At 71.4% G+C, this 113,126-nt stretch carries 107 protein-coding genes and 3 tRNA genes (1 of these 110 running past the window's edge); 51 read left to right on the plus strand and 59 right to left on the minus strand.

Going from position 1 to position 113,126, the window contains the following annotated elements; all coding sequences use genetic code 11:
• The first annotated feature begins 103 nt into the window (after positions 1 to 103).
• Genes BIV01_RS05975 through BIV01_RS05985 form a run of 3 tightly spaced genes read left to right on the plus strand, consistent with a single transcriptional unit; the run spans position 104 to position 3,318 of the window.
• The gene (locus BIV01_RS05975; RefSeq protein WP_071302221.1) at positions 104 to 1,414 is read left to right on the plus strand and encodes an MATE family efflux transporter; all 1,311 of its coding nucleotides are present in this window, start codon (positions 104 to 106) and stop codon (positions 1,412 to 1,414) included.
• Positions 1,411 to 2,646 (plus strand): lipopolysaccharide biosynthesis protein, encoded by a 1,236-nt coding sequence (locus tag BIV01_RS19680; protein WP_175473647.1) that lies wholly within the window; start codon positions 1,411 to 1,413, stop codon positions 2,644 to 2,646. The genes BIV01_RS05975 and BIV01_RS19680 overlap by 4 nt, the downstream gene beginning before the upstream one ends.
• Before the next feature lie 30 nt (positions 2,647 to 2,676).
• The gene (locus BIV01_RS05985; protein WP_071302223.1) at positions 2,677 to 3,318 is read left to right on the plus strand and encodes a GNAT family N-acetyltransferase; all 642 of its coding nucleotides are present in this window, start codon (positions 2,677 to 2,679) and stop codon (positions 3,316 to 3,318) included.
• A 55-nt stretch (positions 3,319 to 3,373) separates the two neighbouring features.
• Here BIV01_RS05985 and BIV01_RS05990 read toward each other — a convergent pair whose 3' ends face one another.
• On the minus strand, positions 3,374 to 4,819 hold the full coding sequence (locus tag BIV01_RS05990) for a family 20 glycosylhydrolase (RefSeq protein WP_071302224.1): 1,446 nt from the start codon (positions 4,817 to 4,819) through the stop codon (positions 3,374 to 3,376).
• A 179-nt stretch (positions 4,820 to 4,998) separates the two neighbouring features.
• On the opposite strand from BIV01_RS05990, the gene BIV01_RS05995 reads away from it, so the two are divergent.
• Positions 4,999 to 5,556: a hypothetical protein gene (locus tag BIV01_RS05995; protein WP_071302225.1), complete on the plus strand. Its 558-nt coding sequence runs from the start codon at positions 4,999 to 5,001 to the stop codon at positions 5,554 to 5,556.
• Here BIV01_RS05995 and BIV01_RS06000 read toward each other — a convergent pair.
• The 3 genes from BIV01_RS06000 to BIV01_RS06010 all read right to left on the minus strand — a co-directional run bounded on the left by BIV01_RS06000 (position 5,553) and on the right by BIV01_RS06010 (position 7,215).
• Positions 5,553 to 5,774, minus strand: coding sequence for a hypothetical protein (locus BIV01_RS06000; RefSeq protein ID WP_139199237.1), 222 nt, complete (start codon positions 5,772 to 5,774; stop codon positions 5,553 to 5,555). The genes BIV01_RS05995 and BIV01_RS06000 overlap by 4 nt on opposite strands.
• Complete coding sequence (locus BIV01_RS06005; protein ID WP_071302226.1) at positions 5,767 to 5,946, minus strand: hypothetical protein; 180 nt, start codon at positions 5,944 to 5,946, stop codon at positions 5,767 to 5,769. Before BIV01_RS06005 ends, BIV01_RS06000 begins: the two co-directional genes overlap by 8 nt.
• 66 nt (positions 5,947 to 6,012) lie before the next feature.
• Positions 6,013 to 7,215 (minus strand): LacI family DNA-binding transcriptional regulator, encoded by a 1,203-nt coding sequence (locus BIV01_RS06010; RefSeq protein ID WP_083413795.1) that lies wholly within the window; start codon positions 7,213 to 7,215, stop codon positions 6,013 to 6,015.
• A gap of 93 nt (positions 7,216 to 7,308) precedes the next feature.
• Here BIV01_RS06010 and BIV01_RS06015 point away from each other — a divergent pair, with 93 nt between their 5' ends.
• From BIV01_RS06015 to BIV01_RS06035, 5 genes are all read left to right on the plus strand, one after another.
• Positions 7,309 to 8,634, plus strand: a complete 1,326-nt coding sequence (locus BIV01_RS06015; protein WP_254791785.1) for an MFS transporter — start codon at positions 7,309 to 7,311, stop codon at positions 8,632 to 8,634.
• 9 nt (positions 8,635 to 8,643) lie between these two features.
• Positions 8,644 to 9,339: an endonuclease NucS gene (gene nucS, locus BIV01_RS06020; RefSeq protein ID WP_071302227.1), complete on the plus strand. Its 696-nt coding sequence runs from the start codon at positions 8,644 to 8,646 to the stop codon at positions 9,337 to 9,339.
• 91 nt (positions 9,340 to 9,430) lie between these two features.
• Positions 9,431 to 10,093: an HAD hydrolase-like protein gene (locus BIV01_RS06025; RefSeq protein WP_071302228.1), complete on the plus strand. Its 663-nt coding sequence runs from the start codon at positions 9,431 to 9,433 to the stop codon at positions 10,091 to 10,093.
• Positions 10,090 to 11,355 (plus strand): MFS transporter, encoded by a 1,266-nt coding sequence (locus BIV01_RS06030; RefSeq protein WP_083413797.1) that lies wholly within the window; start codon positions 10,090 to 10,092, stop codon positions 11,353 to 11,355. Before BIV01_RS06025 ends, BIV01_RS06030 begins: the two co-directional genes overlap by 4 nt.
• A gap of 222 nt (positions 11,356 to 11,577) precedes the next feature.
• Entirely contained in the window at positions 11,578 to 13,863 is a 2,286-nt protein-coding gene (locus BIV01_RS06035) for an ArnT family glycosyltransferase (RefSeq protein WP_071302229.1), read from the plus strand.
• Here BIV01_RS06035 and BIV01_RS06040 read toward each other — a convergent pair.
• Positions 13,814 to 14,647 carry an SDR family oxidoreductase gene (locus BIV01_RS06040; RefSeq protein ID WP_071302230.1) on the minus strand — a complete coding sequence of 278 codons (834 nt, stop codon included), beginning with the start codon at positions 14,645 to 14,647 and terminating at the stop codon, positions 13,814 to 13,816. The two genes, BIV01_RS06035 and BIV01_RS06040, sit on opposite strands and share 50 nt — an antisense overlap.
• Positions 14,648 to 14,684: 37 nt before the next feature.
• Positions 14,685 to 15,326 (minus strand): nucleoside/nucleotide kinase family protein, encoded by a 642-nt coding sequence (locus BIV01_RS06045; protein WP_368073347.1) that lies wholly within the window; start codon positions 15,324 to 15,326, stop codon positions 14,685 to 14,687.
• A 54-nt stretch (positions 15,327 to 15,380) separates the two neighbouring features.
• Between BIV01_RS06045 and BIV01_RS06050 the strand changes: the two genes are divergently transcribed.
• The 3 genes from BIV01_RS06050 (at position 15,381) to BIV01_RS06060 (ending at position 16,724) form a co-directional block, all read left to right on the plus strand.
• Positions 15,381 to 15,749: a VOC family protein gene (locus BIV01_RS06050; RefSeq protein ID WP_071302231.1), complete on the plus strand. Its 369-nt coding sequence runs from the start codon at positions 15,381 to 15,383 to the stop codon at positions 15,747 to 15,749.
• A gap of 88 nt (positions 15,750 to 15,837) precedes the next feature.
• Complete coding sequence (locus tag BIV01_RS06055) at positions 15,838 to 16,017, plus strand: hypothetical protein (RefSeq protein WP_070417386.1); 180 nt, start codon at positions 15,838 to 15,840, stop codon at positions 16,015 to 16,017.
• Positions 16,014 to 16,724, plus strand: a complete 711-nt coding sequence (locus tag BIV01_RS06060) for a hypothetical protein (protein WP_070417387.1) — start codon at positions 16,014 to 16,016, stop codon at positions 16,722 to 16,724. Before BIV01_RS06055 ends, BIV01_RS06060 begins: the two co-directional genes overlap by 4 nt.
• 28 nt (positions 16,725 to 16,752) lie before the next feature.
• On the opposite strand, the gene BIV01_RS06065 is transcribed toward BIV01_RS06060, so the two are convergent.
• Positions 16,753 to 17,193 carry an NUDIX hydrolase gene (locus BIV01_RS06065; RefSeq protein WP_070417388.1) on the minus strand — a complete coding sequence of 147 codons (441 nt, stop codon included), beginning with the start codon at positions 17,191 to 17,193 and terminating at the stop codon, positions 16,753 to 16,755.
• Between the two features lie 116 nt (positions 17,194 to 17,309).
• Here BIV01_RS06065 and BIV01_RS06070 point away from each other — a divergent pair, with 116 nt between their 5' ends.
• A complete protein-coding gene (locus tag BIV01_RS06070; RefSeq protein WP_071302351.1) occupies positions 17,310 to 17,930 on the plus strand; it encodes a GNAT family N-acetyltransferase in 621 nt (206 codons plus the stop codon).
• Positions 17,931 to 17,949: 19 nt separating this feature from the next.
• Here the strand turns inward: BIV01_RS06070 and BIV01_RS06075 are convergent, their stop codons facing one another.
• The 4 genes from BIV01_RS06075 to BIV01_RS06090 all read right to left on the minus strand — a co-directional run bounded on the left by BIV01_RS06075 (position 17,950) and on the right by BIV01_RS06090 (position 22,612).
• Positions 17,950 to 18,540 (minus strand): TetR/AcrR family transcriptional regulator, encoded by a 591-nt coding sequence (locus BIV01_RS06075; protein ID WP_070417389.1) that lies wholly within the window; start codon positions 18,538 to 18,540, stop codon positions 17,950 to 17,952.
• 154 nt (positions 18,541 to 18,694) lie between these two features.
• Positions 18,695 to 20,017 (minus strand): carboxylesterase family protein, encoded by a 1,323-nt coding sequence (locus BIV01_RS06080; protein ID WP_071302232.1) that lies wholly within the window; start codon positions 20,015 to 20,017, stop codon positions 18,695 to 18,697.
• An 86-nt stretch (positions 20,018 to 20,103) separates the two neighbouring features.
• Complete coding sequence (locus BIV01_RS06085) at positions 20,104 to 21,312, minus strand: MFS transporter (RefSeq protein ID WP_071302233.1); 1,209 nt, start codon at positions 21,310 to 21,312, stop codon at positions 20,104 to 20,106.
• Positions 21,313 to 21,316: 4 nt separating this feature from the next.
• A complete protein-coding gene (locus BIV01_RS06090) occupies positions 21,317 to 22,612 on the minus strand; it encodes an MFS transporter (protein WP_071294300.1) in 1,296 nt (431 codons plus the stop codon).
• A gap of 257 nt (positions 22,613 to 22,869) precedes the next feature.
• Between BIV01_RS06090 and BIV01_RS06095 the strand changes: the two genes are divergently transcribed.
• Together BIV01_RS06095 and BIV01_RS06100 are read left to right on the plus strand one after the other, a co-directional pair.
• Complete coding sequence (locus BIV01_RS06095) at positions 22,870 to 23,670, plus strand: sugar phosphate isomerase/epimerase family protein (protein ID WP_175473648.1); 801 nt, start codon at positions 22,870 to 22,872, stop codon at positions 23,668 to 23,670.
• The gene (locus tag BIV01_RS06100) at positions 23,667 to 24,770 is read left to right on the plus strand and encodes a Gfo/Idh/MocA family protein (RefSeq protein ID WP_071302235.1); all 1,104 of its coding nucleotides are present in this window, start codon (positions 23,667 to 23,669) and stop codon (positions 24,768 to 24,770) included. The genes BIV01_RS06095 and BIV01_RS06100 overlap by 4 nt, the downstream gene beginning before the upstream one ends.
• 1,095 nt (positions 24,771 to 25,865) lie before the next feature.
• On the opposite strand, the gene BIV01_RS06105 is transcribed toward BIV01_RS06100, so the two are convergent.
• From BIV01_RS06105 to BIV01_RS06115, 3 genes are all read right to left on the minus strand, one after another.
• Positions 25,866 to 30,332 (minus strand): beta strand repeat-containing protein, encoded by a 4,467-nt coding sequence (locus BIV01_RS06105; protein ID WP_071302236.1) that lies wholly within the window; start codon positions 30,330 to 30,332, stop codon positions 25,866 to 25,868.
• 192 nt (positions 30,333 to 30,524) lie between these two features.
• On the minus strand, positions 30,525 to 31,808 hold the full coding sequence (locus BIV01_RS06110) for an SGNH/GDSL hydrolase family protein (RefSeq protein WP_071302237.1): 1,284 nt from the start codon (positions 31,806 to 31,808) through the stop codon (positions 30,525 to 30,527).
• Between the two features lie 182 nt (positions 31,809 to 31,990).
• Positions 31,991 to 32,734, minus strand: a complete 744-nt coding sequence (locus tag BIV01_RS06115; RefSeq protein ID WP_071302238.1) for an NADH(P)-binding protein — start codon at positions 32,732 to 32,734, stop codon at positions 31,991 to 31,993.
• A 64-nt stretch (positions 32,735 to 32,798) separates the two neighbouring features.
• Here BIV01_RS06115 and BIV01_RS06120 point away from each other — a divergent pair, with 64 nt between their 5' ends.
• Positions 32,799 to 33,353 carry a TetR/AcrR family transcriptional regulator gene (locus BIV01_RS06120; RefSeq protein ID WP_071302239.1) on the plus strand — a complete coding sequence of 185 codons (555 nt, stop codon included), beginning with the start codon at positions 32,799 to 32,801 and terminating at the stop codon, positions 33,351 to 33,353.
• A 67-nt stretch (positions 33,354 to 33,420) separates the two neighbouring features.
• The gene (locus BIV01_RS06125) at positions 33,421 to 33,894 is read left to right on the plus strand and encodes a hypothetical protein (RefSeq protein ID WP_139199238.1); all 474 of its coding nucleotides are present in this window, start codon (positions 33,421 to 33,423) and stop codon (positions 33,892 to 33,894) included.
• Positions 33,895 to 33,923: 29 nt separating this feature from the next.
• Here BIV01_RS06125 and BIV01_RS06130 read toward each other — a convergent pair whose 3' ends face one another.
• The 5 genes from BIV01_RS06130 to BIV01_RS06150 form a co-directional block, all read right to left on the minus strand.
• A complete protein-coding gene (locus BIV01_RS06130) occupies positions 33,924 to 34,235 on the minus strand; it encodes a YciI-like protein (protein ID WP_071302241.1) in 312 nt (103 codons plus the stop codon).
• A 75-nt stretch (positions 34,236 to 34,310) separates the two neighbouring features.
• Positions 34,311 to 34,919, minus strand: a complete 609-nt coding sequence (locus BIV01_RS06135; protein WP_071302242.1) for a TetR/AcrR family transcriptional regulator — start codon at positions 34,917 to 34,919, stop codon at positions 34,311 to 34,313.
• Between the two features lie 68 nt (positions 34,920 to 34,987).
• Positions 34,988 to 35,545 (minus strand): MarR family winged helix-turn-helix transcriptional regulator, encoded by a 558-nt coding sequence (locus BIV01_RS06140; RefSeq protein WP_071302243.1) that lies wholly within the window; start codon positions 35,543 to 35,545, stop codon positions 34,988 to 34,990.
• Positions 35,546 to 35,591: 46 nt separating this feature from the next.
• The gene (locus BIV01_RS06145; RefSeq protein WP_071302244.1) at positions 35,592 to 35,774 is read right to left on the minus strand and encodes a hypothetical protein; all 183 of its coding nucleotides are present in this window, start codon (positions 35,772 to 35,774) and stop codon (positions 35,592 to 35,594) included.
• Positions 35,775 to 35,982: 208 nt separating this feature from the next.
• Complete coding sequence (locus BIV01_RS06150) at positions 35,983 to 36,717, minus strand: NYN domain-containing protein (protein WP_071302245.1); 735 nt, start codon at positions 36,715 to 36,717, stop codon at positions 35,983 to 35,985.
• A 174-nt stretch (positions 36,718 to 36,891) separates the two neighbouring features.
• Here BIV01_RS06150 and BIV01_RS06155 point away from each other — a divergent pair, with 174 nt between their 5' ends.
• The 6 genes from BIV01_RS06155 to BIV01_RS06175 all read left to right on the plus strand — a co-directional run bounded on the left by BIV01_RS06155 (position 36,892) and on the right by BIV01_RS06175 (position 40,706).
• Positions 36,892 to 37,323 (plus strand): Hsp20/alpha crystallin family protein, encoded by a 432-nt coding sequence (locus tag BIV01_RS06155; RefSeq protein ID WP_071294275.1) that lies wholly within the window; start codon positions 36,892 to 36,894, stop codon positions 37,321 to 37,323.
• An 11-nt stretch (positions 37,324 to 37,334) separates the two neighbouring features.
• Positions 37,335 to 37,655, plus strand: coding sequence for a hypothetical protein (locus tag BIV01_RS06160; RefSeq protein ID WP_071302246.1), 321 nt, complete (start codon positions 37,335 to 37,337; stop codon positions 37,653 to 37,655).
• A gap of 74 nt (positions 37,656 to 37,729) precedes the next feature.
• Positions 37,730 to 38,416: an SDR family NAD(P)-dependent oxidoreductase gene (locus tag BIV01_RS06165; RefSeq protein ID WP_071302247.1), complete on the plus strand. Its 687-nt coding sequence runs from the start codon at positions 37,730 to 37,732 to the stop codon at positions 38,414 to 38,416.
• Positions 38,417 to 38,540: 124 nt separating this feature from the next.
• A complete protein-coding gene (locus BIV01_RS19685) occupies positions 38,541 to 38,702 on the plus strand; it encodes a hypothetical protein (protein ID WP_175473649.1) in 162 nt (53 codons plus the stop codon).
• Between the two features lie 34 nt (positions 38,703 to 38,736).
• Positions 38,737 to 40,038: a sensor histidine kinase gene (locus BIV01_RS06170; protein ID WP_139199239.1), complete on the plus strand. Its 1,302-nt coding sequence runs from the start codon at positions 38,737 to 38,739 to the stop codon at positions 40,036 to 40,038.
• Positions 40,035 to 40,706: a response regulator gene (locus tag BIV01_RS06175; protein WP_071302248.1), complete on the plus strand. Its 672-nt coding sequence runs from the start codon at positions 40,035 to 40,037 to the stop codon at positions 40,704 to 40,706. Before BIV01_RS06170 ends, BIV01_RS06175 begins: the two co-directional genes overlap by 4 nt.
• Positions 40,707 to 40,722: 16 nt before the next feature.
• Here the strand turns inward: BIV01_RS06175 and BIV01_RS06180 are convergent, their stop codons facing one another.
• The gene (locus BIV01_RS06180; RefSeq protein WP_071302249.1) at positions 40,723 to 41,454 is read right to left on the minus strand and encodes a TetR/AcrR family transcriptional regulator; all 732 of its coding nucleotides are present in this window, start codon (positions 41,452 to 41,454) and stop codon (positions 40,723 to 40,725) included.
• Between the two features lie 79 nt (positions 41,455 to 41,533).
• Between BIV01_RS06180 and BIV01_RS06185 the strand changes: the two genes are divergently transcribed.
• Positions 41,534 to 42,376 (plus strand): NmrA family NAD(P)-binding protein, encoded by an 843-nt coding sequence (locus BIV01_RS06185; protein ID WP_071302250.1) that lies wholly within the window; start codon positions 41,534 to 41,536, stop codon positions 42,374 to 42,376.
• Here the strand turns inward: BIV01_RS06185 and BIV01_RS06190 are convergent.
• From BIV01_RS06190 to BIV01_RS06245, 12 genes are all read right to left on the minus strand, one after another.
• Positions 42,369 to 43,139, minus strand: coding sequence for a triose-phosphate isomerase family protein (locus BIV01_RS06190; RefSeq protein WP_071302251.1), 771 nt, complete (start codon positions 43,137 to 43,139; stop codon positions 42,369 to 42,371). The two genes, BIV01_RS06185 and BIV01_RS06190, sit on opposite strands and share 8 nt — an antisense overlap.
• Positions 43,136 to 44,842 (minus strand): dihydroxyacetone kinase family protein, encoded by a 1,707-nt coding sequence (locus BIV01_RS06195; protein WP_071302252.1) that lies wholly within the window; start codon positions 44,840 to 44,842, stop codon positions 43,136 to 43,138. Before BIV01_RS06195 ends, BIV01_RS06190 begins: the two co-directional genes overlap by 4 nt.
• A complete protein-coding gene (locus BIV01_RS06200) occupies positions 44,839 to 46,221 on the minus strand; it encodes an MFS transporter (RefSeq protein WP_071294269.1) in 1,383 nt (460 codons plus the stop codon). Before BIV01_RS06200 ends, BIV01_RS06195 begins: the two co-directional genes overlap by 4 nt.
• Before the next feature lie 78 nt (positions 46,222 to 46,299).
• On the minus strand, positions 46,300 to 47,067 hold the full coding sequence (locus BIV01_RS06205) for an SDR family NAD(P)-dependent oxidoreductase (RefSeq protein WP_071302253.1): 768 nt from the start codon (positions 47,065 to 47,067) through the stop codon (positions 46,300 to 46,302).
• A gap of 11 nt (positions 47,068 to 47,078) precedes the next feature.
• Entirely contained in the window at positions 47,079 to 48,032 is a 954-nt protein-coding gene (locus tag BIV01_RS06210; protein WP_071294267.1) for a 3-hydroxyacyl-CoA dehydrogenase family protein, read from the minus strand.
• Positions 48,029 to 49,027 carry a sugar phosphate isomerase/epimerase family protein gene (locus BIV01_RS06215; protein ID WP_071294266.1) on the minus strand — a complete coding sequence of 333 codons (999 nt, stop codon included), beginning with the start codon at positions 49,025 to 49,027 and terminating at the stop codon, positions 48,029 to 48,031. Before BIV01_RS06215 ends, BIV01_RS06210 begins: the two co-directional genes overlap by 4 nt.
• Before the next feature lie 192 nt (positions 49,028 to 49,219).
• The gene (locus tag BIV01_RS06220) at positions 49,220 to 49,936 is read right to left on the minus strand and encodes a GntR family transcriptional regulator (protein WP_070417415.1); all 717 of its coding nucleotides are present in this window, start codon (positions 49,934 to 49,936) and stop codon (positions 49,220 to 49,222) included.
• 50 nt (positions 49,937 to 49,986) lie between these two features.
• Entirely contained in the window at positions 49,987 to 50,985 is a 999-nt protein-coding gene (locus tag BIV01_RS18905; protein WP_083413801.1) for a matrixin family metalloprotease, read from the minus strand.
• A gap of 126 nt (positions 50,986 to 51,111) precedes the next feature.
• Entirely contained in the window at positions 51,112 to 52,026 is a 915-nt protein-coding gene (locus BIV01_RS06230; RefSeq protein WP_083413803.1) for a GNAT family N-acetyltransferase, read from the minus strand.
• A gap of 86 nt (positions 52,027 to 52,112) precedes the next feature.
• On the minus strand, positions 52,113 to 54,044 hold the full coding sequence (locus tag BIV01_RS06235; RefSeq protein WP_071302254.1) for a S9 family peptidase: 1,932 nt from the start codon (positions 54,042 to 54,044) through the stop codon (positions 52,113 to 52,115).
• Complete coding sequence (locus BIV01_RS06240) at positions 54,041 to 55,825, minus strand: N-acetylglutaminylglutamine amidotransferase (RefSeq protein ID WP_071302255.1); 1,785 nt, start codon at positions 55,823 to 55,825, stop codon at positions 54,041 to 54,043. Before BIV01_RS06240 ends, BIV01_RS06235 begins: the two co-directional genes overlap by 4 nt.
• Entirely contained in the window at positions 55,825 to 58,374 is a 2,550-nt protein-coding gene (locus BIV01_RS06245) for a carboxylate--amine ligase/circularly permuted type 2 ATP-grasp protein (RefSeq protein ID WP_071302256.1), read from the minus strand. Before BIV01_RS06245 ends, BIV01_RS06240 begins: the two co-directional genes overlap by 1 nt.
• 127 nt (positions 58,375 to 58,501) lie before the next feature.
• Here BIV01_RS06245 and BIV01_RS06250 point away from each other — a divergent pair, with 127 nt between their 5' ends.
• Both BIV01_RS06250 and BIV01_RS06255 read left to right on the plus strand, forming a co-directional pair.
• Positions 58,502 to 59,851 (plus strand): alpha/beta hydrolase, encoded by a 1,350-nt coding sequence (locus tag BIV01_RS06250; RefSeq protein ID WP_083413804.1) that lies wholly within the window; start codon positions 58,502 to 58,504, stop codon positions 59,849 to 59,851.
• A complete protein-coding gene (locus BIV01_RS06255; RefSeq protein ID WP_071302355.1) occupies positions 59,848 to 61,437 on the plus strand; it encodes a GMC family oxidoreductase in 1,590 nt (529 codons plus the stop codon). The genes BIV01_RS06250 and BIV01_RS06255 overlap by 4 nt, the downstream gene beginning before the upstream one ends.
• A gap of 69 nt (positions 61,438 to 61,506) precedes the next feature.
• Here BIV01_RS06255 and BIV01_RS06260 read toward each other — a convergent pair whose 3' ends face one another.
• The 6 genes from BIV01_RS06260 to BIV01_RS06285 are packed head-to-tail and all read right to left on the minus strand — an operon-like array spanning position 61,507 to position 67,578.
• Positions 61,507 to 61,875 carry a hypothetical protein gene (locus tag BIV01_RS06260; protein ID WP_071302257.1) on the minus strand — a complete coding sequence of 123 codons (369 nt, stop codon included), beginning with the start codon at positions 61,873 to 61,875 and terminating at the stop codon, positions 61,507 to 61,509.
• A 21-nt stretch (positions 61,876 to 61,896) separates the two neighbouring features.
• Complete coding sequence (locus BIV01_RS06265) at positions 61,897 to 62,772, minus strand: ABC transporter permease (protein WP_071302258.1); 876 nt, start codon at positions 62,770 to 62,772, stop codon at positions 61,897 to 61,899.
• Positions 62,769 to 63,701, minus strand: a complete 933-nt coding sequence (locus BIV01_RS06270; RefSeq protein ID WP_217637333.1) for an ABC transporter permease — start codon at positions 63,699 to 63,701, stop codon at positions 62,769 to 62,771. The genes BIV01_RS06265 and BIV01_RS06270 overlap by 4 nt, the downstream gene beginning before the upstream one ends.
• Positions 63,698 to 64,909 carry an ABC transporter substrate-binding protein gene (locus BIV01_RS06275; RefSeq protein ID WP_071302259.1) on the minus strand — a complete coding sequence of 404 codons (1,212 nt, stop codon included), beginning with the start codon at positions 64,907 to 64,909 and terminating at the stop codon, positions 63,698 to 63,700. The genes BIV01_RS06270 and BIV01_RS06275 overlap by 4 nt, the downstream gene beginning before the upstream one ends.
• Entirely contained in the window at positions 64,906 to 66,093 is a 1,188-nt protein-coding gene (locus BIV01_RS06280) for an ABC transporter ATP-binding protein (RefSeq protein WP_139199240.1), read from the minus strand. The genes BIV01_RS06275 and BIV01_RS06280 overlap by 4 nt, the downstream gene beginning before the upstream one ends.
• 42 nt (positions 66,094 to 66,135) lie before the next feature.
• Complete coding sequence (locus BIV01_RS06285; RefSeq protein WP_071302261.1) at positions 66,136 to 67,578, minus strand: aminobutyraldehyde dehydrogenase; 1,443 nt, start codon at positions 67,576 to 67,578, stop codon at positions 66,136 to 66,138.
• 113 nt (positions 67,579 to 67,691) lie between these two features.
• Between BIV01_RS06285 and BIV01_RS06290 the strand changes: the two genes are divergently transcribed.
• Genes BIV01_RS06290 through BIV01_RS06305 form a run of 4 tightly spaced genes read left to right on the plus strand, consistent with a single transcriptional unit; the run spans position 67,692 to position 72,308 of the window.
• Entirely contained in the window at positions 67,692 to 68,174 is a 483-nt protein-coding gene (locus tag BIV01_RS06290) for an Lrp/AsnC family transcriptional regulator (RefSeq protein ID WP_070417426.1), read from the plus strand.
• Complete coding sequence (locus BIV01_RS06295; RefSeq protein ID WP_071302262.1) at positions 68,171 to 69,604, plus strand: aspartate aminotransferase family protein; 1,434 nt, start codon at positions 68,171 to 68,173, stop codon at positions 69,602 to 69,604. Before BIV01_RS06290 ends, BIV01_RS06295 begins: the two co-directional genes overlap by 4 nt.
• Before the next feature lie 2 nt (positions 69,605 to 69,606).
• Complete coding sequence (locus tag BIV01_RS06300; protein WP_071302263.1) at positions 69,607 to 70,971, plus strand: NAD(P)/FAD-dependent oxidoreductase; 1,365 nt, start codon at positions 69,607 to 69,609, stop codon at positions 70,969 to 70,971.
• Positions 70,971 to 72,308, plus strand: a complete 1,338-nt coding sequence (locus BIV01_RS06305; protein ID WP_071302264.1) for a flavin monoamine oxidase family protein — start codon at positions 70,971 to 70,973, stop codon at positions 72,306 to 72,308. The genes BIV01_RS06300 and BIV01_RS06305 overlap by 1 nt, the downstream gene beginning before the upstream one ends.
• Before the next feature lie 64 nt (positions 72,309 to 72,372).
• Here BIV01_RS06305 and BIV01_RS06310 read toward each other — a convergent pair whose 3' ends face one another.
• Positions 72,373 to 72,819, minus strand: a complete 447-nt coding sequence (locus BIV01_RS06310; RefSeq protein WP_071302356.1) for a hypothetical protein — start codon at positions 72,817 to 72,819, stop codon at positions 72,373 to 72,375.
• A 136-nt stretch (positions 72,820 to 72,955) separates the two neighbouring features.
• Here BIV01_RS06310 and BIV01_RS06315 point away from each other — a divergent pair, with 136 nt between their 5' ends.
• Positions 72,956 to 74,038 carry a VanZ family protein gene (locus tag BIV01_RS06315; RefSeq protein WP_071302265.1) on the plus strand — a complete coding sequence of 361 codons (1,083 nt, stop codon included), beginning with the start codon at positions 72,956 to 72,958 and terminating at the stop codon, positions 74,036 to 74,038.
• Between the two features lie 492 nt (positions 74,039 to 74,530).
• Complete coding sequence (locus BIV01_RS06320) at positions 74,531 to 75,184, plus strand: DUF1345 domain-containing protein (RefSeq protein ID WP_071302266.1); 654 nt, start codon at positions 74,531 to 74,533, stop codon at positions 75,182 to 75,184.
• Here BIV01_RS06320 and BIV01_RS06325 read toward each other — a convergent pair.
• On the minus strand, positions 75,177 to 76,109 hold the full coding sequence (locus BIV01_RS06325; protein ID WP_071302267.1) for an SDR family oxidoreductase: 933 nt from the start codon (positions 76,107 to 76,109) through the stop codon (positions 75,177 to 75,179). The genes BIV01_RS06320 and BIV01_RS06325 overlap by 8 nt on opposite strands.
• A gap of 127 nt (positions 76,110 to 76,236) precedes the next feature.
• Between BIV01_RS06325 and BIV01_RS06330 the strand changes: the two genes are divergently transcribed.
• The gene (locus BIV01_RS06330; RefSeq protein WP_071302268.1) at positions 76,237 to 77,079 is read left to right on the plus strand and encodes a helix-turn-helix transcriptional regulator; all 843 of its coding nucleotides are present in this window, start codon (positions 76,237 to 76,239) and stop codon (positions 77,077 to 77,079) included.
• 12 nt (positions 77,080 to 77,091) lie between these two features.
• Here the strand turns inward: BIV01_RS06330 and BIV01_RS06335 are convergent, their stop codons facing one another.
• The 3 genes from BIV01_RS06335 to BIV01_RS06345 all read right to left on the minus strand — a co-directional run bounded on the left by BIV01_RS06335 (position 77,092) and on the right by BIV01_RS06345 (position 78,998).
• Complete coding sequence (locus BIV01_RS06335; protein ID WP_071302269.1) at positions 77,092 to 77,910, minus strand: SDR family oxidoreductase; 819 nt, start codon at positions 77,908 to 77,910, stop codon at positions 77,092 to 77,094.
• A 113-nt stretch (positions 77,911 to 78,023) separates the two neighbouring features.
• Positions 78,024 to 78,377 (minus strand): hypothetical protein, encoded by a 354-nt coding sequence (locus BIV01_RS06340; RefSeq protein WP_071302270.1) that lies wholly within the window; start codon positions 78,375 to 78,377, stop codon positions 78,024 to 78,026.
• 180 nt (positions 78,378 to 78,557) lie between these two features.
• Entirely contained in the window at positions 78,558 to 78,998 is a 441-nt protein-coding gene (locus BIV01_RS06345) for a VOC family protein (RefSeq protein ID WP_071302271.1), read from the minus strand.
• Positions 78,999 to 79,058: 60 nt separating this feature from the next.
• Between BIV01_RS06345 and BIV01_RS06350 the strand changes: the two genes are divergently transcribed.
• On the plus strand, positions 79,059 to 80,093 hold the full coding sequence (locus BIV01_RS06350) for a nitrilase-related carbon-nitrogen hydrolase (protein ID WP_071302272.1): 1,035 nt from the start codon (positions 79,059 to 79,061) through the stop codon (positions 80,091 to 80,093).
• Positions 80,090 to 81,109, plus strand: a complete 1,020-nt coding sequence (locus BIV01_RS06355; RefSeq protein ID WP_071302273.1) for an agmatine deiminase family protein — start codon at positions 80,090 to 80,092, stop codon at positions 81,107 to 81,109. The genes BIV01_RS06350 and BIV01_RS06355 overlap by 4 nt, the downstream gene beginning before the upstream one ends.
• A gap of 3 nt (positions 81,110 to 81,112) precedes the next feature.
• On the opposite strand, the gene BIV01_RS06360 is transcribed toward BIV01_RS06355, so the two are convergent.
• Positions 81,113 to 82,237 (minus strand): alpha/beta hydrolase, encoded by a 1,125-nt coding sequence (locus BIV01_RS06360; RefSeq protein WP_071302274.1) that lies wholly within the window; start codon positions 82,235 to 82,237, stop codon positions 81,113 to 81,115.
• A 303-nt stretch (positions 82,238 to 82,540) separates the two neighbouring features.
• Between BIV01_RS06360 and BIV01_RS06365 the strand changes: the two genes are divergently transcribed.
• Both BIV01_RS06365 and BIV01_RS06370 read left to right on the plus strand, forming a co-directional pair.
• Positions 82,541 to 83,953: an APC family permease gene (locus BIV01_RS06365; protein WP_071302275.1), complete on the plus strand. Its 1,413-nt coding sequence runs from the start codon at positions 82,541 to 82,543 to the stop codon at positions 83,951 to 83,953.
• 17 nt (positions 83,954 to 83,970) lie between these two features.
• Positions 83,971 to 85,356 (plus strand): NAD-dependent succinate-semialdehyde dehydrogenase, encoded by a 1,386-nt coding sequence (locus BIV01_RS06370; RefSeq protein ID WP_071302276.1) that lies wholly within the window; start codon positions 83,971 to 83,973, stop codon positions 85,354 to 85,356.
• Positions 85,357 to 85,431: 75 nt separating this feature from the next.
• Here the strand turns inward: BIV01_RS06370 and glgX are convergent, their stop codons facing one another.
• On the minus strand, positions 85,432 to 87,450 hold the full coding sequence (gene glgX / locus BIV01_RS06375; protein ID WP_071302277.1) for a glycogen debranching protein GlgX: 2,019 nt from the start codon (positions 87,448 to 87,450) through the stop codon (positions 85,432 to 85,434).
• A gap of 98 nt (positions 87,451 to 87,548) precedes the next feature.
• Here glgX and BIV01_RS06380 point away from each other — a divergent pair, with 98 nt between their 5' ends.
• Positions 87,549 to 88,001 carry a hypothetical protein gene (locus tag BIV01_RS06380; protein ID WP_071302278.1) on the plus strand — a complete coding sequence of 151 codons (453 nt, stop codon included), beginning with the start codon at positions 87,549 to 87,551 and terminating at the stop codon, positions 87,999 to 88,001.
• Between the two features lie 22 nt (positions 88,002 to 88,023).
• On the opposite strand, the gene BIV01_RS19690 is transcribed toward BIV01_RS06380, so the two are convergent.
• Both BIV01_RS19690 and BIV01_RS06385 read right to left on the minus strand, forming a co-directional pair.
• On the minus strand, positions 88,024 to 88,176 hold the full coding sequence (locus BIV01_RS19690; RefSeq protein ID WP_175473650.1) for a hypothetical protein: 153 nt from the start codon (positions 88,174 to 88,176) through the stop codon (positions 88,024 to 88,026).
• Positions 88,177 to 88,228: 52 nt separating this feature from the next.
• Positions 88,229 to 88,723 carry a GNAT family N-acetyltransferase gene (locus BIV01_RS06385; protein ID WP_071302279.1) on the minus strand — a complete coding sequence of 165 codons (495 nt, stop codon included), beginning with the start codon at positions 88,721 to 88,723 and terminating at the stop codon, positions 88,229 to 88,231.
• A gap of 54 nt (positions 88,724 to 88,777) precedes the next feature.
• Between BIV01_RS06385 and BIV01_RS06390 the strand changes: the two genes are divergently transcribed.
• The gene (locus tag BIV01_RS06390; protein WP_071302280.1) at positions 88,778 to 89,308 is read left to right on the plus strand and encodes a GNAT family N-acetyltransferase; all 531 of its coding nucleotides are present in this window, start codon (positions 88,778 to 88,780) and stop codon (positions 89,306 to 89,308) included.
• 57 nt (positions 89,309 to 89,365) lie between these two features.
• On the opposite strand, the gene BIV01_RS06395 is transcribed toward BIV01_RS06390, so the two are convergent.
• Genes BIV01_RS06395 through gabT form a run of 3 tightly spaced genes read right to left on the minus strand, consistent with a single transcriptional unit; the run spans position 89,366 to position 93,635 of the window.
• Positions 89,366 to 90,736: a flavin monoamine oxidase family protein gene (locus tag BIV01_RS06395; RefSeq protein ID WP_071302281.1), complete on the minus strand. Its 1,371-nt coding sequence runs from the start codon at positions 90,734 to 90,736 to the stop codon at positions 89,366 to 89,368.
• Positions 90,733 to 92,274: an NAD-dependent succinate-semialdehyde dehydrogenase gene (locus BIV01_RS06400; RefSeq protein ID WP_083413809.1), complete on the minus strand. Its 1,542-nt coding sequence runs from the start codon at positions 92,272 to 92,274 to the stop codon at positions 90,733 to 90,735. The genes BIV01_RS06395 and BIV01_RS06400 overlap by 4 nt, the downstream gene beginning before the upstream one ends.
• On the minus strand, positions 92,271 to 93,635 hold the full coding sequence (gene gabT, locus BIV01_RS06405) for a 4-aminobutyrate--2-oxoglutarate transaminase (protein WP_070417446.1): 1,365 nt from the start codon (positions 93,633 to 93,635) through the stop codon (positions 92,271 to 92,273). The genes BIV01_RS06400 and gabT overlap by 4 nt, the downstream gene beginning before the upstream one ends.
• A gap of 92 nt (positions 93,636 to 93,727) precedes the next feature.
• Here gabT and BIV01_RS06410 point away from each other — a divergent pair, with 92 nt between their 5' ends.
• Both BIV01_RS06410 and BIV01_RS06415 read left to right on the plus strand, forming a co-directional pair.
• The gene (locus BIV01_RS06410; protein WP_071302282.1) at positions 93,728 to 95,260 is read left to right on the plus strand and encodes a PucR family transcriptional regulator; all 1,533 of its coding nucleotides are present in this window, start codon (positions 93,728 to 93,730) and stop codon (positions 95,258 to 95,260) included.
• Positions 95,261 to 95,280: 20 nt separating this feature from the next.
• A complete protein-coding gene (locus BIV01_RS06415; RefSeq protein WP_071302283.1) occupies positions 95,281 to 95,922 on the plus strand; it encodes a TetR family transcriptional regulator C-terminal domain-containing protein in 642 nt (213 codons plus the stop codon).
• Here the strand turns inward: BIV01_RS06415 and BIV01_RS06420 are convergent.
• On the minus strand, positions 95,888 to 96,550 hold the full coding sequence (locus BIV01_RS06420) for an NUDIX domain-containing protein (RefSeq protein ID WP_071302284.1): 663 nt from the start codon (positions 96,548 to 96,550) through the stop codon (positions 95,888 to 95,890). The two genes, BIV01_RS06415 and BIV01_RS06420, sit on opposite strands and share 35 nt — an antisense overlap.
• 86 nt (positions 96,551 to 96,636) lie before the next feature.
• On the opposite strand from BIV01_RS06420, the gene BIV01_RS06425 reads away from it, so the two are divergent.
• Positions 96,637 to 97,077 carry a hypothetical protein gene (locus BIV01_RS06425; RefSeq protein ID WP_071302285.1) on the plus strand — a complete coding sequence of 147 codons (441 nt, stop codon included), beginning with the start codon at positions 96,637 to 96,639 and terminating at the stop codon, positions 97,075 to 97,077.
• Between the two features lie 57 nt (positions 97,078 to 97,134).
• Here BIV01_RS06425 and BIV01_RS06430 read toward each other — a convergent pair.
• Positions 97,135 to 97,221, minus strand: a tRNA-Leu gene (locus tag BIV01_RS06430).
• A gap of 86 nt (positions 97,222 to 97,307) precedes the next feature.
• Between BIV01_RS06430 and BIV01_RS06435 the strand changes: the two genes are divergently transcribed.
• The 7 genes from BIV01_RS06435 (at position 97,308) to pknB (ending at position 106,430) form a co-directional block, all read left to right on the plus strand.
• Entirely contained in the window at positions 97,308 to 97,988 is a 681-nt protein-coding gene (locus BIV01_RS06435; protein ID WP_070417451.1) for an FhaA domain-containing protein, read from the plus strand.
• Complete coding sequence (locus tag BIV01_RS06440; RefSeq protein WP_070417452.1) at positions 97,985 to 98,536, plus strand: FHA domain-containing protein FhaB/FipA; 552 nt, start codon at positions 97,985 to 97,987, stop codon at positions 98,534 to 98,536. Before BIV01_RS06435 ends, BIV01_RS06440 begins: the two co-directional genes overlap by 4 nt.
• Before the next feature lie 6 nt (positions 98,537 to 98,542).
• Positions 98,543 to 99,877 carry a Stp1/IreP family PP2C-type Ser/Thr phosphatase gene (locus BIV01_RS06445; RefSeq protein ID WP_071302286.1) on the plus strand — a complete coding sequence of 445 codons (1,335 nt, stop codon included), beginning with the start codon at positions 98,543 to 98,545 and terminating at the stop codon, positions 99,875 to 99,877.
• Entirely contained in the window at positions 99,874 to 101,310 is a 1,437-nt protein-coding gene (locus BIV01_RS06450; protein ID WP_071302287.1) for an FtsW/RodA/SpoVE family cell cycle protein, read from the plus strand. Before BIV01_RS06445 ends, BIV01_RS06450 begins: the two co-directional genes overlap by 4 nt.
• Complete coding sequence (locus BIV01_RS06455; protein ID WP_071302288.1) at positions 101,307 to 102,764, plus strand: peptidoglycan D,D-transpeptidase FtsI family protein; 1,458 nt, start codon at positions 101,307 to 101,309, stop codon at positions 102,762 to 102,764. The genes BIV01_RS06450 and BIV01_RS06455 overlap by 4 nt, the downstream gene beginning before the upstream one ends.
• Positions 102,761 to 104,512, plus strand: coding sequence for a protein kinase domain-containing protein (locus BIV01_RS06460; protein ID WP_071294234.1), 1,752 nt, complete (start codon positions 102,761 to 102,763; stop codon positions 104,510 to 104,512). Before BIV01_RS06455 ends, BIV01_RS06460 begins: the two co-directional genes overlap by 4 nt.
• A 121-nt stretch (positions 104,513 to 104,633) precedes the next feature.
• Complete coding sequence (gene pknB, locus BIV01_RS06465; RefSeq protein WP_261645865.1) at positions 104,634 to 106,430, plus strand: Stk1 family PASTA domain-containing Ser/Thr kinase; 1,797 nt, start codon at positions 104,634 to 104,636, stop codon at positions 106,428 to 106,430.
• A gap of 146 nt (positions 106,431 to 106,576) precedes the next feature.
• On the opposite strand, the gene BIV01_RS06470 is transcribed toward pknB, so the two are convergent.
• Positions 106,577 to 107,221, minus strand: coding sequence for an anthranilate synthase component II (locus BIV01_RS06470; protein ID WP_070417458.1), 645 nt, complete (start codon positions 107,219 to 107,221; stop codon positions 106,577 to 106,579).
• An 82-nt stretch (positions 107,222 to 107,303) separates the two neighbouring features.
• On the opposite strand from BIV01_RS06470, the gene BIV01_RS06475 reads away from it, so the two are divergent.
• Positions 107,304 to 107,558, plus strand: a complete 255-nt coding sequence (locus tag BIV01_RS06475) for a cell division protein CrgA (protein WP_070417459.1) — start codon at positions 107,304 to 107,306, stop codon at positions 107,556 to 107,558.
• Positions 107,559 to 107,898: 340 nt separating this feature from the next.
• Here the strand turns inward: BIV01_RS06475 and BIV01_RS06480 are convergent, their stop codons facing one another.
• Together BIV01_RS06480 and BIV01_RS06485 are read right to left on the minus strand one after the other, a co-directional pair.
• The gene (locus BIV01_RS06480; protein ID WP_071294232.1) at positions 107,899 to 108,753 is read right to left on the minus strand and encodes a rhomboid family intramembrane serine protease; all 855 of its coding nucleotides are present in this window, start codon (positions 108,751 to 108,753) and stop codon (positions 107,899 to 107,901) included.
• Between the two features lie 8 nt (positions 108,754 to 108,761).
• Entirely contained in the window at positions 108,762 to 109,301 is a 540-nt protein-coding gene (locus BIV01_RS06485; protein ID WP_070417461.1) for a peptidylprolyl isomerase, read from the minus strand.
• 117 nt (positions 109,302 to 109,418) lie between these two features.
• On the opposite strand from BIV01_RS06485, the gene BIV01_RS06490 reads away from it, so the two are divergent.
• A complete protein-coding gene (locus BIV01_RS06490; RefSeq protein WP_083295136.1) occupies positions 109,419 to 109,991 on the plus strand; it encodes a hypothetical protein in 573 nt (190 codons plus the stop codon).
• A 523-nt stretch (positions 109,992 to 110,514) separates the two neighbouring features.
• Here BIV01_RS06490 and BIV01_RS06495 read toward each other — a convergent pair.
• From BIV01_RS06495 to gyrA, 4 genes are all read right to left on the minus strand, one after another.
• Positions 110,515 to 110,587, minus strand: a tRNA-Ala gene (locus BIV01_RS06495).
• Positions 110,588 to 110,619: 32 nt separating this feature from the next.
• A tRNA-Ile gene (locus tag BIV01_RS06500) sits at positions 110,620 to 110,696 on the minus strand.
• 76 nt (positions 110,697 to 110,772) lie between these two features.
• Complete coding sequence (locus BIV01_RS06505) at positions 110,773 to 111,180, minus strand: DUF3566 domain-containing protein (RefSeq protein ID WP_070417462.1); 408 nt, start codon at positions 111,178 to 111,180, stop codon at positions 110,773 to 110,775.
• Positions 111,173 to 113,126 carry the 3' portion of a DNA gyrase subunit A gene (gyrA, locus tag BIV01_RS06510; protein ID WP_070417463.1) on the minus strand. The gene runs 695 nt beyond the window's last position, so only the last 1,954 of its 2,649 coding nucleotides appear in the window; its start codon lies off the right edge, out of view; the stop codon is at positions 111,173 to 111,175. Before gyrA ends, BIV01_RS06505 begins: the two co-directional genes overlap by 8 nt.

Below are 113,126 nucleotides of genomic sequence, written 5' to 3' on the forward strand. Positions count from 1 at the left end.
CCGCGCCTCCCGTCCGACCCGAGACCGGTCCGGGCGTGCGCGCACCACGCGTGGTCCGCTTCGCCGCCAGAATGGGTCGGTGCCCGGACCGACGCGACCCGCAGTGACCACCGAGCGGCGCGCGGTCGACCGCGACATCGTCCGCCTCGCGGTGCCGGCGCTCGGTGCGCTCGTCGTCGAGCCGCTGTTCCTGCTGACCGACACCGCGCTCGTCGGGCACCTCGGTGCGACGGCCCTCGCTGCCGTCGGCCTCGCCGGCGCCGTCCTGCAGACCGTCACGGGGCTGCTCGTGTTCCTCGCGTACTCGACGACCCCGGCCGTGGCCCGCGCGCTCGGCGGCGGCGACCGACGCGGGGCCGTGCACGCCGGCATCGACGGGATGTGGCTCGCGCTCGTGCTGGGCGTGGTCCTCGCGCTCGTGGGATGGCCGCTCGCCGGACCGCTGGTCGACCTGTTCGGTGCGTCGGCCGACGTGTCGGCGGCGGCGACCGCCTACCTGACGGTGTCGCTCGTCGGGCTGCCCGGGATCCTGGTCGTCACGGCCTCGACCGGGCTGCTCCGTGGGCTGCAGGACACGAGGACACCGCTCGTCGTCGCCACCGTCGGGTTCGTCGCGAACGGGCTGCTCAACGCCGTCCTCATCTACGGCGCCGGCTGGGGCGTCGAGGGGTCGGCCGCCGGCACCGTCATCGTGCAGTGGGCGATGGCGATCGTCTACGTCCGGATCGCGGTCCGTGCGGCGCGTGCGTCGGGGGCTCCACTGCGCCCGGGTGCCTCGGGCGTCGCGCGGGCGCTCCGGTCCGGTGCCTGGCTGTTCCTGCGGACGGCCTCGCTGCGTGTGGCGATGCTCGCGACGGTCGGCGCCGCCGCGGGGCTCGGGACGACCGGGCTCGCGACCACCCAGGTCGGGTTGACCGTGTTCTCCACCCTGGCGTTCGCGCTCGACGCCCTGGCGATCGCCGGGCAGGCGCTCGTCGGACACGGGCTCGGGGCGCGGGACCCGGCGCGGGTGCGGCTGGTGACGCGGCGGCTCGTCCTGCTCGGGATCGCCGGCGGTGTGCTGCTCGGGGTGCTGACCCTCGCCGTGAGCGGGGTGCTCGGGCCGGTCTTCTCCGACTCGTCCGTCGTGCGTGGCGCGCTGCCCGTCGTCCTCGGGCTCATCGCCGTGGGGATGCCGATCGCGGGCTACGTGTTCGTGCTCGACGGGGTGCTGATCGGCGCCGGGGACGCGCGGTACCTGGCGATCGCGGGTGGGGTGAACCTCGTCGTGTACCTGCCCCTGCTCTGGTGGGCGGGTGGGACCCTCGCGGGGCTGTGGGCCGCGTTCGCGCTCGGGTACATCGGGGTGCGGGCGGTGACGCTCGGGGTGCGGGCACACCGGCGCGGGTGGGTCGAACAGGCGTTGGCGCGGTGAGCGTGCGTCCGGCTCCCGCTCCGGCCGCGGCCTCGTCCGTCGCGTCGTCGGCCCTGCTCGCCACCGTCGGCATCGGGGTGCAGGGCGTCGCGAAGCTGCTCGTGACCGTCGTCGTCGGTCGGGTGTTCGGTACCGAGACCCTCGGGCAGACCACCGCGCTCCTGTCGCTCTCCGTCTTCGTCGCGCTGCTCTGGCCGAACGCCGCCGGCAACACGGCCTCGCGGTACCTGGCGATCGCGCTGCGCGGACGGCACTCCGACGCCGCGGTGAACCGGCTGCTCGGGCTGTCCATGCTCGTCTCGACCCTGGTGCTCGCCGCCGTCACCGTGCCGATCGCCCTCGCGTGGGGCAACGGCCCGGGCACGGTGCTCGGTGGCGTCGCGGTCGTCGTCGGGTACGGGCTGTACTGCTACGCCCGCGGAGCGCAGCTCGGCTACGGCCGTGCTCCGAAGGTCGCGCTGTGGGACGGCGTGACGAGCGTGCTCGCGCTCGGGCTGCTCGTGCTCGCCTGTGTCGCCCGGCTCGAGCCGTTCGTGCTGCTGCCGCTCGCGATCGGGTACACCGTCTTCGCCGTCGCCTGCTGGCCGCGGGGGAACGGGTTCGGGCCTGCTGCTCGCGAGCCCGTCGGCGGGCTGCTCGGGTTCGCGGCGTGGAACGTGCTCGCGGTGGTGACCTCGAACGGGCTGCTCCAGCTGACGATGATCTCGGCGCAGGTCACCGTCTCCGCCCACGACGCCGGCGTCTACGCGGCCGCGTTCACCCTGGCGACCCCCGCGTCGATGCTCGGGCAGGCGCTGGGGCAGGTGCTCGTACCGGCGTTCGCCCACCGGACGGACGGAGGGTCGCTCCGGTCCCGCGGGGCCGTCCTGTTGGTGGTCGGCTTCGCTGCCGGCACCGCCGTGGTGTTCGGCCTCGTGGCGCTGCTCGCCGGGTGGTTCCTGCCGATCGTCTACCCGGCCGAGGGCGCTGCAGCCGTGGCGGACCTGCGGTACCTGATGGTCGGGGTGTGGGTGTTCACCGTCGGGCTCGTGCCGGCGGCGCTGTTGCTCGCGGCGGGGCGGTCGCGGCAGGTGGCGCTGGCGTCGGTGGCCGGGTTCGTCGTCGGAGCGGTGCTCATGGCGGTGCTCGGGCCGGTCGCGGGGGTGGCCGGGGGGACGACCGGGTTCCTCGTGGGGAGCGCGGTGAACCTCGTGGCGGTGGTGGGGCTCGGGGTGCGTCGAGGGAGCCCGTAACCTGCCGTCGGCGACTCGTACCGTGGGACGATGGACCTCGAGCGAATCTGGCCGCTGTTCGGATTGCGGCTCACCACTCCGCGGCTGGAGCTCCGGCCGCTGCGCGATGACGACCTCCCGGGCCTCGTCGAAGCAGCGCTCTCCGGCGTGCACGATCCCGCTCGCATGCCGTTCGGTGTCCCGTGGACGGACGCCGAACCGGATGCCCTGGCTCGTTCGCTGGCGCAGTACCACTGGAAGCTCCGGTCCGGGGTGACCAGCACCGCGTGGGGCGTGAGCTTCACGGTGCTCCACGACGGCACACCCATCGGCGTGCAGGAGCTCCACGGCCGACGCTTCGCGGCGCGGAAGACCGTCGAGAGCGGTTCTTGGCTCGCGCGGCCTCATCAGGGCCTCGGGTTCGGCACGGAGATGCGGGCGGCGCTCCTGCTGTTCGCGTTCGACCATCTCGGTGCCGAATGGGCGGAGTCGAGCGCGGCGGCGTGGAACCACGCGTCGCTGCAGGTCTCGGAGAAGCTCGGCTACCTGACGAACGGTGTGACTCGTGCGCAGACCCGCGACGACGAAGTCGTCGACGAGGTCCGGGTCCGGCTGAACCGGCACGACTTCGTCCGCCCGCACTGGACGCTGCGGACTACGGGGACCGAAGCCGCGATGGAACTGCTGCGGTAGCCGTCCGCTCGGACGACGGAGGCACGGCCGGCGAGCCGGAGGTCCACTCGCGGGCCTACGAGCCGGCGGTCTCGATCATCGCGAGCACGTGTGGGGCGCTCCAGCGCAGGAGCGCCTCGGACGGTGGGGCTTCGAGGTCCTCGCCCCAGATCGCGACGGCCGCCCCCGACATCGGACCCGCCAGACGCGCGCCCGAGTCCCCGTCCCAGGCCCGGAGCGACCAGTTCTCGCGGAGATCGGCGACGGTGTACTCGCTGTCGGCCGCATCGAGGTCCGTCGGCACCTCGTACAGGTAGTACGAGTCGTAGTTCAGCAGGTCGATCCCGGCCGCGTACAGGTCGTTCGCACCCGCTCGTCGCTCACGGCGCTCGCGGCGTTCCGTCGCGTCCTCGGTGTCGCCGTCGAAGCTCCAGTAGGTCACGTGGATACGCGGATCCAGTCGCCCGATCGCAGCCCGGTCGATCCCGTCGTTCCACGCCCACACCGCACGGTTGCCGACGGCGGCCGCCATCGTGTTCAACCACTGGACGCGTTCGTCGGCGGTGACGTCGCCGCCCCACTCGTCGCCGCCGATGTGGACGGTGCGGCTCGACGGGAAGGTCCGCGTGACCTCCTGCAGGAGTCGTGCGGCCAACGCGGAGCTGCCGGGCGCCGACGTGTCGAGTTCGCTCTCGCCCGAACGGATCCGGTCCACCCACTGCTTGCCGTGTCCGGCCTCGAGGAGGTCGAACGCCGCAGCCATGTGGCCGGGGGTGTCGATCTCGGGAACGATCGCGATGCCTCGCTGCGCGGCGTACCGGGAGATCTCCCGTGCCTGGGCCGCGCTGAGGAACGGCCGACCGGTGATCCGACTCGTGTAGACGCCGTCCTGGAGATCGGCGTTCGCGAGGGTCTGGCCGAGGACCTCGCTCTCGATGCCGACGTTCTGGTCGTCGGTGAGGTGGAGGTGCAGGAAGCGACCACCGTGATCAGCGAGGAGCGCGATGTACTGCTCGATCAGCGCCACCGGGTAGTAGGCACGAGCCACGTCGAGCATCACGCCGGTGTCGGGACGTGCCCGCGTCGCGCGGGCAGTGGTGACGCTCGTGGCCGAGGTGCCGCACTTCGACAGGGAGAACGCTCCCGTGCACGCGAGGACCGCGTACTTCCCGGCCGGCGCACGAGGAGGCGCGGTGTGCGTCGCGTGGATCGTCGCGCTCGCACCGGCAGCGAGTGACTGCACCGAGACGTGTCCGAGCGTGTACCGCTTGCTCCCGGCCGTCAGGGAGAGCCACGCGTCGGCCGCCGGCTTGCGCGCCACCGAGGTGTTCTTGACCGTCAGCGTCGTGCGCACCGTGGTGCGTGTCGACGTGGTGGTGCTGCTCGCGGAGACCTTGGTGACCACCAGCCGCGGAGCTCCGGACGCATCAGCAGTACCCGCCGATCCGCCGATCGCGTCCGCTCCGATCACGAGCGCCGCCGACATCGCGATCACCAGGCCGACGGCGATGCTGCGCTTCACGCGCGACCCCGAGGCTGCCGTCGTCCTCGCATCCGGATCGCGTCTCCCGAGCCCCACAGCACCCCACCCTCGAACCGCTCCGGCGCGGACGGTCCGAGCAGGATCGCACGATCGTACTGGACGCCGTCCCCTGCGACGAGGCTGGCCCGGCACGACGGGTCGCACCCTAGGGTGATCGGGTGTCTTCCCCCGCCGAGGCCCCCGGTCCCACGACCACGACCACGACTGAGACCGAGGCGACGGGCACACGCCGGACCCTGCTCGCCGTCCTCCCGTTGACGACGGCGTGGGCGGGAGCGGCGGCCGTCGTGGTCGTGCCGACCGCGAGCGTGGCGGTGGGTGCCGTCGTCGAGCGCTCCCCCGCCGCGTTGCCGTTCATCCTCATCATGACGCCGGCGATGATCGGCGGGGCGGCGGCGGTGTTCGTGTTCGGACTCGCCGCGGGCGCACTCGCGGGTCTGCCCGACCGCTGGCTGGGTCGACGCCGTCCGAGCGTCACCGGCGACGTGGCCGCCGTGATGATCCTGACGCTGCTCGTGGCGGGGACGTCGGGTCTCGCCCAACTGCTCGTGCCGTACCTGTTCCCGTGGCCCGTGACGGCTCAGGTGATCGGTGTGGCAGCCGTGACGGCCGTGTCGACGCTGCTCGTCGTCGCTGCCCACCGCAGACGCGAACGTCGGGGGCACGACCTCCGATCGACTGCTGCAGCGCAGCCGACGACCGAGGCGCGACGCTAGCGCGCTCGTCCCCGCCGGAGTGCGACCAGTCCGGCGATGCCCAGGACGAGGCCCACGACACCGCACAGCATCCCGCCGAAGTACACCGCCGCAGCGCCGAAGTTCACGCCGCCTCCGATCGGACTGAGGATCACCCAGACCGACCCGACGGCCGTCGCGACGAAGCCGATCCCGAGGACGACGACCCCCGTCGTCACGAGTCTCCGGCCGTCAGTCACGGTCGGCTTCGCGGGCCGCTTCGCGGGCTGCACGCTTGGCAGCGCGTCGTGCTCGCGCCTCGGCGTCCTGTTGCTCCTGGAGCGGGCTCTTCTGCATCGATCCCCGCGCTGCGAGCACGATCATCACGACGACCAGCACGAGCACGACCGGGACCAGGAAGGTCAAGAACACGCAGCGCCCCCATCGGTCACGAGGCTCTCGGTCGAGCCTCGTGTGCAGCGTAGCCCGCGGGACACCTCAGCGCCGGCTCCCGTCCGCCGTCCCCTCCGCCCGCGGCGGCCCCGTCGTGTCCCCGATGCGGAGCTCCGAGCGGAACGCCGCCGGCTGGGGCTCGGCCCCTTCGAGCATCGCCAGGGCAGCACGGGCCGCCGCCTGCCCCTTCTGCACGAACGGCTGCACGAGCGTGGTCAGCTGCCGGATGCGCGTGCGGTGGAACAGGCTGTCGTCCACGGTGATGCCGTCGAACCCGACGACGCTGACGTCCTCGGGCACACGGAGTCCGGCGTCGAGGGCGGCCGAGATCACCCCGACGGCGAGGACGTCGCTCTGCGCGATGACCGCGGTCGGCCGGGGCCCGTCGGGGGCGAAGAGCGCGGTGCCGGCGATCCGGCCTTCCTCGACCGAGCTGCCGGCAGCCTCGATCGCGACCGAGTCGGGGTAGACCCCACGGACCCCGCGCAGGCGTTCGAGGGACGTGAAGGCGATGCCAGCGGCCTCGCGCTCGGCGTCGATCGGCCCGCGGCGGTGCGCACCGTCGAGCGGCAGCGACACGATGGTGACCGCCTCATGTCCGAGGTCGCGCAGGAATGCTGCCGCGCGGCGGGAGGCCTCGCGGTTGTCGAGCTGGATCGGCACCGCACCCTCGATGTCGTCCGCCTCGATCGCGACGACGGGGATCTGCCGGCGCCGGAGCACGGCGACCGCGGGGTCGATCCGCACGTTGCACCCGACGAGGACGACGGCGTCCATGGGGGCGTCGACGAGGGGGACGGCACCCTGTTCGTCGTCGAGGGGGCTGCGGACGAGCAGCAGCGAGGCACCGGCGGCACCGGCCACCTCGGCGATGCCGTCGAGCGTCAGGACGTTCACCGGGTCGCGGAAGGCATCGCTCAGCCGTTCGTCCATGACGACGCCGATGACGCCGGAGCGACCGCGGCGCAGCGAACGGGCACGCGGGTCGGGGCCGCCGTAACCGAGCTCGGCGGCCGCGGCCAGCACGCGGGCCTTGGCGTCCTCCGAGACCGGGCCGCTGCCGCTGAACGCGAGCGAGGCCGTCGAGGGCGCGACGCCGGCAGCGCGGGCCACCGCGGTGAGGGTCGGACGTCGGGGGCGGACCGGGACGGGACCGGCCGGGACCGCACCGGCGCGCGGGGCATCGGCGGCGTCCTCGCGGTGGTGCTCCGTCCGCGACGCGCCGGGTCCTGTTGCCGGTTCGTCCATCGCCCGTTAGCGTAGCCGGAAACAGCGGTCGAATCGATTCGACCGAGCCGCGACACGCACGGCAGCACAGCAGCGAAGCACGATGGGACCACCATGACGACGACGTCCGCCCGCACCACACCCTCGACACGGGCCTGGATCACCGCGGTGTTCGTCGTGTTCACCCTGTCCGGCCTCGACATCGCGACCTGGCTCGGCCGGATCCCGAGCGTCCGCGACTCCCTCGGAGCGAGCACCTTCGAGATGGGCCTGCTCGTGCTCGGCATGGCGGTCGGCTCGATCGGCGGCCTGACCTTCGCCGGGCACATCGTCGCGAAGCTCGGGGCTCGCCGGGGCGTCCAGGTGGCCGCAGCGTGCCTGGCCCTCGGGATGGTCTTCGCCGGGCTGGCGGTGAGCCTCGGGTGGGGCTTCGCCGCCATCTGGATCGCGCTCATCGCGTTCGGGTTCGGCAACGGCCTGTGCGACGTGTCGATGAACGTGTCCGGCGCCGCGGCGGAGAAGGCCGGCGGCCGCACGATCATGCCGCTGTTCCACGCCGCGTTCAGCCTCGGCACGCTCGCCGGTGCCGGCCTCGGAGCCCTCGCCGAGGCGCTCGAGGTCCCGGTCGCGTGGCACTTCATCGTCCTCGTCGTCGTCACGAGTGCCGCGATGCTCGTCGCCGTCACGCACTTCCAGGACGAGCACCGCTTCGAGGAGCACGTCGCCACGGACACCAGCCCGGTGCCGACGCCGGTCAGCCGCTGGCAGGTCTGGGCCCAGCCGTCGACCCTGCTCATCGGCGTGATCGTGCTCGGCATGGCCCTGGCCGAGGGCTCGGCGAACGACTGGCTGCCGCTGGCCATGATCGACGGGCACGGCCTCGACAACGCCGCGGGCGCCGCCGTCCTCACGGTGTTCCTCGCCGCCATGACCGTCGGCCGGGTGGCCGGCAGTCCGCTCATCGACCGGTTCGGGCGGGTGCCGATCCTCCGCATCAGCGCCGCCGTCGCGGTCGTCGGCCTCGGCATGCTCATCTTCATCGACAACGTGCCGCTCGCCATCGTCGGGGTCGTGCTGTGGGGTCTCGGGGCGAGCCTCGGCTTCCCGATGGGCATGTCCGCCGCGGCCGACGACCCCCGGACCGCCGCCGCTCGGGTCAGCGCCGTGGCGACGATCGGGTACGTGGCGTTCCTCGCGGGACCGCCGCTCATCGGGTTCCTCGGCGAGCACGTGGGGCTGCTCGGTGCGCTCCTGGTGGTCTTCGTGTTCATCATCGCGGCGGGACTCGCGTCGGGCGCTGCCCGTGAGCGCGGCGCCGCCGCCCGGCCGACCCGCCGTGGCGGCGACGTGGACGGCGGGGGCGAGCCGCGCCTCCAGGCCCAGCGCGCCGACGCGGCCACGAGCGCCGACAGCACCACGGGCGGTCGCGACGCCGGTTAGGCTCTCCGGGTGCGTCTCGTCATCGCCCGCTGCTCCGTCGACTACGCGGGCCGGCTCTCAGCCCACCTGCCGCTCGCGACCCGTCTGCTCATGCTGAAGGCCGACGGTTCGCTGCTCGTCCACTCCGACGGCGGCAGCTACAAGCCGCTCAACTGGATGAGCCCGCCGTGCTCGATCGAGATCACCGAGCCGGACGAAGAGCAGTCGAGCGCCGGCATCACGCAGGTGTGGACGGTCACGCAGAAGAAGACGCAGGACAAGCTCATCGTCTCCCTGTACGAGGTCGTCTCCGACGAGTCCCACGACCTCGGCGTCGACCCGGGCCTCGTGAAGGACGGCGTCGAGGCGCACCTGCAGCAGCTCCTCGCGGAGCAGATCGAGCTCCTCGGCGACGGCCACACGCTGGTCCGCCGCGAGTACATGACCGCGATCGGCCCGGTGGACATCCTCGCCCGCGACGAGACCGGGGCGAGCGTCGCCGTCGAGATGAAGCGGAACGCCAACATCGACGCGGTCGAGCAGCTCACCCGGTACCTCGAGCTCATGAACCGCGATCCGCTGCTGCGGCCGGTGCAGGGTGTGCTCGCCGCGCAGACGGTGGCGCCGCAGGCGCGCACCCTCGCCGAGGACCGCGGGATCCGCGTCCTCGTGCTCGACTACGACGCGATGCGGGGCATCGAGGGCGGCCACACCCGCCTCTTCTGAGCGGTCGGACTGGAGGCGCGGCTCGCGTCCGCCGATGACGCCGCGCCCGCCGGGCGGTCGCCACCAGGGCCCCGGCTAGGCTGAGTGGGACATGACCAGCCCGTTCTCTGCCATCCTCTTCGACCTCGACGGCACCATCAGCGATTCCGCGCCGGGCATCCTCGAGAGCCTCACCCACACGTTCCGGAAGGTCGGGGTCCCCGTGCCGGACCACGCGACGCTGCTGTCGTTCGTGGGCCCGCCGATCATGGACACCTTCACGACGGCGATGGGCATGGACGCCGAACAGGCCGAGCACACGCTGTCCGTCTACCGCGAGCACTACTTCTCGCACGGTGCCCTCGACTCGACGATGTTCCCCGGGATAGACGTCGTCCTGCGCACCCTGCACGACGCCGGGCTGCCGATCTCGACCGCGACGAGCAAGCCCGAGACCCCGGCGACGTACATCCTCGAGCACTACGGCCTCACCGGCGACATCGACATCATCACGGGTGCCAGCGACGACGAGGTCCGGTCGTCGAAGGCCGACGTGGTCGAGGAAGCACTGCGCCGGCTCGACGCCCGCGGGTTCGACACGAGCCGTCCGGTGCTGATCGGGGACCGCCTGCACGACGTCCAGGGGGCGGCCGTGCACGGGGTCCCGACGATCTTCGCCGAGTGGGGCTACGGCTCCCCCGCCGAGGCCGAGGGCACCATCGCGCAGGCTGCGACCCCGCTCGACCTGCTCCCGATCCTGCTGCCGTCCTCGTGACGACCGGGGCGGGCGGCCGGACCGCGGCGGGACTGCGCGGTGCCGCCTGGCTGCTGCCGGCAGCCATCGTCCTCATCGCGCTGAACTTCCGCGGGCCGATCGTCGCGACGGCCCCGGTCATCGGCGACGTCCGCGTGGACCTCGGTCTGACCGCGACGGTCGCCGGGCTGCTGACGACGATCCCGGTCCTCTGCTTCGCGCTCGCGACGCCGTTCGCCAGCTGGGTCATCGCGAAGGCCGACCCCGAGCGCGCGGTGTCGCTCTCCCTCGTCATCGTGCTCGTCGGCACCGTCGTCCGCTCGATGCCCTCGTCCGCGGCGCTGCTCGTCGGCACCGCCGTGATCGGCATCGGCATCACGATCGGCAACGTGGTGATCCCCGTCGTGATCCGGCGGGACACCTCGCCCGAGCGGGTCGGCCTGGTCACCGGTGTGTACACGTCCGCGCTCAACGTCGGGTCGATGATCACGTCGCTCGGCACCGCGCCGATCGCCGCGAGCTGGGGCTGGCCGGTCGCGATCGCGGTCTGGGCGGTGTTCGCCGTGGTGGCCGGTCTCGCCTGGACCTACGCGGTCGGTGCCCGGGCCGCGTGGCGCCGTCCGACGGCGTCCGAGCCCGTCGTCGAGACGGGGCCGATCGACCAGGTGCTCGGCACGGGTGCGGTCCGGACGGTCGACGGCGGTGCGGGGTCCGCGCAGGTGCGCCCCGATCGTCGGCTCATCACCTGGGGGCTGACCCTCGCGTTCGGCGGCCAGGCGTTCTCGTACTACGCCCTCACCGCGTGGATCCCGACGCTGCTGCACGACGAGATCGGCTTCTCGAAGGCGTCCTCCGGGGCGAGCTCGTCGGTGTTCCAGATCCTCGCGGTCGTCGGGGCGCTCGGTGTCCCGGTGCTCGCGGCGAAGTGGCGTCCGCGCGCGATCATCGCCCTCGTCGCGTTCCTCTGGCTCGCGATGCCGCTCGGGCTGCTGTTCGCGCCGCAGCTCTGGCTGCTCTGGTCCGTCCTCGGCGGCGCGGCACAGGGCGGCGGCATCACGGTGATCTTCATCGTGATCGTCCGGATCGTGTCGAGCGACGCCGACGCGCGGCGGATGTCCGCGTTCGTGCAGGGTGGCGGGTACCTGCTCGGTTCCGCGGGGCCGCTCGTCGCCGGTTCGTTGCACGGGATCACCGGCGACTGGACGGCACCGTTGCTCGTCGTGCTCGTCGCCGTGCTGACGCTCGGGATCGTGGGGACGTTCGCGGCCCGACGGGTGGCCTGAGTCCGCCGGGCCGCTGCCGTCGGGGCCGCTGTCCGGCCCACTGCGGTCCGGCCTGCTGCCGTCCGGCACGCTGCTGCCTGAGACCCCGTTCCGGCTCGACCGGGGATCCGCTGGTGCGGCCCGGTCGCACCCGCACGTCGTCTCAGCGCCGCGCGTGACTTCGGGGCGAGCTGGCGGCACCGTCCCGGTCCACCGTCATCCCGGGCGGCCAGGGTCCGGAGGGTGGACACTCGACGACCCGCACGGTGGCGGGACCAGCCGCTCGCGGCACGCTGCGCCCTGCTCCTGATCGCGGCGGGCATGACCGTGCTGCTCGGGTGGAACCTGGCCCGTGGCGGTGACTCCGGGTTCTACGAGGCGTCCGCCCGGTCGATGTCCGAATCGTGGCCGGCGCTCTTCTCCGGCGCGTTCGACCCCTCGGCGACGGTGACCCTCGACAAGCTCAGCGGGTTCGCCGTTCCCCAGGCGCTCAGCATCCGGCTGTTCGGCGACTCCACCGCCGCACTCGCGCTCCCCCAGGTCGTCGAGGGTCTGGTCACGCTGTGGGCCTGCTCGCTCGTCGGACTCCGGTGGGCCGGGGTCGGGACGGGGCTCGTCGCCGCGGGTGCAGCGGCGACGACGCCGATCTTCGTGTCGATGTTCGCCCACCCGATGGAGGACGGCATGGTCACGGCGGCCCTGGCGGTCGCCCTGCTCTGCTGGCAACGGGCGGCGATCACGGGCCGGTGGTGGCCGCTCGTCGCCGCCGGGCTCGCGGTCGGCGTCGGGTTCCAGGCGAAGATGCTGCAGTCGTGGTTCGTGCTGCCCGCACTGGTGCTCGGGACACTCGTCGCCACGGCCGGCCGGGACGGCACCCGACTCGGCACCGGCGCCCGCATCGGTCGCGCGGTGGTCCTCGGTGCGGTGTCGGTCGCGACGTCGCTCGCGTGGGTGGTCGGGCTGGCCCTCACCCCGGCGGGCGCCCGACCCTGGATCGACGGCTCGACCGACGACAGCCCGTTCGCGATGGTGCTCGGCTACAACGGCATCGACCGGTTCCTGCCGGGAGCGGTGCCCGGCTCCGTCAGCACGACCGAGGGCCCCGCCGCCCGGCCGGCACGCCTCGGCGGTCCGGGCGGCGTGACGAAGCTCATCGAGCCGCACCTGGCGTCCCAGGTGGCCTGGCTCCTGCCCGCAGCCCTGTTCGCCGTCGTGCTCGCCGTCGTGCTGCTCCTCGTCCGCCGGTCCGGCACGCGGGTCGGCAGCGTCTTCGGTCGGGCGTTCGACACCCGTGCTGGTTCGGCCACGCTGCTCGTGGTCACCGTCTGGCTCGTGACCGCGGCCGCCGTGCTCTCGGTGGCGAAGGTGCCGCACACCGCGTACGTCGCTGCGGTCGGTGTGCAGCTCGCCGTCCTCGCAGCCCTGGGGTGGCGCGGCGCCGTCGGCCTGGTGCGGGCGCAGTCGGCGTGGCTCCGGGTGGTGCCGGTGCTCCTGGCGACCGCGCAGCTCGCGTGGTGGGCGTTCCTGGCCCGAGGTGCCGCGATGCCGGCGGTGCTCGCGACGCCGGCCCTCGTCGTCGGGGTCGCGGCCGTGCTCGCGACGGTGGTCGCGTTCCTGTGGCGACCACGCTGGGAGGGGACGCGCGGGCCGGGCCGGCACCGCGCCTCCCGGGCCGCGATCGCCCTCGCAGCCGGACTCGCACTCGTCGCCGGCCCCGCGGCCTTCTCGCTGCAGGCGCTCGACGCCGCACGCGACGGGAGCGGGAGCGACGCCTCGGTCGGCTCGTGGGTCCCGCGCTGGCGGGTTCCGGACGGTCGGGCCGAGGCCTTCCGGGTCTCCCGGCCGGACTGGTGGGGCGGGTCCTCGGCGCCGTACCCGGTCGTGTTCCGGCACCTCGTCCGGACGGCGCGGCGCCTCGACGGGTACCGCGACAGCGTGCCGCTCTTCCTGACCGACACGTGGCGCATCTCGTCGCCCGTGATCGACGCGACGGGGCTGCCGGTGCTGACCGACGGCGGGTTCTCGGGGACGGTGCCGGTGTTCACGGCGCGGCAGGTGCGGCAACGGATCGCCGGCGGGCTCCGGGTGCTGGTGGTGCAGGCCGGGGCGCCACGGACCGATCCGGTGCTGCGGGCAGCGCTGGCGGGAGGATGTCGGGCGGTCGCCGACGTCGACCCGGGGGCGCGGGTGCCGGCGCACCCGTGGGCGGTGACGGGCATCGGGTGGACTGTGTGGCGGTGCGGGCTGCCGGGCCGGTCGGTGGACCGGCTGGGCGGGCCGGCGGCGCCGCGGTCGCGGCCGGCGGCGGTGGCGCGCGCGGTGTCGCGGTCGGGGTCGCGGTCGGCGGTGGCGCAGTCGGGGACGCGCTCGGCGGAGTCGCGGGCGGGGTCAAACCACGGATACGACATCGAACCGCGCCGATCACGTGGTTCGGTGTCGGATTCGTGGTTCGACACCCGAGCCGCCAGTGCGGGCCGCGTCAGCCGGCGAGCAGCACCTCGCGCAACGACATCGGCCGGCGCCCCGTGACCCGCTCGACGTCGCCCGACACCCGCGCGAGCGCCCCCTCGGCGATCGCCGTGTAGGTGCTCACCCACGCGTCCGCCTGCCACGGCTCCGGGTTCCACTGCGCGCGCGAGGCGTACGCCTCCTCGAGCGTCTCCGGGTGGTAGGTGACCTCGCGCCCACGGACCTCGGACACCGTGGCAGCCGCCTCGTGCAGGGTGATCGCCGCGGGCCCCGTCAGTTCGTACGTCCGATCGAGGTGCGCCGCCGGGTTCCGCAGGACCTCGGTCGCGACCCGGGCGACGTCGGCTCGCGCGACCGCTGCCATGGCCCCGTCGCCCGCCGGTCCCCGGATGACGCCGTCCTCGCCGACGAGGTCCTCGACGAAGTCCAGGTAGAAGGAGTCCCGGAGGAACGTGTGCGCCATCGAGGTCGCCCGGATCGCCTCTTCCGTCGCCCAGTGGTCGCGACCGAGCGTGAAGGTCGCGTCCGCCGCCGCGCCCACGAACGACGTGTAGACCACGTGCCGCACGCCGGCCGTCGCGGCAGCGGAGACGAACGAGCGGTGCTGGGCGAGACGGTCCACCGCCTCGGCGCCGGAGACCATGAGCAGCAGGTCGATGCCCTCGAGCGCCGCGCGGCTCGCCTCGGCGTCACCGAACGACGCGACCGCAACCTCGGCTCCGGGGAGATCCGGCGCCCGGGAGGCGTCCCGCACGATCATCCGGAACGGCACACCGCCGTCCGCCAGGGCGCGCGCCACGGCGCCGCCGATCTTGCCGGTCGCGCCGGTGAGTGCGATGGTCATGGTCGCTCCTGTCGTGGTCGTCGCTGGGGTCTCGTGGTCACGTCCGCACGGTCCTGGAGGCGCGGATCACCGTGGGTGCGACCCGCACCGCGTTCACACCGTCGACCTCGACCGCCCAGGTGCGGGCCGCCTCGTGGTCGCGGCCGTGCCGCATGTGCCGGCCCACCAGACGATCGACGCGCACGGTGTCGTCCACAGCGCAGAACCACGTCTCGGTGAAGAGGTCGGCGAGCGCTGCCCAGGGACCGCTGTCGTCGAGCAGGTAATTCCCCTCGGACACCACGAGCCGGGTGCGCTGCGGGACGGCGATGCTGCCCGCGACGGGTTCGTCGACGCGCCGGTCGAAGTCGGGTGCCCACACCACGGCCTCGTCGCCTGCGACCAGCCGACGGACGAGCGCGACGTAGCCATCACCGTCGAAGGTGTCGATCGCGCCCTTGCGGTCGTGGCGGCCGAGGGCGTCCAGCGCCGTGTTCGCCAGGTGGAACCCGTCCATCGGGACCTGCACCGCGGTGCCGGCACCGAGCGCTGCGTCCACCCCCGCGACGATCCGGCGTGCCAGCGTCGACTTGCCGGCACCGGGAGCGCCGGCGATGCCGAGCACGGAGCGCTGCCCGTCCGTGGCGAGCCGGATCGCGCGGTCGACCGCGTCATCGACGGACATCTCGGGCGGGAGCACGGCTTCATCCTGGCAGAGCGCGCCGACACCGGTCCCGGGTGGTTCACTTGCCGCATGGTCGATGCGACGAAGGCGTTCAGCGGGTTCTCGGTGCGTGACGTGCCCGAGGCGAAGGCGTTCTACGAGGACGTCCTGGGGGTCGAGGTCACCGAGGACCACGGCATGCTCTTCCTGCAGCTCGGCGACGGGCACGGTGTGCTCGTCTACCCCAAGGGTCCCGCGCACGAGCCGGCGTCCTTCACGGTGCTGAACTTCCCGGTGCCGTCGGTCGACGACGCCGTGGACGAACTCGCGGCGAAGGGTGTGACCTTCCTGCACTACGAGGGGATGACCGACGAGAAGGGCGTGAACCGCAAGGGCGGCCCGCTCATCGCGTGGTTCACCGACCCCTCGGGCAACGTGCTGAGCGTCCTCGAGCAGTAGCGGGAGTCGCGCGACATTCTGTATGCAGAAAGCTGGCGCGCTCGTGCGTGGCCGTCCTACGCTCGCTCTCCCAACGAAGGAGAGAGCCGTGGAGATCCGGATCGTCAATCGCGACGAACTGCGTGCTGAGCGCGCGGAGTTGTACCGCAAGTGGAACCTGGACGAACGCGAGTTCGCCCCCGTCGAGGCGTGGCGCGACCTCGACGAAGACGAGTACTGCGCTCGTGAGGCCCTCGCTGACATCTCGTTCGTGTTGGGCGACCGATGATCGCCGAGTTCGTCGACGCTGCGACGCTGCAGATCGATCGCGCTCAGGTACTGCTCGACGCGGTCCTGCCGGACCACGGCGCCGAGCTGAGCGTCATCCACGAGGTACCGAGCAACTCGATCATGCTCGGAACCGGCGATGAACGCGGTGCTGCCGCGATGCTCCACGCGGGGGGCGAGCACGTCGCCCGGCTCCGGATCTTCTTCAGGTACCGCTGGCACCCGCATCATGCCGTGCTGGCAGTGGAGGAGAGCCGGTTCACGCTCTTCCTCACGACCGACCGGCAGCCGCTCGTCCGCTTCGAGTTCCAGGACGCCCTGACCAACACGCCCCCGTCGCACTGGCACCTCCATGCCGAGCGCGGGTCCTTCAGCGCTCTCCTGTCGCGCACCGGCGACCGCGGGGCCGGGCGTCGTGATCCGGCACGGCTCTCGTCGCTGCACTTCCCACTCGGCGACCCCCACTTCCGGCCGAGCCTCGCGGACGTCGTCGAGTTCGTGGTGACGGAGTGCGGCGTCGACGCTCGTCCGGGCTGGGAGCGCGCCGTGCACGAGTACCGGAAGCACTGGCGGCGAGACGAAGCCGCCGCCACCGCCCGGCAGTTCTCGGCCGAGACGGCAGCTGCCCTCCGGGCGCTCGGGTGGCAGGTGCGCCCACCCGTGCCGAACCACGTGCCGGCGCCGTTCGTGAGTCTGCTCGCGAGCTGACGAACGGGCCGGGCAGCGGGTGAGCGGGTCAGCGGGGCAGGACGCCGGCCCAGCCGAGGGCGATCGGCACGACGAGCCCGTGCCGACGGTGCGGCAGGTCCGCGATCGGGATCCACGCGGCCTCGTCGGTCGACCCGTCCTCCTCGGAACGCAGCGCCCCGCCGGTGATCGACGCCCGGAAGACCACCTGCACGGCCTTCATCGCCCGGCCGTTCGCGTGGATGCGACGCTCGGCCGGCACGATGTGGTGCCGCACACCGAGCAGTTCCCCGACGGACGCCTCGTACCCGGTCTCCTCCCGGATCTCGCGGACGACGGCCTGCTCGACGCTCTCGTCGAACTCGACCCCGCCGCCGGGGAGCGTCCACGTCCCCGCCTCGGGGATCCGGAGCTTGGCGAGGAGCACCCGGTCACCGTCGGTGATCACGCCGTAGGCGGCGAGCCGCGTGTCGTAGTCCGTGTACTCCATCAGCCGACCATGCCAGGTGCGTGCGCCGACGTCGGCGAGCCGCGCCGCGCCTCCAGGACCGACGCGTCGGGACCGGACTACCGTGCCCCGTACCGACGCTCTCCCGGACGGTGACGATGACGACCTCGACCCCGACGCCCCTCGGCGCGATCACCTGCCTGCCCGCGAACGAGGTGGCCTGGACGGACCTCGAACTGGTCTTCGGCGAGCGCGGCGATCCCGCGCACTGCTGGTGTCGGTGGTTCAAGGCCTCGGCGGTGGAGTTCCGGGCGATGCCGAACGACGAACGCCGCGAGCGCTTCCACCGGGAGACCGGCTGTGACGACTCCGCGGCACGCACGACGACCGGAGTGGTCGCCTACCGTGACGGCGAACCGGTGGGGTGGGTGGCGGTCGAACCCCGGCCCGGGCTGGTTCGGCTGCGCGGCGCGAAGGTGCCGTGGAGCGGGCGTGACGAGGACCCCGACGACCCGGCGGTCTGGGTGGTCTCGTGCTTCGTCGTCCGGCGGGGCTTCCGTCGGCAGGGCGTCAGCCGCGCGCTGCTCGGCGGGGCGGTGGACCACGCGCGTCGATCGGGTGCGACGGCGGTCGAGGGGTACCCGACCGAACCGGCTCCGGGTGCGACGGACGGCGGCGGCGCGATGTTCGTCGGGCCACGGTCGGTGTTCGCGGCGGCGGGCTTCACCGAGGTGTCGCACCCGACGCCGCGTCGCTGGGTCTACCGGAAGGACTGCTGACGACCAGGCCCGTGACCGCTCAGACGGTCGCGGCGGCAGACGCCCAGCCGACCCGCATCCGTGCGACCGCGCGGTCGAACCCGGCGAGGGGATCGGCGTCGTCGCGGAGGAGCGACTGCAGCTGCAGCCCTTCGTAGAGGGCGACGAGCTGCTCGGCGGCGTGCCGGGGCGAGGTCCCGCGCGGCTCCCGTCCGGCGACGACGTCCCGCACGAGGGCGAGCGTCACGTCCTCGAACGAGCGGGTGTACTGCCCGCGGAACCAGCCGGCCGCGGGGTGGTCGGGGCTCGAGGCGGCACTGAGCAACGCGACCCGGAGCCGGACCAGTGCGGGGTCGTCCCGGCCGACCTCGAGTCGCGCGCGGAGGTACGCGACCGCGCCCGAGCGCTCGGCGACGACCCACAGCGCACGACGGCTGCCGTTGTTCCACCGGTCCATGACGGCGACCACGAGGAGCTCCCACAGCGGGTAGACGCGTCGGACCTCGGCTTCGGGGACCTCGGCGTGGGCGGCGACCTCGGCGGGACCGACGGTGTGGAAGTCCGACGCGCGGTACGCCTCGATGGCGCCCGTGACGATGCGGGCGCGCAGGTCGGCGTCGGACTCGGGCATGCCGTCGATTCTCCGGGGGACCCGGCGGCCCCGCGAGTCGCCAGTTCAGGGGTGGTACCAGGCGCACCGCGCCGGCCCCGCCGGAGAGGAAGGTACCAGGCGCCCCGTCAGCCCCGCCCCGCGGACCGCCGCCACGCCAGCACGAGGCCGCCCGTCAGCCCCGGTCGAACGTCAGCGTCTCGTCGTCCGCCGCGGTGACCCGACCGGTCCGCGCGAACTCCGCCCAGATCGCCCGGAAGGCCCGCCCGCGCCGCTCGACCTCGGGCCAGTCCCGCTGCGGCACGAAGCGCGAGCCGGCCCAGGCCTCGCGACCGCCGAGCAGCAGCGGCAGGTCGCTCATGTGCACGGCCCCGGTCGGCTGCACGGTCACGCCGCGGTGCAGCCGGTACGAGGTCGCCCGACCACCGGCGGCCCGGTGCCGTGCGGCGAACCGACGGACGTCCCGCCCGTAGATGACCTCGGACAGCGGGCGCACGAGCAGCCAGCGCAGCAGCGGTCGCACGGCTCGCACCCGGGCGAGTGATCGCAGCCCGGGGATCAGCGGCACGTACATCGCGGTCTCGTCCGCACCGGAGCCGATCAGGACGTCGACGTCCGGAGCCGCGTCGCGCCAGGCCTGCCCGGTGTCACGCTCGGCGGGGAGCGGCGCGAACCCGTACTGGGTGCCGTAGGGCATGCCTCCGGGCAACCCGAAGGGCGCTGCGGCGCGGCTGCCGAGGGCCTGGCGATCGAGCAGCTCGTCGAGCGGGGTGTCCGGGAGCACGGCCCCGACGGCCCGGACCATCGCCCGGTTCATCCGCGCCCGACCCCGCGACAGCCCGAGCGGTGCACTCTGGACGATCACCCGCCGGAAGAGGCCGGCTGCTCCGTCGCTGATCATGAGGTGGGCCGCGGCGTCGCCCCCGGCGGACTGACCAGCCACGGTGACGAGGTCCGGGTCGCCACCGAAGGCCGCGATGTTCGCCTGCACCCACCGCAGCGCCTCGACGAGGTCGAGCAGCCCGAGGTTCGCCGGGACGGTCTCCCCGTCGCCGAGGAACCCGAGCACACCGAGCCGGAACGTCACCGAGACGAACACGACCCGCTGCTCCGTGACGAGGTCGCGCGCGTCGTAGATCGGCAGGTCACCGCCGCCGATGACGTAGGAGCCGCCGTGGATCCAGACGATGACGGGCAACAGCTCGCCCGGCCGGGCGTCGGCGGGCAGCGTGATCGACAGCCGCTGGCAGTGCTCGTCGACGGCGAGGCCCTCCACCGGGTGGAGCAGCTGGTCGACGAAGGTCGCCTGCGGCTGCGGCGCCACGGGCGACGGGGTGGTCGCCGGGAACGGCTCGGCGAACGCGGGGACCGGCTCCGGGACGGCGAAGCGCTCGGCACGGGCGTAGGGGATGCCGAGGGCCCGGACGACACTCCCGTCCGCGACGCCGGTGATGCGTCCGGCAGGTGGGTCCCAGGTCAGCGAAGCGGCGTCGAGCATCCGTCCACGCTAACCAGCGTGACCAGTGGACGGCCTGGAGGCGCGGTGCGGGCCCGCACCGCGCCTCCCGTCCCGCAGTCCCTCCGTCAGTCGCGGCGCACGACGGGCCGCAACGAGCCGGACGCGGCGAACGCCGCGACGAACAGCACCGCCACCAGCCAGAGCGCGCTCAATGCGCCGACGTGCTCCGCGATCGCACCGATGACGGGCGGCCCCGCGAAGTTCGCGAAGTACCCGATCGAGGCGACCACGCTGACACGGGCCGCCGGGTTCGGGCCGCTCTGCGCCGCCGCCGACATCCCGAGCGGGAAGCCCATCGAGACACCGACCGCCCAGAGCACGACGCCCACGAGCGTGAGCCACCAGCTCCCGCCGACGATGAAGAGCACGGCGCCGACGATGCCGAGCGCGGTCGTCCACCGCACGGTCCGCACACGTCCGAGCCGGTCAACGACGGGGCCGGCGAAGACACGGGTGGCCGCCTCGGAGACGGCGAACACCGTGAAGAACAGCGCACCGACGGCCGCGGTCTGCCCGTGCCCGTCGGTGGTGGCGAGGGCGAGCCAGTTGTTCGCCGAGCCCTCACCGAGTTCGACGCCGAGCATGACCACCCCGATGAGGAGCAGTCGGACGTCCGCCCACCCTCGTGCCCACTGCCGGAGTCGCTGCCGGGGTGTGAGCGTCGTGTCGTGTTCCTCGGCACGGGTGCCGTCCGGGATGCCCCGCATCGCGAGCACACCGACCACGAGGATGACGGCGGCCTCACCGAGGAGCTGCGCCGACGGGGTGATGCCGAGCCACGCGCAGAGGGCGGCGATCCCGGCGCCGAGGGCCGCGCCTCCCGACCAGGCCGCGTGCATCAGCGGGAGCAGCGTGCGACCGGCGAGCGCCTCGATCGCCGTGCCCTCGACGTTCGCCATCACGTCCAGCGAGCCGATGCCCGCGCCGGCGACCACGAACCCGACCGCTGCCAGCGGGACGGAGTGGAGCGCGGCTGCCGTCCCGATGACGGCGATCGCGACCGGGACCAGCACGACCACCGCGGTGAGCGCCCGGCGCCCGCCGAGTCGGCGCAGCAGCGGGGCCGCGCTGAGCAGGCCGCCGATGGACCCGATCGTGACCCCGCCGAGCATGAGCCCGATGGTCCCGACGTCCACACCGAGCTCGAGCCGGAGCTCGGGCAGCCGCGGACCCCACGCTGCGAGGCTCACCCCACCGATCGCGAACGCGATGACGATGGCGTTCCGCCACCCGGCGAGCTGTCTGCGGTCCTCGTCGACCCCGAGCTGGTGCATCCGGCTATCGAACCCGCTTGATGGGGATCACCACAAGGGCGCCGAGGAGTGCGACGACACCCGCGGCCCAGCACATGAGGACGTAGTTGTCGGCGTGCGAGCTGCCGATCGACAGGAAGAAGAGCGAGATCGCCGGCGCGAGTGACTGGGGCAGCGCGTTCGCGATGTTGATGACGCCGAGGTCCTTGCCGGGACGGTCGGCGTTCGGGAGCACGTCGACGACGAGTGCGGTGTCGATCGCGGAGTAGATCCCGTACGCGAAGCCCATGATGACCTCGGCGACGTAGAAGCCGTTCACGGTCTCGGCGTGCGCGAGGACGACGAGGCCCACCGCGAAGAGGGCCGTCGAGCCGCCGACGAACACCTTGCGGCGACCCAGCTTGTCGGACGCCCACCCCGAGAGCGCCGCGCTGACCAGGAGCGCGATCGTGTAGAGCAGCACGCCGAACGCGACGGCCTCGGTGGCCTGCTTCGCGTCCTCGATGCCGATGTGCTCCTGCATGTAGAGCAGTCGGTACGTCGTGAACATGAACGTCGCGAGGATGATCAGGAAGCGCGACCACCACGCGAACGCGAAGTCCGGGTTCTTGATCGGGTTCGTCCAGAACGACGAGATGAGGTTGAGGAACGTGAACTTCTTGAGCGTGTACGTCGGCAGCTCGTCCCGGGCGACGACCGCGTAGACGGCGACGAGGATGATCGCCAGGATGCCGGGCGCGATGAACAGCACGGGCAGGTTCGCGACGAAGAACACCGACAGGTAGGTGCCGGCGAGCACGGCGAGGTTCTGCGCGAGCGCGATGATGCTCGACGACCGGCCGCGCTGGAGCTGCGGGACGTTGTCGGCGAAGCTCGCCAACAGGGTGGCGAGGGTCGCGTTGGCGGCGAGCTGGGCGAGCAGCCACGCGAGCGTCAGGTTGAGCACGTCGGGTGCGTAGGCGATCCAGGCGAGTGCGATCGCGAAGACGACGACACCGCTCATGAGCCACGGACGACGCCGGCCCCAGCGGGTGCGGGTGCGGTCGGACAGCGCGCCGGCCAGGGGGTTCATGATGAGCGCGCCGAACGCACCGATCGGCAGGACGGAGCCGATGACGTTCGCGGCGTCGTCCCCGACGAGGGCCTGCGCCTTGAGCTGCATGCTCACGTAGACCGGTGCCATGAGCGCGACGAAGAGGCCGAACTGTCCGAGGAACAGCGCGATCTGGTAGCCGATGCCCACCCGCATCGTGCTGACCGGCTGCGTGATGCCCTCTTCGGGGTTCAGCAGTGCCGGGCTGCCGGGTTCGGGTGTGCTCATGACGCCTCCTTGAGTCGATGCTTCGCCGTCCAAAACCATCTTGCGCACGGTTTTGACTGGCTGAGCATACATCGACAGGTGTCGTTCATGCAGCGGCGTGCGTCACGGAGCGCAGCAAAAACTACACACCGGGTGGTTTTTGGGGTAGCGTCGTCATCGATCTCGCCGTGGAGCATCGCTCCTCGACGGACTGCGACACCCGGTGCTGCGACACCCGGTGCCGCGACACCCAGTCAGGACCGAAGGAGCCTCACGCAATGCCCACCACCTCTGTGCAGCTGTACTCGCTGCGCGACGCCATCGCGGAAGACCTCGACAAGGCGATCGCCCGTGTCGCCGAGATCGGGTACGAGAACGTCGAGCCCTACGCGTTCGTCGAGCGTGCCGCGGACCTCGAGCGCGCCTTCGCCGCCACCGGCCTGAAGGCCCCGTCCGGCCACGTCGCCGTGATCGACGCCGAGGACACCGCCCCGATCTGGGACGCGGCCGAGCGCCTCGGCATCCAGACCGTCATCGACCCGTTCATCCCCACCGACCGCTGGCAGACCGCCGACGACGTCGCGAAGATCGCCGAGCGCGTCAACGTCCTCACCGCCGAGGCAGCCTCGCGCGGCCTCAAGTTCGGCTACCACAACCACCAGTGGGAGTTCACGAACAAGGTCGACGGCCGCACGGTCTACGACCACTTCGTCTCGCAGATCAGCCCGGAGACGGTGCTCGAGCTCGACACCTTCTGGGCCACCGTCGGTGGCGCCGACGCCCCCGCCGTCCTGAAGTCACTCGGCGACCGCGTCGTCGCGATCCACGTCAAGGACGGCAAGGTCGACGGCGACATCCTCACCGCGCTGCCCTCGTCCGAGAGCGCACTCGTCGTCCCCGAGGCGCTGCAGCGTGCCTTCGAGAACCAGACCCCCGCCGGTCAGGGCGACGTCGACGTCCCGGCCATCCTCGCCGCGGCGCCGCAGGCCATCCGCGTCGTCGAGTTCGACGCGTACTCCGGCGACGTCTTCGAGGGCATCACCGAGTCCCTCGCCTGGCTGAAGGACAACGACAAGTGACCCGTGTCGGGATCGGCATCATCGGTGCCGGCAACATCTCCACGCAGTACCTGGAGAACCTGACCAAGTTCGCCGACGTCGAGGTCCGGTTCGTCGCCGACGTGCTGCTCGACCGCGCAGCGGCCCAGGCAGCGGAGTACGGGGTCGGCGCGTCCGGCTCGGTCGAGGAGCTCCTCGCCCGCGACGACATCAGCATCGTGATCAACCTGACGATCCCGGCGGCCCACGCCGAGGTCGACCAGCAGATCATCGACGCCGGCAAGCACGTGTGGAGCGAGAAGCCGATCGCGACCGACCACGAGTCGGCCGCCGCGGTGCTCGCCTCCGCTGCGTCGAAGGGACTCCGGGTCGCGACCGCGCCGGACACCGTGCTCGGCGCGGGCATCCAGACGGCGCTCCGTGCCATCGCCCGCGGCGACATCGGCGAGCCGCTGACCGCGACGACGCTGTTCCACGTGCCCGGACCCGAGGCGTGGCACCCGAACCCGGACTTCCTGTTCGCCGAGGGCGCCGGTCCCCTGTTCGACATGGGCCCGTACTACGTGACGACCCTCGTGCACGCGTTCGGCACCGCCAGCCGCGTGCAGGCCGTGTCCTCGAAGTCGCTCGACCGTCGCACGATCGCGTCCGGCCCCCGCGCCGGCGAGACGTTCCCGGTCGAGGTCCCCACGCACCACGCCGCCCTGATCGAGTTCGCCGGCGGGCAGTCCGCCCAGTCGACGTTCTCGTTCCAGCACGCGCTGCCCCGAATGGGCTTCGTCGAGATCAACGGCACGCTCGGCACGATCTCGCTGCCGGACCCGAACACGTTCGAGGGCTCGTCGCAGCTCTGGCGCTACGGCCAGGAGGAGCCCGAGACCCTCGAGGCGATCGGCTCCACCTGGGGCCGTGGCACCGGGGTCGTCGAGCTCGCGCGCGCCATCGCCGAGGACCGTCCCGAGCGTGCCTCGGGTGCGGTCGCGCTGCACGTCCTCGACGTGCTGCTCGGCATCCGCGACGCGGCGGCGTCGGGTTCCGCGGTCGACATCACGTCGACGGTGGACCGTGTCCCGCCGCTGCCGGAGGACTTCGATCCGTCGGCTGCGGTGCTCACCGCGTAGCTTCTGCGCTCCGCAGGACGGCCGGCTCCGACAGGGGCCGGCCGTTCTGCGTTCCACGAGGGCCAGGAGGCGCGGCGCGGCTCCGATGCGTCGGCTACGGCCGCGCGGTCGCGAGCCGCTCGTGGAACGTCGGGCCGGAAACCGGCAGAACTCGGCCTCCGGCGGTCTGTATCGACGACTCACACGAGGTCCAAGAGGTCTAAGCGCGCGCCACCACAGGAATGCGCGTCGCGAGCAAAGTACTCGGCCTCGTGTCGATCGTGTTCGGCTTCACGTTCGTGCTCCCCCTGATCGATTTCATCCTCGGCATCGTAGGGCTCCGCTGGAAACCCCTCTGAATCAATTCATCGCCAACTGAAAGATGAAAGCTGTCGCCGAAAGTGCAATGACTAGGCCGAGAACAACCCAAGTGCCCGGAGTGACTGGCTTTTGCGGTTTACCCTCGACGCGATCTCGTGCAGCATTTCCCCATCGAGTTGCACGAAATGTTATCAAAGCAGCAACTATCACCAAAACGATGATCCCAAGGACAGCGGTCATCGAACAGCCTTTGCGATTTTGCCAACGGTGAGGAGGAAGTCTCCATAAGCCACACCATTTCCCGCTCCTACTGAAACGGTGTCACTAATATATTGAGTGCCTGCATTGATCGCACAACCCACGGCCGCCTCGCCAAGTGCTGTGGCAGGCGTGTAAGAAGTTCCCAATGCAAGGCCGATCCCAAAGCTGGTCGTCGCTCCCAACGCACATCGTAGTCGTGCGTGACGGCAGCCATGCTGCGAACGGCCTGGTCCATCGCCCGCGCACGCCATCAGCGCCGTGCAAATACGGAACGCTCCTCCGCGCAGCCTCGCGCGGCCCACACTCCCAATGCACTCATTCTTTTCCTAGGTTGCGCCGACGCACGAACAGGAAAACCGTCCCCCAGATTGCAAATACGAAAGCAAGAATAAAGGAAATTACTGAGAATCGCGCCCAGTTTGCGTTCACAAGCGGCAGGACAATAAATAGAACTGATAAGAAGTATGTGCATATGGTCACAAGGAGACTCAGAGAGGCCCTTCGATCCATCGCTGATCTTGCCATATATTCCCCTTACAGGAAGAGAGCTGCTCCGCCGACTGCAATGCCGCCCGCAAGGGCGCCGATCGCGGCACCTTGCCAGAGTCGAGTCCCGACTTGCCCAGCACTCTCACCTTCAAGCACGCCCACTGATGCGTTCCCAACGGCCGTTCCAACGGTAGAGCCTGCGACCGCACCCAGTGCGCAACCAGTGCCGAGCGTCTCCGCACCCGTCGCTACGCAGATACTTCCTGCGACAGCTACTCCGACTACTCCACCAATGACGGTACTTGCAAGATCTTCACCGAACCCACGGCCCGTTGGATCCGAGGAATTGATCGGGTCATCGCCTGCAAACGCGTAGCGGTTCGCGTTGGATGGGCTGAGGGGTGCGTCGAGGGTGTCGCGTTCAATCCACCCGCCAGTCGCGCTGTTCTGCCACCGGTACCCGAACTTGGTGAGCCCGTTCTCGGTGCTGCTTGAGCGGAGCCCGGCCTTGAACCCGTACGGGTTCTGCAGCCACTGCGCACTCGTGCCGCCGTTGACGGTTTCGGCGCCGTAGGGGTCGTAGGAGACGGTGTACGCGGTGTTTCCGGTGTCCGCGATCGCTGCTGCGGGGTTCCCGACCCCATCGATGACCCACATGCTCGTGACGCCATCGGTGGTCTGCAGGTCCATCGGCTGCCCGGTCGTCGGGTCGCTGATCACCGACGCAGTCCCCGTGCCGGCGACGGTGCGGCTGGTGATCACTGGGACGCCGTTCTGGTCGGTGGTGCCATACGTGTAGTCGTACTCCGCTCCTCCGTCCGTGGACTGCTTGAGGAGCTTGTTCATGTCGGCGCCGGCGTACTCGTACCGGGTCGTGACGCCGTTCTTCGTCGAGGTGGTCAGCTGCTGCGCGTCGTTGTAGGTGAACGTCTCACCCGGTGCTGCGGTGAGGTTCCCGACCCCGTCGTACGCGTACCCGGCCGAGGTGATCTGCCCGACCGCGTTGTACGTCAGTGTCTGCGAACTCGTGGTGTCACCGGTCTGCTTCGCGGTGAGCCGGTTCCCGGCCGCGTCGTACGTGTACGCCCACGTGACATTCGTTGCGCCGCCGGCCTGCGTTGCCTTGGTGAGGCGACTGTTCGAGTCGTACGTGTACGACGTCGTCTGCCCGGTGGTGTTGTCCTTGACCCACTGGATCTTGTCGGTGTCGTTCGCACTCTTCACCGCAGAGCAATCACCACCAACGGCGATGCCGGTGATGTAGCAGTACGAGTCGTCGACAACGGCCGTGGCCTTGTCGCTGCCCTGCCACGCCTGGACGCGAGTGATCTTGTTCGACGCACCGTAAGTGATGTGCTGGTGGGCCTGCCACGACGTCGGATCCTTGGTCGGGTCCGCATTCGCGGTCGCGTTCAACCACACGTCGGTGCGGCGGCCGTGGTCGTCGTTGGTGTACAGCTGCTTCGCCGTCCCACCGTCGCCGGTCGGGTACGTCGTCGCGGTGAGCACGTTCGCCGCGTCGTAGTCGTGCGTGACCGTGCCGTGCTGATCGGTCACCGCGTGCGTGTTCCCAGCAAGGTCGTACCCGTACGACACGGTGCCGCCACCAGCGGTGTTGACCGTGGAGATGAGCCGGTTGCGCTGGTCGAACGTGTTCGTCACGGTGCCGGTCGCGGACTGCTGGGTGAGCTGGTTGCCGTTGCCGTCGTACGTGTTCGCCACCGTCAGAGCACTGTCGGCGAACGTCGTCGTCAGCAGCCGGTCGTCGTTGTCGTACGTGTACGAGGTGACGCCGCCACCACCGTCGGTGTGGGACGAGACGCGGCCGAAGTCGTCGTAGGCGTACTTCTGCTGTCCGACCGTGTTCGCCGGTGCGTCGATGGTGAACAGCTGGTTGTACTGGTCGTAGCCGTACGTCGTCTTGACCGTGTTCCCGGGAGCGGTCGCGGACTTCACCGCACCCCACGCGTACTTGTCCCCGTCCTTCTTGTTGTTGTACTCGAGCTTCGCCTCAGCAGCTTCCGGACCGCTGCCGGTGCCCGTCGACGTCTGGTTCCCGGGACCGTCGTACCCGTACGTGGTCTTGTTGCCGGAACTGTCCGTCGTGGAAGCCGGCAGATACGCCGTCGGCGACTGCGTCCCATACGTCGCGGTGTTCGTGCTGCCAGAGGCAGACTGCGACTGCGTCAACGACTGCCCGTTGTTGCCGTCGAACTTGTTGTTCGTCGTCGACGCGCCCGTCCCGGACCCGACCGTGGAGCTCAGCACGCCGTTGTTCGTGGACTTGTACGTGCGCGATTGGTCACGGCCGGCCGCGTCCTTGACGTCGGTGACGAGGTCGTTCACGTCGAGCGTGTACGTGGTGTGGTCCGCGGTCGCGACGGGCTGCGACTGGTTCGAGCGGGGGTCGGCGACCTGCGTGGTGTCACCGTCCGTGTACGCGAAGCGGGTCACCGCGGTCCCCGGGGATCCGGCGGTGGTGTTCGCCTGCGACACCTTCGTGACCCGCTTGGTGGAGTCGTACGTGAACGAGGTCACCCCGCCGGTCGGTGCGGTGATCGAGGTGAGGTCCCCGCTCGTGTACCCGAACGTGGTCGTCGCTCCGGTCGCGTCGGTGTACGTCGTGATGTCACCCGCGGCGTTCTTCGTCCACGAAACACTCCGCGACGACGAGCCGGAGGTCTGCGTGAACGTCGTCTTCCCGTTCGCGTACGACACGTTCGCCGTCTTCGCGCCATCGGTGCCGGCAGTGGAGACCAGGGTGCCGAGCGAGAACTTGTCCGCCGCCACGTTGAAGCTGACCTGGTTGCCGTTGCGGTCGTTGACCGACTTGGGCTGGCCGCCGAGGGTGAAGTGGATGACCTGGTTCGTCGTCCACGACGTCAGCGTGTACTCCCGCGTGTCGGTGTTCGCGACCCGCGCCAACGTCATCTGCAGGCCTGGCGGGGACGTGAACGCACCAGCGGTCCCGGTTGGCTTGAACTGCCACGCCGTCCCGACCGCGTCCGTGTAGACCACACCCGCGGCGTTCGCCGACAGGTCCCCCGCACCCGCGAGGGCGTACTGCCACCGGTTCGCTTCCATCGTGTTGCTGTTCGCCGTCGTCGTCGACCGCGAGTTGTACGCAGCACCGATCGTCGTGCTCTGCGTCACACCCGGCAGCGTCAGCGCACTGGTTGTGACCAGCAGGTTGCCGGTGCCGACGTCGACGCTGGCGTTGGTCTGGTCCGAGATCGGGAACGGCAACGTCGTCGCGGACGTCCGCTGCCCGGTGACGTTCGTCGACACGGGTCCACCCGGCAGCCAGTTGTAGGTGCCCTGCAGGTCGAGCACGAAGTCCGTGGTCCCCGAGGAAACGTTCTGGATCCGCACCTTCCCGTTCGACCCCACGGGCAGGATCGCCGTCGTCGTCCGGATCGACGACGTCGGCGCGTACCCGATGACCGCCCCGGTGGGCTCGGAGGAACCGTCCGCCCATGCCTTCGCGTACCCGCCGGTCGTGCCCGAGTGGATCGCCGTGACCGTCACCGCGACCGCCGACAGGCCACCCTCGACCGTCCCGATGCCAGCAACTCCCGCGACCTGCACCGCGACCGACGCATTCGCCCCGACGCTCGAGGACGTGCGGGTGTCGACGATTCGGCCCGTTCCCGGAGTGAACCCGCCACCCGGATTGCTGGGAACGAAGTACCCCTGCACGTCGACCTGCATCTGCACCGTGCCGCCGTCGGGAGCGTTGTCGATCGTGATCTTCCCATCGGAGCCGACTGCGACCTGCGCGCTCATCGCCGTGGTCAGCTTCGTCGACGGGTAGTTCAACGACCCTGTGCTCTTGGGTCCATCGGACGGCGACGGACGCACCCACCCGGCCCCACCGCCGGTGTTCTGCACCACGACACTGACCGCGACCGCGGCCGCGTTCGTCGGAACGCCGCCCTTGCCGGTGACCTGGAACGTGATGCTGTCCCCGCCCGACAGGGCACCCTGCCGCACGTTCGTGCCGTCCGCCGTGTTCGCGATCCGGGTCCCGGACAGCGGCACGAACCCGCCAGCGCCGACACCGTTCGCCGTGGACGTGTAGTAGCCGGTCACGTCCAGGATCACCCGCGACTGCGCAGTCGTCGTGTCGATCCGGATGGATCCGTCGTCCCCGACCGCGAGCAGCGACGTGTTCGACGTGTTCCCCGCCACTCCGCTGCCGTAGATCATCAGCAGCGTCGGCCCGTCGCTCGACTCCGCTCGACCCTTCAGCTGCCCGGTGCCGTTCGCGTCCGCGACCGTCGCCAGCACACTGATCGCGCCGACACCGTCAGCGGGGATCCCCTTCACCCCGGCGACCGGCACCGTCGTCGACGACCCGGCAGGCGTGGCGCCGTCGAAGATCCTGGCGTTGGTCGGCAACGGCACGAACTGCCCACCCGTACCCGTCACGACCGCCTGCGCCGGAGCAGGTGGCGAGACCACCGCCAACAACGACCCCAGCAGCGCCACCAGCGTGACGACGGCCAGCACGACCCAACGAGAACGAACAGACAACGGCGACGTCGCGAACACGCGCAGAACCCCTCAACAGGTCACCACCAGCGAATCCGCCCCCATGACGGCACTGTGCAACCACACAGAACGCTACGGAGCATCCCTCACCACTGCTCCCCCACTACAGGGGGTAGAAAGTTCCGCGCCCGAACCGATAAGGCTCCGGCACTAACGGATCACGAGGTCGTCGAGCCGAGCACGAGTGTCCGTGATCCGGACACCGCTCCTCGTGGCGGACCCGTTGAAGCCGTCCGCGCTGGAGTACACGGCGGGACCGTCGACGTAGACCTTGATCTTCGCGCCGTCGGCCCGGACCCGCACGGTCGAGCCCGGCTTGACCTCGCGGCTCAGGGCCTTGCCGATCTGGATGAACCGCCCGTTGACCCGCTTGTAGACCTTCGCGTTGCCCTTGCCCGACCCGTGGACGTCGAGCACGAAGTAGTCCTTGGCGCTGCTCAGTCGCCACACCGGCCCCGCACCCTTCGAGGAGATCGCCGTCATGGTGAGGCTGATGTCGACCGCAGCCTTCTTCGTGTCGACGGTGGCCGCGGATTCACGAACGGCCCCGCTGCTGGCTCGGTAGGCACGGCCACCAGAGATGCCGTACTTCACTCCGCCGACCGTGGAGTAGGACCGGCCGTGCAGGTCCTTGCCGAGTCCGGTGATCATGTCGGGCCGGTTGAACGAGTCGTAGCGAACCGCCGGCGCCGGCGTCAGGACGTTCTGCCCCTCACGGAATCGCACACCGCTCAGTGCTGAGGTGATCGCCTCGGTGATGTGCGCCTGCCCGACGTCGTTCGGGTGCTGCCCGTCGGGCCCGATCATCGTCGCCTTGTTCCATCCGGTGAAGGCATCGGCGATGATGACCGATCCGTCCTTCGGGTACGCCGCGACGACACTGCGGAGGTAGCGGTTGTACCGGACGACGTCAGCGTCGGTCGGGGGTGACGGGTACCACGCGTAGCCCTTCGTCGTCGACGGCGTGTCGAGCACGATGACGATCGTGGGTGGGAACGGCCCGGTTCCCCGCACCCAGTCGATGAAGCCCCGGACGTTCGCCTTGAACGTGGCCTCGGGCACGTGGCGGCCGACGTCGTTCTGGTTCCCGAGGTACGAGACGACCCCGTAGTCGCCGCGGTTCCACGTCGAGCGCGCGCGGTCGAGGATCTGCGCCGTCGAGGCCCCGCTGATGGTCTCGTTCGACCAGAGCGTCGGATCCGCGCCGAGGCTCGTCCGGACCATGGACGGGTACATCCGGCTCGGCACCGAATCGGAACCGAGTTGCACCTGTCCGAACGAGTGACCGTACGCGGCGTACCGCACACCACGCAGCGCGTCGTTGCCGGGCGACGGAGCGGCCTGCACACCGCTCGGTAGGAGGGCACCGATGACCGCGAGGACGGCAGTGGCCGCCGTGATCACGGCAGAGCGGTGGCCACGGGTCGTGCGCATGTTCGTCCCCCTCCGGACGCCCCATGCGCCGCGACAGATACGGGCGCATCGATCGCACCCCCGCCTACGCTAGGGCAGAAACAAGCTCACCTTCTGCTCCCCGTTCGCGTGACACGCAGAGGAACGGGGCAACGCACCGCCTAGAGATGACGACCGGACCGGACCGGTGGGTCGGGCGAGCGCTACCGGTCGCGGGCTGCGAGCCACTCGTGGAACCTCGGGCCGACCACCTCGACGTCTCCCGCGGGCAGGAGCGCCCCGTCCCGGAACGCCCGGCCCGTACGGCCCGGGATCGGCATCGGGACGGGCACCACGCCCGGATGCGGCAGCGCCGTCGTCATCGCCCACAGCGACGTCGTCTCGGGCCCGGCGACCTCCACGACCGGCGCGGTCCGCCGGCCCGTCGCGACCTCGGCGACCACCGTCGCCACCGCTTCGAGCGACACCGGAGCGATGGTCATCCGCGGCACGAGCGCGATCGGCCCGACGCGCAACCGCTCGAGGTTCTGCGCAGCGAACTCGAACCACTGGGCCGAACGGACGATCGTGGCGCCCCGGCCCGCCGCTCCCGCTGCCCGCTCCTGTGCGGTCTTGCCGGCGAAGTGCCCGTAGCCCTGCACCTCGGACCTGGTGCAGTTGAGGATGGACAGCAGCACGTGTCGCGCCCCGGACCGTTCGGCCGCCGCACCGACCACCGCCGTCGAGCGCGTGAAGAAGTCCGTCGCACGCCGCCGACTCGTCGTGAACCGTCCGGTCGCCTCGACGACGACCTCCGGCCGGACCGACGCCAGCCGATCGACCGCGTCGTCCGCGAGCACGTCGAACCCCGATGACCGGGACAACCTCGTGACCGAGCAGCCGTGCGCCCCCAGCGCTGCCTCGATCGCGACTCCGGAGATCCCGCCTCCCACCACTGCAACCCGCATCCTGCCCCCTTCGGCTCTACATCCGTAGAGAACACTACGATGGTAGAGGCGAGAGGGGAAGAGCATGGGGCGACGCGAGGACCTGGCGGACGCGGGAGTACGGCTCACCGCTCGCGGTGGGGTCCGAGCCCTGACGCACCGAGCAGTCGACACCGAGGCCGGCGTGCCCGCCGGATCGACGTCGTACTACGCGTCGACGCGGCGCGAACTGACCGCGCTCGTCGTCGCGCGCATCACGGAGCAGTTGTCGACGGAGCTGGGCGCGTTGCGTCTCCCCGAGCCGCTCGACGACGCGACGGTCGTCGAGGTCGCCGCCACGTTCCTCCAGGGCCTCGCAGAGCGGGCGGAGGCGCAAGCCGCTCGCCTGGCCCTCCTCCTGGAGCTCCGGGACGACGAAGCGCTCCGCGCACCCCTGACCGGCGCCGACCCGGTGCGCGCCGCGCTGCTCGCCACGGCGGAGGACCTGCTCGTCCGCATCGGCGTCGACCACCCCCGGCGATCCGCGGTCGACCTCGTCGGACTCGTCGATGCACTGCTGCTCTACCGCGTCGCGGGGGTCGCGCCCGTGGACGACCGAGCGGTGCTCGGCGCGTACGTCGCAGGACTGCCGCGCAACTGAACGCGCCCTCACCCACTCGCAGCTGCACCGGGCGATCGGCGGGTCCACCCCCTGCCAGGATGAGCGCGTGGGGAGACGTCGGCTCGTGCTCGGAGGGGTGGTCGCCGCCGTGCTCGTGGCGGCCGGCACGGTGACCGTGGTGTCGGTGACGCACGCGCAGACGGTGGCCGCGCGACTCCCACCCGCGAGCGCGTCCTCCGAACAGGTCCTCCGCGTCTACCTCCGCGCCGCGAAGGCACACGACTGCGGTGTCACCGAGGCCCTGACCGACGACAGCGGCGGCTCGGACACGGCCTGGTGCGGCGGACGGTCCCCGTCCTCGTGGTTCGACGACCACCCCGACCTGCTCGGCTACCGGCACATCGGGGCGGTCTCGCGACTGAGCGCGAAGGAGACGGGCCGGGCGGCGGAGGAGTGCATCCCGGTCGACGTCACCGAGACGAACATGACGGGCGCCGAACCCGGCGTGCTCCCCGGGTGGCAGTTCTGCTTCCGCCACACGCCGGCCGGCTGGCGCCTGACCGACGAGGGCTACGGCTGACCCGACGCCGTCGCCGGTTCCCGAGAGCCTCAGTCGGGGCGGACCGGTCCCGCCGCGAGATCGCCCACCACGGTCGTCCACGGTCGCGCGGTCCACGACGTCACGAGTCCCCCGGTCACGTACGGGTCCGTCGCCGCGAACGCCCGCGCACGCCCGAGCGCGTCGTCGCCGACGAAGACGATCAGCGCGGTGAACGGTCCGGCGCCCTCGCCGACCGCACCGCCGAGGAGCAGCTCGCCGCGCTCCGCCGCAGCCCAGGCCGCCCGGAGGTGCTGCTGGCGGAACGCATCTCGGCGCTCGAGGTAGTCGTCGACGTAGGTGTACTCGAGTACGGCGTGCATGGTCCTGCTCCGATCCGGTCGTGCGCGGGACCCACGGCCCCGCTGACACGAGTGTGGCAGGACCCGCGGGTCCGGTCAGCCCGCCGGCGGCACGATCTGCTCGAGCAACCGCAGCACCCGCTCGCCGTCGACCGCGTCGGGGTCGAGCAGCCACTGCACCTGCAGTCCGTCCGACGCCGCGATGCTCAGGGACGCCAGGTCGACGGGGTCCAGGTCGGCCCGGATCCGCCCGGACGCCTGGTCCGCCTCGATCAACTCCGCCAGGTCCGCCCGCAGCCGGGTGAACCGTTCCCGCATGAACTCTCGCGTGGCGGGGTGCCCCTCCTGCACGGCATCGGCCGCCAGGGTCGTGTACAGCTGCACCAGCCCCGGGACCGCGCGATTCCGCGAGGCGCTCTCCCGCATGTCCCCGATCGCGGACTTCATCCGGTCCGGTGCCCCCTGCTCGCGGACCTCGTGCTCGCGGTAGACCGCGAGCAGCAGTTCGTCGCGGCTCGGGAAGTAGTGCCGCAGCGCCGCGTGGGTGATCCCGAGGGCGTCGGCGACGGATCGCAGCGAGGACGCGTCGACACCCTGCTCGGCGACCATGCGGATCGTCTCGTCGAGGATCTGCGTCCGTCGTTCGGCACCCTTGCGGTAGCCGCGTCGCGGCATGGCCGCGTCGTCGTCGGCAGGGTGCGTCATGCGCCCAACTTACCGCTGGAAGGTTTTTTCCGGGAGGCGCGGCTCGGCGCCGTCACGGACCGCCCGGTTCAGGAGTCGTACGGCTCCGCCTCGCCGTCCGGGTCGACCGTGTACTCGTCGACGGGAGCTGGCGCGCCACCGACGAGGGCCTCGGTGATCTGGACGAGGCAGCGGGCGAGGACGTCGTTCTCCTCGGAGGACAGGTGGTCCATCACCTCGACCACGGCTTCGTGGAAGCGTGCGTAGGACGCGTCGATCTTCTTCGCCGCCTGCACCGTGGGCTCGAGCACCTGTGCCCGACGGTCGGTGGGGTGCGGGGCGCGGACGAGGTCGCCCTTCTCGACGAGCCCGTCGACGATCTTCGTCACCGACGCGTTCGAGACGTTGAGCATGACGGCGAGGTCCTTGGGCCCCATCGCCCGGCCGTCCCGGTGCGCCTGGAGCATGTACCGGACGGCGAGGAACTCGTTCTTGGTGAGACCGCTCTCCGACCGTGCCTGTTCGAGCTGCTGCTCCTCGGCGTGCTGCAGGCGGAGGAGCGCGTCCACGGCGCCCTTCGCGGCGCGCGACCGGGGTTCCCGGGCGTAGAGGTGCATGTGCTCGCGGCGGACGACGGTCAACGGCATCTGGTCGGGTGTGCTCTCTGCCTGGTGTGGATCGGGGGTGCGTGGCCTAGGCCGCCGGGACCGAGAAGAAGTCGGCGTAGGACGGTTCGGAGCGACCGGACAGGAGCGACGGGTCCTGGATGCGGCGCTCGACGTAGGCGTCGATGACGGCAGGGTCGGTCAGACCGACACGGGTGTGGGTCCCGCCGAGCCGTGCCTGTCGCGGCATCCCGGTGTACGTGCTGTGCATTGCGATACCGCCCCTCGTCGTCGTTGCTGTCCCCATCGGACGCCCGAAGTCTTTCACAACGTGAACGATCAGCAAAACGAACAATTCGTGTTCTGTACGGTTCACGCACTGAACAGTCAGCCCAGCCGAACTACATCGCTGTCATTCACGACGCACAGAGGGCATGAAAAAACCCGGCCCCAGAGGGGCCGGGTGGTATGGCATGACTCTACCAGGACTCGGGCCGTCGGATGTGGGCGACCTGTTCCGGTAGCTGCGCTCCACGCACGTCAGTGTCGGTCAAGTGGTACCACCAGTGTCCGCCGACCCCGTCATCTCGGTCGCCGGCGAGCTTGCCGGCCCGGTACCCCGGCGTCGGGTTCACCAGTCCGAGCGGCACGAGGGTCCGCACGTGCCGGACGGGGAACTCGAGATCGCTGTCGTTGCTGATGACGATCGCGGCGTCGACACGCTTCGTCAACACGTCGATGAGCAGGTGCGCCGCGACGTTGACGTCGGAGCCCTTCTCCTCGCGCCGGGCGACCGATGCCATGAAGGTCGCTCCGGGGACGTCGGCGCCGTGGGAGTCACGGACCTGGAGCGGCCAGTCGGCGCGCGTCAGCTGCGGGCGTCCCCGCCGATCGGGCGTCGCCAGCGGTGCGGTCGCGACCCGGGTGACGTAGTTGCCCATGGCGAACTCGTCGACCGCGCCGTGCCGTCGAAGCGCTCGGAGGTAGGTGTCCTGGTCGTGTTGCCCCTGCGGGTTCTCCGCACCACTCACCCGGGCGGTGCAGTAGACGACGCGCTCGATGGTGGCCGACCCCCACTGCGCACCCGGTCCGCGCAGCAGATTCTCGGACAGCGCGCGGAGATCCAGCCACCGCCAGCCCGGAGTGGAACGACCGCAGATGCTCCTCGCGCCGTAGTAGAGGTTGAACCCATCGACGTACACCCCGACTCGCATGAGCAAACGGTACGGGTCCCGCGCCGACGCCCGTGACTCCTGTGTATTTCGCCGGGGATCCCCGGCTCCGAGCGGATTCCGAGCGTTCTTTTGGCACTCGCCAGGCTCGAGTGCTAAAACATGTCGCAGTTGAGTCGAGGGGACTCAACACCAGACACGAAGGAGTTGACACCGATGACGATGAACTTCGATCCGTTCCGCGAGCTGGACCGTCTCGCCGGCTCCCTCCTCGGCACCGCGGGCCCCCGCTCGATGCCGATGGACCTCTACCGCACGGGTGACCACTACGTCCTCGACGTCGACCTGCCCGGCATCGACCCGGGTTCCGTCGACATCGACGTGGACGGCTCGGTCCTGACCATCCGCGCCGAGCGCACCCTCGGCGCTCCCGAGGGCTCGCAGTGGCTCACCCGAGAGCGCCAGCCGGGCACGTACGTCCGTCAGCTGACGCTCGGCGACGGCCTCGACGCCGAGCGCATCACGGCCGGCTACGACAACGGCGTCCTGAGCGTCACGATCCCCGTGAAGGAGTCGGCGAAGCCGCGCAAGATCGCCGTCACGACGGGCGGCGGACGCGAGCAGCTCGCCGTCGGCAGCGGGGAGTAGGAGCGGCAGCCGTGTTCGACCTCGTCAACGCCCTGGTCGCGATCGCCGCCGTGACGGTCGCGCTCGCGCTGTCCAGCCTCGACCGACGGACCGCGGTCCTGCTCGGGGCGACGGGCGGCCTCGCGGGGAACTTCCTGACGTGGCTGGCCGTCCCGTCGCTCTGGGACCGGTGGGCCGTGGTGCCGTGGGTCGCCGCCGTCGCGGGCACCGTCCTGCTCATCGCGGGGTGGAGCGCCGTCCGGGCGTACTCGGGCCTGTTCGAGCCGCCGCGGGCGGACGAGACCGACACCGGCGCGCTCCTGACGGTCGGCGGGAGCGGCCGCCGCAGCTGATCGAACCGACGACGCCTCGGGCTCGGTGCACGACGTGCGCCGAGCCCGAGGCGTTCCGGGCGTAGCGTGACGGCGTGGACCTCGAACTGCAGAACCGTGTCGCGCTCGTCGTCGGAGGGAAGGGGTACATCGGCGCCGCCGTCGCCGATCGACTCCGGGCCGAGGGGGCAACCGTCGTCGTGGCCTCCCGCAGCGCCGGCGACTCCCCCGACAGCGTCGCGATCGACACTGCCGACCAGGCCTCCGTCGACGCCGGAGTCGCGCGGGTGCTCGAGCAGCACGGCCGCATCGACGCGCTCGTCGTGACCGCGGCCCCGAGTGCCGGCACCCTCGACCCGGCGAAGAAGTCCGACCCCGAGCAGGTCCTCACCGCGATCGACGGCAAGGCACTCGGATTCCTCCGCGTCGCCAACGCGGTGCTGCCGGCCCAGCGTGAGGCCGGGTTCGGACGCGTCGTCGTGATCAGCGGACAGAACGCCTACCTGTCGGGCAACATCACCGCGTCGCTCCGCAACACCGCGGTGAGCGTCATCGCGAAGAACCTCGCCGACGAGGCCGCCGGCTCCGGCGTGACGGTGAACGTCGTCAACCCGGGGCTGGTGACGGACACCCCCAGCACCGAGGTCCGCCCCGGTGGCCCCGGCGACTCCAGCCCGCAGCAGATCGCCGACCTCGTCGCGTTCCTCGCGTCGCCGCTGTCGGTGGTGTCCGGTGAGTCGATCTCGATCGCCCACCGCGTGCTGGGCCAGATCACCATCTGACCGACGGGCGGGTCCGACAGATCGGTGCGACCTGCGGGCCTGGAGGCGCGGTGCGGGCCCGACCCGCGCCTCCAGGCCGCCACCCGGTCGCGTCGCGACGGACCAGACGCCTTCATCCGTGCGGATGAACGCGTTCACCCGTGCGCCCGATGCCCGGCGCGCCCCGCTCGGCGAGGCTCGGAGCATGGAGTCCTCGACGAAGCACACGATCGCCACCCTGCTGGTCTGCGCCGCGATCGTCACGGTCACGGCCACCGCCCTCATCGCGATGTCGCCGGTCCCGTGACCGGCGGACGACGCCCCCGTGCGATGATCGTGCCGTGACGGAACGGCGCACGTTCATCCGGCCGCTCGCCACCCGCTCGATCATCATCGACGTGGCCTGGGCGGTCTTCGCGGCGTTCGTCTTCCTGCTCCCGATCGACCTCGAGCTCGAACACGCGAGCTTCTTCGCGGTCCTCGCCGCGGCCGGGGCGATCGCGCTCCGACGGGTCTCACCGTCCGCGGCGATGCTCATGATCGTCGTCCTCGGCATCGTCCAGGTCGGCGGCGGCGAGCGGCCGTCGCTCGTCGACATCGCCATCTTCGTGGTCATCGGCACGGCGGCGGTCGTCGGCACGCGCGGTGAGGTCATCGTGTCCGGCCTGCTGGCGTTCGTTGCCGGCATCAGCGCGACGCTCTACCTCGCACTCACCGGCTTCCGGTTCCTCGTCCTCATCAACGGCCCGCGCGACCAGGCGTTCCTGGCGATGGCCGCGCCGGTGACGGCGCTCCTCGGGGTCTGGGCGGGCGGGGTCGCCGTCCGGGCCTTCCGTTCGCGGGACCGCGAGTCCGAACGCCGGGCGGACGCCGAGGCCGCGGCGTCCCGAGCCGAGGCCGTCGCCACCGAGGCCGAGGCCACCGCCACCCGGGCCATCGACGTCGCCGAGTCCGAGCGGATCCGTGCGGACATCGCCCGCGACGTGCACGACGTGGTCGGCCACTCCCTCGCCGTGATCATCGCGCAGGCCGACTCGGTGCCGTTCCTCGCCGACGAGGCCCGCATCCGCGAGGTGAGCGCCACGATCGCGAGCACGGCCCGGAGCTCCCTCGTCGAGGTCCGGCAGGTGCTCGGGCACATCGACGGCTCCGGCGCCTCGACCGACCCGGGGTCGCTCGAGGAGATCGTGCAGGGCATCCGCGAGGCCGGGGTCGACGTCGACCAGGCCGTCCGCGGGGTCCCGGTCGTGCTCGGGCCGGAGAGCGGGACCGCCGCCCGCCGGGTGCTGCAGGAGATGCTCACGAACGCGCTCCGACACGGTGCCCCCGGGATGCCGGTGACGGTGCGGGAGACGTGGCGGTCGGCCGACCTGGTGCTCGAGGTCGAGAACCTCGTCCCGACCGCCGGCACCGTCGGGACGGCCGCGCCCGGCGCCGGCACCGTCGGGACCGGCCCGGTCGCCGTCGGGACCGGCCCGGTCGCCGTCCCGCCGGTGAGCACCCGCGGGTCCGGCCGTGGCCTCGCCGGCATGCAGTCCCGGCTCACCGCACTCGGCGGGTCCTTCGACGCCGCCGTCCTCGACGACGTGTTCGCCGCACGTGCCCGCATCCCGTTCGACGTCCTTGGGGGGACCAACCGATGACCGATCCGATCCGCATCCTGCTCACCGACGACCAGGCACTGTTCCGAGCGGGCCTCCGCGTCGTGCTCGACGCCCAGGACGACATGGTCGTCGTCGGCGAGGCGTCCGACGGTGCCGAGGCCCTGGCGCGCATCCCCGAGCTGCGACCGGACGTGATGCTCCTCGACATGCGGATGTCGGGCATGGACGGGGTCGAGACCGTCCGGCAGCTGTTCTCCGGCGCGGTCGAGGGGCCGCTCCCCCGCGTGGTCGTGCTGACGACGTTCGGCCTCGACCCCGCTGCCGCCACCGCGATCCGCCTCGGCGCGAGCGGGTTCCTGCTGAAGGACACCACGCCGCCGTTCCTGTTCGCGGCCGTCCGGGCGGTGCACGAGGGGAGCTCGGTGATCGCGCCGAACGACCTCTCCCAGCTGTTCGGCGCCGACGTCGAGCACGCGCCGGCGCCGCAGCCCGAGGCGTTCCAGTCGCTGACGGACCGGGAGCGCATCGTGTTCGGCTGGGCCTCGCGCGGGTTGTCGAACGCGGAGATCGCGGCGAAGGAGTTCGTCACGGAGTCCACGGTGAAGACGCAGATCTCGAGCATCCTCGGGAAGCTCGCGCTGCGGGACCGGGTGCAGCTCGTGGTGTACGCGCACGACCACGGTCTGGCGGGCGCTCGCGACGCTTGACGCGCCGGGCGTCAAACTAGCGCTGGCCGGCCACCCGGTCGAGCCACTCGGCGAGCACTGCGCGCTCGGCGACCGACAGCACGTCGAGGTCCGACGCGACCGCCCGCAGCGTGATCGCGGCAGTCGTCACAGCGTCCGCAGTCGGCGAACCCGACGGCTCCGGCGGGCCCGCCACGAGGATCCTCCCCGACACCGCCGCGAACGCCTCGTCCGCCAGGCTCGGATCGCGTTCGTCCGCCGGTGTCGACAGGATCGCCAGCACCGCCCCCGTCCCGGCCGCGTGCACGAGGTCCACCGCCAGGCGTTCCGGGACGGCGAGCCGTCCGGCTTCGGCGACGCGCCGGATGCGCTCGGCGAGCAGTGCGGTCCCGGCGCGTGCCGCCGCCGAGCGACGTCCTCGCTCGGGGTCGCTGAGCAGCACGAAGAGGTCGGGGTTCGCGAGACCGAAGCCGATCGTCATCGACCACCCGTGCCGGAGGTCATCGACGGGATCGGTGCGCTCGTCCCGTGCAGCCCGGACCGCCTCGGCCTTGACCGCGGCGAAGGTGGACATCGCGTGTTCCGCGACGGCCTCGAGCAGGCCGTCCTTGTCGCCGAACAGTCGGTAGATCGTCGGTGCCTGCACCCCGGCACCCTCGGCGACGGCGCGCGTGGTCACCGCCGCGGCCCCCCGCTCACGGAGCATCGCACCGGCGACCTCGACGATCCGTGCCCGCGTCTCGTCTCGCTGCGTTGCCTGCTCGATCACGGAACAACGATAACAAGACAGCGATAGCAGTGTGTTACCTTCGATCACACCAATCGGTTACCAACGATACGGAGCAACCATGATCGTCATCACCGGCGCCACCGGCGCACTCAACGGCGCCACCGCGGACCACCTCCTCGAGCACCTCGACCCGTCGGGGCTCGCCGTCGTGACCCGCGACCCGAGCCGGGCGCAGCGTTTCACCGATCGCGGGGTCGAGGTCCGCCGGGGCGACTACGCCGAGCCCGACTCGCTCCCCGCGGCCTTCTCGGGTGCGGACCAGCTGCTGCTCGTCTCCTCGAACGACCCGGGCGCGGACGCCGTCGCGCTGCACCGCGCGGCCATCGACGCCGCCGTGCACGCCGGGGTGGGACGGATCCTGTACACGAGCCACCAGGGCGCAGCCCACGGCTCGCCGTTCGCACCGGCCGACGGCCACGCCGCGACCGAGGACCTGCTCCGCGCCTCCGGGGTGCCGTGGACGAGCCTGCGCAACGGCTTCTACGCGCACAGTACGGCCTGGTTGATGGGACCGTGGCAGTCGACGGGCACGGTCTCGGTCCCCGTCGACGGTCCGGTGTCGTGGACCGCTCGCGAGGACGCCGCCGAAGCAGCCGCCCGCATCCTGCTCGCCGACGAGCCGTACGACGGCCCCGTCACGCTCACCGCACCGACGGCACCGACGTTCGGCGAGCTCGCGGAGTTCGCGTCCGAGCGCTCCGGCCGCACGATCGGGTTCGAGGTACTGGGCGAGGACGAGTGGCTGGCCCGGTCGACCGCCGCCGGCCAGGACCCGCACATGGCCGGCTTCCTGCTCGGCATGTACCAGGCAGCGGGACAGGGCCGCTTCGCCGGGACCGATCCACTGCTCGGCCAGCTGCTCGGGCGTGCACCGCGACCCGTCCAAGACCAGATCAGCTGACGTCGAGCGCCGCCACCTCGTCGAGGATCGCGGCGATCGCCGCCGGGTCGTGCGCGAACCGCCCCAGGAAGAGGCCGCCGATCCGCCCCTGCCCGCGGGTGAGCAGCCCCGGTCCGGCACTGCCGCCGTAGATCACGACCGACCCGGCGAGTTCCGGCCGCGTGGCCAGGTGTTCCTCGATCCCCGCGAGTACCCCCACGACGTGCGCGTCGGGTGCCGGTGCCGGGGCACCGATGGCCCACACCGGCTCGTACGCCACGACGAGCGGCCCCGCCAGTCCGTCCGCGACCGCCGTCGAGACGGCCCGGTCGAGCTGCGCGGTCACCTCGGCGACGGTCTCCGCTCGGGAGGCACGGGTCGGCTCCCCGACGCACACCAGCGGCCGCAGGTGGTTGCGGTAGGCGGCGTGCACCTTCCCCGCGACCTCGTCGTCCGTCTCGTGGAACAGGGAGCGCCGTTCGGCGTGGCCGACCTCGACGAGGTCGACGCCGATCTCGCGCAGCTCCGCACCCGTGACCTCGCCGGTGTACGCCCCTGCGTCGGCCCACGACAGGTCCTGGGCGCCGAGCAGCACGGGAGCACCGGCGTCGGTCAGGATGCGGCGGACCGGGACGAGCGCCGGGAACGTCGGCACCACGAAAAGCGACGCGGCACCGGAGGTCACCGCGGGGTGCCGCCGGGCGACGTCCGCGACCTCGGCCGCCCACGACAGCGTCCGGGCGTGCGAGAAGTACGTCTTGAGCGACACCCCGATGGTGATCACGGCGCGACGGCCTCCACGATCAGCGCGAAGGACACCGCTCCCGGGTCGACCGTCCCGACGGCGTGCTCGGCGTGGGTCCGTGCCCGGCCCTTCCTCGGCAGCAGCTCGGCGGTGCCCTGCGCAGCGTCCTGCGCGGCGGACACCGCCGCACGCCAGGCATCGGGGAGCGCCGCACCGTCGTCGACCCGCGAACGGAGGGCCTCGCGGAACGGGACGAGCGCGTCCACCATCGTCTTGTCCCCGGGCACCGCGCCGAAGGCGAGGACCGCCTCGGTCGCCGCACCGACGGCCTCGACGACGTCCGCACCCGTCGGACGCGAGTCGTCCCCGAGGACGCGACCCAGTGCCTCCAGGGCCGCACCCCAGATCGCTCCTGATGTGCCACCGGCCTTGTCGGACCAGGCGTCGCCGGCGATCCGCAGCACGCTGCCCGCGCCGGCTCCACGATCGACGGCGTCCGACGCGGCCTCGGCGGCGGCGTGCGATCCCCGCTGCATGCCGATGCCGTGGTCCCCGTCGCCGGCCACCGCGTCGATGCGGCCGAGTTCGTCGGCCTGCTCGTCGATGACCGAGCGGACCGCGGCGAAGCCGGCGGCGACCTGGACGGCGACGGCCCGGGAGTCCTCGCTGGCCGGGCCGACCTCGTCGGGTGCCGCGTCGTCCGCCACCACGGACGGTGCGACACGCTCCGCGGGGACGGCACCGCCCTTGCGGTACGCGGGGGTGTCGGCCGGGGCGGCCCAGAGCTCCTCGAGCTCCGCGTCGACCCAGAACAGCGTCAGCGAGACGCCGGCCATGTCGAAGCTCGTGACGAGCTCCCCGACCTCGGGCTCGACGATGACGACGCCCGCGTCGACGAGCCGGCGCTGCACCGAGCGGTAGACGACGAAGAGCTCCTCGTACTTCACGCTCCCGAGCCCGTTGAGGATCGGGACGACGCGGGAGCCGGCGGCGGTGACCCCCGCCGGCAGTTCGTCGAGCAACCGGTCGACGAGCAGCGTGGCGAGTCCGTCGGCGGTCGGGACGTCGGTCTCGTCGATGCCGCGTTCGCCGTGGATGCCCATGCCGATCGCCATGCGACCCTCGGGGACGGTGAACAGGGGTTCCTCGGCGCCGGGGAGCGAGCAGCCGGAGAACGCGACGCCGAACGATCGGGTGCGGTCGTTCGCCCGCTCCGCGATCGCCGTGACGGTGTCGAGGTCGTCGCCCCGCTCGGCGGCGGCTCCGGCGACCTTGAACACGCAGAGGTCCCCCGCGATCCCGCGCCGTTCGTGCGCGCGGTCGGCGGGCGCGCTCACCACGTCGTCCGTGACCCGCACCGTGCGGACGCTGATCCCGGAGGCCTCGAGCGTGCGTGCGGCCGCGTCGAAGTTGAGGACGTCGCCGGCGTAGTTGCCGTAGCTCAGCAGCACCCCGCCGCCGTGCTCGGATGCATTCGCGACCGACGTGACCTGCTGGGCGCTCGGGCTGGCGAACAGGTTCCCCATCGCCGCACCGGCCGCGAGCCCGTGCCCGACGAGCCCGCCGAACGCCGGGTAGTGCCCGGATCCGCCGCCGATCACGAGCGCGACCGTGCCGTCCGGCAACGTGGTCGACCGGGCGACCCCGCCGTGGACCTTCCGGACCCACCGCTCGTTCGCGGAGACGAACCCGTCGGTGGACTCGTCGGCGAAGTCCGCCGGGTCGTTGAAGAGCCGGGTCATCGCTCGTCCCCCTGGGTGCGCACGTGCGTGGTGTCGAGCAGCTCGTCCGCCTTCGCACCACGGAAGTACTTCGTGCAGAAGATCATCACCGCGGCCACGAACGCCAGGACCCCGAGCGACACGATGCCGAACGCTCCGCTGTCCGTGGGCACCACGTCGTTGATCGCGGTGCGCATGATCGGTGCGACGAACCCGCCGAGGTTGCCGAGCGAGTTGATGAGCCCGATGCCCGCGGCTGCTGCGGCGCCGGTCAGGAAGGCCGTCGGGTACGCCCACGTGATCGGTCCCACCGCGAGGAAGCTCGCGACCGCCAGCGTGATGAACAGGATGCCGAGGATCGGCTGCCCGTTCGCGCCGGCCCAGGCGGACCCGAGGATCGACAGGCCGGTGGTGATGTAGAACCAGGTGCCCCAGCGTCGACGACGCCCGACGGTGTCCGCCCGCGAGCCGACGAGGTAGCAGGCGACGAGCCCGACGAGCCACGGGATCGCCGCGACCAGCCCGACCTGCCAGCCGACGTCCTGGCCGAGCAGCGACGAGACCTGCTGCGGCAGGTAGAACGTCGTGCCGTACACGGCGACCTGCAGGCAGAAGTAGATGATCGTGAAGTACCAGACGCGACCGCTGGCCAACGCCTTCCAGATGCCCGTCGGGCCGTCCTCGCTGCGGGCGGTGTCCTCGCGGGCCATCGCCGCCGTGAGCGAGTCCTTCTCCCCCGGCTCGAGCCACTTCGCCTGCTGCGGACTGTTCGTCAGGAACACCAGGGCCGCGATGCCGGCCAGGACCGCGAGCAGTCCCTCACCCGCGAACATCACCTGCCAGCCGTGGAACGGGGTGGCCTGGTCGCCGAAGCTGATCAGTCCGCCCGACAGCGGTGCGCCGATCATCTGCGAGAACGGCTGCGCCAGGTAGAAGATCGCGAACATCCGCACGCGGACCTTGTTCGGGAACCACTCGGACAGGTACATGATCACGCCGGGGAAGAGCCCGGCCTCGGTCACGCCGAGGATGAACCGCAGGATGATGAACATCGTGTCGTTCGTCGTGAACGAGAACAGCGCGGCGACGATGCCCCACGTGATCGCGATGCGGGCGAGCCAGAAGCGTGCACCCAGGCGCTTGAGCAGCAGGTTGGACGGGATCTCGAAGATCGCGTAGCCGATGAAGAAGATGCCGGCACCGAGCGCGAAGGCGGCGTCGGAGATGCCGCGGTCGACGCTCAGGGCCTCCTCGGCGAACCCGACGTTGGTGCGGTCGAGGAACGCGACGAAGTACAGGATGACGAGCATCGGCATGAGGTGCTTCGTCGCCTTGCCGATCGCCGACTTCAGCGCCGGGTCGTGCGTGGACCCGAGCGCGGGGGCAGGGGGAAGTGACACGGGTTCGCTCCTTTGCGAGCACGGTGCGGTGGGTTGGGAGGGGACGGTGCGGTGGGTTGGGAGGGGACGGTGGACCCGTCAGTGCATGTACAGGCCGCCGTCGACGTTCAGCGTCTGGCCCGTGACGAACCCGGCGTCCTCGCTGATGAGGTAGGCGATCGCGGCGGCGATGTCCCTCGGGGTGCCGATCCGCGGCAGCACGCCGTCCGCGGCCATCGCGGTCTTGCGCTCCTCGGTCAGGGTGCCGCCCATGATGTCGGTGTCGATCGGCCCGGGGGCGATCGCGTTGACGGTGACGCCCTGCGGGCCGAGCTCGCGGGCGAGGCCGCGGGTCAGACCGATCACCCCGGCCTTCGCGACCGTGTACGGGGTCTTGCTGAAGGTGCCGCCGCCGCGCTGGGCGGAGACCGACGACAGGTTCACGATGCGGCCGTAGCCGTTCCGCACCATCGACTCCGCCGCCCGCAGGCTCGCGAAGTGCACGCCGTCGAGGTTGATCGACAGCACGCGGTGCCACTCCCCCTCCGGGAGGTCGAGGTAGGCGTGCGCCGAGGACACCCCGGCGAGGTTGACCAGGGCGACGATCGGGTCGAGCTCGGCCTCGATCGTGTCGAAGGCGGCCCGGACGGCGGTCTCGTCGGCGACGTTCGCGCCCACGCCGACGGCCCGGACGCCGTGCTGCTCGCGGATCTCGGTGGCGACCGCCGCGCTGGCGTCCTGGTCGAGGTCGATGATGCCGATGTCCCACCCGGCCTCGGCGAGGTGGTGGGCGGTGGCGCGGCCGATCCCTCGGGGCGATGCGGCCCCGGTCAGGACGGCGGTGCGGTGCTGCTGTTCGTTGTCCATGGTGTTCCGCCTCAGTGGATCGGGGCCGGGCCGAGCTCGTCGAGGAGCTTCTGCATCGCGACGTAGGCCTTGTTGCGGTAGGCGACGAGTTCCGGCGTGCGGTCGGCGGGCACCTCGAGGTACCCGGCACCTGACTTCGTGCCGAGCTCGCCCGCGTCGACGTGCTGCTGCAGGGACGGCGGGGTCGCGAAGCGCTCGGGCCAGCGGGTCTGCAGCGACTCGAAGCAGAACGCGTACACGTCGAGTCCGGCCATGTCGGCGATCGCGAACGGGCCGAAGAACGGCAGGCGGAAGCCGAACGTGGTCCGCACGATGGTGTCGATGTCGTCGGGGGTCGCGATGCCCTCGTCGGCGATCTTCGTGGCTTCCTCGAACAGTGCGTACTGCAGGCGGTTCAGCACGAACCCGGTCGAGTCCTTCACCCGCGCGGACTGCTTGCCCGTGGCCGCGACGACGGCCTCGCCGACCGTGATCGCGTGCTCGTTCGTCGTCGGGTGCGGGATGAGCTCGACGCCGGGGATGAACGGCGCCGGGTTCGAGAAGTGCACGCCGAGGAACCGCTCCGGACCCACGACGGCCTCGGCCAGCGACTCGATGAGGATCGTCGACGTGTTCGAGCCGATGACGGCGTCCGGGCGGGCGGCCTCGCTGATGCGCCGGAGCGTCGCGTGCTTGATCTCGAGCTTCTCGGGGACGGCCTCCTCGATGAAGTCGGCCGAGGCGACCGCTTCCTCGATCGAGGCGGCGGCGCTGAGGTGGGCCTCCACCCGCGACACGGCATCAGCGGGGAACAGCCCGTCCGCGACGAACTGCTCCGTCTCGGTGATGAGCCGGGCGCGGTTGGACGCGGCGATCTCCGCCGAGACGTCGGCGATCCGGACGGTGTGACCGGCGAGGGCGAGGACCTGGGCGATCCCGCCGCCCATGTAGCCGGATCCGACGACGGCGATGTCGAGGGTGCTCATCGGGTGACTCCTTGCTTCGTCGCCCCGACCACCGAGGTGGCGAGGACGGAACGGATGTACTGCTGGTTGGTGGCGCAGACGCCGAGGCTGTCCCCGCCGTACTGCTCGGTCATGACGATCCCGCGGAAGCCGTCGGCGACCGCGTCGCGCAGGACCTGGCGGTAGTTGATGAGTCCGGCCTCCATGGTGCTCGGCGCACTCGTCGCCCAGCTGCCGTCGCCGGCCTCGTCCCGCGTGTAGTTCTTCACGTGGAGGTAGTTCGTGTACGGCAGGGTCTTCGCGAACAGCTCCTTCCAGTCCTCGACCGGACGGTGGAGGCGGATGAGGTTCGCGACGTCGGCGTTCAGCCCGACGTTGTCGAGGCCGATCTCCTCGACGAGTCGGACGGCGCTGTCCGCGGTCCCGAGGTACGTGTCCTCGTACAGCTCCAGCGCCATCGGGAGTCCGACGCTCGCGGCGTGCTCGCCGAGCTCACGCAGACGGGACACGGCAGCGGCACGGACCTCCGCGTCGTCCGGGTCCTTCGGGCCCTGCGCGGTCCAGAACCAGAGCGCCTTCCGCTGGGCCTCGTTGAACGGCTGGTGGAGCCCCGTCGAGAACACCTGCATGCCCCACTCGGCCGCCGCGTCGATCGTGCGGTGGGCGTAGGCGAGGTTGTCCTCCTCGTGCCCGGGCTGGACGACGCTCTTGCGCTGCAGGTGCACCGACGGGATGCCGACGCCGTGCGCCTTCGCGATCGCGAACAGCTCGTCGCGGCGGGACCGTTCGAGGTCGGCGGGCCGGATGTGGCTGTCGGCGAGTTCGGCGAGCGAGAACCCGACGGCCTCGATCTGGGCGAACACGTCGTCCCACACGGCCGGGTCCGCGTCGTGGAAGGCGACGCCGTCGCGCGTCACCTGCGGGAACCCGTGCAGACACGTCGCGATCGGCCAGGTGTCGGCCGTCCAGCTGCTGGAGTCCCAGTCTTGGTCGACCCAGTCCTGCGGTGTGCTCACGGGATGCTCCTTCGCATGTCGGGGTTCGTCGTCGAACCTCTTTCCTATAGGAAAGATACTCCGTCGTCGGAGATTCGCAACTGATCGGACCAAACCCCTCGTCCGGGGGGCTCCGAAGGAGGGCGGGCACGGAGGATCAGGACGCCCGTCCCGTTGACCCGAACCTCGGGACGGGCGTCCGCCCGGGCCGGATCAGGCGGTGTGCGACGCGTCCGCTCGCGACCGCAGCCGCACGGCGTCGATGTGGTGCCGCATCGCCGCGACCGCCGATGCCGGGTCCTCGGCGAGTGCGTCGAGGACGGCGCGGTGCTCCTGCACGGCTCGGTCGGTGTCGTCGCCACCACCCTCGACGATCTGCCGCATCCGGTGGACGCGGGTCGTGATGATCTCGGACATCTCTTCGAGGAACGGGTTGCGCGTCGCGTCGAAGACGACCTGGTGGAACTGCCAGTCGGCCCGGAAGAACCGCGCCATCAGCTCCTCGGACGCCGCACCCGCACCGATCGCGGCGATCTCCTCGGCCACGGCCGCCTGCTCGGCGAGCGCCGTCGCCAACCGTGACCGCAGGGCGGGGACGTCGCCGCGCGCAGCCAGTTCGACGGCCCCCGACTCCACGATGAGCCGGGCGTCGAAGAGTGCCTCGAGCTGGTCGCCGGCGAGCGGCGGGGACACCCGGTACCCCTTGTTGGCCTCACGCGTGACGAGCCCGGTGCGTTCGAGCTGCACGAGCGCCTCGCGCACCGGGGTCGGCGAGACCCCGAGGGAGCGGGCCAGTCCGTCGATCGACAGGCGCATCCCCGGTTCGACGTCGTGCCCCATCAGGACCTCGAGCACCCGGTCGTAGACGCGGTCGCGCAGCCCGAGCTGGGTGATGCGCTCGGTCCCGAAGCCCGGCATCGTGGTCGACATGCATCGATCCTAGAGAATCCAGGATCGCGGGCGCCTCGCCCCGCTCCGGATCAGTAGAGCGCGTCGATGCCGATCAGGTCGCCGAGGCCGAGGGTCCGCTGGCCGGTCTCGCACGTCGTCGACGCGGGCTTCATCACGAGGCCGCTCGTCGCCGCGGTGTGCCCGAGGCCGTACGCGTGCCCCCATTCGTGCGTGGCGACCCCGCGCAGGTCGAAGCGCTTCCCCGAGCAGGTCGACGCGGCGGACCAGTCGACCGACGTCGAGTACCGCTGGTCGGCCTCGACCGCGACGCCCGAGCGCGACCAGACGCAGGTCACCGCGAGGGTCCCGGCGCGCAGCGATCCCCACCCGACCATGTTCGAGCCGTCGGACGCGCCGCAGCCACCGGTGGCGGTGACGCCCATCGCGCGCTTCCGGCTGCCGAGGGGCGTGTCGTCCGCCGTCGACTTCACCGTCCGGCCGCACGCCGACGTGGTCCCGGTCCAGGCGTCGGCACCGGCGCCGATGGCTGCTGCGCCGGACACCTTCTGGTTGTTCGGGTTGTAACTCCACTCGACGGTGTTGGCCCAGCGGAAGCCGAGCTTCGTGTACGCCGTCGCGGAGCAGCTGGACGTCCCGCCCGTGGCCGCCGTCGACGACGCTCCGCCCGTGGCCCGGAGTCCGGAACCGCCCGGGAGCGTCCGGTGCGCGAGGGCGGCACGCTCCTGGCGGATGGCTGCCGGCGCCCCGGACCACTGGTCGTGCACGAGGACCGCGACGCCCGAGCGGCCGGTGTTCGTCACCGACACGTCCCCGTCGTCGGCACTGCCCGCTGCGCCGACCGGCATCGCGGAGACCGTCGTCCCGACCGGCGGCACCCGGAACTGCCGACCATCCGGCAGCACGACCGTGCCGGACGACACGGCACACCCCGACGACAGCGCAGTGACGGTGATCCGGTCCCCGCGGCAGGACGGTGCGGCATCGGCGTGCGGGACGCCGACCGACGTGGTGACGACCGCGGCGAGCGCGATCCCGAGCACGACCGCCCCTGCGGTCACGGTGGACATCCGCACGTTGTCGACCCTCCTGGTCCCCTGTACCGGCAGCCCCCTGCCGGGCGCAGTCAGTGTGCGGACCCCCGGACGGCGCGGTCAACCCCCCGAACTGGCCGTGCACACGCGCCGAGACTGTGCTCAGGGCACCCGCACGAACCGCGGCGCACCCCGCTCCCGCAACCGGAACCCGAGGTGCTGGTACAGCCCGATCGCCCCGGTGTTGCCGGCGGCGGCGTGCATGAGCGGCGTCTCGCCCCGCGCCCGGATGCCGTGCGCGACGTCGAGCACGAGGCGCCGTCCGAGCCCCTGCCCGCGGAAGTCGGCGTCCGTGCACACCGCGCTGATCTCGGTCCACCCCGGCGGGTGCAGGCGCTCCCCGGCCATCGCGATGAGGCGGCCCTCGCGCCGGACGCCGACGTACCGGCCGAGCTCGATCGTGCGGGGCAGGAACGGCCCGGGCTTCGTGCGGGCGATGAGCTCGAGGATCTCGGGGACGTCGTCCGGGGTGAGCTCGACGGCCTCGGGGTCCGGAGCGCCCTCGATGTCCTCGCCGGTGAGCTGCACACCCCCGGAACCCTCGACGGCGTGCCAGCCCTCGGGGAGGACGGCGGACGCACCGACGCCGAAGACCGCACCGGGTCCGAGCAGCGCGCGCACGTCGTCCCAGTCCGCGGCCGTCGGTCGCTCCGGGATCCCGGTCCAGACCGACACGTCGGGCAGGTACCGCGCGATGTCGCCGCGACGCTCGGCGAACCGGGCGTGCTCGCCGTTCAGGGACGCGAGCGCGGGGTTGTCGAGCAGCCGGGTCGGGGTGCCGTCGTCGGCGATCGTGAGGTCGAGCGTCCGCACCGCCGCGCCGCGGGGGTCGCCGCCGCGGAAGCCGAGGTCCTCGAGGCGGCGCCGGTCCCCGTCCTCCCAGCCGGCCGTGTCCGCGACGACGGCGGCGGCGTAGGTGTTGCGGGCGTGGTCGACGACGGCCTCGACGTCCGTCGCGGTGGTCAGGTCGACCGCTCCGGGTCGGGTCAGGTCGGTCGTCGGGGCATCGGTCGTCATGGGTCCATCCTGCGACGCCGCGGACACCGACCGCACATCGTTGCACCGCGTGACACAGCACCCGGCGCCCGCGGCCGGCCCAGGCGCTACGCCAGCCGCGCCGCCACGAACGCCACCATCCGCCGCACGAGCTCCGCGCGCGACGTGGCCCGGCGGTACTCGTGCCCCTCGCCCGCGAGCTCGAGGTACTCCACGTCGTGCGACCTCGCCGTGAGCGCCTCGACCACCTGGTGCGCCTCACCGATCGGCACGTTGGTGTCGAGCTCGCCGTGCACGACGAGCAGCGGCGCGGTGACGTCGTCGATCGCCCGCATCGGCGACAGCGAGTCGAGCAGCGCGGCGTCGTCCACGGGGTGGCCGTACTTCGTCGCGGCCGCGGAGGCGATCCACGGCTCGGTGTCCCGGTAGAAGGTCGCGAAGTCGCTCATCCCGCACACGGCGACGCCGGCCGCGAAGACGTCCGGCGTGAACGCCAGGGACGCGAGCGTCGCGTACCCGCCGTACGAGCGGCCCTCGACGGCGACGCGGGAGCGGTCCGCGTACCCGTTCGACACGAGGAACCGCGCGCAGTCCACGACGTCGGCGAGCGCGTTCCAGCGCAGCCCGAGGTCGTCCGCGTGCACGAAGTCGCGTCCGTACCCGCTGGACCCGCGGATGTTCGGTGCGAACACGGTGATGCCGGCGGCGGCGAGCGCCTGGTGCTGCGGTGAGAAGGTGGGTCGCTCCTGCGACTCCGGCCCGCCGTGCAGGTGGACGAGCGCTGCGCGCGGCTCGGGAGGCACGGCACCGACGTCGGGACCACCACCGGTCGACGACGTGGCCGGGTCCACCGCCCGGTACAGCCAGCCGGTGATCTCCAGTCCGTCGCGCGCCGCGAAGCGCTCGAGGGTCGGCTCGACCAGCGGCACCTCCGGCAGCCCGGGGACGCCGGTGACCCGGCTCCACGTCAGCGCGTTCGTGTCGAGGCGCCAGAGCTCCCGGGGCCGCAGGGGTCCCTCGACGGCGAGGAGCACACTGCGCCCGTCGCGGCTGAGGACCGGGTCGGTGACGACGTACCCGGGCAGGTCCGGCACGGGCGTCCGCGAGGCGTCGTGCGTGTTGATGAGGTCGAGTTCGCTCCGGCCGTCGACGTTCCAGACGAGCAGCAGGGTCCGGCCTGCGTCGTCGGCGTCGAGGTACTCCAGTTCGGCGTCGTCGCGCTCGGTGATCCGCCGGGGTGCGCCGCGCCAGCCGTGCGGGCCGACCGGCTGGGCGACGAGCCCGCGGCGGGGCAGGCCGGCCTCGGTGGCGACGTAGGCGACGAGCGGACTGGTCTCGCTGGCGGGTGCCGGTCGGAGGAAGGCGATCTCCGCCGAGCCGTCCGGCGAGTCGGCGAGCAGCGCGTGGCTCTCGTCGGTGAGCCGGTCGACGACCACGACGAACTCGTGGCCGCGCTGCCCGTCCCGGAGCACGACGAGGCGCTCCTCGACGCTGAGGTCGAGGATGTGGATGAGCTCCCCCACCGCGAGGTCGTCGCGGTCGCCGGAGACGGGGTCGACGAGGTACGAGCGCGCGGGCTGGTCGGCCTCGGTGGACGGCAGGGTGATGACGACCCGGTGGCCGCTGCGGCTCCACGGGCCGAGTTCGGCGTGCTGGTACCGCGACCCGGCGATCTGCGCGGCGTCGGTGCCGTCGGGTCGGACCACCCAGACCTGCTGCTTCACGCCGCCGTCGGTCGCGATGGCCACGGCGAGCCACTCCCCGTCGGAGGACCACGTCACCCGGATCACGGGGTCGTCGGACAGCCGGATCCGCACGGGCTCGGGTGCTTCGTCGCCGACGACGACGTCCTGTACGAAGACCTCGGGGGTGCCGTGCCGGTCGCTGACGAACGCGACGCGGCGGGCGTTCCGCGTCATGGTGGGCCCCCACGATCCCCAGGCCGCGACGAGGCGCTCGCCCAGGCCGGCCGCCTGCCGGGCGCGTGCCGACGGCTCGAGGTGGGTCGCGCCTCCTGGCCGCACGGCGGGCCCGCTCACCGCACCCCCTGCTGCTGCAGCCACATCTCGATCAGGCCGAGCTGCCACAGCGCGTTCGCGCCGATCTCGGTCCGCGTGCTGTTCGGGTCCTGGAGCATCCGCTCGACCGTACCCGGATCGAAGAGCCCGCGCTCCCGCGCCTCCGGGGCGTGCAACGCCTGCCGGACGCGCTCGAGGTACGGGCCCTCGAGCTGCCGGATCGCCGGCACCGGGAAGTACCCCTTCGTCCGGTCGATGACGGCGTCGGGGACGATGCCGCGGGCTGCGCGCTTCATGACGCCCTTGCCGCCGTCCGCGAGCTTGAGCTCGGGTGGGATCGCGCCGGCGAACTCGACGAACTCGTGGTCGAGGAACGGCACGCGGGCCTCGAGTCCCCACGCCATCGTCATGTTGTCGACGCGCTTCACCGGGTCGTCGACGAGCATCGTCATCGTGTCGCTGCGGAGCGCGGCGTCGACGCTGGTCTCCGCTCCCGGCACGGCGAACGCGGCGTCCACGAACGCCGAGGGCGTGTCGTCGTCGCTCCGCCAGCGTTCCCCGAGCAGGGGTTGGAGTGCCGGCCACCGGCGGTCCATGAACACCGAGCGGTAGACCTCGGCGGCCTGGTCCCGCGGGACGGAGGCGAGCGGCGGGTACCAGCTGTAACCGCCGAGCACCTCGTCCGCACCCTGCCCGGACTGCACGACCTTGACGTTCTGCGACACCTCTTCCGAGAGCAGGTAGAAGGCGACGCAGTCGTGGCTGACCATCGGCTCGCTCATCGCGCCGATCGCGCCGTCGATGCCGTCGAGCAGGCGCGACGAGGGGATGCGGATGCGGTGGTGGTCGGTGCCGAAGTGGCGCGCGACCTCGTCGGAGTACTCGAACTCGTCGCCGGACTCGCCACCGGCCGACTCGAAGCCGATGCTGAACGTGGCGAGGTCCTGTTGCCCGGCCTCGGCGAGCAGTGCCACGACGAGCGAGGAGTCGATCCCGCCGGAGAGCAGCACGCCGACCGGGACGTCGGCGACCATGCGGCGCTCGACCGCGGTGCGGAGCTTCGCGGTGAAGGCCTCCTGCCAGTCCTGGTCGGTCCAGTCGGCCTTGTCCGGGTCGCGCTCGAAGCGGGGCTCCCAGTACGTCTCGTCGCGGGAGGTCCCGTCGCGCTCGATGACCCGGACGGTCGCGGGCGGCAGCTTGCCGACGCCGGACAGGATCGTGCGGGGCGCCGGGACGATCGAGTGGAAGGTCATGTACGACGCGAAGGCGACCGGGTCGATGCTCGTGTCGACGCCACCACCGGCCAGGACGGCGGGCAGTGAGCTCGCGAACCGCACCCCGCCGGGGACCTCGGCGACGTAGAGCGGCTTGATGCCGAGCCGGTCGCGGGCGAGGACGAGCCGGCCGCTGGCGTGCTCCCAGATGGCGATCGCGAACATCCCGACCAGGTGGTCGACGAACCGGGTGCCCCACTCGGCGTAGGCGGCGAGGATGACCTCGGTGTCCGAGGTCGAGAAGAACTCGTGGCCCCGGCCGCGCAGCTCGTCGCGGAGCTGTCGGTAGTTGTAGACCATGCCGTTGTAGGCGATGGTCAGTCCGGCACGGGGGTGCACCATCGGCTGCGCGCCCGCGGTGGACAGGTCGACGATCGACAGCCGTCGGTGCCCGAGCGCGACCGGTCCGCGTGCCCACAGCCCGTCGCCGTCGGGGCCGCGGTGCACGAGGCAGCCCGTCATCCGCGCCACGGCCGCGACGTCCGGCGCCGTCCCGTCGAACCGGAGTTCTCCCGCGAGTCCGCACATCAGCTGTCCCCTGCCGTTCCGGTGATCCAGGTGTCCTTGGCGCCGCCGCCGCGCGAGGAGTTCACGACCATGCTCCCCTCCGGCGCCACCCGCGTGAGCGCGACGTCGGCGAGGTGGGTGTCGTCCGGCCCCGTGCCCGTGACGTAGACGAAGGCACGCAGGTCGACGTGCCGGGGGTCGAGGCCGGCCGGGCCGATGGTCGGGTGCGACGACAGCTGCACGACCTCCTGCCCGACCCAGCGGTCGGGGTCCGCGGCGATCGCCCGGCGCCGCTCGGCGACCTCGGGAGCGCTCGCGCTCGGACCGATCAGGACGTCCCGACCGCCCTCGCCGTCGACGGGCTTCGTCACGAGCTCGCCGACGCGGTCGAGCACGGAGAGCCGTTCGCCCTCGATGCTGGTCCGGTACGTCGGGACCGAGTCGAGCAGCGGCTTCTCGTCGAGGTAGTACCAGATGAGGTCCGGCACGGTGACGTACATCGCCTTGTCGTCGACGAGCGCGTTGCCCGGCGCGTTGGCCAGGTGCACACCGCCGACCTCGGCGACGTCGAGGATGCGCGCACCGAGGTCCGGTGCGTGCTCCGCCGCGAGCGCGCTGACGTCGCGGTCGATTCGCAGGTACAGCCCGTGCAGCACGTCACCCGTCCGCGCCTCGACGACGTGTCCGTCGCGGACGTCCAGGTCCGAGCCGGCCAGGAGGCGCAACCCGGCCCCGTCGGCCAGCCTGCGGTGCTCGAACCACGCGCCGGCGGCGGGGCCGTCGCTGATCAGCGCGATCACCGGGTCCGGTTCGCCGGTCACGGCGGTCGCGTTCGTGCGGAGCGTGTCGCGGAGGCGGTCGACCACACCGTGCGGGTCGAGCAGGTGCTCCGGCCGTGGGGCGTCCGGCACCACCTCGTCCATCAGCTCGCGGAGCGCGATGCCGTACGCGACGCCGGAGGGCGACCGGACGTTGTCCTCGAGCACGCGCCACCCGCCGAACTCGTTCCGGACCAGGTCGAACCCCATCACGGGCGCACGCACGGCGTCCTGCGGCAGCCGGGCGGCCGCCGGGTCCCACCCGTTGGCCCCGACGAACTGGCGCTCGTCCATCGCGCCGTCCGCCACGATCCGCCGGGGACCGTACGCGTCCCGGAGGAACAGCTCGATCGCGCGGGCGCGCTGCCCGAGGCCGGCGGCGAGCTGGCTCCACTCGTAGGCGCTGACGGTCCGCGGGACGAGGTCGCAGCCGAACGCCTGGACGCCGCCGTCGACCACGAAGCCGACCTCGTGCTCGCGGGTCCAGGTGTCGCGGGCGGCGCAGCGTTCGATGGTGGTCTCGGCGTCCCACCCGCGGAAGAACACCGCGAGGTCGCGGAACGCGGGGCGGGGCCGGGCTCCCGGTCCGACGGCCTCGTCACCGGCGCGGACGCGGTACGACGGCAGCGTCACGGTCGGGTGCTCGGTGCGGCCGGAGGGCGTCCCGGCGGTGTCCTCGACGACCGAGGCCACGACGTCGTCGAGCTCGCCGCGCTCGGCGTACGCGGTGCGCTGCCGGTCCGTGGAGTTCCCGCGGGCGAGGGTGTCCTCGACGAGCTCCGCCACCGTGCCCCAGTCGCCGAGCTCCTCGAGCTCCGGACGGAGCCGTGAGACGAGCTGGCGGACGGCGGTCTCGGCGGGCAGCCGCTCCGGGTGCTGCCCGAGCCCGAGCAGTTCGCCGGTCAGGCCACCACGGGCGGCCTGCCACATCGCCGCCCGGTGCAGGGGCTCACTGCGCGGTCGCCACTCGGCTCCGGACTCGACCGCCTTCTCCGCCTTGCGGACGGCGGCGCGGAACAACCCGGCGATGAGCACGGCGTCGTCCACGATCGGCGTCGCGTCGCACACCCGGAGCTCGAGCGTCGGGGCGTGCGAGGACGGCCGCACGTCGAAGTACGCCATCTTCTTGTCGGCGATCACCCCGGACGCGATGAGGTCGTCGAGCATCGCGTCGTACTCGGCGGCGTCCTTGACACGCCCGAAGCTGCCCGCCGAGGGCCAGCGCTGCCAGATGATGCTGCGGAACGACGAGTAGCCGGTGTCCTGCCCGTTCCAGAACGGACTCGACGCGCTGAGCGCCAGCAGCACCGGCAGCACCGGGGCCACCCGCTGGGCGATCTGCACCGCCAGGTCGCGGTCGCTCACACCGACGTGCACCTGCAGGCCGCAGATGAGCTGTTCGTCGACGAGCATCCGGTACTGCTCCTGCATGCGGCCGTACCGTCCACCGGAGGTCAGCTCGAAGTCGGCGTACTCCGACCGCGGCGCGGTGCCGGCGGCGGCGATCGTGACCCCGGCGGGGGCGATCGCGGCGCTCAGCTCGCTGCGCAGGTCGACGATCACCCGTCTCAGGTCGTCGAGGGTGCGCACCACGGGGGTGTTCGTCTCGATGGTCGTGCGCTGGAGTTCAGCGCCGAACCGGGCGGCGGGCAGTTTGGGCAGAAGGCGCGGGGCCTTCGCGGAAAGTCGTCCGGAATCGAGGTCGATGAGGTGCAGTTCTTCCTCGGCGCCGAGCGTCAGCTCTGCACTCATGGGCCGAACCTATCGCCGCACCTTGTGGAAGGCCCCGCCCGACGGCAGATCGTCGCATGCTCGAAACAATGCCGCACGGGGTACACCCCGCTGGGAGCGCCGGCGCCGCGGCACGTAGGAACGAAGGATGCCCACCACCGTGTTCTGCCTGCACGCCCTCGGATCGAGTTCCGAGGAGTTCGTCGGGCTGCGGTCCCGCCTCGCCGGGACGCTCGACCTGGTCGGGATCGACCTGCCCGGGTTCGGCACCAGCACGGCGGCGACCGGCACCACCGTCGAGGAGATGGTCGTGCTCGTCGAACGTGCGATCGGCCGGAGCGGTGCCACCGACTGGGCGCTGATCGGGCACTCGATGGGCGGGAAGGTGGCGTCCGTCGTCGCCTCGCGCACCGTCGACGGCAGCAACGGCCTGTTCGGCCTGCGCGCCGTGGTGCTGCTCGCCGCGTCGCCGCTCTCCCCGGAGCCGATGGACGAGGAGCGCCGGCAGACCATGCTCGACTGGGCGTCGGACGGCGAGATCGGCCCCGACGAGGCGGATGCGTTCGTCGACGCCAACACCGCGTCCCGCCTCGACCCGGAGCCGCACGCGATCGCGGTGCACGACGTCGAGCGCGCGGTCCCGCAGGCCTGGACCGACTGGCTCGTCCGCGGCAGCCGCGAGGACTGGTCGACCGTCTTCCCGCCGAACCCGGTCCCCGCCCTGGTGCTGGCCGGCGCCGAGGACGGCGACCTCGGCCCCGAGGCCCAGCGGACGCTGAACCTGCCGCACTGGACCGCGGGCGAGTTCGACGCGGTGCCGGACGCCGCGCACCTGCTGCCGTGGGAGCAGCCCGACGCCGTCGCCGACCGCATCCGCGACTTCTGGCACCGTCGGGTCGACCACGGTGCGCTCGTCCCCGCCGAGACCGCCCGCGTCATCGCCTCACCCCGCGTGAGCGCACGGACCCGCGGCATCCTCGCCGTCCGAGCGCTCCCCGACGCCCCGGACCGCGAACCGCGTGCCCTCACCCGCGAGCAGCTCGACACGTTGCGCGCCGTGGGCCGCGTCGTCGTCCCGCAGCCGGGCGACCGCCACCTCGACCTCGCGCTCCGCGTCGACGACCAGCTCGCCGACCAACTCGGCGACGGCTGGCGACCGGACGGCCTGCCCGCCGACGTCGAGGCCTACCGAGCCGGACTCGACGCACTCCGCAGCGACGCCGCGCAGGGCGACGAGCACCTCGCCGGGGTGCTCGACGCGGTCACCGCGGGCGAGTACACACCGACGACGGGTCCGCTCGACGGTTCGCAGCTGCGAGCCTGGCTCGAGGACGCCAGCGTCGACCTCGCCAAGCAGTGGATGGCGCACCCGGCGACGATGGCCGCGGTGGACTACGACGGCTTCGCCAACGGCGGCGACGGGCTGCGCAAACAGGGCTTCCTGCTCCTCGGAGCCGGCGAGCGCGAAGCATGGGAACCGACGGGAGCCGGACGATGAGACTCGACCACCAGCGCCACCACAGCGAGGACGAGGTCGTCGACGTCGTCGTCGTCGGGACCGGCGCGGGCGGCGCACCGCTGCTCGCGACCCTCGCCCGCCGAGGCCTCAGCGTCGTCGCGCTCGAAGCCGGCCCGAACACCGACCCGGAGCAGTACACCCCCGACGAGGTCGAGGCGCCCGGGGACATCAACTGGATGGACGAGCGGATCAGCGGCGGCAGCGCTCCGACCGCCTTCGGCCCGAACAACAGCGGCACCGGCGTCGGCGGCTCGACCCTGCACTGGGGCGCGTTCACACCGCGGCCGAACCAGCACGACATCCGGCTCCGCACCGACTCCGGGCAGGGCGAGGACTGGCCGATCGACCACGCCGAGCTCACCCGCTGGATCGAGCAGGCCGAGCACGACGTCGGCGTCGCCGGACCCGCGCACTACCCGTGGGACCCGGAGCGCCGCTACCGCATGGGGCCGCCGCCGCGGAACGCCTCGTCGGACATGATGATCCGGGGTGCCGCCGCCGTGGGCATCACCGCCACGGACGCCCCCGTCGGCCTCACCACCGAGGACCGGCACCAGGAGCACCACGGGCTCCGCCAGGCCTGCGTGTCCTGCGGTTCCTGCCACCAGGGCTGCCGGAACGGGGCGAAGGTGTCGATGGACACCACCTACCTGCCCGCCGCCGTCGCGTTCGGTGCGGAGATCCGCGCCGAGGCGTTCGTGCACGGCATCGAGCTCGACGCAAGAGGCCGGGTCGAGGCCGTCGTCTACCGCCAGGACGGCCGCGACCGCCGGCAGCGCTGCCGCACGCTCGTCCTCGCCGCGGGTGGCATCGAGACCCCGCGCCTGCTGCTGCACACCGGGATCGCGAACAGCAGCGGCCAGGTCGGCCGGAACTTCACCGCGCACGGGGCCACCCAGGTCTGGGCGACCTTCGACGAGTCGATGCGGTCCTACCGCGGGTACCCGTCGTCGATCATCACCGAGGACTTCGTCCGCCCCACCGACGCGGACTTCGCGGGCGGCTACCTCATCCAGAGCCTCGGTGTGCAGCCGCTGACGCTCGCCACCTCGCTCGTGCGGGGCGGTGGGCTCCGCGGTGCCGCGCTCGTCCGGGCGCTGCAGGACTACCCGCGGATGGCCGGCGTCGGCATCAACGCCGAGTGCCTGCCGTACGACGACAACCGGCTCGTGCTCGCCGACGAGGTCGACGCGAACGGGGTGCCGAAGGCCCGCGTCACGTTCTCGCCCGGGTCGAACGAGGAGGCCATCACCCGCCACGCGGTCCGCACGATGACCGCGATCGTCGAGGCAGCGGGCGGCACGGACGTCCGGGTCCTCGACCGCACGGCGCACACCGTCGGCACGGCGCGGATGGGTACCGACGCGGGGAACTCGGTCGTGGACGCCGCCGGCCGGTCATGGGACGTGCCGAACCTGTGGGTCGTGGACAACTCGGTGTTCCCGAGCTCCCTCATCGCGAACCCGGCGCTGACGATCATGGCGCTGTCGCTGCGCACCGCCGACCGGCTGATCCGCGACGACGCATCGGCCGACCGCGAGCAGGCCGCGACCGCCGTCGCCTGACGCGCGAGCCGAGGGGCGGGAGGCGCGGTGCGGGCTCGCACCGCGCCTCCCGTCCGTCATCGGTGACGGTCAGTCGTCGGCGGGTGCCCGGTCCTCGATCGGCACCACGACCGGATCCGCCCGGCGCGCACGCATGCGCGCACGGCGGTCGACGTCGAGGTCGTCCTCCGGTGGGTCGTTCGCGTCCGATCCCACGAGCCAGGTGAGCCCACGCAACCCGCGCCGGTCGTCGGAGACGAGCGCGAGCGACCAGAGCGCGCCCTCGTGCTCGGCGGCACGGCGCTGGGCCCAGTCGACGGCCTGCAGGACGTCGGCCTCGAGCAGATCGGTCGTCTCCGTCGCGAACACGTCGCCGTCGGGGCGCTGGACGTACACGCGGAAGCGCGGGCGCGGGTCCTCCCACGTGCTGTCGCGCTCGTCGACCTCGATGACGTCCATCCCCCGAGCCTACGAGGCCGGTCAACCGCGGGTGCGCGCCAACCGCCGGTTCAGCGCCCCGTTCAGCAGCGCCACGAGCAGCCCCACCGCGAACACGAGCGTGCCGAAGCACAGCACCTGCGGCGGCATCCCGGCCTTGGCGGCGCCGTACACGAACAGCGGGAACGTGACCGAGGGCCCGGCGACGAACGAGGTGATCACGTAGTCGTCGATCGACATCGCCAGCGCGAGCAACCCCGCGGCCAGCATGCCCGGCGCGAGCAACGGCAGGGTCACGAGCCGGAACGCCTGCAGCGGCGTCGCGCCGAGGTCCCCCGCGGCCTCCTCGAGCGCCCGTGACGTCCCCGCGATCCGCGCCCGGAGCACCACGACGACGTAGGCGACGTCGAACGCCACGTGCGTGAGCAGGATCGTCAGGAACCCGGTGCCGAGACCGACCGACAGGAAGAACGACAGCGACGCGGACCCGACGACGATCGACGGCGCCGCGATGTCCGCGAACACGACGGCGTTCACGGCACCGCGCCCGGGGAACCGGTAGCGCTCGAGCGCCAGGGCCAGCGGCAGGCCGATCGCGACCGAGATGATCGCGGCGAGGAAAGCGATGACGACCGAGGTGACGAACGCCTGTCCGAGGCCGGAGACGTTCACGAGGTTCGCGTACCAGTAGGTCGTGAACCCGTTCCACGCGAACGACAGCCGGTTCGTCGGGGCGTCGTTGAACGAGTACACGATCATGTAGACGATCGGCACGAGGGTGATCGCGATGGTGACCCAGTACACGATCGCGAGCCACGGCCCGCGGCGGCTCACCCCGTGCCGGCCGGGTCGGCGCGCGGCCGTCCCGGTGGCGGGTGCGGCGGGTGCGGTGGCGCGGGGCGGTGCGACGGCGGTCATACGAGGTCCTCGAGGTCGTCGGTGCCGGAGACGCGGGCGTAGATGAACAGGATGATGCCGAGCACGACCATGAGCACGGTCGAGAGCGCCGCGGCGACGTTGTACTGCTGGTTGCCGGAGTAGGCGTCCTGGATCGCCTGCCCGATCGTGTACGTGTTCGTGCCGCCCAGGAGCGCCGAGTTCACCGGGTCGCCCACGCTGTCGATGAAGACGAGCAGGACACCGGCGAAGATGCCCGAGCGGGACAGCGGCAGCGTGGTGTGCCAGAACGCCCGGACCTTGCCGGCGTAGAGGTCGTTCGCCGCCTCGCCGAGTCGGGGGTCGATGCGTTCGAGCGCGGCGTAGATCGGCAGCACCATGAACGCCAGGTCGTTGTAGGCGTCGCCGAAGATCACCGCGCCACCGGTCCCGAGGATGTGGAAGTCCTTGCCGGCCAGGCCGATCGCCTGCAGCGCCGTGACGACCGGCCCCTGCGAGGCGAGCACGAACGCCCACATGTCGGTGCGGATGACGAACGACACGAGGAAGCTCACGAACACGAGCATGAGGAGCGGGTTCTTCCACCGTGGCGACACCCGGAACGCGATGAAGTACGCCACCGGGTACCCGACGATGATCGTCACGACGGTCGCGGCCGCGCCGTACCAGAGCGACCGGCCGAGGAACGTCAGGTACGGCACCTGCGGGTCGATGAACAGGGAGCCGTAGATCCCCCAGTTCCACGTGAACGTGTAGCCGTCGTCCGGGTTGCCCGACATGAGCGAGACGATGAGTCCCGACACGAGCGGGATGACGAAGAACACGGCCAGGTACGCGGTGCCGACGACGGCGAGCAGGAACGGCACCCGCAGGCGACGACCGTGCCGCACGGGCGCGGGTCCCGGTCCGGCCCCGAGACCGGCGGTCCCGGCCGTCCCGACGGCGCTCACGACTGCACCACCGCGTTGAAGATGCCGTTCCACTCGGAGTACTCGTCGTAGTTCTCGAACACCCGGAACTCGTGCGACTTGTCGAGCACCTCGGACGACGGGAACACCAGCGGGCTGTCCGCCACGGTGGGGTCGTCCAGCTCGTCCCGGACGTAGTCCTCCGCGGCGGGCACGGGGCAGACGTAGTTGACGTAGTCCTCGACGATGCCGGCGATCTTCGGCGTGTAGTAGAAGTCCATCCACTCCAGGGCCGACACCGGGTTCGCCGCCTGCCGGGGGATCATGAGGTTGTCGTGCCACATCATCTGGCCTTCCTCGGGCGTGACGAACCGCAGGTGCTCGAACCCGGACTGCTGCGCCTGGAACACGTCGCCGGACCACGCCTGGGTGATCCAGGTGTCACCGTTCTCGAGCTTGTTGATGTAGCTCTGGTCGTAGAACCCGGTGACGCTCGGGCGGAGCTTCCGCAGCCAGTCCTGGGCCGTCCGCCAGTCCGCGGGGGTCGAGGTCTCCGGGGCGATGCCGTTCGCGAGCAGCCCGAGGGACCCGAGCTCGGTGTTGTCGCTCATCAGCCCGACGCGGCCCCGGAACGCCGGGTCGAGCAGGTCCTGGAACGACGTGATCTCGCGGTCGATGTACTTCGGGTTGTAGGCGATCCCGGTGAACCCGGTCTGCCACACGACCGAGTGCTTGTTCCCGGGGTCGTAGGTCGGGTCCTTCACGGAGTCGCCCGCGTTCGCCGCGAAGTTCGGCAGCCGCGAGTGGTCGAGCTCGCACACGAACCCGTTCTTGATCATCTGCGTCAGCTCGAAGCCGTTCGTCATCACGACGAGGTCGTAGCCGGTGGCCCCCTGCGCGCGGAGGATCGGGGACACCGTCGCGTAGAACGTGGCGTTGTCCTGGATCACGGCCTGGTAGTCGACCGAGATCCCGGTGGCCCGCTCGAACAGCTGGATGGATTCGGACTTGCCGTGGTCGGAGTCGATGTAGAGCGGCCAGTTCGCGAAGTTGAGCTGCTTCGTCGCCTTCTGGTCCGCCCAGAACCGCTCCCAGTCCACCGGGTGTTCGGCGAGCGACGCCGCCGACCCCTTGATGCTGCAGCCGGCGAGCAGGGCGGCGACCGCGGCGGCCCCGCCGCCCGCGAGGAACCCGCGACGGCTGACGCGTGCGGACGTCAGTCCGCGCACCAGGTCCGGTCGCGGACTCACGCGACGACCCCCGCGGTGGCGGGCGCGGACTGGAGGCACGGGTCGGCTCCGGCGGTGACGGTCGCGTCGGACGCGGGGTGCGCCTCCAGGCCGAAACCGTGGTCGACGCCCCACGTGAGCCAGACCTCGGTACCGGTGGCGATGCGCGGTCCGCCCTTGGAGTTCTGCGCGAAGACGGAGACGCGGCCCGCGCCCGGCACGTCGACGAGGTACTGGGTGCTGACGCCGGAGAACGACACGTCGACCACACGGCCGGGGCCGAGGATGTTGCGACCGGCCTCGGGTGCCGGCTCGGCGGTGCGGATCTTGAGCTTCTCGGGACGGACGCCGACCACCACGTGTCCGGTCGTCGCGACGGCCCGGTCGGTCGGGACGGCGATCGTGCCGGCCGCGGTGGCGACGACGAGGAGTCCGCCGTCGGTGCCGCGGACCTCGCCCTCGAGCAGGTTCGACTGCCCGAGGAAGTTCGCGACGAACGCCGTGCGGGGCAGCTCGTACAGGTCCTGCGGGCTGCCCATCTGCTCGATGCGGCCGCCGTTCATGACGGCGACCGTGTCGGCCATCGTCATCGCCTCCTCCTGGTCGTGCGTGACGTGCAGGAAGGTGAGACCGACCTCGGCCTGGATCGTCTTCAGCTCGAGCTGCATCTGGTGCCGCAGCTTGAGGTCGAGGGCGCCGAGGGGCTCGTCGAGCAGGAGCAGGGCCGGGCGGTTCACGATCGCGCGGGCGAGGGCGACGCGCTGCTGCATGCCGCCGGACAGCTGCGCCGGACGCTTCGACGCCGAACCCTCGAGCTCGACGAGCCGCAACGCCTCGGTCGCCTTCGTCATCGGGTCCGGGATGCGCCGGCGCTTCAACCCGAACGCCACGTTCTCGAGCACGCTCATGTGCGGGAACAGCGCGTAGTTCTGGAACACCGTGTTGACCGGCCGCTGGTACGGCTTCGTGTCGGTGACGTCCCGTCCGCCGATCGTGATCGTGCCGCTCGTGGGCTCCTCGAGGCCGGCGACGAGCCGGAGCGTCGTCGTCTTGCCGCAGCCGGACGGCCCGAGCAGCGCGAAGAACGAGCCGGCCGGGACGGTGAGGTCGAGGGCGTCGACCGCGGTGTGGCCGGGGAAGGACTTGGTGATCCGGTCGAGCCGGAGATCGGCTCCCGATTCGGCGAAGGTGCCGGTCATTGCCATGGTGCCTCCTGCTGCTCGTGCTGCTCGGGGTCGGGTTCGGGCTCAGCCGATGTAGGACATGACGTGCTTGATGCGGGTGTAGTCGTCGAACCCGTACTGGGACAGGTCCTTGCCGTAGCCGGAGTGCTTGAAGCCGCCGTGCGGCATCTCGGCGACGATCGGGATGTGGGTGTTGATCCACACGCACCCGAAGTCGAGGTCGCGGGCGAAGCGCATCGCCCGCGCGTGGTCCGTCGTCCACACCGAGCTCGCCAGGCCGTACTCGACGCCGTTCGCCCACGCGAGGGCCTGCTGCTCGGTCGAGAAACGCTGGACGGTCTGCACCGGGCCGAAGATCTCCTGCTGCACCGCGCGGTCGTCCTGCCGGAGCCCGGAGACGATCGTCGCCTCGTGGTGGAAGCCGCGGTCGCCCAGGCGGTGGCCGCCGAGCTCGATCGACGCGTGGTCGGGGAGGGTGTCGATGAACGACCGGACCTGGGCGAGCTGGGCCGCGTTGTTCACCGGGCCGAAGTACGGGGTCGGCGCGTCCGGGCCGGTCTGCGCGTCGGTCCGCGCCGCCTCGGCGAGCGCCGCCACGAACTCGTCGTGGATGCCGTCCTGCACGAGCAGGCGGGTGGCGGCGGTGCAGTCCTGCCCGGCGTTGAAGAAGCCGGCGGCGACGATGCCGGCCACGGCGGCGGGGACGTCGGCGTCGTCGAACACGATCACCGGTGCCTTGCCACCGAGTTCGAGGTGGGTCCGCTTGAGGTCACCGGCGGCGGCGCGGGCGACCTCGATGCCGGCGCGGACGGAGCCGGTGATCGACACGAGCTGTGGTGTGGGGTGGTCGATCATCGCGGCACCGGTCGTCCGGTCCCCCACGACGACGTTGAGCACGCCCGGCGGCAGGAACTCGGCGGCGACCTCGGCCAGCAGCAGGGTCGACAGCGGGGTGGTGTCGCTCGGCTTGAGCACGGTCGTGTTCCCCGCGGCGAGCGCCGGCGCGAACTTCCACACCGCCATGTTGAGCGGGTAGTTCCACGGGGTGACCTGGGCGACGACACCGATCGGCTCGCGCCGGACGAACGACGTGTGGTCGGTCACGTACTCGCCGGCGCTCCGCCCCTCGAGGTTCCGGGCGGCGCCGGCGAAGAAGCGGATCTGGTCGACGGAGAGCCGGATCTCGTCCTCGACGAGGGTGGCGCGGGGCTTCCCGGTGTCGAGCGACTCGAGGTCGGCGAACTCCTCCGCCCGCTGCTCCATCGCGTCGGCGATCCGGAAGAGCGCGAGCTGTCGTTCCGCCGGTGTGGTGCGGCCCCACGTCCCGAACGCGGTGCTCGCCGCACGGAAGGCCGCGTCGACGTCGGCGGCACTGGACACCGGCGACGTGCCGTAGACGTGCTCGTCGGTCGGGTCGATCAGGTTGAAGGCCGCGTCGGCACGGACCTCGACGGACGCGCCCCCGATGAAGTTCCGGACCTCGCTCGTCTTCGTGGTCTCCCGCATGGCGGCGATACTGGCACGGAAAAAGCCGGTTCGGAAGACTTGTAACAACGGAAATCGTCGTGAAACACGGTGTTCACAACGGATTCCCTTGCTTTCTGGGCGATGGCGCTGCAATGCTGTCCGGCATGGCGGCAGCACCACGACGTCCGGGACCGATCGACGACACCTCGAAGCGGATCATCGAACAACTCCAGGCGGACGGGCGCCGTCCGTACGGCGAGATCGGCAAGGCGGTCGGTCTCAGCGAAGCGGCGGTCCGGCAGCGCGTCCAGAAGCTGACCGAGACCGGCGTCATGCAGATCGTCGCGGTGACGGACCCCCTGCAACTCGGGTTCCACCGCCAGGCGATGATCGGCATCCGGGTCAGCGGCGACACCCGAACCGTCGCCGACGAACTCGAACGGCTCCCGGCGGTCGACTACCTCGTCATGACCGCCGGGAGCTTCGACCTCATGGTCGAGGTCGTCTGCGAGGACGACGACGACCTGATCGAACTCCTGAACGGCACGATCCGGGCGATCCCGGGCGTCGCCGGCACCGAGACCTTCGTCTACCTGCAACTCCGCAAACAGCTCTACGACTGGGGAACGCGATGACCATCTCCGAACGACCCACCACCCGTCTCGGCTCGTACGAACCGTTCGCACCGGTGGACGACGCCGCGCTGCAGCAGAAGTCGCGCGACCACCTGTGGATGCACTTCGCCCGGCACGGCGCGAACCAGGCCGGTGCCGACGTGCCGATCATGGTCCGCGGCGAGGGGCACCACGTCTACGACAGCCACGGCAAGGAGTACATCGACGGGCTCTCCGGCCTGTTCGTCGTCGCCGCGGGCCACGGCCGGAAGCGCCTGGCCGAGATGGCCGCCAAGCAGGCCGAGACGCTGTCGTTCTTCCCGATCTGGTCGTACGCGCACCCCGCGGCGATCGAGCTCGCGGACCGGTTGGCCGACCACGCCCCCGGCGACCTCAACAAGGTGTTCTTCTCGACCGGCGGCGGCGAGGCCGTCGAGACCGCGTTCAAGCTCGCGAAGTACTACTGGAAGCTCCGCGGCAAGCCGATGAAGCACAAGGTGATCTCCCGCGCGGTCGCGTACCACGGCACCCCGCAGGGAGCACTCGCCATCACGGGCATCCCGGCGATGAAGCAGATGTTCGAGCCGCTCGCGCCGGGTGGCTTCCGCGTGCCGAACACCAACTACTACCGCGCCGCCGAGATGGGCTTCGCCGGCGAGAGCGAGGAGGAGTTCGGCTTCTGGGCGGCCGAGCGCATCCGCGAGATGATCGAGTTCGAGGGCCCGGACACCGTCGCCGCGGTCTTCCTCGAGCCGGTGCAGAACTCCGGCGGCTGCTTCACCCCGCCGCCCGGGTACTTCCAGCGGGTCCGCGAGATCTGCGACGAGTACGACGTGCTGCTGGTCTCCGACGAGGTGATCTGCGCGTTCGGCCGGATCGGCACCATGTTCGCGTGCGACACCTACGGCTTCGTGCCGGACATGATCACGTGCGCGAAGGCGATGACCTCGGGCTACTCCCCCATCGGCGCGACGATCATCAGCGACAAGCTCTTCGAGCCGTTCTCCACGGGCGACACGACCTTCTACCACGGCTACACGTTCGGCGGGCACCCGGTCTCCGCCGCCGTCGCGATGGAGAACCTCGACATCTTCGAGGAAGAGGGGCTCCTGCAGAACGTCCAGCAGAACGCCCCGCTCTTCAAGGCCGAGCTCGACACGCTGCGCGACCTGCCCATCGTCGGGGACGTCCGTGGTGACGGGTACTTCTACGGCATCGAGCTCGTGAAGGACAAGGCCACCAAGACGACCTTCGACGACGCCGAGTCAGAGCGCCTGCTCCGCGGGTTCCTGTCGAAGGCGCTGTTCGACGCCGGGCTGTACTGCCGTGCCGACGACCGCGGCGACCCCGTCGTGCAGCTCGCGCCGCCGCTCACCATCGGGCAGCCGGAGTTCCGCGAGATGACCTCGATCCTGCGGAGCGTCCTGTCCGAGGCCTGGACGAAGATCTGACCGTGACCGGCTACCGGGGCGTCTCGTTCTGGCTCGACGCGCTCGTCACGAGCGGCCGCGACGACCTGACGCCCCGCCCGCCGCTCGACGGCGACACCACCGCGGACGTCTGCATCGTCGGCGGTGGACTGACGGGTCTCTGGACCGCGTGGTACCTGCACCAGGCCGACCCGCGCCTCCAGGTCGTCGTCGTGGAACGCGAGATCGCGGGCTTCGGCGCGTCCGGACGCAACGGCGGCTGGTGCTCCGCACTGTTCCCGCGGTCCGCCGAGGCGATCGCCCGCGAGCACGGCCGCGACGCGGCCCTCGCCCTGCGTCGGGCGATGCGCGACACCGTCGACGAGGTCGGGCGCGCAGCGTCCGAGGCCGGAGTCGACTGCGACTACGTCAAGGGCGGCACCGTCCTCTACGCGCGCTCCGCCGTGCAGGAACGCGCGGCCCGCGACGAGGTCGCCGCCTCGGCCGCGTGGGGCGACGACATGACGTACCGCGACGCACGCCCCGGCGATGCCGCCGGATCGGCCGGTGTCGCGTGGACGCCGGACTGCGCGCGGGTCCAGCCCGCAGCGCTGGTGCGCGGCCTGGCGGCGGCCCTGGAGGCGCGGGGCGTCCGGATCGCGGAGCACACGCCCGCCTCGTCCTGGGATCGCGGGCGCGTGGTCACGTCGCGTGGGACCGTCACGGCCGGTGCCGTGGTCATCGCGGTCGAGGGCTACGGCGCGCAGCTCGAGCAGACGAAGCGGCGCATCCTGCCGCTGTACTCGCTCATGATCGCGACGGCACCGTTGCCCGCGGCGGTGTGGGACCGCGTCGGGCTCGAGCACGGGCAGACGTTCTCCGACTACCGGCACCTGCTCGTGTACGGGCAGCGCACGGCAGACGACCGACTGGCGTTCGGCGGACGCGGAGCCCGCTACCACTGGGGGTCCGCGATCACCCCCGGCTACGACCGGGTACCGCGCGTGTTCGAGCACCTGCGGCGGTCCCTGGTCGAGCTGTTCCCCGCCGTCGCCGACGCCCCGGTCACCCACACGTGGGGCGGACCCCTCGGGGTGCCCCGTGACTGGTGCGCCTCGGTCACCTGGGACGGCCACGTCGGGACCGCCGGCGGCTACGTCGGCGACGGCCTGTCCACGACGAACCTCGCCGGACGGACGCTCGCCGACCTCGTGCGGGGTGTGTCCTCGCCGCTGACCGCGCTGCCGTGGGTGAACCACCGGTCGCCGGACTGGGAGCCGGAGCCGCTGCGGTTCCTCGGGGCGAACGCCGGGCTCGTGGCCACCGACCTGGCCGACCGCGAGGAAGCACTGACCGGGCGGCCGAGCCTCGCCGCCCGCCTGATGACACCGCTGACCGGAGGACACTGATGGCTGCACTCGATGCCGACGTCGTCGTCGTGGGGGCCGGGGTCGCCGGGCTCGCCGCAGCTCGAGCGCTCGTGCAGGGCGGGCAGCGCGTCGTCGTGCTCGAGGCCCGCGACCGCATCGGTGGCCGCACCTGGACCGACGACGAGATCGGGGTGCCGGTCGACCTCGGCGCCTCGTGGATCCACGGCATCGAAGGCAACCCGCTCTGGTCCCTGGCGTCCGCGTTCGGGATCGAGACCGTCGAGTTCACCGTCGGCAGCTTCCAGTTCGACGGGCGGCCGATCGGCTGGCACGCCCCGTCCGGACGGCGGTTGACCGCGCCCGAGGCCGCGTCGTTCGTCGCGGACCTGCACACCGTCGACGCGGCCCTCGCCGCGGTGGTCGCCGACGCCCCGCCGCCGGCGACCTACGCGTCCGCCGTCGACACCGCGCTGCGGTCCCTGCAGTGGCAGGGCGACCGGGCCGCGCGGATCCGCGAGTACACGGCGCACCGCTCCGAGGACCTCTGCGGCGCCCCGGTCACCGTGCTCGACGCGCACGGGCTCGACGAGGAGCACGTCGCCGGCGACGAGGTGGTGTTCCCCGGCGGCTACGCCCAGTACGCGCACGCCCTGGCGGCCGGGCTCGACGTCCGCCTGTCCTCCGTCGTCGCCGCCGTGCGCTCGTCGTCCTCGGGCGTCGTCGTCGGGCTCGCCGACGGGACGACCGTGTCCGCTGCGGAGGTCGTCGTCACGGCGCCCCTCGGCGTGCTGCAGGCCGGCGCGATCACGTTCGAGCCACCGCTCGAGCCCGCGGTGCTCGACGCGATGGGCCGACTCGGGATGGGCGTCTACGACAAGGTGTTCCTGCGGTTCCCCGAGCGGTTCTGGGGTGACGACTGGGTGGTGCGGCAGCAGGGTCCGGCCGGGGTCGACTGGCACTCCTGGTACGACATGTCCCGGGTGACCGGCGAACCGGTGCTCGCGGCGCTCGTGGGCGGTGCCGGCGCGCGACGGATCGAGTCGCTGCCCGATGCCCTGGTCGTCGACGAGGCGGTCGAGGCGCTGCGTCGGGTGTTCGGGCCCTCGGTCCCATCGGCGGACGGCGTGCGGATCACCCGGTGGGCGGCGGACCCCTTCGCGCGCGGGTCGTACTCGTACCTGCACGTGGGGGCGTCACCGGACGACCACGACCTGCTCGGCAACCCGTCGGGGCGGGTGCAGCTCGCCGGTGAGGCCACGTGGGGCGACGACCCCGCGACCGTGCACGGGGCGCTGCTCTCCGGGCTGCGGGCGGCGGGGCGGTTGCTCGGGCACGAGGTGTCTGCCGGGTCCTTGGCGGGGCCGCTGCCCGGCTGACGGGCGGGGCCGGAGTCGGCCGGATCCGGCCGACTCCCGCCGCCCGGTCGGGCGTGACGCCCCGTCAGTCGAAGGCCGGGGTGTCCGCCGAGCACCGCACCGCGTCGCCCGGCTGCGCCGACGTCTCGCTCGCGATCTCGCGCTTCCCGTCGAGCAGGATCCGGCACGTCGCCGTGGCCCCGGCGCCCGGCGTCGCCCGCACCGACGCCCGCTGCTCGGCGAGGACGATCGCGTCGTGCTCCCAGCGCGACCCGTCGCCGTCCGGTGTTCCGGTCTCCTGCGCGTCGAGCCGGTGCACCGCGGGCGCTTCGCCCCGTCGCTCGGCACCCTCGACCCGCACGTCGGTGAGGGCGGCCCCGCTCGGCTGGTCGACGCGGACCTCGTAGGTCACGGACCAGGCATCGCCCGCCTGCTGCTGGACGAAGCTGCACCCGGTCGCGAACACCGCGACGGAGCCGGCGACCACGGCGGCGGCGAGGAGACGGACGGTGGGTCGGTTGCGTTCGGACATGCCACCAGCCTGCGCACCGAGCGCCCGCGGATCGTCCCCCGGGCGACGCGACCCCGTGCGACGTCGGATCGATCCCGGGTCCTCCGAGCGGTTGACATCGGCTCCGTCCGCCCGCGCGGTCAGTACCGTCGACCGCATGGGAACCGTGCTGCCAGGCGTGATCGCGTTCGTCGTCGGGGTCGTCCTCGCCGTCGGTGCGCTCGTGCCGTGGACGGCGTGGGAGTACCGCCGTCACGGACAGCTCGGCTTCCGACGCTCGCTCGTCGCGTTCGGCACGCTCGTCTACGCCCTCGCGCTCGTCACCTACACGCTGCTGCCGCTGCCCGACGACGTCGCGACGATGTGCCGGAACGCGGCCTCGCCGCAGCTGACGCCGTTCGCGTTCCTCGGGGACGTCGCGAAGGAGGGCGGGATCTCCGGACCCCGGTCACTGCTGTCCAACCCCGCGTCGGCGCAGGTCCTGTTCAACGTGCTGCTCTTCGTGCCCCTCGGCGCACTCGCCCGGCACGCGGTCGCGCGGAAGCGCGTGTTCGCCGGCCTGCTCGTCGGGCTCGGCGCCGGGTTCGTGGTGTCCCTGCTCATCGAGACGACGCAGCTCACCGGCGACTGGTTCCTCTACCCGTGCTCGTACCGCCTCTTCGACGTCGACGACCTGCTCGCGAACACGACCGGCGCCGTGGTCGGCACGCTCCTCGCCCCGCTCGTGGGACTGCTCGCCGGGTCGGGGCGGACCACCGACGCGGACGCCCCACGCCCGGTCACCGCGGCACGACGGTTCTCCGGCATGCTCGCCGACGTGCTGGCGATCTGGCTCCTGTCCGGCACGCTGAGCGTCGGGACCGCCCTGGTGTGGGCGATCGCCGGGCGGGACGACCAGGACCCGGTGCTCGGCACGCTCATCACCGCCGGTGCACTGGTCGCCCCGTTCGCACAGCTCGTGGTCGTGCTCGCGACGGGCCGGACCCTCGGTGAGCACGTCGTCCGGCTCCGTCCGGCCCCGACACCGGGGACCGGGAGGCGCGTGGTGCGCTGGGCGCTCGGCTCCGGCGGGTGGGCGGCACTGCTCGCCGTGGACGTCCCGTTCTCCGCGTTCCTCGCCTTCGTGCTCGCGGTGACGTCGGTCATCGCGGTGTGGGCGACCCGCGGCCGGCGCGGGTTCGCGCTCGCGGTGATCCGGGCGGAGGTCGAGGACGACCGGGTGCCGGCGCGGGTCGGCTGAGCGGGTCCGACGGGTGCCCCGCGCCGGCAAGAGCGCGGGACACCCTGGGCTCAACCCTTGCGCCACACGTCGTGCAGGAACCGGGCCAGGGTCACGAGCAACGTCGCGATCCCCAACCACGGCACCTGACGGCGTCGACGCGGTTCGTCGTCGGAGGACATCCGAACCACCTTCCGTGTCAGCGCCGGCGGACACGAAGAGCAGGGGCCGAGGGACGTGCGACCCGACGGTGATCGGGCTACACTGGTTCCGAGTTCAAGCTCGGGACGCATCGTGTCCCTCGTTCTCCACTCGGAGAGCAAATCGAAGCCCATCGCTGTTTCCCCAGCGGTGGGCTTCATCCTTGCTCGGGCCACGCTCCGGCGGTGACGCGGCCCGCCACCAGCCTACTGATGTTCCATGTTCCGGTGAGAGCGACACGGGGGTCGTACTGACCGGACCCTCACGGGTCGCTCGGGCCCGGAACGGTGTTCGAGTGCCACACTCGGAGCCGTGACGACGACGCGGACCACACCCCGGCACGAGCACCGCGGGCCGGTCGCCGTCGCCGTGCTGGTGAACCTCGCGCTGAGCCTGTTCCTGCCCGACGAGGTCCTGTTCTTCCCGTCCTGGGTGGTCCCGCTCCTCGGGGTGCTGCTCCTCACCCCGCTCATCGTGTTCAACCCTCGGCGGCTGACCCGTGAGACCACCTGGTCGCGGTGGCTGTCCACGGGCCTCGCGGTCCTGCTGACCGTCGCGAACCAGCTGACCGTCGTCCGCACGATCGACGAGCTGCTGCACGGGCACCCCGACGGCGGCGCGGTGCTCCTGATCGCCCTGCAGGTCTGGGTGAGCAGCATCATCGCGTTCGGGCTCGTGTACTGGGAGCTCGACCGTGGCGGCCCCGTCGCCCGACGGCAGCCGGGGCTGTGGGTGACCGACCGCGCCGACTTCCAGTTCCCGCAGGAGACCGACCCGAAGACAGCGGCCTGGCGGCCGGTGTACCTCGACTACCTCTACGTCGCGCTGACGAACATGATGGCGTTCAGCCCGACGGACACGATGCCGATGACCATCCGGGCGAAGATGATCATGGCCTACCAGTCGATCGGCGGGTTCATCCTGCTGGCGCTCGTGATCTCTCGCGCGGTGAACATCATCAGCTGACCGAACTCCCGACGAGCGACTCCGACACGTCCCAGAGCCGAGCGGCGTCCTCGTCACGGAGCAACGGCGCCCACGGCTTCCGACGGCCGGCCGGTCCGCCGAGCTGCCCGGGTCCGGTCGGACCGACGAAGCCTCCGTCGAGGTCCGCGTCGGTCGACGCGAGCAGGGCCGGCTCCGCCGCCGAGGCCGGTGTGCCGACGAGGAGCCCGCGCGCCGACAGCCAGCGGATCAGCCGGACGGCCACGGTGTCGCCCGAGCGTCCGATCTCCGGTCGTGCGGCGAGCAGGCTCGTGGGTGCGACGCCGGGGTGGCTGACCGCACTCGTGATCCCCCACCCACCGGCCCGGCTCCTCCGACCGAGCTCGAGGGCGAAGAGCGCGCACGCGAGCTTCGACTGCCCGTACGCCCGCGCGACGTCGTAGTCCAGCTCGGACTGCAGGTCGTCCCACCGGATCGAGGCACGCTGCGCCGCCACGCTGGACTGCATCACGACCCGACCGTTCGCGGCACGGAGCAGGGGGAGCAGGGCGCCGACGAGTGCGACGTGCCCGAGGTGGTTCGTGCCGAACTGCAGCTCGAAGCCGTCCCGGGTCGTCTGCCGCTCCGGCGGGTTCATCACGCCGGCGTTCCCCACGAACACGTCGATCGGCGTGCCCTCGGACCGCATCCGCTCCCCGAGCGTCGACACGGACTCCAGCGAGGACAGGTCCAGGTCCTCGAGCAGCACGGATGCATCCGGGTGCTGCGCGGTGATCCGGGCGACGGCCGCCGCTCCCTTGTCGCGGTTGCGCACCGGCACGACCACCTCCGCCCCGGCGCCGGCGAAGCGCGCGGCGATCTCCAGTCCGATGCCGTCGCTCGCTCCGGTCACCAGGACCCGGCGCCCGCCGAGGTCCGGGAGGGTGAGTCGTTCGTTCCGTGCCATGGTCCGCCTCTTCCGTCGTGGTGAGCACCCGATCCGGCACCCGAGACGATCGTCGCCGCGTCGTGCACACGCAACCACGGCCTGACGATCCGTGGCTGCGGTCGACGCCCCGGGAGAGGATGGGCGCATGATCGACCGAGCGTCCCTCGCGGACTTCCTCCGCAGCCGTCGGACGGCCCTGCAGCCCGAGGACGTCGGCCTGCCCCGGGGCCAGCGCCGTCGCACGAGCGGGCTGCGGCGCGAGGAGGCGGCGCTGCTGAGCAACATGTCCGTCGACTACTACGCGCGGCTGGAGCGGGAGCGCGGACCGCAGCCGTCCGACCAGATGCTCGCGTCGATCGCGCAGGGCCTGCGCCTCACGATCGCGGAGCGCGACCACCTCTTCCGCCTCGCCGGACACGAGCCCCCGACCGCGGCGTCCGGCGGCGACCACGTCAGCCCCGGCATGATGCGCATCTTCGACCGACTCGCCGACAGCCCGGCCGAGATCGTCACCGAGCTGGGCGAGACGCTGCAGCAGACCTCCCTCGCCGCCGAACTCACCGGTGACGCCAGCGGCCGACGGGGCGACGACCGGAGCATCGGGTACCGGTGGTTCGCCGACCCGGCGTCCCGGGACGTCCACCCGGTCGAAGACCACCCCTTCCTGTCCCGGATGTACGCCTCGGGTCTCCGCACCGTCATCGCTCGCCGCGGACCCGACTCCCGGGCCGCACACCTGGCCGAACGGCTGCTCGCGACGAGCGAGGAGTTCCGCGAGGTCTGGGCGCGCCACGAGGTCGGCATCCGCCCGCGTGACGTGAAGACCTACCGCCACCCCGAGGTCGGGCTGCTCACCCTGCAGTGCCAGGTGCTGCAGGACCCCGACAGCTCGCAGAACCTGCTCGTGTACACCGCCGAACCCGGCAGCGAGACCGCCGAGCGACTCCGGCTGCTCGCCGTGGTCGGCTCGGCGGTCGGTCGCGCCTGACCTCGGAGGTCGTCAGGCGCCGTGTGCCTCCTCGGCCACCGGCTGCCACTCGCGCCAGGTCGCCAACCGCGACTCGTAGTCACGCTCCGCGATGCCGAGCGGCGCCTTCCCGAAGAACACCCGCAGCGGCGGCTCGTCCGCGTCGACGACCTTCAGGATCGCCGACCGGGTGGCCTCCGGCTTGCCCGGGTCGGCAGCGGACGGGCGCTTGGACGCGGCCTCGCGCACGTCGGCGTAGGCGGCGATCTCCTCGCTGTGCTTCGAGGACGGACCGGACCAGTCCGTCGAGAACCCACCGGGCTCGACGAGGGTGACGTGGATGCCGAAGCCCGCGACCTCCTGGGACAGCGACTGCGAGATCCCCTCGAGCGCCCACTTCGACGCGTGGTACGCCCCGACCGTCGGGAACGCACTGATCCCGCCGATGCTCGACACCTGGATGATGTGTCCGGACCCCTGCTCGCGCATGATCGGCAGCGCCGCCTGGGTGACCCAGAGCGCACCGAACAGGTTCGTCTCGAGCTGCGCGCGCACCTCGTCCTCGGTGAGCTCCTCGACCATGCCGAAGTGGCCGTAGCCGGCGTTGTTGACGACGACGTCGAGGGAGCCGAAGTGCTCGGCGGCACGCTGGACCGCGGCGATGTCGGCTGCACGGTCGGTGACGTCGAGCTGCAGCGCGAGGAACGTGTCCGGGTACTGGTCGACGAGGTCGTGCACGTCGTCGGGGTTGCGGGCGGTCCCGGCGACGGAGTCCCCGCGCTCGAGTGCCGCTTCCGTCCACTCGCGGCCGAAGCCCTTGGACGCGCCGGTGATGAACCAGGTCTTGCTCATGTGTCCTCCTGTTGTCTGACCGGATCAGCCAACGCCCGGGGCACGGGTGTCACCTCGATGCCCGGGGGACGCGCGCGCCGACCGGACAGCCGCCGCCGGTCAGCCGCCGCCGGTCAGCCGATGGAGCGGTCGATCGCGAGGAGCCCGAGCAGGAAGACGGCGATGATCGACCCGAGACCGATCGTCGGCGTCCACACCCGCCGCCGCAGTGTCGGAGCCCCCGCGGCGCCGAGGGTCCACGTGGTGATCGAGATCGCGAGCGACACGAGGGGCACGACGATCAGCGCAGTCTCCCCGACCCCGTACGAGCACCGCATCGCGTCGACCGAGGCGCACGGCTCGTACAGCGTCTGGGCGACTAGCATCCCGAAGAACGTCGAGAAGGACGCGAGCACCTCGACGAACACGAGGAAGACGAACGCGACCCCCAGTGCCCGTCCACCGCGGCGGCGGAGGCCCTGGGTCACGACCGGGTCCAGCTCCGCGTCGCGTACCAGGCGATGACGCCGAGGAACGGTGCGACGAGCAGGGCGACGAGGGAGAGGGAGGCTCCGGTCCCCATCAGGTTGTCGAGCATGCCGTGATGCTCCCAGGACGGCGACGGCGCGGACAGCCCCTCTTGGCGTGACACACCCGCCGAACGACCGTCAGGGACGGGGCGCCGCGAACTCCAGGTTGACGTCGTCCGGGTCCTGCACGGACAGGATCACGACCCCGAACGGCGGCAGGTCGGTCACCTCGCCGTGCTCGATCCCCGCCGCGTCGAGCCGGCCCACCGCGGCGTGCAGCTCGTCGACCGATGCCACCCGGAACGACACGTGGTCGAGGCCGACCCGGTCGGCGTCGAACCGGTCCCCCGCCGGCGCGACCGGCCGCAGGCCCAGCGTCTGCCCACCGAACGTGAAGGAGCACCCGCCGTAGGTCCGCCACGGGTCGTCGTGGATCGTCGGGTCGTCGACCTGGTCGCTGAAGTCGCTCCCCGGTGGCATCCCGAACAACTGCTCGTAGAAGGCCTTGCTGCGTCGGATGTCGGTGACCGTCAACCGGACGTGCGAGAAGCCGAGCGGCGTGACGATGGGTTCGCTCATTCGTCCACACAACACCTCGAGGGGGTTGCGCTCGTTGATCGTGCGATCAACAATGGCGTCATGGACGTCATCACCGGCACACCGCAGCCGTCTCCCCTGCACGAGGACACCGGCCGACCCCGACGCCGCGTGCGCGCCGGCCTCGTGCAGTCCCGGTGGCTCGAGGATCCCGCTGCCCACCGTGCCCAGCTCGCGGACGGCATCGCGACGGCAGCGGCGAACGGCGCCACCGCGGTGTTCCTCCCCGAGCTGACGCTCTCGCGCTACCCGGGCGACACCCCCGCGACCGGCGCACCGAAGGAGTCGGCCGAGTCGCTCGAGGACGGCCCGACGGTCGTCTTCGCTCGCGCCCAGGCGGCGGAGCACGGGGTGTTCGTGCACGCCTCGCTGTACGAGCGTCCGGCCGCCGACGACCGGCCCGAGGACCCGCGCGGCTACAACACCGCCGTCCTCGTCGCCCCGGACGGCACGCTGGTCGGTCGGACGCGCAAGACGCACGTCCCGATCAGCGCCGGCTACCACGAGGACACGTACTTCCGCCCGGGTTCCGACGCCGACGCCTTCCCGGTGTACGAGCCGGCCGGACTCGGGGCCCGCGTGGGCCTGCCGACCTGCTGGGACGAGTGGTTCCCCGAGGTCGCGCGGTCGTACGGTCTCGCCGGCAGCGAGGTCCTCGCGTACCCGACGGCGATCGGGTCCGAGCCGTCGTTCCCCGCGTTCGACACCGCCGCGATCTGGCGGCAGGTCATCGTGGCGAACGGCATCACCTCGGGGCAGTTCATGGTGGTCCCGAACCGCTGGGGCGACGAGGGCGACATCACCTTCTACGGCTCGTCGTTCATCTCCGACCCGTTCGGCCGCGTCCTCGTCGAGGCACCGCGGGACGCGAGTGTCGTGCTCGTCGCGGACCTCGACCTCGACGCCCGCACGGAGTGGCTCCGGCTCTTCCCCTTCTACGTCACGCGCCGTCCGGACCTGTACGGCACGCTCGTCGCCCCCGTCGACGAGGAACGCCACGCGTACGGCGCACGCGACGCGATCGACGCGGCCATCGCCGTGGCGGCGACCCCCACCGGACGCGAGGTGCGCGCATGACCTGGGCCATGCCTCCCGAGACCGCCCCGCAGGAACGCACCTGGATGGCGTTCCCGCGGCCCGGGCTGACGCTCGGCGACGACCCGGCGAGCGCCGAGGCGGCGCGTGCCGTCTGGGCGGCGACCGCGAACGCGATCAGCGAGTACCAGGCCGTCACCGTGGTCGTCGACCCGGTCGCGCGCGACGACGCCCGACGCCTCCTGTCCGGCGCCGTGGACGTGCTCGAGGCGCCCCTCGACGACTTCTGGATGCGCGACATCGGTCCGACGTTCGTGGTCGACGACGTGACCGGGGCCCGTGGCGCGGTGGACTGGGTCTTCAACGGCTGGGGCGCGAACCCGTGGTCGACGTGGACGCGCGACGCCGAGGTCGCCGCCACCGTCGCCGCGGCCGCGGGCGTGGAACGGATCCCGTCACTGCTCGTGAACGAGGGCGGGGCGATCCACGTCGACGGGACCGGACGCGTCCTCGTCACCGAGACGGTCCAGCTCGATCCCCGACGGAACCCCTACGCCGACCGCGCGCGGGTGGAGCAGGAGCTGGCGCGGACGATCGGCGCGACCGACGTGGTCTGGCTGCCCCGTGGCCTCACCCGCGACTACGACGGCTTCGGCACCCGGGGGCACGTCGACATGGTGGCGACCTTCGCCGGCGCCGCGATGGACACCGTGCTGCTGCACGCCCAGCCGGACCCCGGCCACCCGGACCACGTCGTGATGCCGATCGTCCGACGGGCGATCGAGGAGGCCACGGACGCCACCATCGTCGAGCTGCCCGCACCCGCGACGCTCGCCGACGCCGACGGACCCGTCGACTGGAACTACGTGAACCACGTGGTGGTGAACGGCGCGGTGATCGCGTGCGGGTTCGGGGAGCCGGTGGCGGACGAGCGGGCGCGGGGGATCCTCGCGGACGTGTACCCGGGGCGGGAGGTGCGGACGATCGATGCGCGCGAGGTGTTCGCGCGGGGCGGTGGGCTGCACTGCATCACGCAGCAGGAGCCCGCAGCTCGGTAGACGTCAGGCCGCCGGCGCCCCGAGCCCCACCCGCGGCTGCAACCAGTCGAGCCCCGCGGCGAGCGCCGCCCGCGCCGTCACCCAGCTGTGCCGCCCACCCGGCACCACCCACGTGGCGACGTGCATCCCCGCGGCCCGGGCCCGCCCGGCCATCACGGGCATCACGGGCCCGTAGGTGGTGTCGAGGGCCCCGGCCGCGAAGAACGCGTTCGAGTCCCGGAACGGCGCACCGGCACGCAGCAGTGCCGCCGGCTGCGCCGCCGCCCACGCCGCGCGGTTCCCGGCGAAGCCCTCGTCGACGGTCTTCCTCTCGCTGCCGAGCGTGGGCCCGTCCTCGCCGGAGACGTCGATGAGGTTGCCGAACCGCGAGGGGTCCCCCGCCCCGAGCTGGATCGCGCACGTCCCACCCTGCGAGAACCCGCCGATGGTCCACGCGGAGGCCGCGGTCTGCACCCGCAGGTGGCTCGTCACCCACGCCGGGACGTCCTCGGTGAGGTAGGTCCGGCTGTTGCCGAGCGCCCCGTCGACGCACATCGGGTTCGCCGACCGCGGGCCGAGCTGGTCGGGGACGACCACGATCGGTGCGAGGCCACGGTCGACGGTCGCGAGCGCGTCCATCGTCTGCTCGATCGCCCCGCCGGTCTGCACGTCCTCGGGACCGGCTCCGCGGGACTGGCCGGACAGGAGCACGTCGACGGGCAGCGCCGGTGGGTCGGCGGTGAGCGCGGCCGGGGGCAGGTACAGCAGGGCCTGGCGTGCGACGAAGTGCGATCGCGTGGCCGGGATGGTCACCCGGAGCAGCCGCCCCTGCGTCGGCAGGTCGGCCGGAGCGGTCCACGTCCGCGCCAGGTCGACGCTCGCCGAAGCGGGAGTGGACCCGGGTGCCTCGGCAGCGGGGATCCCGCCGGCCGTGGTCGCGATCGGGGCGTGCGCGGAGGGGCGGACGCTCGGCACTGTCGTCGCGCGGGCCGTGGAGGCGCGGCTCGGCTCCGCGACGACGGCCCGCCCGGCAGCGGCGGAGCCCGTCCCACCCGCACCGGTCGCGTGGGCGATGCCCCACCCACCGGCCGCACCGAGCGCGAGGCCGACCACCAGCCCGGCGGCGATCAGCCCTCGTGTCCGTGTCATCGGTCGTCCTCGTCCGTCGGCGTCCGGCCCGGTGCCGGTCGTGCCGAGCCGATCGTAGGGAGCCGTGCCGGGAGTGCGCCCGCGGTTCCGGTCCCGTGGCTGAGCATCTTCCCGGCCGGTCCCAGGCTCCGGTCGGCAAGCGACACCGCGTACATCCCTGCCTCGCATCGTGTACTCCGTGGCGGGTCCGACGCTGCCCGCGGCGTCGGTATCGTCAGCGGATCGGTCCACCCGATCAGGTCCGCGCACCGCCGCGCGGACCCCGGCCCCCGCAGCTCCGGCTGCGAGCAGGAGGAACTCCCCATGGCGTCACCGACCATCGTCACCGCCCCGCCCGGCACCGCGCGCGGTGGGTCCCTGAAGCGGAGTCTCGGGCTGTGGGCGATCGTCGGACTCGGCCTCGGGTACATGACGCCGACCGTGGTGTTCGACACCTTCGGCATCGTCTCCGGTGAGACGAACGGCGCCGTGCCGAGTGCGTACCTCATCGCCCTCGTGATCATGCTCCTGACGGCGATCAGCTACGGGAAGATGGTCCGCGTCTACCCGGCCGCGGGATCGGCCTACACGTACGTGCGGGAGTCGATCCACCCGAACGCCGGCTTCATGGTCGGCTGGGCGTCCCTGCTCGACTACCTGCTGCTCCCGATGGTGAACGCGCTCATCATCCGCCTGTACCTCGAGCAGGTCTTCCCGGCACTGCCCGCGTGGGTGACGGTGGTCGTCTACACGGTGTTCGTCACGACGGTGATCTGCCTGTCGATGCGCGGGACGTCGAACCTCAACATGGTCCTGCTCATCGGGGCGGTCCTCGCGATGATCGCGTTCGTCGTCTTCGCCGTGATCGAACTCGTCGACGGTGCCGGTGCCGGCACGGTGGTCAGCGCCGAGCCCTTCGTGCACGACGGCGTGACGATGTCGGCGCTCCTCACCGGGGCGACCGTCGTGTGCTTCTCGTTCATCGGGTTCGACGCGGTGACGATGTACACGGAGGAGGCGAAGAGCATCCGCATCATGCCGAAGGCGATCCTGCTGACCGTCCTCATCGGCGGGCTCATCTTCCTCGTCTCGGCGTACTTCGCCCAGCTCCGCTTCCCGACCAACGCCCCGTTCGGCGAGTTCACCGACGACCCGCTGCCCCAGATCGGGCTGCTCGTCGGCGGCAGGGTGTTCCAGGCGATCCTCGTCGCCGCCGGGTTCGTCGCCGCGCTCGCCTCGGGCCTCGCCTCGCACGCCAGCGTCGCCCGCATGCTGCTCGTGATGGGCCGCAACAACGTCCTGCCGAAGAAGGTCTTCGGGTACGTGAGCCCGAGGACCCGCACACCCATCCCGAACGTCGTCATCGTCGGGGCGGTCACGCTCCTCGCGATGACGTTCTCGCTCGACACCATCTCGGCGTACATCAACTTCGGCGCCCTCATCGCGTTCACGTTCGTCAACCTGACGGTGATCGTGCACTTCGCCTGGCGCGAGGGTCGCCGGCACACCGCACGCGACCGGTTCGCCTTCATCGTCCTCCCCGGGGTCGCGATGCTGCTGACCGGTGTTCTCTGGTCTCAGCTGCACGCCGACGCCCTCATCGCCGGCGGCGTCTGGGCCGCGATCGGCTTCGTGTACCTGCTGGTGATCACGAAGGGGTTCCGGATCCAGCCGAAGGGCTTCGACGAGAACCAGCCCGTCACCGGCGTCAACAAGCAGCTGACCGACCAGGTCTGAACCACACAGGAGACACGATGAACGACACGGCCACCGTCTACGCGGTCACCGACCCGGCCACCGGCCAGACCCTCGCCACGTTCCCGACGATCACCGACGACGAGCTCCGCGCGGCGATCGACACCGCCGACCGCACGCACGCCCAGTGGTCGCGCACGAGCACCGTCGCCGACCGCGCCGCGCTGCTGCACCGCGTCGCCGAGCTGTACCGGGAGCGTCGGGACGGCCTCGCCGCCACGATCGTCCGCGAGATGGCGAAGCCCATCGACCAGGCCGTGGGCGAGGTCGACTTCTGCGCCGACATCTACGACTACTACGCGGACCACGCCGAGGAGTTCCTCGCCGACCAGCCGATCACCCTGGCGGACGGCAGCGAGGGCAGCGCGTTCATCCGGAAGTCCTCGATCGGCGTCCTGCTCGGCATCATGCCGTGGAACTTCCCCGCGTACCAGATCGCCCGGTTCGCCGGTCCGAACCTCGTCATCGGCAACACCGTCCTCCTCAAGCACGCCCCGCAGTGCCCGGAGTCCGCACTCGCGATCGAGCAGGTCTTCCACGACGCGGGCTTCCCTGAGGGCGCCTACACGAACGTCTTCGCCACGAACGACCAGGCGGCCGACGTCATCGCCGACCCGCGCGTCCAGGGCGTCTCCCTCACCGGCTCCGCACGCGCCGGTGCCGCCGTCGCGGAGATCGCCGGCCGCAACCTCACGAAGGTCGTCCTCGAGCTCGGCGGCTCGGACCCGTTCATCCTGCTGTCGACCGACGACCTCGACGCCGTGGTCGAATCAGCCGTCGCCACCCGCCTCGAGGGCAACGGGCAGGTCTGCAACGCCGCGAAGCGCTTCCTCGTCGCCGACCACCTGTACGACGACTTCCTGGCCAAGTTCACCGACGCGATGGCCGCGGTCTCACCCACCGACCCGACCACGCCCGGTGCCGAACTCGGTCCGCTGTCCTCCCCCGCCGCTGCCGACCGGCTGCAGGAGCAGCTCGCGGCCGCGACCGCCCAGGGCGCCACCGTCGTCACCGGCGGCCAGCGTCAGGGGAACGCCTTCACCCCGACGGTCCTGACCGGCGTCACGCCCGACAACGACGCGTACCGCGAGGAGTTCTTCGGCCCCGTCGCCGCCGTCTACCGGGTCGAGGACGAGGATGCCGCGATCACGATCGCGAACGACACCCCGTACGGCCTCGGCTCGTACCTCTTCACGACCGACGCCGAGCAGGCGCTGCGCGTCGCCGACCGCATCGAGGCCGGGATGGTCTACGTGAACATCGTCGGCGCGGACAGCCCGGAGCTCCCCTTCGGCGGCGTCAAGGCGAGCGGCTTCGGCCGCGAGCTCGGCCCGCTCGGGGCCGACGAGTTCGTCAACAAGAAGCTGATCCGCATCGGCGGCTGACGCCCGCGACCCGGCCCACGGGCGGACGGGAGGCGCGGTGCCGGCTGGCACCGCGCCTCCCGTCCGTCAGATGGTCTAGACCAGCGCCGTGAACGACGCGTCGCGCACCAGCACGGTCGCCGCGTCGTCGCCGACGGCCTGGTCCGGGTCGCTCGACAGCCCGAGGGACCAGCGCCCGCCACCCGGCTTCTCCGGCAGGGTGAACTCGACGGTGGTCTCCGACGCGTTGAGCAGCACCGCCACGGTGTCGTCGCCCTGCTGCAGGACGAGCATGACCGCCCGGTTCCCGCCGTCTGCCCAGTCGGCGTCGTCGAACCCCTTCGCGTCGGCACGGAGCACGTCGACCGTGGACGCCGAGTCGCCCGGGGCCGTGCGGTACCACTCGGGACGCAGGGACACGTGGTCGCGGCGGAACGCGATGGCCTCGGTCGTGAAGGCGAGCAGGTCCCGGTCGGCCGCGGCCCAGTCGAACCACGAGATCTCGTCGTCCTGGCAGTAGGCGTTGTTGTTGCCTCCCTGCGACCGGGCGATCTCGTCGCCGCCGAGGATCATCGGCACGCCCGCCGACAGCAGCAGCGTGCCGAGGAAGTTGCGGCGCTGCCGGTTCCGGTAGTCGTTCACCACGCCGTCCTCGGTCGGACCCTCGACGCCGCCGTTGAACGAGGTGTTGTCGCTCTCGCCGTCGTTGTTGTCCTCGCCGTTCGCCTCGTTGTGCTTCTCGGCGTACATCGTGAGGTCCGCCAGGGTGAAACCGTCGTGGGCGGTGACGAAGTCGACCGAGCACAGCGGCGAGCGCCGTGACCCCTCGTAGACGTCCGGGCTGCCGAGCACGCGCTGCACGGCGTCGCCGAGGGTGCCCGAGTCGCCGCGCCAGAACGCGCGCAGGTCGTCGCGGTACTTGCCGTTCCACTCCGACCAGTCCGCCGGGAAGCCCCCGACCTGGTAGCCGGCGGTGTCCCACGGCTCGGCGATCATCTTCACCTCGCGGAGCACCGGGTCCTGGTGGATGATGTCGAGGAACGCCGAGTGCTTCTCCGCCTCGCCGCCCTGACGGGTCAGCGTCGTCGCGAGGTCGAAGCGGAAGCCGTCGACGTGCATCTCCTCGACCCAGTACCGGAGCGAGTCCATGACGAGGCCGAGCGCCGCGGGGTGCGACACGTTGAGGCTGTTGCCCGTGCCGGTCGTGTCGAAGTAGTTCGCCTCGTCGCCCTCGACCAGGCGGTAGTACGACTCGTTGTCGATGCCCTTGAACGAGAGCGTCGGGCCCATGTGGTTGCCCTCGGCCGTGTGGTTGTAGACGACGTCCATGATGACCTCGAGGCCGGCGGCGTGCAGGGCCTGCACCATCGCCTTGAACTCGGCGACCTGCTGGCCGGCGGTGCCGGACGACGAGTACTCGTCGTGAGGGGCGAAGAACCCGATGCTGTTGTAGCCCCAGTAGTTGCGGAGGCCCTTGTCGGCGAGGGTCGAGTCCTGCACGAACTGGTGCGTCGGCAGCAGCTCGACGGCGGTCACCCCGAGGTCGGTGAGGTGCTTGATCGCCGCCGGGTGCGCGAGTCCGGCGTACGTGCCGCGGATCTCCTCGGGCACGTCCGGGTGCTGCTTCGTGAAGCCCTTGACGTGGACCTCGTACACGACCGTGTCGGCGAGGGCCGTGCGGGGTCGCGCGTCGTCGCCCCAGTCGAAGTCGCGGTCAGCGACGACGGACTTCGGCATCGCAGCGGCCGAGTCGGTCTCGTCGATCCGCTCAGGGTCCTGCATGTCGTGGCCGAACAGTGCCTGGCCCCACTGGTACGTGCCGTCGACGGCAGTGGCGTACGGGTCGAGCAGCAGCTTCGCCGGGTTGTGGCGGAGGCCCTTCGCCGGGTCCCATGCGCCGTGGACGCGGAAGCCGTAGCGGGTCCCCACGGTCACGTCCGGGACGACGTCGTGGAAGGTGTAGCCGGTGCGGTTCGTGAGCTCGGTGCGGTGTTCGGTGCCGTCCTCGTCGAACCGGCAGAACTCGACGCGCTCGGCGGTGCTGGAGAAGAGAGCGACGTTCGCGCCGCCGTCGACGAGTGTCACGCCGAGCGGGGTGCGGGAAGAAGTGGTCATGTCGTCGTTCTACCGGTCGGCGACTGTGTCCCCGGCTCACCGACGTACCCCGTCGCCGAGCGTGGTGCGCAGCGCAACTCCGGTCCTAGGATCACCACGTGACCACCGGTGTCCCGCGCTCCCGCCCCGTCCTCGTGACCGCTGCCGTCGTGCTGTGGCTCGTGCTGTTCGCGTGCGACCTGGTCACACGGCTCGTGGACCTGCCCGGAACGGTGTCGTCCGGTGGCCCCTGGGCCCTCGTGCCGGTCGCCATCGGCCTGGCGATCCTCGGCTGGTTCGTGTTCGGTGCACTGCGCGTCGGCCGCGGCTCCGGACGCGCGCGGTTCTGGATGGCGGTGCTCGGTGTGGTCGGAGCCATCGGCGCCCTCCTGCCGCCGTACGGACTCACCACCGCGAACGGCGTACTGGGTGCCGTCGCCGCGTTCCTGCCGTACCTGCCCGCTGCTCGCGGGTACTTCCCGCCACGCCAACGCTCTGCTGCCCGGGTCGCGCAGCCGCGGGTGGTCGGTTGGGACCCGGACACCGGCGAGCCCATCCGCGCCGCCGACTGACGAGGGCGCGGACCAGACCGCGCTACTGCGGGTCGACCGGCTCGCCGCCCGAGTCGTGGTCGCTGTCCTGCTCCGGGTCCTTCGTGGCGTCGCCCGAGGGCGAGCCGTCCGGCAGGTCCTCGGTGTACTGCCGCTCGGCGTCGGTGGGGTCGCTGGTTCCGCTGGTGTCGCTCATGTCCCGGACCGTACGCGCGCGGCGTCCGGTGTCCGTCCAGGACGGGCGTCGCTCAGCGGACGAGCCGCACGGTGGAGCCGATCGGGCCGAAGCTCGACGTCGCGCCGTCCGGAGCGAATCCGTTCCGTCGGTAGAAGGCGTGCGCACGCGGGTTGTCCTCGGCGACCCACAGCGATGCCGGACGGTCACCGAGGACCGCGTCGAGGAGCGCTTGACCGCTGCCGTCACCGTGGGCGCGCCCGAGCACGTACAGCATCGTGAGTTCCTCGGGTCGGACGGCGTCGGGCTCGGGCGTCGCCTCCACCGCGGCGAAGCCGACGATCCCGTCAGCGCCGTCGGCCACCACGGCCGCGAACGTCCCCTGGGCGAGGTTCGCGCGCCACATGTCGAGTCGCCGTCCCAGGTCGAACCACGGGTCGGTCTCCGGATCGTCCACGAACCGGCCGTAGGTCTCGCGCCACGACGTGGTGTGCACGCGCGCGATCCCCTCGGCGTCGGCGATCGTCGCCGGGCGGATCACCACGGCCTCGTCGTGCGGGTCTCCCATGGGACGACCGTACCGGCCGCGCAGGGAGGCCGACCCGGACCGTAGGCTCGCCTCGTGCACCGACGCATCCGCTTCGCCCGGCCCGAGGACGCTCCCGCGGTCGAGCAGATCGAGAACGAGGCCGACCGGCTGTTCGACGACCGCTTCCGTCCGGAGACGTGGCCTCCGGCACCGACCGGCACCGAGCGGCTCGCCGAGCCGGGCTTCCTGCTGGTCGTCGAGGGCGACGACGGCGGGCCGGCGGGCTTCGTCCACGTGCTCGAGCGGGACGGCGTCTGCCACCTGGAGCAGCTCTCGGTGGCGCCCGGGCACGCGCGGCAGGGTCTCGGTCGAGCGCTGGTCGAGGCGGCGAAGGACGAGGCCCGAGCGCGCGGTCACGAGGCCATCACACTCCGGACCTACGCGGACGTGCCTTGGAACGCTCCCTTCTACGCGACCGCCGGGTTCGTCGAGCAAGCACCGTCGACGCCGTTCGACGACGGGCTGGTGGTGACCGAGGCACGGCTCGGGCTCGACCGGTACGGTCGCCGCGTCCAGATGGTCGCCTCCCTGACGGAGGCGGACGGCCTGGACCCACACCGATGACGGACGGGAGGCGCGGTGCCAGCCCGCACCGCGCCTCCCGTCCGTCTCGGCGTGGGTCTACTGCACCGCCGGCTGCGGCAACGAGGCGAGGATCTCGGCCGCCGCTTCGCGGCCCATCCGCACCGCCCCGTCCACGTGCTGGTACCCGTGCCCGGCGAGGTCGCTCGACGCGAACCGGATCGGGCCGACGGCAGCGCGCTGGTCGGCGCCGTACCGGACGAGGCCGCCCAGGTCGAAGCTCGCCGCGTAGGCGCCACGGGTCCACTCCTCGGTACCCCAGTCGCTCTCGTAGTAGACGACCGGTCGGCGCGCCTCGTCGCCGTAGTAGTGCGCGAGCGAGTCGAGCACGCGGGCCTTGCGCTCCTCGGCCGAGAGGGCGAAGACGTCATCGGCGTGCTGGTCGGACACGAACCCGACGAGGGTGCCCTGCTCCTGCCCGTACGAGGTGTTGTCGTACGCCTCGTGCACGAGTTCGTACGGGCTGAACGCGGTGCCGGACAGCCCGGCGCCGCGCCAGAACGGCCGGTCGTAGACAGCGTGCACCTTGATGACGAACCCCATCGACAGGTGCTGGTGCAGCTGGTGCTGGCGACGCGGCAGCGGCGGCTCGTACGAGATGCGGGAGTACAGGGGCGGCGGGACGGCCACGAGTGCCTGGCGGGCACGGACCTCGATGCCGCCGTCGGCGAGCGCTGTGACGCCCTCGTCGTCCCAGCGCAGGGTGCGCACCGGGGCGTTCAGGTGGACGTCCGCACCGAGCCGGGCGGCGAGCCGCTCGGACACCTGCTGCATGCCGCCGACGACGCGCTTGTCGAGGATGAAGTCGGCGTCGACGAGGTTCGAGAAGCTCCCGGCCGAGGCGGCCATGAGCAGGGCCTGCAACGCCGAGAAGGCGTGTGCGGGTTTGGTCAGCATGGCGCCGGCGATGAAGAGCTCGACGTTGTCGGTCGCGACCCGGTCGTCGCTCAGCGTGTGCAGCCAGGCGCGGAACGAGGTCTCGTCGAGCGCGGCGGCGTGGGGCGCTTCCCAGGGGCGCGCCGGGTCGACCGTCGCCACGTACTCGTCGACGACGGCGACGAGCCGCTCGATCTCGGCGGCGGTGGCCTCCGGCAGCGGGAAGATGTCGCCGGTGTACTCGGTGCGGGTGCCGTGCTCGTCGATGTAGACGCTGGAGCCCTCGCGGTAGCGGTCGTACGTCTCGAGTCCGAGCTCGTCGAGGGTCTCGAGCAGGGCGGTCTGGTCCGGGGAGACCCACTGGCCGCCGATCTCGAGGGTGACGCCCTCGATGTCGTTCGTCCACGTGCGGCCACCGACGCGGTCGCGGGCCTCGAGCACGGCCACGCGCTTCCCCTCGGCGACGAGGCGGTTCGCGGCGACGAGGCCGGTGACCCCGGCGCCGATGACGACGACGTCCTTCTCGATGGTCATCGCTGCGCTCCCTTCGTGCGCCCGAACGGGTCGGGCGTCAACGTGTACATGGTCTCGAGGTACTCGGCGATGCCCTCGCCGCCGCCCTCGCGTCCGAGGCCGGACTGCTTGACCCCGCCGAACGGTGCCGAGGCGTTCGAGACGACACCGGTGTTGAGCCCCAGCATGCCCGTCTCGAGCCGTTCCGTGAGGCGCTGTCCGCGCGCGGGGTCCTCGGTGAACGCGTAGCCGACGAGCCCGTACTCCGTGTCGTTCGCCGCCGCGACGGCCTCGTCCTCGGTCGAGAACGTCCGGATCGCCAGGACGGGTCCGAAGATCTCGTCGCGGAGCAGGTCGCTGCCGGGCTGCACGTCGGTGATCACGGTGGGCGCGTAGAACGTGCCGGGGCCGTCGACGGGGTGGCCGCCGGTCCGGAGGGTCGCACCGCGGTCGAGGGCGTCGGTGACGAGCCGGTGCGCCTTGTCCACTGCGCGCTGGTCGATGAGCGGGCCGATGGCGACGCCGTCCTCGGTCCCGCGGCCGACGGACATGGCCGCGACGCGGTCGGTGAGCCGGCTGGCGAACTCCTCGGCGACGTCCTCGTGCACGAGGAACCGGTTGGCCGCGGTGCACGCCTGCCCGGTGTTCCGGAACTTCGCGGCGAGCGCCCCCTCGACGGCGAGGTCGAGGTCCGCGTCGGCGAACACGAGGAACGGGGCGTTGCCGCCGAGCTCCATGCTCGTCCGCAGCACGTTCTGCGCCGCCTGGGCGAGGAGGGTCCGGCCCACCGGCGTCGATCCCGTGAACGAGAGCTTCCGGAGTCGCGGGTCGGCGATGATCGGCTCGGACAGCGCACCGGCGTGCGTGGTCGGCACGACGTTGACGACCCCGGCCGGCACGCCCGCCTCGACCAGCAGATCGGCGAACAGCAGGGTGGTGAGCGGGGTGAGCTCGGCGGGCTTCACGACGACCGTGCACCCGGCGGCGAGCGCGGGGGCGATCTTGCGGGTGGCCATCGCGAGGGGGAAGTTCCACGGGGTGATGAGGAACGCCGGGCCGACGGGCTTGTGGCTGACGATCGCACGGCCGGTGCCCTCGGGGTTGGTGCCGTAGGAGCCGCCGATGCGGACGGCCTCCTCGGAGAACCAGCGGAGGAACTCACCGCCGTAGGTGACCTCGCCGTTCGCCTCGGCGAGCGGCTTCCCCATCTCCAGCGTCATGAGGAGGGCGAAGTCGGCGCGGCGCTCCTGGAGCAGGTCGAAGGCGCGGCGCAGGACCTCTGCTCGCTCGCGCGGCGGGGTCGTCGCCCAGCCGTGCTTCGCCGCTTCGGCGGCGTCGAGGGCCGCGACACCGTCTTCGGGGGTTGCGTCGGCGATCTCGAGGAGCGTCTCACCGGTGGCGGGGTCGACGACGCCGAACGTGCCGCCGTCGGCCGCCGGTCGCCAGGTGCCGTCGACCAGGAGGCCCGTGGGGACCTTCGCGAGCAGCTCGCGTTCGGCGTCGGTGCGCTCGGTGGCCTGCTGGGTGGTCTGCTGGCTGGTCTGCTGGGTGTCGGTCATGCTGCTGCGAGTCCTTCCAGGACGATGTCGAGCCCCTCGTGGAGCAGGTCGTCGTCGATCGCGAGCGGGGGGAGGAAGCGGAGGACGTTGCCGTACGTCCCCGCGGTGAGGGCGATCACGCCGTGCTCGTACGCGTACCGTACGACCCGTCCGGTGAGCGCGGCGTCGGGTTCCCCGGTCGCCGGGTCGACGAGTTCGATCGCGATCATGGCGCCGCGGCCGCGGACGTCGCCGATGCGGGGGTCGGTCGCCTGTGCGGCGCGGAGTCGTCCGAGCAGCACGTCGCCGATCTCGGCAGCGCGTTCGACCAGGCCGTCGTGCTCGAAGGCGTGGATCGCGGCGAGTGCTGCGGCGCACGCGACGGGGTTGCCGCCGTAGGTGCCGCCGAGGCCGCCGACGTGGGCGGAGTCCATGATCTCGGCGCGCCCGGTGACGGCGGAGAGCGGCATCCCGCCGGCCATGCCCTTGGCGGTGGTGACGATGTCGGGGACGATGCCCTCGTGCTCGCTCGCGAACATGGCGCCGGTGCGGGCGAACCCGGTCTGCACCTCGTCGGCGATGAACACGACGTCGTTCGCGGTGGTCCACTCCGACAGCGCGGCGAGGAACCCGGGTGCCGGGACGACGAAGCCGCCCTCGCCCTGGATCGGCTCGACGAGCACCGCGGCGGTGTTCTCCGCGCCGACCTGCTTCTCGATCTGGCTGATCGCGCGCTTCGCCGCCTCGGCACCGGACAGTCCGCCGTCGCGGAACGGGTACGACATCGGGACGCGGTAGACCTCGGGCGCGAAGGGACCGAAGCCGTTCTTGTACGGCTGGTTCTTCGCGGTGAGCGCCATCGTGAGGTTCGTCCGCCCGTGGTAGGCGTGGTCGAACACCACGATCGCCTGCCGACCGGTGTGCTTGCGGGCGATCTTCACCGCGTTCTCGACCGCCTCGGCGCCGGAGTTGAAGAGCGCGCTCCGCTTCTCGTGGTCGCCGGGGGTGAGCCGGTTGAGCGCCTCGGCGACCTCGACGTACCCGTCGTAGGCGGCGATGGTGAAGCAGGTGTGCGTGAACGCCTGGACCTGCTGCTGCACGGCGTCGACCACGCCCGGGTGGGCGTTGCCGACGCTCGTCACGGCGATCCCGGAGCCCAGGTCGACGAACGAGTTGCCGTCCGCGTCGACGACCACGCCCCCACCGGCCGCGACGACGGCGATCGGCACCGCGACCCCGACGCCGGACGCCACGGCGGCGGCCTTGCGTTCGAAGAGCGCTCGGGAGCGGGGGCCCGGCACCTCCGTGACGAGCCGCCGTTCCTGGGGCAGCGAGGGGCCGCCCGCGGCGGCGCTGGTCGAGGGTGCGACGGTGGAGGACATGTCGCGATCGTAGGAGCCACTCCCCCGCGGTGCCGCTGTCCACCGTGTACACCGGCGGCCACCTCGATCGACGCAGCGGATAGGGTGCACCCATGCCCGCGACCCTGCGCTCCCTGCTCCACCGCGCCGACCTGCGGCTCCGGCTCCTGACGGCCACCGACGCAGCCCTCGATGCGCCGCTGTCCTGGTTGCACAGCTCCGACCTCGAGGACCCGACGCCGTTCCTCGCCGACGGGCAGGGGCTGCTCACCACCGGCACGCAGTTCGGCGACGACACCGAGGTCACGGCGGCGGTCGCGGACGCCTACGTCGCCCGACTGCTGCGCCGGGGCGTCGTCGCGCTCGGCTTCGGGGACGAGGTCGTGCGCACCGGTACCCCGCCGCAGCTCGTCGACGCCTGCACGGAACAGGGACTCGCACTCTTCGAGGTCCCGTACGAGACCTCCTTCATCGCCGTCGCGCAGGCGAACGCGGACGCCGTCGCCCGTGACGCCAACGCCCGCAACGCCTGGGCCCTCGCCGCGCAGCGGGCCATCTCGCTCGCGGCCATGCGCCCCGACGGCCTCGGGGCGACCATCGCCGAGCTGTCCCGGCAGCTCGACGGGTGGGTCGGCCTCTTCGACGTCTCCGGGCGACTCGACCGCGGTCACCCGGCCGACGGTGTCCCCGCCGAGGACCTCGAGGTGCTCCGGACCGAGGCGCTCCGGCTCCTCCGAGCCGGCCAGCGGGCGAGCCTGCCGGTGACGACCGAGCACCGCACCGGGTTCTCGCTGCAGACCCTCGGCAGCGGCGGCCACCTCAGCGGCGTGCTCGCCATCGCGAACGGCGGCGCGCTCGACCGGGCCGGCCGCGAGGTCGTCACCGCCGTGATCGCCCTGGCCGGACTCGCACTGCAGCAGAACCGCGAACTCGCCCGTGCGCGCGGGCTCCTCCGCACCGGGCTCCTCACGATGCTGTCGGTGGGCGACCCCGCCGTCGTGGACACGACCTCGCGCGAGGTGTGGGGACCACTGCCGGCCGAACCCGTCCGGATCGCCGCCGTCGACGTCCCCGACCAGGACCTCGACACCGTGGTCGACTGGCTCGAGCTGTGGGTGCAGGACCGCCCCGGCCGGCTCTTCTTCGCGGCGGACGACGAGCTGTTCCTCTGCGTCGGCGCGGAGGACACCGCGATCGTCGAGGAACTCGTGGACCGCTTCGACCTGCACGCCGGGCTCTCCGACGGCGCCTCGTACCGGTACTTCGGCCGTGCGCGGACCGAGGCGGTGCAGGCACTCGACCGCCGTCGCGAGGGGCGACCCGGCACCACCGAGTTCGGCGACCTCGCCCGCGAGGGGGTGCTCGCCCACCTCGCCCACGTGGACGTCGACGCCGGTGCCGTCGCCCGCGCGTTCCTCGCACCCCTGCTCGACCACGACCGGACGGCCGGCACCGAGCTGACCCGCACCGTGCGGACCTGGCTCGAGCAGAACTGCGAGTACGACCGCACCGCCCAGGCACTCGGCATCCACCGGCACACCGCCCGCGCGCGGGTCGAGCACGCCGGACGGCTGCTCGAACGGGACCTGTCGGCGTTCCCCACCCGCGCCGACCTCTGGGCGGCGTTCGTCGTCGAGGGCGCGTGAGGCGCGCCTAGGCTGGCGTCGTGCCGACCACTCCGACCCGCCGGCGCCTGAGCCCGGCCGAGCGGGAGGCCCAGATCGCCGACGCGGCCGTCGCCGTCGCCCGCGCCGAGGGCCTCGCCGCCGTGACCCTGCGCGGTGTGGCCGCGGCGATCGGCGTGGCGCCCTCGCTCGTGGCGCACTACCGCCCGGTGATGGAGGACCTCGTCGGCGACACGTTCCGCACCGTCGCGAGCGCCGAGGTGGCCGAGGTCCGCCGGATCGTGCACGAACGGTCCGACCCGACCGCACGCCTGGGGACCCTGCTGGCCTGCATCGCCGACCCCACCCGGGACGACGTCGCCGCGCTCTGGGCCGACGCGTGGAGCCTCGGCCGGACCAACGGTGCGCTCGCCACCGCCGCGCGGGACGTCATGGACGACTGGCAGGCGCTCGCGACCGGGGTGGTCCGCGACGGCGTCCGTGACGGGGTCATGCGCACCGACGACCCGGACGCGGTCGGCCGGCTGCTGTTCGCGCTCGTGGACGCCACGAACGGGTACGCCCTCGTGGACTACCTCGACCGGCCGACGCGCGAGGGCCTCGTCCGCACGACGATCGCCCACGCCGTCGGGCTGGACGCCGCTGCCCTCAGCGCTGCAGTGCCACCCACTGCAGGAGCATGATCGTCTTGCCGTCGGCGATGCGCCCGTCCGCGACCATCGCCATGGCCTCGTCCAACGGGAGCTCGAGCACCTCGATGTCCTCGTCCTCCAGCCCGCCGCCGGCCGCCACGAGGTCGGCGGGCGTGTAGGCACCGACGTACCCGTGCACGCGCTCGGTCACGGACCCGGGGCTCATGAACGCGTCGAACACCTTCCTGAGGGTGCCGAGCCGGATGCCGAGCTCCTCCGCCGCCTCGCGCCGCACGGCCGTCTCCGGGTCGTCCTCGTCGAGGAGCCCCGCTGCCGCCTCGACGAGCATCCCGTCCGGGTGGCCGTTGACGTAGGCGGGCCAGCGGAACTGCCGGGTGAGCAGCACGGTGTCGCGCTCGGGGTCGTGGGGCAGCACGGCAGCACCGTTGCCGCGGTCGTAGGTCTCGCGCTGCTGCCGGTCCCAACGACCGTCACGGCGCCGGACGTCGAGCGTCGTCCGGCGGAGCACGTGCCAGCCGTCGGAGACGACCTCGACGTCACGGACGACCACGTCCGGGTTGCGGTCGAGGTCGCGGCCGACGGCGTCGAGCCCGGTGCGACCACGGGCGTCCGGGACGGTGGTGCCGGGTCGAGGGTCGGTCGTGCGCGCGTCGTCCACGTCGTCACGCTAGCGTCCCACCAGCGCGGGCAGGCCGCCGGTACGATCGTCACGCCGCACCAGGGAGCGGCGGGGACGGGGAGCACATGACGACGACGGACGACCTGCGACGTTCCCGACCGACCCCGCCTCCGGTCGTCCGGACGGCGGTCGTCCTCTGGGCCGTCTGGCTGGTCGTCGGCGTCGTCTCCACCGTCGTCGTCTCGGCGTCCGGGTCGGGACTGACCGGGGTCGGCGGCGTCCTCGCACTCGTGCTGTCGTTCGTCGTCTGGGCCGCCGTCGCCGCTGCGACGATCCTGGTGCTCCGTGGCTCCGCGGTGGCCCGGATCGTGCTCGTGGCGATCGCCGCGCTCCGTGCCGTCCTGAGCATCACCGACGGGGGCCTGTCCACCGTCCTGATCCTGGTCTCGGTCGTCGCCGCGGTGCTGCTCTTCCTGCCCAGCGCACGCCCGTTCTTCCGGCGCGCCGACGGTGCCGAGCCGAGCCGCGCCTCCAGGCCGACGGATCCCGACCACCCTCGGAACTGACGCCGCTGCGGAACGCGAAGAGGCCCCCGGATCTCTCCGGGGGCCTCTTGCGTTGTCTGGTGCGCGAGGGGGGACTTGAACCCCCACGCCGTTTCCAGCACACGGACCTGAACCGTGCGCGTCTACCAATTCCGCCACTCGCGCCAGCCCGAGAACACTACCACGCACAGACGCTGCCAGACGCCAACCACTACCATGCAGAGGTCGACGACCGAGAACACTGGAGACCCATGGGCCTGTTGGACAGCTTCGAGCGAGGGCTGGAGCGCGCTGTGAACGGCGCGTTCGCGAAGACCTTCCGCTCCGGCGTGCAGCCCGTCGAGATCTCGAGCGCCCTCCGCCGCGAGCTCGACACCAAGGCAGCCGTCGTCTCCCGCGAACGCATCCTCGTGCCGAACGAGTTCACGGTGCGACTCGCGCCGCCGGACTACACGCGCATGAACGACATCGGTCGGCCGCTCGTCGACGAGCTCTCGCAGATGGTGCAGCAGCACGCGGTCGCGCAGAACTACTCCTTCTCCGGACCGGTCACGATCCGGCTGCAGCAGGACGGCACCCTCTCCACCGGGATCCTGCAGATCGACTCGACGACGGTGCAGCGCGACGTCGCCTGGGTCGCGGTGCTCGACATCGGCTCGCAGCGGCACAAGCTGCAGCGTGGTCGCACCGTGATCGGTCGCGGGACGGACGCCGACATCACCGTCGCCGACACCGGCACGAGCCGCAAGCACGTCGAGGTCATCTGGGACGGCAAGCACGCCCAGGCCAACGACCTCGGGTCGACGAACGGCTCGAAACTGAACGGTGAGCGCTTCCAGCAGGCCATCGTGGAGCCGGATTCCACGATCGAGATCGGTCGTACCCGTATGGTGTTCCGGGTGATACCCGAGAACGACGGAGGTACCAGGTGACCACAGGGCTGACCCTGCTCGTCCTGCGCTTCGCGTTCCTCGCGGTGCTCTGGCTGTTCGTGTTCGTGATCGTCTTCGCCCTGCGGAGCGATCTGTTCGGCCAACGCGTGCGCACGATCCCCACCGATCCGAAGGCCGGTGCGTCGGGTCCGACGACCCCCGCGGTGCCTGCAGCAGCGGCCCCGGCGGCCGCGTCAGCCGGTGCCTTCACGGACCTCATCGGTCAAGCGACGGGGGCGCAGCAGTCCGCCACGCCGGCTGCGACCCGCCTCGTGATCACCGAGGGCTCGCGCGAGGGCATGGAGATGCCGCTCGGTGGCGGCCCGATCACGATCGGCCGGTCGAGCGAGTCCAACGTCGTCATCCGCGACGACTACACGTCCACCAACCACGCCCGCCTCGACCTCCGGGCCGACGGCTGGCTCCTCACCGACCTCGAGTCCACGAACGGCACGTTCGTCAACGGTCAGAAGGTGACCGTTCCCGTGATCATCGCGGAGCGGACGCCGATCACGATCGGGACGACGACGTTCGAGCTGCGGCGGTAACCCGGGATGACCGCTCGCACGCTGAGCGCCGCTGTGTCCCACGTCGGACGCATCCGCGCGAACAACCAGGACTCCGGCTACGCCGGACAGCACCTGTTCGCGGTGGCCGACGGCATGGGCGGGCACGCAGGCGGTGACGTCGCCTCGGCGATCGCGATCCGCCGCATCCGGGAGGTCGACCGCGAGTTCCCGTCGGCGCACGACGCCGAGTTCGCACTGCAGTCGGCGCTGATCGCGGCGAACCAGCTCATCACCGAGACGGTGTTCGAGCACCAGGAACTCACCGGCATGGGCACCACGGTGTCCGCGATGATCCGGGTCGGCGAACAGATCGCCATCGCGCACATCGGCGACTCGCGCATCTACCGGCACCGCGACGGCGAGCTCCAGCAGATCACGTCCGACCACACCTTCGTGCAGCGGCTCGTGGACAGCGGCCGGATCACGCCTGAAGAGGCCGCGGTGCACCCGCGACGCTCCGTCCTGATGCGGGTGCTCGGCGACGTCGACGCTGCGCCGGAGGTCGACACCGCCATCATGGACATCCAGCCGGGCGACCGCTGGCTGCTCTGCTCCGACGGACTCTCGTCGTACCTGGCCGAAGAGCGCATCCGACACGCGCTCGCGTCGAACATGGACGCGAACCAGGTCACGCAGCGTCTCGTGAAGGAGACGCTCGACCACGGCGCGCCCGACAACGTGACGGTCGTCGTGATGGACGTCACCGACACCGAGCCCGACGACGACGACGATGCGGCCACCACGGTCGGGTCCGCGGCGGCACCGCTCACGTTCGAGGCGTCGACCGGCCGCAAGCCGATCCGCCTCCCCACGATCCTGCTCCACCCGCTCAAGGTCACGACCGCCCCCGAGGACTCGCACTTCGAGCCCGAGTCCGACCAGTTCTTCGCCGAGCTCATCGCCGAGGACCGCCGTCGCCGGATCCGCCGTCGTGTCTCGTGGACCATCGCCCTCGTCGTGGCCGTCGCCGCACTCGTCGGCGCCGTCTTCCTCGGCTGGCGGATCATCCAGGACCACTACTACGTGGGTACCGACCGCGGCACCGTCGCGATCTACAAGGGCGTGCAGCAGTCGATCGGGCCGATCGCGCTGTCCGACGTGTACGAGGACACCGACATCTCGGTGTCCGGGCTGCCGGAGTACACCCGCGAGAACGTCCGCTCGACGATCAACGCGCAGTCGCTCGACGACGCCCGTGACATCGTCGACCGGCTGCGGAAGGCCGCCGAGACCGGTCAGGACCAGGCGGGCACCGGCGGAGACGGCGGATCACCGTCCCCGACGAAGTCGCCGTCGCCGTCACCAGGGGCGAAGCGATGAGCAGCGCCACCCCCCAGTCCTTCACGCAGGCGATCACGATCAAGCTGCGGGAGCCCGCCCGCGCCCGCAACCTCGAGCTCGTGCTGCTCGTCATCGCGTGCGGCATCTGCGCCGGCGCGATGGTCCTCGTGCAGCTCGGCACGAAGGGCAAGCTGTTCGACACCTCGGTGCTCTGGGTCGGCGCCGGCATCCTCGGGCTCGCGCTCGTGATGCACGTCGTGCTGCGCATCGTCGCGAAGAACGCCGACCCGTTCATCCTGCCGGTCGCACTCGTGCTGAACGGCATCGGGATCGCCGAGATCTACCGCATCGACGTCCACAACGGCCTGACCGGCTGGGGCGCGATCGGCGTGAAGCAGATCGTCTGGACGATGCTCGCGATGGTCCTGGCGATCATCACGGTCTCCGTCGTCCGGAACCACCGGTTCCTGCAGCGGTACCGCTACATCTTCATGTTCCTGACGATCGCGCTGCTGCTGCTGCCGATGCTGCCGGGCATCGGACTCAACGTGAACGGCGCGCGGGTCTGGATCAAGCTCGGCTCGTTCACCTTCCAGCCGGGCGAGCTCGCCAAGATCACGATGGCGCTGTTCTTCGCCGGCTACCTCGTCACCGCACGGGACTCGCTGTCGATCGTCGGCCGCAAGTTCCTCGGCATGACGTTCCCGCGGGCGCGTGACCTCGGGCCGATCCTCGTGATGTGGGCCGCGGCCATGGGCGTCCTGGTCTTCCAGCGCGACCTCGGCACCGCACTGCTCTACTTCGGCCTGTTCCTCGTGATGATCTACGTCGCGACGGCGCGGCTGAGCTGGGTCCTCATCGGGCTGGTGCTGTTCGTCGGCGGCGCGCTCGTCGCCCAGTCCGTGCTCGTCTACGTGCACGGCCGCTTCGAGCAGTGGCTCGACCCGTTCAACCAGGAGATCTTCACCCGGCAGACCCAGGGCAGCTACCAGCTCGTGCAGGGCCTGTTCGGCTTCGCGAACGGCGGGATCACGGGCACCGGTCTCGGCCAGGGGCGTCCGTACATCACCCCGGTCGCCAACGCGGACTACATCATCGCGTCGCTGGGTGAGGAACTCGGCCTGATCGGCGTCTTCGCGATCCTCGCCCTGTTCATCATCCTGGCGTCCCGCGGCCTCCGCGTCGGGTTCATGGCGCAGGACGACTTCGGCAAGCTGCTCGGCGTGGGCTTCGGCTTCATCATCGCCCTGCAGGTGTTCGTCGTCGTCGGCGGCATCACCCGGGTCATCCCGGTCACCGGCCTCACGACGCCGTTCATGGCGGCCGGTGGTTCTTCCCTCGTCGCCAACTGGATCATCGCCGCGATGCTGCTGCGCCTGACCGATGCAATCCCCGCCGAACAGCGCGTGCAGCAGGGTGCGATCCCGGCTGCTCGTGGTCGCGGGACGACCAGGAAGGAGCGCAGCCGGTGAACCGACAGCTCCGCGGTGTCTCGACCGTCATCGTGCTCATGTTCGTCGCACTCTTCGTGTCGACGACCTCCATCCAGTTCTTCTCGGCCGACTCCCTCCGCGCCGACTCGCGGAACTCCCGGACGATCCTCGCCAGCTACTCCACGAAGCGCGGCGCGATCCTCGTCAACGGCAGTCCCATCGCCGAGTCGACCCCGGTGGACGACCAGTACCAGTACCAGCGGAAGTACACGAACGGCGACCTGTACTCGGCCGTCACCGGGTACTTCACGATCGGCCAGGGCAACTCCGGCATCGAGGGCGCCGAGAACACCGTGCTCTCCGGCAACTCCGACGCCTCGTTCTTCCAGAACCTCAACGCGATCCTGACCGGGCAGGACGTCCAGGGCGACAACGTCAACCTGACGATCGACCCCGACGTCCAGAAGGCCGCGTACGACGCACTGGGCGACAACACCGGTGCCGTCGTCGCGATCCAGCCGAAGACCGGCAAGATCCTCGCGATGGTGTCGAAGCAGAGCTACGACCCGAACACGCTGACGTCGCACGACACGCAGAACGTCATCGACCAGTACAAGGCGCTCGACTCGAACGCCGCGAAGCCCCTGCAGAACCGGGCCATCGGCGGCGACCTGTACACGCCCGGGTCGGTCTTCAAGCTCGTCGTGGCGTCCGCCGCGCTCGAGGGCGGCAAGTACAACCTCGACTCCGAGTTCCCGAACCCGTCGCGGCTGCAGCTGCCCGGCACGAGCACGTACATCAACAACGCCGAGGGCGGCTCGTGCGGCGGCGGCGACAAGGTCAAGCTGCGCACGGCGATCCAGTACTCGTGCAACATCCCCTTCGCGGAGCTCGGCCAGAAGCTCGGCTACGACACGATCAAGAGCATGGCGGACAAGTACGGCTTCGGCGACGCGATCGAGGTCCCGATGCGCGCCACCGCCAGCCAGTACCCCGACGTCAGCGACGACACCGCGCAGCTCATGCTGAGCTCGTTCGGCCAGGCCAGCGTCCGGGTGTCCCCGCTGCAGATGGCCATGGTCTCCGCCGGCATCGCGAACGGCGGCAAGGTCATGCAGCCCTCGCTCGTCGACTCGATCACGACGAGCGACCTGAAGACCGTCGAGTCCTTCTCCCCGAAGCAGTACAGCGATCCGCTGTCGGCCTCCGAATCGAGTGACCTCACCGAGGCCATGCAGAGCGTCGTCAGCTCGGGGACCGGCACCAATGCCAAGATCGACGGTGTCGACGTCGCAGGGAAGACGGGCACGGCCGAAGGCGGCACGGGCGATCCCTACACACTCTGGTTCACGGGCTTCGCCCCGGCGAAGGACCCGGAGGTGGCCGTCGCGGTCGTCGTCGGGAACGGCGGCGGACTCGGGCAGTCCGGAGTCGGCAACACGGTCGCGGCCCCGGTCGCGAAGAAAGTCATGGAGGCGGTGCTGAACAAATGAGACCCACCAGCGGACTCACCTTCGGTGGGCGGTACCAACTCTCGTCCCGCGTCGCCATCGGCGGCATGGGAGAGGTGTGGCAGGCCACCGACCTCGTCATCGGCCGGACCGTCGCACTCAAGATCCTCAAGGACGAGTACCTCGGCGACCCGGGCTTCCTCGAGCGCTTCCGCGCCGAGGCCCGTCACGCTGCGCTCGTCAACCACGAGGGCATCGCCAACGTCTTCGACTACGGCGAGGAGGACGGCAGCGCCTACCTCGTGATGGAGCTCGTCCCCGGCGAGGCGCTCTCGACCATGATCGAGCGGGAGCACACGCTGCCGGTCGACAAGGTCCTCGACATCGTCGCGCAGACCGCGAACGCGCTGCAGGCCGCGCACGCCGTCGGGCTCGTGCACCGCGACATCAAGCCGGGCAACCTGCTCATCACGCCGGACGGCCGCGTCAAGATCACCGACTTCGGCATCGCGCGCATCGCCGACCAGGTGCCGCTCACCGCGACCGGACAGGTCATGGGCACCGTCCAGTACCTCTCGCCGGAGCAGGCGAGCGGGCACCCGGCGTCGCCGTCGACCGACATCTACTCGCTCGGCATCGTCGCGTACGAGTGCCTGGCGGGCCGTCGTCCGTTCACGGGCGAGTCGCAGGTCGCGATCGCCATGGCGCACATCAACGAGCAGCCGCCGGCGCTTCCGGGGGACATCCCGGAGCCGGTCTCCGCCCTCGTGATGTCGTGCATCGCCAAGAAGCCCGCCGACCGTCCGGCGACGGCGGCGAACCTGGCCCGTGCGGCGCAGGCACTCCGCCGCGGGGACGTCGCGGCCGCCACCGTCGCCGTCCCGGCCATCGCCGCCGGCGGCACCGTGGCGTTCAACCCGCCGCAGACACCGGGGAACGACGCTGCGACAGCGCTCATCGGCACCCAGGCCGGTGCGGTCGCGGGCGGTCCGGGCACCCCGGGCTCGCCGGTCGACGGCGAGGACGAGGAGCCGAAGAAGAAGCGCGCCTGGATCTGGTGGGTCGTGGGCATCGTCGCGGTGCTCATCATCGCCGGTGTCGTCGGCGCGTTCGCCCTGAACAGCAACGGTCAGCCGGAGCCGACGAAGTCCGCGACGACGCGCAGCGCGACGCCGAAGCCGTCCAACACCCCGACGCCGTCTCCGACCGAGACCCGCGTGACCGTGAACTCGGCGGACTTCGTCGGGCTGTCGGTCGCCGACGCGCAGGCCAAGCTCGAGGCGCTGAACCTCACCTCCCGCGTCGAGGACGGCGACCCCGCTCCGAAGCCCGAGCAGGCGAACACCGTCCAGTCGATCAGCCCCACCGGCAGCCTGGCGCCCGGCTCGCTCGTCGTGCTGCAGCAGTACACGGCGCAGCCGACGGTCAACCAGCCGAACTCGGCGTCCCCGGGTGCGGTGTCCGCCGACGGCGTGGTGACCTTCAGCTGGGCGGCGGCGACGTGCCCGACCGGGTACACCGTGTCGTCGTACGCGTACACGATCACCGGCGGCAAGGACGCCTCGAGCCAGACCTCGGGCACGCTCGACGCCGACCACCGATCGGTCACCGTGCAGATCGACAAGATCGACACCTCGGCCTCGCTGAGCTACACCGTGACGTGCGGCAACCTCGCGGCGTCGGCGGCGTCCGAGGCCGCGTCGAGCGACGCCTGGCAGGCCACGGACGAGCCGACGACCGACCCGACCGACGGCAACAACCCGAGCGCTGGCCCGCAGGACGGCAACTGACCGACCCCCGGACGGGGGCTCGCGACACCGTTGCGTAACGGTTCGGTCGAGCCCCCCGTCACCAGCGTCTCACCAGCGAAGCCTGCCGTACACTTGCCCGGACGGACATTCGGAGGAGTACGTGCCAGAAGGTGTGACCGCGGGGATCACCCTCCTCGCCAACCGCTACGAGATCGGTGACGTCATCGGTCGGGGCGGCATGGCCACTGTGCATCTGGGCAACGACACCCGGCTCGGACGCAAGGTGGCGGTGAAGCTGCTGAAGCCCAGCCTCGCCAACGACCCGGCGTTCCGCACGCGCTTCCGGCAGGAAGCCCAGGCGGCCGCCCGCATGGCCCACCCCACCATCGTCCGCGTCTACGACGCCGGCGAAGAGACGGTCACCGAGACCTCCGGTGCCGAGGTGCAGGTGCCCTTCATCGTCATGGAGTACGTCGAGGGCCGTCCGCTCTCCGACATCATCGGCGAGGGCCCGGTCGCCCCGGACGAAGCCGTGCGCATCACCGAGGGCATCCTCACCGCGCTCGAGTACTCGCACCGTGCCGGCGTCGTGCACCGCGACATCAAGCCCGCGAACGTCATGGTGACGCACTCCGGCCAGGTCAAGGTCATGGACTTCGGCATCGCCCGCGCCATCACCGACACCTCGGCGACGGTCGCCCAGACGACCTCGATCCTCGGCACCGCGTCGTACTTCTCCCCGGAACAGGCCCGCGGCGAGACCGTCGACGCCCGTACCGACGTCTACTCCACCGGTGTCGTGTTCTTCGAGCTGCTCACCGGCCGCCCGCCGTTCCTCGGCGACACCCCCGTCGCCGTCGCGTACCAGCACGTCAGCGAACAGCCCGTCGCTCCGTCGTCCCTCACGCCCGAGGTCTCGCCGGCGCTCGACGCGGTCACGCTGCACGCCCTGGTGAAGGACCGCACGCGCCGCTACCAGAACGCGGCGGAGTTCCGGACGGAACTGCAGCAGGCCGCGGCGGGCAAGGTCCCCGCGTCGACCCGCAAGCTCCAGCAGCAGGCCGCCCACGACGCCTCGACGGTGCTGTTCGGTGTGAACCCCCGGACGACCTCGAACCCCGCGGTGGCCTTCCGCGAGCTCGACGACGACACCGCCGAGCACCGTCCGCAGCGCACCCAGAACCGTCCGCCCGTCGCCTGGATCTGGGTCGGCATCATCCTGACCGCGGCGGTCATCGTGGCGGTCGTGTTCTTCGTGGCGAACCTCGGTCCGGGCAAGCCTCCCGTCACGTCCTCGGTCAGCGTGCCGAACGTCGTCGGTGCGACCTACGACTCCGCGGCCTCCGCGCTCGGCAAGAAGGACCTCGTCCCCGTCAAGGTCGAGGAGAACTCCGACGACGTCGACCGGGGATCGGTCATCCGCACCGAGCCCGGCTCCGGCACGAACGTCGCGCGCAAGCAGAACGTCCGAGTGATCGTCTCGCTCGGCCCCGAACAGGTCGCCGTCCCGGACCTCGCGGGGCAGGCGCAGGACGCAGCGCAGAAGACCCTCGAGCAGGCGGGCTTCGCCGTCGGTGCGATCAACTCCGACTACTCGCCCGACGTGCCCGAGGGGACGGTCATGAGTACCGACCCCGCCGCCTCCTCGCAGCACGCCAAGGGCACGGTGGTGAACCTGACGGTGTCGAACGGCAAGGTCGAGTTGCCGAACGTCACCCAGCAGCCGTTCTCCACGGCGAACGCGACCCTCGCCCAGCTGGGGCTGAAGGTCACACCGGCGCCGTCGTACTCGTGCATCGGTGGCACCGTGACGCAGCAGAGCGCCCCCGCCGGCGACATCGCGCAGGGCAGCACCGTGACGCTCACGTACTGCGCCGGCTCGGCGCAGCCCTCGCAGCCGCCGGCGACGGATGCACCCGCCGACGGTGGCAAGGACGGCGGCGACGACGGTCAGTGACCTGACCGCGTCCTGACGGATGCTCCGCGGCGGGGGTGCGCCGCGCCTCCTGTCCGGCGCCGTCGGCCTGCCTTCCCGGAGGCGCGGCTCGACCCCGCCACGTCCCGACCGTCCCGCAGGGCGGTCGCGTCAGTGGCCCGCCGCTGTCAGGCCCGGTGGGCCGCGATGAGCGGGTTCAGGCCCGCAGCGCGTTCCGCTGCACCGGCGAGGCCAGTCGTCTCGAGCCAGTTGCCGACCATCCGGTAGCCGCCCTCGGTGAGGACCGACTCCGGGTGGAACTGCACGCCGTACACGGGGTGCTCGCGGTGCTGCACGCCCATGATGACGCCGCCACCGGTCCGGGCCGTCACCGTGAGCTCGTCGGGGACCGTGCCGTCGACGATCGCGAGCGAGTGGTACCGCGTCGCCGTGAAGGGATGCGGGACGCCCGCGAAGAGGGGGCTGTCGTCGTGGTCGACCTGCGAGGTCTTGCCGTGCATGAGTTCCTCGGCGTGGGTGACCGTCGCACCGAGCGCCTCGGCGATGGCCTGGTGGCCGAGGCACACGCCGAGCAGGGGCTTGTCCGCGGCGATGGCGGCGTGCACGGTCTCGACGGAGACGCCGGCGTCCGCGGGCGTCCCGGGGCCGGGGGACAGCAGCACACCGTCGTACTCGGCGATGCGGTCGGCGATCTCGGACGCGGGGAAGGCGTCGTTCCGGACCACGTCGGTCTCCGCCCCGAGCTGCTGCACGTAGCCGTTCAGCGTGTAGACGAAGCTGTCGTAGTTGTCGACGACGAGGATCTTGGTCATGGTCGGTTCACCGTACTCGTGGGGGATGTGTGCGGCGGGCTGAGAGGCTTCCCACACCCGCGGTCACGGTAGGATACCGGCCATGGCCAAGGACAAGGACCGCACCAAGCCCGCCCGGACGACCCGAGCCGACTCGGTCGACACCGCGGGGGACCAGCCGAACCCCGTGTGGTTCAAGCCGGTCATGTTCGGTTTCATGCTCATCGGCCTCGCCTGGGTGATCGTCTTCTACATCTCGAACACGACCCTGCCGGTGCCGTCCCTCGGTTCGTGGAACATCCTCATCGGCTTCGGCATCATGTTCGTCGGCTTCCTGATGACCACGCGCTGGCGGTAGCACCCCGGCCACACACCTCCCGACGCCCGTCGCACCTGCTGGTGCGGCGGGCGTCGTCGTTCGTCCCGTTGTCCACAGTGCAGTCGCCCCGCCGTGGCCCTTGTCCCCACCTCCGCGCGCGTTCTCCACAGTTCTCCACGCTCTCCACACACCCATCCACACCCCCGTCCCGGAGTTATCCACAGCGGACTCCACAGTGGGGATAATCACATGCGTGTAACTCACCGCGTTCTCCACAGCTGTGGACAACTCGGTCGTGCACGTGTGGAAAAGCCCTCGCTGACGCACGGACGCCCCGCCGCTGAGCGACGGGGCGTCCGGTGGTGCTGCTGTGCGGCTGTCAGCCGATCGTCACCGCGTACCCGACGGCGGTCAGGGCGATGCCCACGACCGCGGCGGCCACGAGCAGTGCGATCTGCAGCGGACGCTGGCGGATGTTGCGGGTCCGTGCGAACACGAACCCGACCACGAAGCCGCCGATGATCCCGCCGACGTGCGCCTGCCACGAGATGTTCGTGCCGGGCAGGAACCCCACGACGAGGTTGAGTCCCATGATGACCAGCAGCTGCACGGCGTTGTTGCCGAGACTGCGCTGCAGGACGAAGAACGCCGCGAACAGCCCGAAGATCGCGCCGGACGCTCCGACCACCCACGTGCCGGGGGCCAGGAACGTCACGAGCATCGACCCGAAGATCCCGGTGATGAAGTAGAGCGCCAGGAACCGCCACGCCCCGAGCATGTTCTCGAGCATCCGGCCGAAGATCCACAGCGCCCACATGTTGAACAGGATGTGGAAGAGGCCCGAGTGCACGAAGAGCACCGTCACCGCTCGCCACGGCTGCGAGGGCAGGAGCAGCGAGTTGTAGGCGAACAGGTTCGTGAAGAACCCGCCCGAGACCTGGTCGAGCAACCAGATCGCGACCGAGACGGCGACGATCACGACCGTCGCCTTCTGGTCGAGCATGGCGAAGCGCCGCCGGGCGACCGTCAGCCCGCTGGGGCCTCCGGACGCCCGACGGTTCGCCTGGAACTGCGCACGCTGCTCACGCACGCACTCAGGGCAGTGCACCCCGACCGCCGCCGGCGTCTGGCACTCCGGGCAGATCGTCCGCCCGCAGCGCTGGCAGAGCACGAAGCTCTGCCGGTCCGGATGCCGGTAGCAGGTGTTGTTCGGGTTGTACGCCTGATCGGTCACGTGGCGGCTCAGACGTCCTCGACGTCGATGCTCTGGATGACGACGTCCTCGAGCGGCTTGTCACGGCCGTCGGTCGCCACACCCTCGATCGCGTCGACGACCGCGCGGGACTCGTCGTCCGCGACCTCGCCGAAGATGGTGTGCTTGCCCTGCAGCCACGGTGTCGCCACCGTGGTGATGAAGAACTGCGAGCCGTTGGTGCCGCGGCCGCCCTGGATGCCGGCGTTCGCCATGGCGAAGATGTACGGGTTCTGGAAGGTGAGCTCCGGGTGGATCTCGTCGTCGAAGCGGTAGCCCGGTCCGCCGATGCCCTGACCGAGCGGGTCGCCGCCCTGGATCATGAAGTCCTTGATGATGCGGTGGAAGACGACACCGTCGTACAGCTTGTCGGTCGAGACCTTGCCGGTGCCGGGGTGGGTCCACTCCTGCTTGCCCGTCGCGAGGTCGACGAAGTTCTTGACGGTCTTCGGAGCGTGGTTACCGAACAGGTTGACGCGGATGTCGCCCTTGTTCGTGTGGATCGTTGCGACAGCGGTGTGCAGAGACATGTTCCGATTCTCGCATGTACTGCTGACGGTCAGACGGATCACACAGGTGAGGCTCCGTGACCTGTCAGGCACTGCGGTGGCAGGATGGGGGTCACGCCGTTCCGATGGAGGTACCAGATGACGACGATCGAGATCCCGCGCAAGCGCCGGAAGCAGATCAAGAAGCTCAAGGGCCAGACCGCCTCGCTCCTCGGCGAGCAGCGCAAGGTCCTCGAGCACGCGAACGCGATCCTTGCGGAGGCGCGGTCCCACGCCGTGGACACCGCTCGCAAGGACATCGCTCCGCGAGTGCAGAACGCGATCGACAACGGCATCCGTCCGGCTGTCGCCACGGGGGTGCACGCTGCCACGAGCGCAGCGCAGAGTGCTTCGCACCGCTTCCAGTCCGAGGTCGTCCCCGGACTCGTCGCGACGGCGGGCTCGGTCCTCAGCGTGGGTGACCTCGCGAAGGACCCCCGCGTCAAGAAGATCGTGAAGAACGCCCAGAAGAAGGGCAAGAAGGCCAAGAAGGCTGCGGAGAAGTACGTGCCGCACCAGAAGAAGGGCATCGGCTTCGGCGGTGTCGCGCTGATCGTGGTCGGTGTCGTCGCCGTGGCGGGTGCCGCCTACGCCGCGTACCAGACGCTCCGCGCGGACGACGACCTGTGGGTCGCCGACGACGCTGACACGGCGGAGAAGCCTGCCGCCTGACCTCCCGGTTCGCACGAAGGGCCCCGGCACGCGCCGGGGCCCTTCGTCGTCCGCGGGCCAGCGGCTCGGGGGCTTGGCCGGAGCAGCGAGCGGGCACAATACGTCCCGTTCACCGCGCCGAAGCGGCCGTTCGTGCCCACTCGGCGCCCGACGCACGGCATGTCGTCCCCGCTCACCGGCCCGGCGACGGACGGGAGGCGCGGGTCGGCCCCGCCCCGCGCCTCCCGTCCGCCGTCGCGTTCGGCCCACCCCGCCACGCGGCGAGGTCGCACGACCCGCCACGCACGTCCACCGGGGTCCACCCGGAGCCGTGTCGCGGTCGCACGACGCGCCGCTCACGTCCGCCGAGGTCTCAGGAACGGCCGTTCAGCCGGCGCGAGATGCCACAATCGGCAAACCTCGAGCCCGCAAGAACGTCGCGCAACGGAACCGATCGCGGAGCGGCGCGCCGAAGGCGCAGACGGACACGACGACCGAGCGAGGCGAAGCGAGAACGAGCGGAGCATCGCTCACGCCGAGGGAGTGGAGCCTGGGAGAATCGAACTCCCGACATCCTGCTTGCAAAGCAGGCGCTCTACCAACTGAGCTAAGGCCCCGTGACACCCATCGTACGGAGTGTCGGAGGAAGTGGTGGGGCTACAAGGACTTGAACCTTGGACCTCTTCGTTATCAGCGAAGCGCTCTAACCGCCTGAGCTATAGCCCCTCAGACCGGATGAAAGCCTACCGTACGGATCTCGCAGAACGAAATCGAGCCGGTCGGCCCATCCGGCCCGGGTGTGTCAGTTGTTCGTGAAGCCGACGAGCAAGCCGCCGGTGATCCGCACACTGAGGTTGTAGAGGACACTCACGATGGCGCCGAGCACGGTGCCGACGACCACGTTGAGGATGCCCACGACGATGGAGAACCCGAGCACCTGGCCCAGCGAGAACTGGTCCATGATCGAGTAGTTGTTCTGCCCGGTGACGTCCTTCAGCAGGGCGTCGATCTGGGTGAAGACACCGGTCTGGTTCAGGATGACCCACACCAGCGCGGTGGCGACGACGATCACGATCGAGCCGGCCAGGGCGATGAGGAAGCTGAGCTTCACCATCGACCAGAAGTCGACGTACACGAGCCGCAGCCGCACCTGACGGGTGCCGACGGGCCGCTTCGCCTTCTTCTGGAGCTTCTCGGCGACACTACTCATTGCTTGACTGGTCCTCTCCGGCCACGGTGTCCGTGGGCACTGTGTCGGCGGGGTCGGCGGCCGCTTCGTCCGGGCTGACCGTCTCCACCGGGCCCGCAGGCTCGATCTCGGCGTCGTCCTGGTCGTCCAGGTTCCGCTCTGTGTTCCGGGCCACCGCGATGATCCGGTCGTTCTCCGCGAACCTCGCGAAGACCACACCCATCGTGTCGCGACCCTTGGCGGGCACCTCGGCCACGGCAGACCTTACCACCTTGCCCGATTGCAGCACGACGAGCACCTCGTCGTCCTCGCCCACGATGAGAGCACCCACAAGGTCGCCCCGGTCAGCGGCCAGCTTGGCCACCTTGATGCCGAGACCACCACGGCCCTGCACGCGGTACTGGTCGACCGACGTGCGCTTGGCGTAGCCGCCCTCGGTCATGACCCACACGTAGCCGTCGTCCGAGACGACCCGGGCTGCGAGCAGCGAGTCGTCGTCGCGGAAGGACATGCCCTTCACGCCGGAGGTCGATCGACCCATCGGGCGCAGGGTGTCGTTCGTCGCGGTGAAGCGCAGCGACATGCCGTGCTTCGACACGAGCAGGAGGTCGTCGTGCTCGTCGACGAGGAGTGCCTGCACCAGGGTGTCGCCGTCGCGCAGGTTGATCGCGATGATGCCACCGGTGCGGTTCGTGTCGTACTCGGTGAGCGGGGTCTTCTTCACGAGACCGTGCGCCGTGGCGAGCACGAGGTACTGCGCCGCCTCGTAGTCGCGGATGTCGAGCACCTGCTGGATCTGCTCGTCCGGCTGCATGGCGAGCAGGTTCGCGACGTGCTGACCCTTGGCGTCGCGGCTGGCCTCCTGCAGCTCGTAGGCCTTGGCGCGGTAGACCCGCCCCTTGTCCGTGAGGAAGAGGAGCCAGTGGTGCGTCGTCGTCACGAAGAAGTGCTCGACGATGTCGTCGGCGCGCAGCTGCGCACCCTTGACCCCGCGGCCGCCGCGGTGCTGCGAGCGGTAGTTGTCGCTGCGCGTCCGCTTGACGTACCCGCCGCGGGTGATGGTGACGACCATCTCCTCTTCGGGGATGAGGTCCTCGATGGACATGTCGCCGTCGAAGCCGAGCAGGATCTCGCTGCGGCGGTCGTCGCCGAACCGCTCGACGATCTCCTCGAGCTCGTCGCCGATGATCGTGCGCTGACGCGTCTCCGACGCCAGGATGTCCTGGAAGTCGGCGATCTTGCGCTCGAGCTCCTCGGCCTCGTCGTGGATCTTCTGGCGCTCGAGGGCGGCGAGACGACGGAGCTGGAGCTCGAGGATCGCGCGCGCCTGGATCTCGTCGACGGACAGCAGGTCCATCAGGCCGGTGCGGGCCTCTTCGACGTCGGGCGACCGGCGGATGAGCGCGATGACCTCGTCGAGGGCGTCGAGCGCGGCCAGGTAGCCACGGAGGATGTGGGCGCGCTTCTCGGCCTCGCGCAGCCGGAACTGGGTGCGGCGGACGATGACGTCGATCTGGTGGTCGACCCACGCCGAGATGAACCCGTCGAGCGCGAGGGTGCGGGGCACGCCGTCGACGATCGCGAGCATGTTCGCGCCGAAGTTCTCCTGCAGCTGCGTGTGCTTGTACAGGTTGTTGAGGACGACCTTGGCGACGGCGTCGCGCTTGAGCACGATGACGAGGCGCTGACCGGTACGACCCGAGGTCTCGTCGCGGATGTCCGCGATGCCGGCGAGCTTGCCGTCCTTCACACCCTCGGCGATGCGGATCGCGAGGTTGTCGGGGTTCACCTGGTACGGGAGTTCGGTGACGACGAGGCAGGTGCGACCCTGGATCTCCTCGACGTTGACGACCGCGCGCATCGTGATCGAGCCACGACCGGTGCGGTAGGCGTCCTGGATGCCCTTCGTGCCGAGGATCTGCGCCCCGGTCGGGAAGTCCGGGCCCTTGATCCGCTGCATGAGCGCG

Source organism: Curtobacterium sp. MCBA15_013, from assembly GCF_001865095.1.
GTDB lineage: Bacteria > Actinomycetota > Actinomycetes > Actinomycetales > Microbacteriaceae > Curtobacterium.

Coding starts and splice junctions, on each gene's coding strand:
- BIV01_RS05985 (WP_071302223.1), top strand. CDS start 2,677: ATGGACCTCGAGCGAATCTGGCCGCTGTTCGGATTGCGGCTCACCACT.
- BIV01_RS06010 (WP_083413795.1), bottom strand. CDS start 7,215: ATGGACGAACCGGCAACAGGACCCGGCGCGTCGCGGACGGAGCACCAC.
- BIV01_RS06015 (WP_254791785.1), top strand. CDS start 7,309: ATGACGACGACGTCCGCCCGCACCACACCCTCGACACGGGCCTGGATC.
- BIV01_RS06025 (WP_071302228.1), top strand. CDS start 9,431: ATGACCAGCCCGTTCTCTGCCATCCTCTTCGACCTCGACGGCACCATC.
- BIV01_RS06040 (WP_071302230.1), bottom strand. CDS start 14,647: ATGACCATCGCACTCACCGGCGCGACCGGCAAGATCGGCGGCGCCGTG.
- BIV01_RS06050 (WP_071302231.1), top strand. CDS start 15,381: ATGGTCGATGCGACGAAGGCGTTCAGCGGGTTCTCGGTGCGTGACGTG.
- BIV01_RS06060 (WP_070417387.1), top strand. CDS start 16,014: ATGATCGCCGAGTTCGTCGACGCTGCGACGCTGCAGATCGATCGCGCT.
- BIV01_RS06065 (WP_070417388.1), bottom strand. CDS start 17,193: ATGGAGTACACGGACTACGACACGCGGCTCGCCGCCTACGGCGTGATC.
- BIV01_RS06070 (WP_071302351.1), top strand. CDS start 17,310: ATGACGACCTCGACCCCGACGCCCCTCGGCGCGATCACCTGCCTGCCC.
- BIV01_RS06075 (WP_070417389.1), bottom strand. CDS start 18,540: ATGCCCGAGTCCGACGCCGACCTGCGCGCCCGCATCGTCACGGGCGCC.
- BIV01_RS06080 (WP_071302232.1), bottom strand. CDS start 20,017: ATGCTCGACGCCGCTTCGCTGACCTGGGACCCACCTGCCGGACGCATC.
- BIV01_RS06085 (WP_071302233.1), bottom strand. CDS start 21,312: ATGCACCAGCTCGGGGTCGACGAGGACCGCAGACAGCTCGCCGGGTGG.
- BIV01_RS06090 (WP_071294300.1), bottom strand. CDS start 22,612: ATGAGCACACCCGAACCCGGCAGCCCGGCACTGCTGAACCCCGAAGAG.
- BIV01_RS06095 (WP_175473648.1), top strand. CDS start 22,870: ATGCCCACCACCTCTGTGCAGCTGTACTCGCTGCGCGACGCCATCGCG.
- BIV01_RS06110 (WP_071302237.1), bottom strand. CDS start 31,808: ATGCGCACGACCCGTGGCCACCGCTCTGCCGTGATCACGGCGGCCACT.
- BIV01_RS06115 (WP_071302238.1), bottom strand. CDS start 32,734: ATGCGGGTTGCAGTGGTGGGAGGCGGGATCTCCGGAGTCGCGATCGAG.
- BIV01_RS06120 (WP_071302239.1), top strand. CDS start 32,799: ATGGGGCGACGCGAGGACCTGGCGGACGCGGGAGTACGGCTCACCGCT.
- BIV01_RS06130 (WP_071302241.1), bottom strand. CDS start 34,235: ATGCACGCCGTACTCGAGTACACCTACGTCGACGACTACCTCGAGCGC.
- BIV01_RS06135 (WP_071302242.1), bottom strand. CDS start 34,919: ATGACGCACCCTGCCGACGACGACGCGGCCATGCCGCGACGCGGCTAC.
- BIV01_RS06140 (WP_071302243.1), bottom strand. CDS start 35,545: ATGCCGTTGACCGTCGTCCGCCGCGAGCACATGCACCTCTACGCCCGG.
- BIV01_RS06145 (WP_071302244.1), bottom strand. CDS start 35,774: ATGCACAGCACGTACACCGGGATGCCGCGACAGGCACGGCTCGGCGGG.
- BIV01_RS06150 (WP_071302245.1), bottom strand. CDS start 36,717: ATGCGAGTCGGGGTGTACGTCGATGGGTTCAACCTCTACTACGGCGCG.
- BIV01_RS06155 (WP_071294275.1), top strand. CDS start 36,892: ATGACGATGAACTTCGATCCGTTCCGCGAGCTGGACCGTCTCGCCGGC.
- BIV01_RS19685 (WP_175473649.1), top strand. CDS start 38,541: ATGAACGCGTTCACCCGTGCGCCCGATGCCCGGCGCGCCCCGCTCGGC.
- BIV01_RS06175 (WP_071302248.1), top strand. CDS start 40,035: ATGACCGATCCGATCCGCATCCTGCTCACCGACGACCAGGCACTGTTC.
- BIV01_RS06185 (WP_071302250.1), top strand. CDS start 41,534: ATGATCGTCATCACCGGCGCCACCGGCGCACTCAACGGCGCCACCGCG.
- BIV01_RS06195 (WP_071302252.1), bottom strand. CDS start 44,842: ATGACCCGGCTCTTCAACGACCCGGCGGACTTCGCCGACGAGTCCACC.
- BIV01_RS06205 (WP_071302253.1), bottom strand. CDS start 47,067: ATGGACAACGAACAGCAGCACCGCACCGCCGTCCTGACCGGGGCCGCA.
- BIV01_RS06210 (WP_071294267.1), bottom strand. CDS start 48,032: ATGAGCACCCTCGACATCGCCGTCGTCGGATCCGGCTACATGGGCGGC.
- BIV01_RS06220 (WP_070417415.1), bottom strand. CDS start 49,936: ATGTCGACCACGATGCCGGGCTTCGGGACCGAGCGCATCACCCAGCTC.
- BIV01_RS18905 (WP_083413801.1), bottom strand. CDS start 50,985: ATGTCCACCGTGACCGCAGGGGCGGTCGTGCTCGGGATCGCGCTCGCC.
- BIV01_RS06230 (WP_083413803.1), bottom strand. CDS start 52,026: ATGACGACCGATGCCCCGACGACCGACCTGACCCGACCCGGAGCGGTC.
- BIV01_RS06240 (WP_071302255.1), bottom strand. CDS start 55,825: ATGTGCGGACTCGCGGGAGAACTCCGGTTCGACGGGACGGCGCCGGAC.
- BIV01_RS06245 (WP_071302256.1), bottom strand. CDS start 58,374: ATGAGTGCAGAGCTGACGCTCGGCGCCGAGGAAGAACTGCACCTCATC.
- BIV01_RS06250 (WP_083413804.1), top strand. CDS start 58,502: ATGCCCACCACCGTGTTCTGCCTGCACGCCCTCGGATCGAGTTCCGAG.
- BIV01_RS06255 (WP_071302355.1), top strand. CDS start 59,848: ATGAGACTCGACCACCAGCGCCACCACAGCGAGGACGAGGTCGTCGAC.
- BIV01_RS06260 (WP_071302257.1), bottom strand. CDS start 61,875: ATGGACGTCATCGAGGTCGACGAGCGCGACAGCACGTGGGAGGACCCG.
- BIV01_RS06265 (WP_071302258.1), bottom strand. CDS start 62,772: ATGACCGCCGTCGCACCGCCCCGCGCCACCGCACCCGCCGCACCCGCC.
- BIV01_RS06280 (WP_139199240.1), bottom strand. CDS start 66,093: ATGGCAATGACCGGCACCTTCGCCGAATCGGGAGCCGATCTCCGGCTC.
- BIV01_RS06285 (WP_071302261.1), bottom strand. CDS start 67,578: ATGCGGGAGACCACGAAGACGAGCGAGGTCCGGAACTTCATCGGGGGC.
- BIV01_RS06290 (WP_070417426.1), top strand. CDS start 67,692: ATGCTGTCCGGCATGGCGGCAGCACCACGACGTCCGGGACCGATCGAC.
- BIV01_RS06295 (WP_071302262.1), top strand. CDS start 68,171: ATGACCATCTCCGAACGACCCACCACCCGTCTCGGCTCGTACGAACCG.
- BIV01_RS06305 (WP_071302264.1), top strand. CDS start 70,971: ATGGCTGCACTCGATGCCGACGTCGTCGTCGTGGGGGCCGGGGTCGCC.
- BIV01_RS06310 (WP_071302356.1), bottom strand. CDS start 72,819: ATGTCCGAACGCAACCGACCCACCGTCCGTCTCCTCGCCGCCGCCGTG.
- BIV01_RS06315 (WP_071302265.1), top strand. CDS start 72,956: ATGGGAACCGTGCTGCCAGGCGTGATCGCGTTCGTCGTCGGGGTCGTC.
- BIV01_RS06325 (WP_071302267.1), bottom strand. CDS start 76,109: ATGGCACGGAACGAACGACTCACCCTCCCGGACCTCGGCGGGCGCCGG.
- BIV01_RS06330 (WP_071302268.1), top strand. CDS start 76,237: ATGATCGACCGAGCGTCCCTCGCGGACTTCCTCCGCAGCCGTCGGACG.
- BIV01_RS06335 (WP_071302269.1), bottom strand. CDS start 77,910: ATGAGCAAGACCTGGTTCATCACCGGCGCGTCCAAGGGCTTCGGCCGC.
- BIV01_RS06345 (WP_071302271.1), bottom strand. CDS start 78,998: ATGAGCGAACCCATCGTCACGCCGCTCGGCTTCTCGCACGTCCGGTTG.
- BIV01_RS06350 (WP_071302272.1), top strand. CDS start 79,059: ATGGACGTCATCACCGGCACACCGCAGCCGTCTCCCCTGCACGAGGAC.
- BIV01_RS06355 (WP_071302273.1), top strand. CDS start 80,090: ATGACCTGGGCCATGCCTCCCGAGACCGCCCCGCAGGAACGCACCTGG.
- BIV01_RS06360 (WP_071302274.1), bottom strand. CDS start 82,237: ATGACACGGACACGAGGGCTGATCGCCGCCGGGCTGGTGGTCGGCCTC.
- BIV01_RS06365 (WP_071302275.1), top strand. CDS start 82,541: ATGGCGTCACCGACCATCGTCACCGCCCCGCCCGGCACCGCGCGCGGT.
- BIV01_RS06370 (WP_071302276.1), top strand. CDS start 83,971: ATGAACGACACGGCCACCGTCTACGCGGTCACCGACCCGGCCACCGGC.
- glgX (WP_071302277.1), bottom strand. CDS start 87,450: ATGACCACTTCTTCCCGCACCCCGCTCGGCGTGACACTCGTCGACGGC.
- BIV01_RS19690 (WP_175473650.1), bottom strand. CDS start 88,176: ATGAGCGACACCAGCGGAACCAGCGACCCCACCGACGCCGAGCGGCAG.
- BIV01_RS06385 (WP_071302279.1), bottom strand. CDS start 88,723: ATGGGAGACCCGCACGACGAGGCCGTGGTGATCCGCCCGGCGACGATC.
- BIV01_RS06395 (WP_071302281.1), bottom strand. CDS start 90,736: ATGACCATCGAGAAGGACGTCGTCGTCATCGGCGCCGGGGTCACCGGC.
- BIV01_RS06400 (WP_083413809.1), bottom strand. CDS start 92,274: ATGACCGACACCCAGCAGACCAGCCAGCAGACCACCCAGCAGGCCACC.
- gabT (WP_070417446.1), bottom strand. CDS start 93,635: ATGTCCTCCACCGTCGCACCCTCGACCAGCGCCGCCGCGGGCGGCCCC.
- BIV01_RS06410 (WP_071302282.1), top strand. CDS start 93,728: ATGCCCGCGACCCTGCGCTCCCTGCTCCACCGCGCCGACCTGCGGCTC.
- BIV01_RS06425 (WP_071302285.1), top strand. CDS start 96,637: ATGACGACGACGGACGACCTGCGACGTTCCCGACCGACCCCGCCTCCG.
- BIV01_RS06435 (WP_070417451.1), top strand. CDS start 97,308: ATGGGCCTGTTGGACAGCTTCGAGCGAGGGCTGGAGCGCGCTGTGAAC.
- BIV01_RS06445 (WP_071302286.1), top strand. CDS start 98,543: ATGACCGCTCGCACGCTGAGCGCCGCTGTGTCCCACGTCGGACGCATC.
- BIV01_RS06450 (WP_071302287.1), top strand. CDS start 99,874: ATGAGCAGCGCCACCCCCCAGTCCTTCACGCAGGCGATCACGATCAAG.
- BIV01_RS06460 (WP_071294234.1), top strand. CDS start 102,761: ATGAGACCCACCAGCGGACTCACCTTCGGTGGGCGGTACCAACTCTCG.
- BIV01_RS06470 (WP_070417458.1), bottom strand. CDS start 107,221: ATGACCAAGATCCTCGTCGTCGACAACTACGACAGCTTCGTCTACACG.
- BIV01_RS06475 (WP_070417459.1), top strand. CDS start 107,304: ATGGCCAAGGACAAGGACCGCACCAAGCCCGCCCGGACGACCCGAGCC.
- BIV01_RS06485 (WP_070417461.1), bottom strand. CDS start 109,301: ATGTCTCTGCACACCGCTGTCGCAACGATCCACACGAACAAGGGCGAC.
- BIV01_RS06490 (WP_083295136.1), top strand. CDS start 109,419: ATGACGACGATCGAGATCCCGCGCAAGCGCCGGAAGCAGATCAAGAAG.
- BIV01_RS06505 (WP_070417462.1), bottom strand. CDS start 111,180: ATGAGTAGTGTCGCCGAGAAGCTCCAGAAGAAGGCGAAGCGGCCCGTC.